We start from the raw sequence: 115,343 nt of genomic DNA, 5'->3' as shown, positions 1-115,343 counted from the left end.
ATTCATTGAACTACTGGTAATATCAATTTCAATTACTAAATCAGGAGGTGGGTATTCATTTAGATCGATTTGCTCTATGCCTCTAACAATTCGCTCATTTTGAATGTAGTAACATTGATCTGGTTCTAATCCCCTCGCTAAATCTTCCCTTTGGCAAGTTCTCGATCCCAAACTACGAATTTCTATATTTAATTCTTCTGTTGCTGCTTCCACAAACCTACCCATCAGCTTTTTAGAACTTTCATGTGGATCTAACGGTGTCATAATTTCTAATTTACCTCGATCGTAAGTCAAGCGAATTCCTGGTTGTTCTGCACAATCTAGCAACAAATCTTGATATGTTTGCCAGCTAATATTCTCTAGCACAACTCGGTTAGCACTTTTGTCCAAAGTAGTAGTCATCATAGCTATGTAGTTAAAAACGTAATTGCTTAACTGGAAATTATATGATTCTGATTTTAGCTGATTAAACTTAGTCATGCAATTGTTTATATCCTCCTAAAAACACCAACCAAACTACTACAACTAACCAATGAATAATTACTGGCAACCACAGAGAACCACTTTGTAAATAAACAACACTACAAACTATTCCTAAAACTGCCGCAAGTAACAAAAAAATCGGATTAAAAAATGTTTTCCGTCCGGCAGGAAAGAAAGTTACTGCATTCATTGGATGATAAATAATAAAAAGTACTAAACTCAGACTTCCCCAAAACCAGACTGTTGCTGTCGTCACATTTTCTTGGGGATGAGGAAGTAATAAAACTCGAAAAAATAGCTCTTCGGAAATAACAGAGAGCCTGCTATAATACTAAACATTACTTTCTGTGACACTCTCAATTTTTCAAGTTTCAAAAAGTTGCACCATAAACCGATCGGCAAACAAAAGAGAGTTAGTATGAGTAATAATGCCATAGCAATTAACCAAGCCTTAATTGTTGGAAAAGTGAAAAAAGCTACATTAATTCGCCAAACCAGCTTAGCAAGAAGATGTAATAAATCTAAAGAAATCATCAAGGGAATCTCCTAGAACACCAATTCAGTAATCCCAGAAACCGGGTTTCTTTGACTTGGGGTAACAAAATATTGACTGTGCGAGCGAAAGAAACCCGGTTTCTCATCGCCGACGACAATACTGAATCGATGTTCTAGTGGTAAAGTGAGAAATAAAAAGCAATTAACAGATGTAATTTAATATAAACTTAATGGAAAAACAGCCATTACCAGAAAAAGTTAGAGCGCACGTTTTCATCACTGGAACTGTTCATGGAGTCGGTTATCGCCTAGCTACTTGGGACAAAGCAAACCAATGGGGAATCGGTGGTTGGGTGGAAGAAATACCCGATGGACGAGTAGAAGCTGTGTTTGAAGGAAATAAAGAACTTGTCGAAGCAATCATTCGTTGGTGTTACCGAGGCAGTCCTGATGCAGTCGTCAAAACTGTGACTGTTGAATATGAAGAATTAGAGGGATTAAAAGATTTTATTATTAGGCGACCTAGCGAACTTAGTATTAAAAATGAACCGAAAGATATTAAAGTTAAAACTATTAATATCCTCTTATTTGTACATGGTGTAATTCCCCATAATTCTAATTTTTCCGAAACAAAACTGTATGATTTATTTTGGGAACCAGTTAAGAAGCAACATAAACTTTCTGAACGGATTGATGATATTATTTCAGTAAATTGGGGTCATTATTTGACAGATACAGAGGAAGCAAGATTAGATGAAAGGTTGAGTAAAGCAGAAGAATTTATGGCTCAACAACTAAATTTAAGAGCAAAATTACCAAGTATTACTAATAGTAGTTTACAACCTTGGTGGCGATCGCTCCTTCACCCCCTACAAAACCTAGTTTGGACACAAGGAATTGGCGCAGCTATTTACTATAGCGGAATTGAGGGAAAAATTGCCCTACAATTAGCAGCTTACTATCAAATTTTAGAATTTCTCGAAAAATATCGTCATCAAATTGAAAGAATTATATCTAAAAAAGAAACCACAATTAAAATTAGATTACACGCAATTAGTAACGGTTTAGGTACAAGTATTGTTAATGACTTCTTACATGGTTTATTTTCCCCAGAAAATGACCCCGAACAAGCTAAAGAACCAACAATTGCCAACAGTCAAATTTTGGCAGAGGAAAAGCGGGAAACAGTAGAACGCTATTTATTTTGGCGTGTTGCTGCACAGAAAAAACATTTAGAATTAGGATCGATCGTTAGTATGGCATCACAACTTCCCCTTTTATTACTAAGTTCCCAACGAGTAATCAATACCTTTGCCAATCAAGAAACTTTATCAATTGATGAAATTGGCATTCCCGAACAAACTAAAGAAATTATTTGGAAAGTTTTTTATGGTATAGATGATATATCAGCATTTCCCATTAGTCCTCTGTTTGGTAATCATCCAGCAATTGAGGATATTACTATTGAATTGAGTAATAATTACCACAATTATCTCAGTTATTGGGACAATCAAGTAATTCATACTCATGCAGCTGAACTTTTAAATAGAAGAGTTGTAAGTTAAAGAACTATGACAAAAGAATTACCAACAGACCTAATTCGCGTTCATGTGATTGTTTCTGGACTCGTTCAAGGAGTAGGATATCGCTACTCTACCTACAATCAAGCAAAGCAGTTAGGTATAAATGGTTGGGTGCGTAACTTACCCGATGGTCGTGTAGAGGCGGTTTTTGAAGGGAAAAAAGCAGAAGTTGAGCAAATAGTTAGTTGGTGTCATCAAGGAAGCCGTTCAGCTGAAGTAAAAAACGTAGCTATTGAATACGAACAACCCCAAGGTTTAACAAATTTTGAAATTAAAGGACGAGATTGGTAGAGAATAATGTAACTTATTTAACTGATTTTCTTAGTCAAATTAATAATGTATGGAATAGAGTAGTTACTTCACTAATAATTAATTTAAGTTAAGGAAAATATCCGATCGTATTTTTTTGAAACTATGTCTTCAAAAATACCAAATTATTGCTAACTCACTTCAAACTAAAAATACGTGGGTCGATCGCTATTTTGGCATGACCGTAGGGAGTCATCAATGAATAAACTAGAAGAATACTACAAAGTACTAGAACTAGAACCCGGAGCCACCTTAGAAGAAATTCAACAAGGATATAAAGACTTGGCAATGGTATGGCATCCAGACCGTTTTCCCAATCATCCACGCCTGCAACAAAAAGCTCATCGAAAATTACAAGAAATTAACGAAGCTCATCAACACTTACGTTCCCATACCTACACATCCGTTCCCCTCACTTCCCCAATCAATCCTGACCCGCAAAATTCGCCTTCCTGCTCAATTCAGAAAAACGGTAACAACTTTTACCAACAACCAAAAACTCAACCGAAAACTGAAAATAAGCATCGGGATATTGAGGAACGTTTGCAGTTCAGTAAGTTCAACCGCAAAGATATGTTTATGTGGTTAGACTAATAAATATTTTCAGAGAAATTGCGGCAAAATTAGCGATCGCTACTATCAATAAACTTAAATTATGAGTATGCTAAATAATACTGATTCGATCGCCAATAATCAATCATGAATCTGGCATCTCTACTGAGATTAAACCGCACGATTCGTGTCATTGGATTTGATGATGCACCCTTTCAGCGTCGCCGGGGAAGTCACGTAGCCATATCTGGAATTGTCTGCGCCAATACCCGTTTTGAAGGCATGGTTTGGGGAAAAGTCCGACAAGATGGCTGGAACGCTACAGACACAATTTGTAAATTACTTATAGGCAGCAAATTTTTGCCACAATTACACATTTTGCTACTCGATGGTATAGCCTTTGGTGGCTTTAACATCATAGACCTGCCATTACTTTCCCAAAGATTAGCACTTCCTTGTGTTTCCGTCATGCGCCATCTGCCAAACCTAAACGCAATGGAAAACGCTTTGCGTCGTCTTCCACAACCAGAAAAACGCTTGAAAATCTTACAACGTGCAGGTACAATTCATGCCTTTCCACCTTTTTATTTTCAAGTTTGTGGCGAAACTCCAGAAGTTACCTCTGCGGTACTGCAAAAATTAACAGACTGTGGTAACGTCCCAGAAGCACTGCGTCTTGCACATTTAATTGGTGCAGCTGTAATACAAGGTGAAAGCGGAGATCCGCTTAAAATTGCTAATATGTCAGATTTCTTAAAAGTATTTCTCACTATTGTTAAAAAATGTTAAGAAAATCTAACCTCTGAAGAATTAATAATTATTCTAGGCATCTTAGTGTTAGTTAGTTGCATAATTTTAAGGAAGCAATATCAATGAAGAAAGATCTATACTTAATCACATCATAGTAGCATTATTTTTTTGTGTTAAAAAGGAAATTTACTAACATGACCACCAACCAAATTATTACAGATGAAGAAGCTAATTTAACGAATTGTGAAAGGGAACCTATTCATATTCCTGGTTCAATTCAACCTCATGGTATTCTATTAGTATTGCAAGAGCCAGAACTGACTATTTTACAAGTTAGTGAAAACACTAGAGAAATTTTAGGAATTAAAGCGGAAACTTTGCTTGGTAACAACTTGAATGTATTATTGGGTAACTTACAGATCGATCGCCTTAAGCAATGTTTATCTAGTGAAGAAATTCAATCGGTTAATCCTATTAAATTATCTATAGAAACTAGCGGAAACCCTGTAACCTTTGATGGCATAATTCATCGCACAGATAAAAAATTAATCCTAGAATTAGAATTGACAACTTCTATAGAATATATGCCATTTTTCAGTTTTTACCATTATATTAGAACAGCCGCTTCTAGGATTCAAGAATCAGCTAACTTACAGCAACTATGCCAAAACATTGCCACAGAAGTGCGGCATCTTTCTGGCTTTGATAGAGTCATGGTATATAGATTTAGCCCTGAAGGTCATGGAGAAGTAATTGCTGAAGATAAACGAGAAGATTTAACCAGTTATTTAGGATTAAACTACCCAGCTACAGATATTCCAAAACAAGCAAGGAAACTATATTGTTTAAATTGGATTAGATTAATTGCTGATATTAACTATCAACCAATTGCTATTATACCTAATAATAATCCTGTGACTGGTCAACCCATAGATTTGAGTTTTGCTGGATTAAGAAGCGTCTCTCCCTTACATATAAAATATTTGCAAAATATGGGGGTTGGTGCTTCTATGTCCATATCTTTAATCAAAGACCAAAAACTTTGGGGACTTGTCGCTTGTCATCATTATTCACCAAAATTTATTACCTACGAAGCTCGCACAGCTTGCAAATTTTTAGGACAGGTAATGTCCGTTGAACTTTCCTCAAAAGCTGATAACGAAAACTACGATTATCAAATTAAACTAAAATCCCTGATTTCTAGATTCATTGAATATATGTCCAGGGAAAAAAACGTTGTAGATGGGTTACTTAAACACTATCCTAATCTATTAGAATTAGTCAGTGCCGAGGGAGCGGCAATTTGTTTAGAACAAGAATTTAAAGTCATTGGTAAAACTCCGTCATTAACCGATTTAAAAAACTTAGTTGAGTGGCTAAATACTAACTTTAAACAAGATGTTTTTTATACAGATTCCTTAACCAAACATTATCCAGAAGCAGAAAAATATAAGGATGTGGCTAGCGGCTTAATTGGAATTTCCCTGTCCCAAACACAAAATCATTATGTTTTATGTTTTCGACCAGAAGTTTTGCAAACAGTAAATTGGGCAGGTAATCCACACGAACCCGCAGAAGTGACTAAAATTATGGAAGATGGAACTTTACATCTCTCACCTCGCAAATCCTTTGAATTGTGGAAAGAAATCGTTAAATTTAAATCCTTACCTTGGCAATTATGCGAAATAGAAGCTATCCATGAACTGAGAAATGCCATAATTAAAATTGTTTTGCGTCAAGCAGATGAATTGGCTAAATTAAATGCAGCTTTGCAAGAATCGGAAGCTAGAGAACGAGAAAAATCGGCGCAATTAGAACAAGCACTTAAAGAACTTCAGCGTACCCAAACTCAGCTAGTGCAAAGCGAAAAAATGTCAGCTTTGGGACAAATGGTAGCTGGGATTGCTCACGAAATTAATAATCCTATTAACTTTATCTATGGCAATCTCAGTCATGCTGATGAATATACACAAGATTTGCTTGAGCTTCTTAGTTTATATCAAAGATATTTTCCTGCGCCGGGAGAGGAAATTGCGGAAAAGGCAGAACAAGTAGAATTAGAGTTTTTGGTTGAAGATTTGCCTAAACTCTTGGCTTCTATGAAATTGGGAACAGAACGGATTCGGGAAATTGTTTTAGCATTGCGGAACTTCTCTCGACTTGATGAAAGTGAAATGAAGTTTGTCGATATTCATGATGGTATAGATAGCACTTTACTAATCTTGAGCAATCGGTTAAAATCTAGTCCAAATCGGACTGGAATTGATGTAATCAAAGAATATGGTAAATTACCGAAAGTAGACTGCTATGCTGGTCAACTGAATCAGGTATTTATGAATATATTAGCTAATGCTATTGATGCTTTAGAAGAGGGAATAGAAAATCGTTTATTAGTAAATTGGGGAAAAGAAGGTTCTAAGTATTTAGCACCTACGATCGCAATTCGCACCGAAGTAATTGATAGCAATCATGTTAGCATTCGCATTAAAGATAACGGCCCAGGTATTCCTAAAGAAATGCAAAGCCGCTTGTTTGACCCATTTTTTACCACTAAAATTGTCGGCAAAGGTACAGGTATCGGGTTAGCTATTAGTTATGCAGTTGTAGTAGAAAAACACCAAGGTAAACTTACTTGCACTTCGGAAAAAGGCAAGGGAGCAGAATTTATCATTGAGATTCCAATCAAAGCAACTCAAAATATTGATTAAGGTTTGGTTTGTTCATTCTGAGTGCGATCGCAACATTCGTAAAGCTATAGAATACTGGATAGATTACAGGAGTTAGATTATGCCGAAAAGTGCGAGTTACCAAGATTTTTTAATTAAATCTATTCAAAAATCTCAAGATGCTGCTGCTTATATTGAGGCTATTTTAGAAGAAAAAGATCCCGAACCCGAACTACTCCGAAATGCTCTGAGAAATATGGTTGAGGCTAAAGCAAAAATTAATCATCTTTCTCCAACTCTTAAACAACAGCATGAGCAACTTGACAAGATGCTCACAGAAAGTGGCGGTGCAGAAATTTACACTTTTGTGGAATTCTTAGATTCTTTGGGTTTTCAAGTGGGAATTGTACCCAAAGAAAAGTAGTTATTCCCCACAACTCCGCCTGACTTCTTCCACAGTCAAACTAAGTGCTAAAGCTATTTGTTCGATATTCAACCCCATTTCTAACAACTTAGGAATGGCATCTCTACGGGCTTGTTCGGCACTTTCCGCCCTTTGTCGCTCTTGTTCGGCTCGTAAGTGTTCTAATTCCGCTCTTTCTGTACCTGTGAGCAACAAATTTCCTGAATCATCCCACCACCTTAACCAAATTTGATTTTGGTTTTGGTAGTTTCCTTCCCATAATCCTAACTCTACACCTAAAGGAGCGATCGCATAATGACCCCGCTCATTAGGTTCGAGCAATTGATAAAATCCGTCAATCAAACGATAAACTTCTAACTTACTATTAGCAATTTCATAAATGCCATAGTAAGGAATTCGGACAATGCGTTCGTATACCCAAAATTTTCCCGGTTTATTAATTTCTCCAGAATAAGATAAAGGTGTGCGATCGCGCTCTGGTGAACCATCCCCACTAGCAAATTCCAGCGCAATTAATGGTGCCATAAATTCTCGCCACAGCACGTAAGAACGCCGAATTTCACCATTTACTAAAGGTGGAACATTGGGCACGTAAAACCAATCAGGCGCTTCTGCTCCTTTTTCGGGAGGCTCAATTTCTCGCCAATAAATTCCGCAATCTTGCCCGATCGCATATTGTCCATCAGGATGAAGTCGTTGTAAAATTGGGCCTAATGAATCTGTCAGAATAATGCTCTGGGGATGTTCTTGAAAATTTTTTACAAATGTCCCATCTTCTTCCGGTAATTGAGTGTGGTCGGGAAAAGGCGGAGGTAATTCGAGATTAGTAAATATTTCAGTCATAGGTCAGTTGGGGACTGGGGACTGGGGACTGGGGACTGGGGACTGAGAATTAGTTAAGAGATTTAATTAAGTTGGTAAATCTAATTTTTCCGTAGTTGTGGCTTTCTCTGTCGCTTTTTCGATCGCCGCTTTTTCCAAAGCGGCATTTTCTAATGCTGCGGTTGTTAGGGCTTCATCTAAAGTTTTTCTAGCAGCTTCGGCTTCCGCTATTGATTCGCGAAATTGAATGTTAACTTGGGCAAAGTTTTTTAAGGCTTTTAACCCCTCTTTGATTTGTTGAATTTGGTCTACTGTCACTTCTCCAGCAAATAATAAATCAATTTGCGATCGGGCTTCTTGCGCCGCTGGACGTAACTCCTCAACTCGCTGGCGTAAGCTGGCAAATTGCGTTAAAACTTGCACTGCTTGTACTACCCCAGAATCTTCACCTGTACCTTCTTTTAGATTGGCATTTCCCTCAGCTTTAGCATCTTTAACCAAAATTAACTGGTCTGGCCCCAACCCATCTTTTAAATCTATGCTTAATTCTCCTGAATCCATTAATTCTAGTAACTGTTCTATCGCTGCTTCCCGATTTTTTTTAGTATCATTTTTACCTGGCACAGTCAAAACTATTGTTGGATCTTCAGCTAAAGTATATTGCGGCATTTTTCCTCTCCCTCTGTAGCTCTATTATGCAAAACCTCTATTTTTATTTGCTTTTATTATTATACTAAACAATGGTTAATTAAATTACTTTTATAATTTAATTAGGTTATTTAAACAATTATTACAATTCAAATTTAGCTTTGATTGTCGTATCTGTCAGCAGGAAGAGAGGAGTTTCATTCATCAGATAGAGACATTGTAACGGGTAAATCTGAGAACTTTATAACAATTGGAATAAAAATTATAAAACCTAGTGCAACTTTGATTATGCGGGGAATCAATCAAATTAAAACAGCAGCTTTGCTGGGATTACTTAGTGGGTTATTAGTTCTCGCTGGTTATTATCTGATCGGTAATGAACAGGGTCTTTATTTAGGGTTAGCTTTTGCAGCATTCACTAGTTTTAGTTCTTGGTATTATTCCGATCGCGCCGCGTTAATGGCTTATCAAGCACAGCCTCTCGCCCGCGAACAAGCGCCCGAACTCTATGATTTAGTAGCTTCTTTGTCAGCCAAGGCGGAAATTCCCATGCCGAAGCTATTTTTTGTGCCAACTAAATCTCCCAACGCTTTTGCCACAGGTAGAGATCCCGAACACGCCACAATTGCAGTTACTCAAGGAATTGTCGATCTGCTTTCCCAGGAAGAGTTAGCAGGTGTAATTGCCCACGAACTAACTCATGTTCGGAATCGTGATACCTTGACTCAAGCTGTCGCTGGAACGATCGCAGGTGCCATTACTTTTTTAGGCAGAATTCTCACTTTTGGCGCTTTATATTATCCTGCTACTCGTGACGATCGGCGAGGCGGAAATCCTCTAGCAGTATTATTTCTCATCATCCTAGCCCCTTTAGCCGCTGCGATAATTCAAATGGCGATTTCCCGTACTCGTGAATACGCAGCGGATTTAGGCGCGGCACAAATTACCGGGAATCCCCAAGCACTTGCCCACGCCCTAGAAAAACTGGAAGAAATCGGCAAACAGATTCCTATGAACGGTAATCCAGCAATGTCTCCACTTCTCATTATTAACCCTCTCTCAGGAGAAGGTTTACAGTCACTTTTTCGCACTCACCCCCCTACAGCAGAACGAATTCGCCGTCTGTTAGAAATTGCTAAACAACAGCAAGAAGCAGCTACCCCAGTTCCGGCTTAAAACAGTTATGAGTTTTAAGTTTTGAGTTTTGAGTTAGAAGAGACGATCGCATTCAAAACTCAAAACTTAAACTTTAAAACTCTACTTTGTCTTTGGCAGCAAAGTAACGGTGTTTATTCACATTTTGGTCATCTGCTTCGGAATAAATTAAGCCCATGCTTTCTAGTTTTTGCAGATGTTCGCGGGTGTTTGTCCGGGAGAGTTGGGCGATCGCCATAATCTCTCTTGTCGTCAAACCAGGATGCTCAATGATAGCGTTCAGTATTTTATCGCGGGTCTTCATGATTACCAACTCAAGCAGTCGCCTCCTTTAATGACGATCGTGAGTAAAAATTGTCCAATACTTTGACATAAAAAAATCAGAGAACTTTTAGTACGAGTAAACAGTATTACAGTAAACCAAGTTTAGTCCCAACAGTTCAACATTCAATCTCCATCTACAGGGATATGTCTTCTAAATTCTCTGAGTTACAGCCTTAATCAGGATTTCCCCGTACTTCTTCCATTATCAGAATTGGGAGAAACGAAGATTGGGTAAGAAAGCCGCCCATAGCTATGGGGGTTTTCCGCAAAGATGATCACCCTACCCTAAATATACCTAACTGTTAAGCTTGTAACAGTTAGAGAAAAAATTTTGCTCAGTTGCAGGGCATGAAGCCCAGAGTTGAGTCACGTTAACTCAATTTGAGTAGCTGGCTGCTAAACATTAGGTTATGCGACAGTCCGCATCAATCAAAGGAGTATTAAGATTAATGGCAATTAAAGACCAGCCTCAACCTCCTCGTTCTCGCCAAATAGGAAACATTTTATTGCTAATTTCTGGCATATTCCTACTGGCGAACTTGTTCCTACCGAATTTGTTTAGCCCTTCAATCCCACGAGTACCTTATAGCTTGTTTATCGATCAAGTGCAAGATGGGAAAGTGGCGCGGGTTTCTGTTGGTCAAGACGAAATTCGCTATCAGCTGAAACCAGACCCCGAACAACCTGGACAAGTTTTAGTTTTACAAACGAGTCCTATCTTTGACCTAGAATTGCCAAAAAAATTGGAGGAAAAAGGGGTTGAGTTTGCTGCTGCCCCTCCGCCGAAGAATGGCTGGTTTACTAGTCTGTTAGGGTGGGTGATACCTCCGTTAATTTTTGTTGCCATTTGGCAGTTTTTCATTAGTCGCGGTGGTGGTGGGCCTCAAGGTGCGCTTTCGATCGGCAAAAGTAAAGCTAAAGTCTACGTCGAAGGCGAGTCAGCGAAAATCACTTTTGCTGATGTCGCTGGAGTTGAAGAAGCTAAAACTGAATTAGTCGAAATTGTCGATTTCCTGAAAAATCCCGGTCGTTTCCGCCAAATTGGGGCGAGAATTCCCAAAGGTGTGTTGTTAGTTGGGCCACCGGGAACGGGTAAAACTTTATTAGCTAAAGCTGTAGCTGGGGAAGCTGGTGTACCATTCTTTAGCATTTCTGGTTCTGAGTTCGTGGAACTGTTTGTCGGCGTGGGTTCGGCTAGGGTGAGAGATTTATTTGAGCAAGCGAAAAAGCAAGCTCCCTGTATCGTATTTATAGATGAGTTGGATGCGATCGGAAAATCTCGCAGCAGTGGCGGTTTCTACGGTGGTAACGATGAACGGGAACAAACTCTAAACCAGTTGCTTACCGAAATGGACGGTTTTGCCGCAGGTGATGCAACGGTAATTGTTTTGGCGGCGACTAACCGCCCAGAAAGTTTAGACCCAGCTTTGTTACGTCCGGGACGTTTCGATCGTCAAGTGTTGGTCGATCGCCCTGACTTGTCCGGTCGGCAAGAAATCCTCAACATCCACGCCCAAAAGGTAAAATTAGGGCCAGATGTGGACTTGAAAGCGATCGCTACTCGTACTCCCGGTTTTGCTGGTGCGGATTTGGCAAACTTAGTCAATGAAGCGGCTTTGTTGGCAGCGAGAAACAGACGGGACGCTGTGGCGCAACAGGATTTCAACGAAGCGATCGAACGGGTAGTCGCAGGTTTAGAAAAGAAAAGCCGTGTCCTCAACGATAAAGAGAAGAAAATCGTCGCTTATCACGAAGTTGGTCACGCTTTAGTCGGTTTTCTGATGCCCGGTAGCGGTAAGGTGGAGAAAATCTCGATCGTCCCTCGTGGTATGGCAGCTTTGGGTTACACTCTCAAATTGCCCACAGAAGACCGATTTTTAATGGATGAAGCCGAATTGCGGGGTGAAATCGCTACCCTGTTGGGTGGACGCGCCGCCGAAGAAATCGTCTTTGGCAGCATCACCACTGGCGCTTCCAATGACTTACAACGGGCGACAGACTTAGCCGAACGCATGGTCACATCCTACGGCATGAGCAAGGTTTTAGGGCCTTTGGCTTACGACAAAAATCAGCAATCGTTCCTGGGGAATGCTGATATGATGAATCCTCGGCGCATGGTTTCTGATGAAACTGCTCAGGCGATCGATCGGGAAGTCAAAGACATCGTTGAATCTGCCCATCAGCAAGCTTTGCATATTCTGAAAGAAAATCGCGACTTGCTGGAAACCATCTCCATGAAACTTTTAGATACAGAAGTGATTGAAGGTGAAAATTTACACGAATTGCTCGGTAAAGTTAAATCGGTCGATCGAGCTTTGTCCATGCCTAGCATTGATTAGGTAAAATTTAATACCTTCAACAACTGGGTTTCCTTGGAGAAACCCAGTTTTTTGTTGCCTGACCTCAGCAATGAATCAAGTAAAAATTTAAATTACTTTACATTTTTTAATATTCGTGTTACATTACTTAACATAGATAAACAATCAGAACGGAGATAAAAAAATGACTTCACGTAGTTACACAGTAGAAGAAGGCGGCAGACTAAATAACTTTGCTATTGAACCAAAAGTTTATGTTGACAGCACCCCTCGTACTGGCTTCACAGAATATGCAGAAAAATTAAATGGTCGTTTAGCAATGATTGGCTTTGTTTCCTTGTTAATCATGGAAGTAGCTACCGGACACGGTATCGTTGGTTGGTTAGCCAGTCTTTAAATTAATCCCCATGTTTGATCATTGCCATAACCATTAAAAGCTGGGTGCAGCATAAATCACCCAGCTTTTTTATTGGTTTAAGTACGTTGTTGCGCTTTAGCGATCGTATCGAAATTAAAGACAGATTTCATTCTTTGGATAGAAGTTTTGAACCATTTTTTATTAGTAATTTTAAATCTAAAAAGTTAATAAAATTTAAGTGAATTAGCAAATTGATGTAATTTAGTCAAGACAATTAAGGATGGCACACATTTTATTAGTTGATGATGAAGAAGCTTTGCGGGAAAGTCTCACTTACACCTTAGAAAAAGAAGGTTACATGGTGACGACTGCGGAAGATGGAATGAGTGCAATTAAACAGTTTCATAAACAAGTACCAGATATTATTTTATTAGACTTAATGTTGCCAGGAATTGACGGCATGGAAGTATGCTGGCGACTTAGAGCATTTTCTGATGTTCCCATAGTCATGCTCACAGCTAAAGACCAAGACATTGACAAAATTTGGGGTTTAGAAGCAGGTGCAGATGACTACATTACCAAACCATTTAGCACTCGCGAATTATTAGCCAGAATTAAAACTGTTCTCCGTCGTCGTACAGATGATAAAAAAGCAGAGGAGAATTAAATAATTCCCCCGATCTCCCAGTCTCCAGTAGGGGCAATTCATGAATTGCCCGTACCCCAATTACCAAAACTCAGGAGGTGTTAGCAAATTCGGATTAAATGGAATTCAATTCACACAAAGTTATTTACTACTTATTTAGCGCTTACTGCTTTAGGTACATCAGTTTTAGCGAGTTATATTCTGTTTTCTTTTCATGATTATTTTATGAGAACCAGGCAATCTGATTTAGATGCTTGGACTACTGCTCTTAGTGAAAGCGTAGCTGACTCATTAGAAAAAAATAATGTAGAACGGGTAGACATAATTGTGAAACGTTATGGTTCCCCAGATTCAATTACTCTAAGGATTTTCGATCCTAAAGGTCGGTTATTAACAACTTCTGCGCCAGATATTGACAAAAGAATAAATAATTGGTTGGCGGTTCCGGGAGTTAAAGAAGCTTTGCAAAATAAAGCTGTTCAAGGCAGAGCTAGAGGTGTTTTATCTAATGACGATCGCTTATATGCTGCTAAACCTATAGTTCGCAATGGTCAGTTATTAGGTATACTGCGAATGTCAATCACGATCGAGCAATTCCAGCGTCAGTTTCAAAGATTAATTTTGTCAGTTTTCTTAACCTTAATTGTCACAGTATTACTTTGTGCTGTTATTAGTGAATATTTAACTCGGAGCATGGCTAGACCAATTCAATCAATGTGTAATTTTGCGGTGCGAATGGGTGGTGGTAATTTTGGTGATAAATTAAATATTCGACAAGATGATGAGATAGGTAAATTAGCTTTTGAATTAAATCGGATGAGTGAAAGATTGGCTTCGCTGGATAGCGAAAGACGGTCTTTTTTAGCTAATGTTTCTCATGAGTTGCGAACTCCGGTAAGTAATGTTTTTGTGACTTTGGAAGCTTTAGCAAGTGGCGCAGCTGAAGAACCAAAAATTCGCGATCGCTTTATTAGCAGTGCCCAAGAAGAGGTGAAACGTTTATCTCGGTTAATTCACGATTTGCTAGATTTAGGCAGATTAGAAGCAGGTGTAACTCAATTAGAAAGGAAAGATTTTCGCTTAAATTCTTTAATCGAACGTGCTGTAAGAGCAGTAGAATTACGATTGCAATCTAATAATGTGGGAATTAAGTTAAATGTACCTAATGTGAAAGTAAATGGCGATCCAGAAAGACTGTTGCAAGCTTTTTTAAATATTTTGGATAATGCAATCAAGTATTCAGTCAGTAACTCGGAAGTTTCTATTAATGGACAGTTAGAAGCTAACACCATTGTAGTAAAAATTAGCGACCAAGGACTAGGTATTAGCGAAAGCGATATGCCACATATTTTTGAACAGTTTTATACTGCCGATCGCTCTCGTTCCGGTAATGGCACAGGTTTAGGTTTAGCGATCGCCAAACGAATTGTCGAAGCACACAATGGTACTATTACTGCTAGCAGTATTCCCGGTAAAGGAGCAACTTTTACTATTGAGTTACCGATTAATAAAGATTAGTAATTCATGTAGGGGTAATTCATGAATTACCCCTACAAATTTCTTCACTATCTACTCCAAGCTAACCAAGTGGTAAATAATTTTTTGACAAATGGTGTCAAACGAGTGCGATTATATGCGTCTGCTGCTTTGCGAATTGCTTCTGCTTGGGTGGGGTAAGGATAAATTACCGAAGCAATTTTTCCTAATCCAATGTTGTTAACCATTGCTAAAGTAATTTGACTAATCATGTCTCCAGCATGACGCGCTACAATGGTTGCACCGATGATTTTATCGCTACCTTTTTTGACGTGAATTTTCACAAATCCAGTTTCTTCGCCATCAGCAATTGCGCGATCGACTTGATTTAAACTAATAAAAAATGTGTCTACATCAATTCCTTGTTCCTTTGCTTCAGTTTCATACATTCCTACATGAGCAATTTCTGGATCTGTATAAGTACACCAAGGCATAGTCAGTGCGCTGACTTTTTTCCTGCCTAAAAACAGGGAATTTTGAATCACTATTCTCGCAGCAGCATCAGCAGCATGAGTAAATTTCCATTTCATGCAAATATCACCAGCGGCGTAAATGTTTGGATTAGTTGTTTGTAAGTTATCGTTAACAAAAACGCCTTTTTTGTCGTCATATTCAACACCAACAATTTCTAAATTTAATCCTTCTACATTTGGTTTTCTTCCTACTCCAAGCAGAATTCGATCGACTATTACCGAGTTCTCTTTACCTTGAGTTTCATAGTAAATAACTTTTTCTGCATTCTGTTGTTCTACTCGCTTAATTTGAGAATTCAGAATTAAGTTAATTCCTTCTTGAGTAAACACATTTTGAATTATCTCTGCTGCGTCTGCGTCTTCGCGATCGAGAATATGTTTATTCTTATGCAACAAAACTACTTGACAACCCAAACGTTGAAAAGTTTGCGCTAATTCACAACCAATTGGCCCACCACCAATTACTGCCAACCGTTGCGGTTTTTCAGTCAGGTTAAATACAGTTTCATTAGTGAGATAACCAGCTTCTTTTAATCCTGGTATATTCAAACTTGCGGCTCTAGCACCTGTAGCAATTACAGCTTTTTTAAACCGCAAAATTTTCCCACCAACTTCAATAGAATTGCTACTAGAAAAATGACCTTCACCTAAAAAAACATCAACCCCAAATTGATTTTTAAACCGTTGTGCAGAGTCATTATGGCTGATATCAGATCTAATTTTTCGCATCCGTTCCATAACGGCGGGAAAATCAATTTCTACACCATCAGGAACATGAATCCCGAATTTTTGGGAGTGCCAAATATCAGCAACGACGCGAGAAGAACGAATTATAGTTTTTGAAGGTACGCAACCAACATTTAAACAGTCTCCTCCCATTAAATTTTTCTCAATTAAAGCTACTTTTGCGCCTAAACCTGCGGCACCTGCGGCAACAACCAAACCTGCTGTTCCTGCACCAATGACAACTAAATTATAACGCTCTGCTGGTTGAGGATTTACCCAATCTGAGGGATGTACTTGAGAGACTAATTTTTGATTATATACATCCATTGGAGAAAGGGTTGAATTTTCGATTTGAGACATAAAATTATCCTTGTTGAACACTTTCTTGGAGAGCTTTTTTAGCGATGTTAGTAATGTAAATTGTCACGGCAACTGTGGCAATAAACCCAACGATGCGAATTATCCATTTAGCGGTTTCTGCTTGAGAATTTGTTGGTACATTTCCTGCACCAATCATGGCAATGTTACCTGCTAATGAACCAATGTAAACATACATAATTGTTCCGGGTATCATGCCAATTGAACCTAGAATATAGTCGGTTAAAGAAACTTTGGTAATTCCAAAGCCGTAGTTTAAGAGATTGAAGGGAAATATTGGCGAAAGGCGAGTTAGTAAGACTATTTTGAAACCTTCTTTGGCAACAGCATTATCAATGGCTTGAAATTTAGGATAATTGGCAATTTTTTTGGCTACCCAATCACGAGTTAAATATCTGCCAATAAGAAAGGCAAATGTTGCTCCCATTGTTGCCGCAATAAACACATAAATTGAACCCCAAAACACACCAAAGATTGCTCCTCCTCCCAAGGTGAGAAGAGAACCTGGGATAAATAGCACGGTGGCGAGATTGTATATGATGATAAATGCGATCGCTCCCCAAGGCCCCAGTTGATCGATCCAAGTTAGCGTATTGCTGAAAATCTCTTGCATATTCATTGATTCCATCAAGGCAATAATTTACGATACTGTTATTACAATAAACTAACAAAATTAAGCAATCCTTACAAAATCCTTACTTTTCTCCTTTATAGTCTTTTTATCAAGATGCTATTTAAAATTAGGTGTTTTTGTCATGATTAGTTTTTCCACTTCTACAGAAAACAAATTCAGTTCAATTGAACTCTCTTTATGTCATTATAAAAATGCTTCTAATAAATTACAAATTTTACGAATTGGGAATGTCCCTAACTGGTATTTTGAGAGAGTAGTTTTTCCCGGAGAACTTTTGTTATTTCATGCACCACTCCAAGGTGTATTGGAAGTTCATACCAGTGCTAAGGTAACTACAATGCTGGTAGACACTATCAAATGCGATCGCTTGCAGGTAATTGATTGATGATGTTTAGATTGACTTAATATTTTACCTGGCTTGACTCAGATCTTACACCAAGAGGCAGAGCCTCCATTTTTCGTCCCCAGGTTCAACCTGGGGACGAGGATCTGGGAGGTTCTACCTCCCCTGCTGCAAGATGTGAGTTGAGCGAAGCAATTCCCCAAGCCAAATAGTTGCAAAGCAGATAATTTTTGATACATTTATCAAAAATTATCTTAAATTTAACCTAAGACAGATGCAATCTTGTAATATCTATGTAACTAGATATATTTAGCGATCGGCTGACTAAACTATGGCTGAGAGTTGCCTTATAAGAATAATTTTATTTTCAGAGAATAGTTAAAGAAAATAACAAATATATACTTTTTACTTAATCCTTAAGACAGGTGAAAAAGAGCCAAAATTTTTGTTAAACAGATGATGGGTTTTAAATTAATCTTATCTTTTAGGGAGAGGTGATTAAGTTTGGCATTACAAAGTGCTGAATTTAAAGATTCTCCAAAAAAGACTTGTATAAAATCATTCCCTGAATCAACCTTAAGGGTAATTTTGCGTAAACTTTTAGTAACAGAGGTAAACAAAATGTCAGTTGAAAGCCCCCTTAATTTTTCTACTTCAAAACCGATGCTATCAACTATAACAGAAGTAAAACCAATTCAATCAATTAATTCGGAACATTATGTCAATAGACCGAATTTACCAGATGTTTCTGCTGCTTCATTATATATAATTCCCACTACATTTTTTACCTTTTGGTTGATGTATCTGATTATCTCTACAGATCTGTTAAAATTTGCCAAACATAAGATTTCCATAATGAAAAATCTGGAGCAAGTTCCTTGTAAAAACTGTCAGTATTTTACAAACAATCCTTATTTGCGCTGTGCAGTAAATCCAACTATTGCTCTGACTTCACAAGCAATTAATTGTTCAGATTATTGCCCGTTAAATAAATAGAATGACAATGCAAAATTACACTTTTGCTATTTTGTCTCAAGCGTGAAGCGAAGCTATCGCGTAAGCGAATCACGTACCTCACCAGTGAAGCTTTGATAAAATAAAAACAAATTAACTATAAGGTAGCGTTTATGGCAACCCTACTCGGCGAAACCAAATCACCCCCAGGAATGGTAATTTCTTGGGAAGCTCTACCCGAAGATTTTCAGTTAGAGGATGAGCCAGTGGATAATACAGGACAGCCACTTTTAGCAGGTGCTTTAAGGGAAAGTTTAGAACTCATTGGTTTCATTCAACCACAAATGTTAATCGCCTCCAACTTTGCGTTGTGTGCCACAATAAACGAGCAATTTATCGCCAAAGCACCAGATTGGGTATATGTGGCTTCAGTCAAAGAAATTTTACCAGAACGCAAAAGTTATACACCCAATTTAGAAGGGGAAGTACCAGCTATAATCATAGAGTTTTTATCAGACAAAGATGGTACTGAGTATTCCGTGAAACGCACTTATCCCCCTGGAAAATGGTTTTTTTACGAACAGATATTGGAAATTCCCATTTACGTTATCTTTGACCCAGATGGAGGGTTATTAGAATATTATCAACTAGAAAATCGGCGTTATGAATTGCAAAATCCAGATGAAAATGGTTGTCATTGGATTGAAGCAATGGGATTATTTTTAGGAACTTGGCAAGGAACAAAAGAAGGAAGAACAGGATATTGGTTAAGGTGGTGGGATAAAGATGGTAATTTGTTACCTTGGGCAGTAGAAAAAATTGAACAGGAACAGCAACGTGCTGAACAGGAACGTCAGGAAAAAGAAAGGCTGATTGCTTATTTGCGATCGCAGAATATCGATCCTAATAATCTGCCTAATATTTAACGAAAGTTGGTTTAGATTCCCCCTACCCTTACCAAGGGGGTAAATTTTAACACCATAGTATAAGTTTCCCTATTCTACTCATCCCAATACCTCATCCACACTCAAAATCACATCAGAAAAACTTAACGGCGAAACATTTTCACCTCTTCTAAATTGGCTAATGTCTGCATAACTATTCGCCAAAGGTTGACGATAGACTTCAATCAATTCTTCTGCTAAACTTACTATCCAAACTTCCACAATACCCGTTGCTGCATAAAGAGGAATTTTCACCTCTCTGTCATATTCAATAGTTGTATCGGATACTTCAATTATCAGTAAAACTTCCTGTGGTTGGGGATGTTTTTGGGAATAAAAATCTGCACGAGGGATCAGCAAAGCGATATCAGGTTGCGGTTCTGTTCTTTCATTTAATCTCACTGGATTTTGGACAGATAATAACGCACGACTACCCAAACTGGCTGAAAAAAGCCTATTTAACCAATTTACACAGCCAGAATGAGGGCTACCAATTGGCGACATTTTAATAATTTCTCCTGCAATCAATTCTACTCGATCGTCTTCTCCTAAAATACCAGCTTCAGCCATTCGATAATATTCATCAACTGTAAACAACCTTTTTTGCAATTGAACAGACATGATGGTTTCCTCAAATTTTATAAATGAGTTTGTTGTTCCTACTTCAGTGGGAATAGCGCTGAAGCGCAACAACGTACCTTTATTTTAAAATTAAAAACACAGATAAATTTTTATCTGTGTTTATTTGGGGTTTAAAAACCACTAAGTTAAATTAGCGATCGCACAAATTTATCCAACCGATCCATGCCTTTATTAATCGTATCTAAATCGGTAGCGTAAGATAAACGTATGCAATCATCTGCACCGAAAGCAACACCGGGAATCGCTGCAACTTGATAAGATTCTAAGAACTTATCGCAAAATTCTAAAGAAGCTAATCCCGTTTTGCTGACATCAATAAATAGATAAAAAGCACCATCGGGTTTGGGACAACTTAAACCAGGAATCGCGCTTACTCTTTCTAACATTACTTGACGACGTTTGGCGAAAGCTTGGCGCATTTCTTCCACACAATCTTGAGGATTTGTTAAAGCTGCGATCGCACCATATTGAGCAAACGTGCAAACATTAGAAGTACTATGACCTTGCACTGTACTACAAGCTTTAATTACTTCTACTGCTCCTGCTAAATATCCAATTCGCCAACCAGTCATTGAGTAAGCTTTGGCAAAACCATTACTAATAAATGTGCGTTGGAAAATTTCTGACCCAAAAGCACCAATACTAACTTGTTGAGCATCATCGTAAATGATTTTTTCGTAAATTTCATCGGAAACAACGAAAATATCTTTCTCTACCACCACCTTTGCTAATGCTTCAATTTCGGCGGGAGTGTACACAACTCCTGTAGGATTAGAAGGAGAATTCAACACAAACAATTTTGTTTTTGGTGTAACTGCGGCGCTGAGTTGTTCGGGAGTAATTTTATATTGGTTTTTAGCATCAGTTTGGACAATTACAGGTACACCACCCACCAATGTCACCATTTCGGGATAGCTTAACCAATAGGGAGCGGGAATAATTACTTCATCTCCCGGATCGATTAAAGCTAACATCAAATTGAATAGAGAATGTTTACCACCATTCGTAACAATTACATTCTCTGGTTTATAATCTAAACCATTATGTGTTTTTAGCTTATTTGCGATCGCTTCTCTTAGCTTAGGTTCCCCAGCAGCAGGGCCATATTTCGTTTTCCCAGCATCCAAAGCTTGTTTTGCAGCAGCTTTAATATGCTCTGGCGTGTCAAAATCTGGTTCCCCAGCGCTGAAACTACAAACATCAATTCCCTCAGCCTTCATAGCCTTAGCTTTGGCGGAAATAGCTAACGTAATCGAAGGCGTAACTTGACTAATTCGTGCAGCCAACTTCATGCTTAATCGTTTCCTTTGCAGCAATTTTCTAGTTTCTCAAACTATAGAACGATCGCTCTTTTGATTTGTGATCTTTTTACCTTTTTGAGTAGGGGATTGGGGATTGGGGACTGGGGACTAGGGACTGGGGATTGTGTTTGATTGTAAGGGCGGGTTTTGCTGTTGACTCTTCTGCTGTGAGTACAAATTTATCTGCTAAACCCGCCCCTACAAACTCTCGATTCTCAACTTTCTTCCCCAGTCCCCAATCCCTCACAGCCCATTACCAATTAAAATGAACGGTGCCCAGTAATAGGGATGATTTAACTTCGAGGTTTCTGTTTGTGCAACAGCTTGGGCGGTGGCAATGCCTCGTTGTTCACCGAAGGCGCTATGATTTCCGGTAATTAGGGCGATTTGTGCTTGGCGTAAGGCTTCGGCTTTGGAGAGGTTGCCTTTTTGTAAAAGGCTGTAAAATCCATTAATCAAAACTTGTGTGCCACCGTCGGAAACGGGCCAAAGTGACGCAATTGCGGCTCTCGCGCCTGTGCGTTGCATTTGGAAGCCAAAACCGAGGATTTCTTCTCCATTTCCCAATTTTCCGCCTACACCAGTTTCGCACGCACTGAGCACGATTAAGTCTACTTTGGGTAATGACCAAGATTCTACATCGCGGAGGGTGGCGCGATCGCCATTGCCAAACATAATAAACGAATCTTCCGGGTTTCCGACTACAAAAGCGGCATGAGTCGCCAAATGTACCACCGAAAAATCATTCATCATTAACACTGTATCCCGATTAAATTGCCCATTCAAAAATTTAGTAGTTCCGGGAATAGTCGCCGCCAGATTTTCTACTTCTTTACCTGCAAAAGGTAAGCCAGAAAATTGAAATTCTTGTTCGCCAACTTTAAAACTATAGCTTCCTTCGCTAAAAGCACCTGCGAAAATTTGCATTTTCCCTTGCGGTTTTGTGTTGAAGTCCGTCAAACTAGCCGCAGTAATATAATTAATTCCGAAGCGTTCGACTAACCATTGTTTACCATCATGCAAAGCGGCTAAGGGAATATAACGCAATTGTCCATCTGGGGCATAAATAATAGTTTGCGTTTTCGCCTCTGCTAAGTCATTTTCGATCGGTTTAATTAACCACTCATACAATTTATTAGCTACAGGAATGACATTGCTGTTAGGTTGTTTTAAATTCAGGTGAAACTCGGCAATTACTCGATTTAATTCTTCCCGTTTCACATTTACCGTGCGGCGAATTGGTGGCGAGTAAGGGGTAACTAAAATTAGTTCTAAGCGATCGTCCAAAATGAAAGGATAAAGAATTACTGCGCTTGTTTGTAGCCGTTGCAAGTTGTCTCTTAAACTGTTGAAATCTTTCAGGTTGAGATTTTCGCCGCCTGTGACTTGGCGCAGTTGTGTTACCAAGGCGGTGACTGTTGGACTTTTCAGAAATTGAGTAAATTCTTTAGTAATTTCCTGTTCAGCTTTTCGCAATTCTAAAATTCGCTGTTGTTGGGCAGAAGTTCTTTTATCAACGGGAATTTTTTGTAATTCAGCAAGTTCTTTACCTAGTTTAATTCCTTTGTTGACGATCGCTTCATACCCCTGTTTAACTTCTTGTTCTTGCGGTGTATTGGAAACGCCTCTAGCAGTTTGTTCGTTTCCGCGCACGTTGCGAAGATAGTTATCTAATTCTTGCAATTTTAGTAAATCTAAAACTTGTTGCGCTTCCAGAATTCGGTCTTTTTGTAAGAGGAGATCGGCTAATTTGCGATAATCTTTAGCAACAGTTTCGATGTAAGATTGTTGATGTTCTTTGGGAAGTTCCTTAATATTTTTCCGAATCGTTTCTCTGGCATTAACTGATTGTTTGAAAAAGACGATCGCTAATTCTGGCTGATTCTGTTTTTCTAGTAAATATGCGATCGTACTAAGCGTGTGTCCTTCACCTTCCTTATTACCAATTTCTTGAGCAATTACTAAACTTCTCTGTAAGTAATTTCCGGCTAATTCGTATTGTCCTTGCTCAAAGTAAAGTTTGCCGATCGCATGAAGAACTACCCCTTCTGCACGTCTCCTATTGAATTGCTGATAAATAGCTAAAGCTGGCTGCAAAAAGTCTAATGCTAATTGGTATTTTCCTTGCTTCAAGTAAACAAATCCAATACTATTATATGTTGTTGCTTCCAGAAGTTTTTGGGTATTTTGGTTCTTAACTTTTTTCAGGACTGTTAATGCTTGTTGATGGTAATTTAAAGCTGATTCATATCTGCTTAATCTGTAGTGAATATTGCCGATCGCATTTAGCGCATTCGCCTCACCAGCAATATCCCCAACCATACTACCATCTAAGTTAAGTAATGTGGGAAATCTAGCTGTTTTTAATGCTTCTTCATAGTACTTTAAAGCTAATTCATATTGTCCTAGTACCTCATAAATCCGCCCAATGTTAGACTCAATTCCTTCCCAATGCCCTAAAATCTCCTGACGAATTGGTAAAGCTTTCTGATAGTAATCTAAAGCTAATTTATATTCTCCTAAACTGCTGTAAACTCTTGCCATCCAGAGGAAAGTTCTTAACTCCGTTTCCAAATGACCAAGTTTTTGGGCAATCTCTAAAACTTGCTCCAATCTTTTTAAAGATTCTCGATATTGACCTCGATTTGCAAACTGAATACCTTGCTTATAGTAAATTCCACTCATTAAGTTAAGGCTGGTTTTTTCTCCCGATCGATCGCCCAATTCCCGATAAAGTTCTAAAGCTTGCTGATAGTGATTTAACGCTTGTTCATCTTCTTCTCTCTTCTCATAAACTTCCCCAATTTCAAAGAAACTTTTCGCCACTCCCGGTTTATCTTCTAACTTTTGATAAATCGATAAAGCTGCCTCAAAGCTTTTCAATGCTCTTTCATACTTCCCGTTTACATATTGTGTTATACCTTCTTTCAAGAGTCGATCGGCTTGCAATTTCTCTCGTGTTTGGGCAAAGAAAATTACTCCTCCTTCCGGTTTAAAAGTAGTAATTTTACCCGACTCAAAACCAATTTTTACCTCGTCAAAATTGACAGATCCACTCAGGGGAATTTTACTGAGGAGAGTCGCTTTTTCAGCAGGTTTTTCTATCTCTTGTCCAATCGCTAAAGCTTGCTGATCTTGCTCTAAAGCCGCTTGATTCTGTTCTAACTGTTCGTAAACTAATCCCATTTGAATCAGAATCACTCTTTCCCAAGGACGGTTATTTTGTTGGCGAACAATTGCCAAAGCTTTCTGATAAGATTCTAAAGCGAGTTGATATTGTGCTTTGAGGTATTGTCCTTGTCTAAAGTAACTATTTCCTGCGGCAAAGAGAGCGACTGCTTCACCTTCTAACCTATGGATTTGCACGATCGCCTTTTTTGCTTCATCTCTGCCAACTTCCGTAATTAAAATTGCCTTTTGAGCAGTGATATCTTCCTCAGTGCGATCGCTAATTTCCCGTTTCAATGCCAAAGCTTGCTGGCGATATTCCTGCGCCTTTTGAGTTTGACCTAACTTTTCATAAATTGCGCCAATACTGTTAAGAATTGCTTCTCGATCGGGCTTTTCATAAGGTATCCTTGTTTGACGAAAATATTCTTCTTGTCCAAACTGACGGATTAAATGTTCTTGAGTTGAATAGTTTCCTTTATTTTTGGGATCTTGTGCGATCGCCAAAACTTTCTGATAAACTTCTAAAGCAGCTTGATACTGCCCTAAATTTTCGTAAGCTTTCCCCATTTGAATCAACAGAATAGGTATTTGAATAAAAAAGCTACTACCGCTTTTTTCCTTGGTGGCAATTTCCAAAGCTTTCTGATAAGCTTCCAAAGCAGCTTTATGTTCTCCTAGCGCTGCATAAACTTCCCCCATACTTCTAAAAATTCTCAGTTCCTGCTGATAGTAAAGCCCCTCAGTTGTTACTCTGCGCCAACGAGTTTCTTCGCTTTCCTTGCTATCCAATTCGGCTCGAATAATTTTCCAGGCTTTCCTATAAGAATTTAATGCAGTTTGGTAGTCTCCTAATGCTTTATAAATATCCCCCATATTAGCCAGAGTATCTTCTTCTTCATTCTCTGTAAAACTTTGCCATCCAGCTATCCCCGCTACTACCTCTAGTCGTCGTCCTCGCTTCTCCATTACAGCGATTTCTTCAGGAGTAATAAAAGATTCAAAAGTAGTAATTGCAGTATTAATCGGCTCTCCTTCTCCTATTTTAATTAAACCATTGCTAATCGCATCTTCTAGTTTAATTCCTCCTTTTATATGAACATTAACATCAGTTCCATAAGCTACTCGAATACTGTAGGGAATTGGCTCTTTTGCCGCAAGTTCATCTACTTCCGTTCTAATGTTCAAACTTTGTTTGTAACTATCTAAAGCGGCTTCAAATTGTCCCAAAGTTTCGTAGATTGTTGCCATTTGATTGAGGATTACCCATTGCCAAGGGCGATTTCTTTGTTGGCGAACAATCGCTAAGGCTTGCTGATAAGATTCTAAGGCAGCTTGGTATCTTCTGCGGGATGCGTGAGCTTCGCCATTTCTGTAGTGAATTAATGCTTCTCCTTCCAGAAAAGTTATTAACGTAGGTCTTTTTTTGGGTGTATTGTAAGTAATAAGAATTGCTTTTTTTATAATATCTGTAGGCCATGCAACATGAATATTCATCCCTTGTCTAATTGCTAAAGCTTGCTCTTGATGCTCTTGGGCAATTTGCGAATAACCTAAGCTACGGTAAGTATAGCCCATATTATTAAGGACTTTTTCTTCCAGAATTCGATCGCCCAATTCTCGCGCAATTGGTAAAGCTTGTTTATAATATTCCAAAGCAATTTCCGGCTTTTCTTGCCCTTTATTTTTGTACGTGAATCCGATCGTATAAAGGATTTTCGCTTCTAAAGGTCGATCGCCAATCTCCCGCACAATCCTTAAAGCTTGCTCATAAAAATCAATCGAAATAGGTTTAGAATCTCTTTGGCGATCAAATCCCCAATCATAATCTTTACCAATATTAAATAAAACAGTTGCTTCCCCAGTTTTATCCTTAACTTCACGCATTATTGTTAAAGCTTGCTCGTAAAAATTTAGAGCTTCTTCTTTCTTATTTATTGCCGCATTAGTCCTACCAATGCCATTTAAAGTCAAAGCTTCACCTTTGCGATCGCCAATTTTTCGCATAATAACTAAACCTTGTTCGTAATATTTGAGAACTTCAGAATAAGGTTTTAATTCTTCCGGTTTCTCAATTAAATTGTAGTACCGCTTAAACTCGATATAATCTAAGTAAGTATCGCCAATTTTTATTAGGGTTGTTGCTTCGTTTTGGCGATCGCCTATTTGCCGATAAATATTTAATGCTTGCTCAAAAGACTTTAAAGCATCTGGAAATTGACCCTTTTGGTATTGTTGATTTCCTTGCTGCAAGAGGCGATCGGCTTCTGCTTTTTGGTTAATAGATGTTTGCGCCACTACAGCAGAGTTTAAGATAAATTTCCCCTGACTAATAGAAAAATGCTCAACAACTACAACAGCAGCCAAGACAGAAAGAGGTAGAATTAACTTATTTGGTGTTTTCATCGTGATTTTCTTAATAGTTGGACAAATTCTTATTGTTAATTTCAATATTTCTGAACTGACAACACCTATGCACTATTTGATAAAAACTTATCTTTAACACACATTTTATACAAAAATGTACAGATGAATTCTAAAGAAAACTGTGATAAGCTCCTGTCCTGACCATAAGGTTGGGAGAAAAGCGGTGAGAGGATTAAATCGTCTGTGGATCGGAATTATAATCGCACTGTTTGGATTAATTACCTATTGCACTAACACCGTACAAAACCCCATCACTGGGGAAAATCAGCGGGTTCAACTTTCACCACGTCAAGAAATTGCTTTAGGGTTACAGGCGCGACAACAAATGGCAGCAAAATATGGGGGTTTATATCCTAATAGCGTAGTGCAACAATATGTTAAACAAGTAGGAGAAAGAATAATTCAGCGATCGGATGCTTCCAAATCTGGCTATCCTTTTCAGTTTTATTTATTACGAGATCCCCGCACAATTAACGCTTTTGCATTACCTGGAGGACAAGTTTTTATCACCGCTGCTTTGTTAAGTCGCCTTTCTTCAGAAGCGCAACTTGCTGGTACTTTAGGGCATGAAATCGGTCATGTTGTCGCACGTCATGGCGCAGAACATTTGGCGAAACAACAGTTAGGTGCAACCTTAGTTACTGCGGTGGGAGTAGCAGCAAGTGACAGCGAACAAAGGGCTAGACAAGCGCAAGTTTTAGCTCAAGCTGTGAATCAATTAGTAAGTTTAAGATATGGTAGAGATGATGAGTTAGAAAGCGATCGCTTAGGTCTTCGTTTTATGACTCAAGCAGGTTACAATCCCCAAGGAATTGTCCAATTAATGCAAATACTTGGCTCAACTCGTCAAGGTGGTCAACCCCCGGAATTTTTAAGCACTCACCCCAATCCAGGCAACCGCGTAGAACGTCTAAAAGAACTGATTTCTCAACAATATCCTAATGGCATTCCCCCACAATTAGAATCAGGGAAAGAGAACTTTGCTAAATACGTAAAACCTCGTTTAACAAAAAACCTGTAGAGACGTTATATATAACGTCTCTACATTACGGGTAATCCTGCCGGATATGATATTAAGCGATCGTCACCTCTGCCGACAAATAAACATCCTGAATTGCATGAAACAATTTAACACCTTCTTCAAATGGGCGTTGAAAAGCTTTGCGTCCAGAAATTAAACCAGTCCCACCAGCACGTTTATTAATTACCGCAGTGCGAACAGCTTCGGCAAAATCATTTTTTCCAGAAGCACCACCAGAATTAATTAAACCTGCTCTACCACAATAACAATTCAGCACTTGATAGCGAGTTAGATCGATCGGATGATCGGTAGTTAAATCTGTGTAAACTCGTTTATCAGTTTTCCCGTAAGTCTTTGCCATTGCTTGCGAAACTGCTTGATAACCGTTATTACATTCCGGTAATTTCTGTTTAATAATATCGGCTTCAATTGTCACCCCTAAATGGTTGGCTTGTCCGGTTAAATCTGCGGCAACATGATAATCTTTATCCTGTTTAAAGGCATTATTTCGCAGATAACACCAAAGAATTGTCGCCATTCCTAATTCATGGGCACGCGCAAAAGCTTTACTTACTTCTTGAATTTGCCGAGTTGATTGTTCTGAACCAAAATAAATTGTTGCGCCAACTGCTACCGCCCCTAAATTCCAAGCTTGTTCAACGGAAGCAAACATTACTTGGTCAAATTGATTGGGAAATGTCATTAATTCGTTGTGATTTATTTTCACAATGAAGGGGATTTTATGAGCATATTTACGGGACATCATCCCCAACACGCCGAGAGTAGTAGCAACTGCATTACATCCACCTTCGATCGCTAATTTGATGATGTTTTCCGGGTCAAAATAAATTGGATTTGGTGCAAAAGAAGCGCCAGCAGAATGTTCAATTCCTTGATCTACAGGCAAGATCGAAATATAACCAGTGTTGGCTAAACGACCTGTAGAATACAATTGTTGCAGACTGCGGAGGACTTGGGGATTGCGATCGGTCCCGGCAAAAATGCGATCGACCCAATCCGGCCCAGGTAAATGTAATAAATCCTGAGAAACTTTCGCTTTATAATTAAGCAGATCTTCTGCTTCTTCTCCCAGTAAAGATTCCCAAGAACTGGGTACAGATAACGTCGCAGTCATAGCTCTTTCCTCAAGACTCCTGTCTTTGATTGTGGCTATGTTTTAGGGTAACTTATGTCTCTCTCAAGGCAGAGGATATCTATTTTTTCTTTGGATTTGGCATAGTACTTAGAAAATTATCCGTCATTTATGGTATAATCTTTCAGATAGAAAATTATTTTCCCCGTAAAAGTTCTTAACTTTGAAAGCGGAAGTTAAAGCTAGAAACTTTCATCTACAAGCAACAGCAGGGAATAAAGCACCTTATTAATTATTATTTTATGGTATAATAAATTTACTTATTAGCTTAAGTTTTTCACAGAGCATAAATATCAAGCGCTGAGAATAGTTTTGGCTCAAGCTGAAGTAAAAAAAGTCAAAAATTGACCAAAATCAAGAGGAAAGTTTGATGAAAAAACGCTTGGTTGTCTGTTGCGACGGTACTTGGAACGAACTGAGAAGCTCTTACCCAACTAATGTTGTAAAATTAGCGCAATCAGTCAAGTATGTTGCCGAAGATGGAACCCCGCAAATTGTATTTTATCAACAAGGACTAGAGCGCCAGTCCAGTAAAAGAGGTTGACAAAAAGGCAGTGATATGGTGTGGTAGAAAAATCGTCCGGCTCAACACCCATCTAGCTATGAGACCACCAATCTGGAATCCGCCCATAGAACTGTCAGTTGAAGAACAAAAAGTGGCTAAACGTATCCGAAAAGCCAAACTGTTCTTATTTCTGAGGCAAAACCGCCACATCCTATTCGATGCTGACTTCCAAGAAAAACTGGCTAATTTGTTGTATAAAGACAGCTCTTCGGGGGAAATGTCCGGTTGCACCAGCACAACTGGCATTGTGCATAATTCTACAAGCGTACACAGGAGTATCTGATGATGAAGCAATCGAAGCAATAGTGATGGATAGAAGATGGCAATTAGTACTTGACTGTCTCGATTGTGAACAAGCACCATTTGGCAAAGGAACATTAGTCAGATTTAGAGCCGGGTTAATTGCTGGTGGTGGCGATCGATCTTTAATAGAAAGAACCATTGAAATAGCTTCAAAAACCCAAGAATATAACGAGCGTTCCTTGAGAGTAGCCTTAGATTCGAGTCCCTTATGGGGAGCAGCTAGAGTGGAAGATACCTATAATTTATTAGGTCATGCCTTGCGAAAAGCCTTATTAATAATTGCCAAAAATACCAACCAAGATTTAGGAGTAGTAGCGCAAGAAGTACCAGCAGAAATTGTCACCAAATCTAGTCTAAAAGCCGCCTTAGATAAAGATTGGGATGACCCAAATGCCAGAGGAGAAGCATTAACCACAATTTTAGAAACACTTAATCAAGTAGAAACTTGGATAACCGAACAATCAGACCTAGATGAATCAACCAAAGAGTTAGTCGAAAAAAATTTGGCTACCGCTAGACTAATCGAAGCACAAGATGTAGAAATCGCAGCAGATGGCAGTCCAAAGTTACGTCAAGGGGTAGCAGTAAACCGCCAAATTTCGATTGAAGACGACCAAATGCGACAAAGAATTATCTATTATTTGTAAATCTTGGCCAGTACGCAATGGTAACTATTTCGATAAAACGGCTTTTAATCTGGACTGGTCAAATCATTTAATTCGCTGCCCTAATGGAATAAGTATCCCCTTTGTTGAAGGAAAAACTGTTCGCTTTCCCCAACAACAATGTCAGATTTGTCCCCTATATTCTCAATGTACAACTAGTCCTAAAGGTCGCAGTGTTTCGATTCATCCAGAAGAATCTTTCTTACAAGAATTACGCCAACGTCAAACAACTGCTCAAGGCCGGAAAAAATTAAGAGAGCGGGTGAGTGTGGAACATACTTTAGCTCATATTGGTCAGTGGCAAGGTAAAAAAGCTCGTTACTTAGGACAAAGGAAAAATCTCTTCGACTTGCGGCGTATGGCAGTGGTTCATAATCTCCATATTTTGGCACAACTTTTAATTCAATCTCCCCGAATGGTTGTCTAAATAAAACTTTATTTTCTCTGATTTAAATTCAATATTTAATTATAGTTATAGCCTTTTTTAATCTGAAAGAGGCTGATATTTTATCGGTTAATATTAATCCAGCCCTATATTATTTGTCTGCTCATTTGTTGAGCCGGACGATTTTTCTACCACACCATATCACTGCCTTTTTGTCAACCTCTTTTACTGGACTGGCGCTCTAGTTCTCCTAAACTCCGGGGAAAGTCTCCCGGTTGGCAACCAGGACAACAAAGGGTGCTTCGGACTCGTTATCCTATAGTTAAAAAAGCCTTTTCTCGAACTAAGAAAAAGACAAAAACTTAATTTTTTCGACTCGGAATTCCTAATTTAATCAAGTTCTTTTGACTCAGCTAACTACTGAGTGATTTCGCTTGGTATTCTCCGTTTAGACATCGCACCTTCGGTGCGATAGTCTAAACTCCAGTACCTTAGTCCTATTTTTAAGCTTCTACAGTTGTGTGTAGCTTCTTGTTTAACCAAATCTTTTCTCTAGCGTGAATATAACGCGGATCTGGATTAATTGCGATCGCTCTTTCATAAGATTCGATCGCATTTCCATAAGCTTGCATTTCTGCTAACAATAATCCCCGGTTAAACCAAGCTTGATGATAATCTGGTTTAATCGCTACTGCTTGATCGTAAGAGAATAATGCTTCTGCATAACGTTTCATCCCACAAAAAGCATTTCCTCGGTTATTCCAACCTTGGCAATAATTCGGATTAATTGCCAATGCTTTATCAAAAGCTGTTAAAGCTTCGGCATATTTTTCATTTTCACACAAGGCGCAACCTTGACCATCCCAAAATTCTGGGGTTCGATCGTTCTGCTCAAAAATGTTCATATTATTGGGATAAGTTTCAATTCTTACAGTTCCATTGTGGAAAATTTTCGCTACTTATGGAGTACGGGTGTTTCACCTACAAATGTTCGGGGATTGGGGATTGGGGACTAGGGACTGGGGACTGGGAAAGAATTAAGTTTAATATTAAATCGGCTCTCCCGTACTCATGGTGATAAGTAAACCTAATTAATTAGCAGAGTGCTTACTCCACAAGGTTTCCCAATCCCCAGTCCCCAATCCCCAGTCCCCAGTCCCCAATCCCCAATCCCCAATCCCCGCCATGACTGATGCTTTTGTTACGTTGGGAGTTGCAGATTTTCCCAAGGTAATTGATTTTTATAGTCAGTTTCTTAATCAGGAACCTCAACGTTATGTTCCCAATGTTTATGGTGAATTTCGGTTTCCTGGTGGGTTACGTTTGGGGATTTTTCAACCGAAAGTACAGCATTCTTCGGAGTTTAGTAACTCCGATCGAAGTGGAATGAGTTTGTGTTTAGAGGTGGAGGATTTGGAGAGTGCGATCGCTCATCTCGCAGCATTAGGATATCCACCACCAGGGGAAATTACCACAGCTTCTCATGGTAGAGAAATTTATGCTTATGACCCTGCTGGTAATCGCTTAATTCTTCATCAATCAGTTAGTAGCTCTGATAAATTAACTTAGCAAAGCTATAAATACTAATAATTAACAACAAAAATGCTACTACTTGGGTTAATCTGGGATAAGTCGAAGGTGTCATTGACTCCCTGACAATTACTGATACAGACGAGCAAATCACGTAACTTAAACTTAAGCCTAAATAAGCCCATCTTTCGGTAATTCCCCAAAGTCCCAGTAAAGCTATTGCTAACAGTAGCATAATTACCTCTACAAATCGGGGAGGATCGGATTGAGTAGAAAGAAATAAACTATTCCACCAAAATTGCCAAAGACGCATATAAATTCTTGATTCTCAAACTTTTATTTTCCCAAAATTTGTTAGTAGTGAGTTGTGGCTAAACAGTCAAAACTAACCACTAACAATTAATTTTACTACGAAGTTATTCAGTAACTTCTAAACCAAAAACACGATTAAAAACTTTTTCCACCTTATAACCAGAATCAATTGATTCTAGAGGATCTTTCCGCAAACGGTGACGCAAACATAAGCGAATTACTCGGCGAATGTCATCAACCGTTACTTGTGTTCTTCTCTCAAAAGCTGCTAGTGCTTTGGCGGCGCGATTAGTGACAATATCGCCACGCAAGCCATCTACATCTAATTCAGAGCAAACTTCGGAGATTTTGACACGCAAATCATAGTCAATTTCTACTAATGGTAATAACTCTTTTGCTTTGAGCAATTTTTGTTGCAAAGCTTCTTGTTCTTGGGTGTATTTTTCGGTAAATTTTGGTGGGTCTTGGTCAAATTCCGATCTTTGTTCGACAATTTGTACTCGTAAAGCAGGTTCTTTGACAGTGCGAATTTCGGCGTGCATTCCAAAGCGATCGAGCAACTGCGGACGCAACTCTCCTTCTTCCGGGTTTCCTGAACCTACTAACACAAAACGTGCTGGATGTCGAATGGAAATTCCCTCTCTTTCCACAGTGTTCCATCCCGAAGCCGCAGAGTCTAGTAAAACGTCTACTAAGTGATCGTCCAACAAGTTGACTTCATCGACGTAAAGGATACCACGATTAGCTTTTGCCAATAATCCCGGTTCAAAAGCTTTCACACCTTCAGATAGAGCTTTTTCAATGTCGATCGTACCGCACACCCGGTCTTCCGTTGCCCCTAAAGGCAAATCCACCATCGTTACTTTTTTCTTAATTACAGGAATTTCAGCTTGTTGCGCCATCCTTTCCCGTACCGCATCACTCATTAAATCGGGGTCTTCCGGGTGGCTGTTAAAAGGATCGTCGGCTACCACCTCGATCTCTGGAAGTAAGTCGGCTAAGGCGCGAATCGTGGTAGATTTACCAGTACCGCGATCGCCCATAATCATCACACCGCCAATGTAAGGATCGATTACATTCAACAGCAGTGCCAATTTCATCTCTTCTTGACCAACAATAGCCGTAAACGGGAACACTACCCGTCTCGTGGCTGGTTTAACATTATTCGTACTAGCTGTAGCAGTCAGACTCAACGCGGTTCCCTCAAAAGTGCTCGATTTGTCCTTTGTAATAACCAAATGACTAATGACTAATGACCAATCGTTTTTCATTGTGCCACAGAGTATCGCCATCAAACCTTAGCTTTTGTGGGTTTCTGGATCTAGCTTTGTTGAAGAATTATCTGGTTGTTCTTCCACTTGCGTTGATTGGTTGTTCCCTTGGAATTGTTTCCCATTGGAGTTTACAGAGGTAATATCTGTTTTTGTGGTGGGTAAAATGGCGGTTTTTTCGTGAAAATCAGCTTTTATGGGGATTTGTTGCTGGAGATTAGTACGATCGATCTTTTGCAGATCGGTCATTACAGCTAACGCTGACTGATAGCGATCGCTAAAATGATACTGCACCATCCGATCCAAAATGATCGCCAATTCATTGCTAGTCCTAGCTAAATGTCGCCAATGCAAATTCCCCGTTTCCATATCTTGCAGCAACAATAAATCGTGGGGTTGAATTCCTGTGAGTGCTTGAATACAAATCATTCCCAAGGCGTAAAGGTCGCTTGCAGGGCGGGGATGTCCGACTAATTGTTCTGGGGGCGCATAGCCTCGCGTGCCGATCGCTACCGTTTGGCTTTCCGTTTTTCCCCCTTCTGTCGGTAACATTTGCTTTACAGCACCAAAATCAATTAACACTAATTTCTCATCTGCTTTACGTCTAATAATATTTCCCGGTTTGATATCTCGGTGAATTACTTGATTTTGATGAATAAAATTTAAAATCGGCAAAATATTTTCTAGTAAATCGATTACTTTTGTTTCTTGCCAGCGGCGATCGACATACAATTCTTCACCTAGCGGGTTTCCTTCGATATATTCTTCTACTAAATAGAACTCACCTTCTTTTTCGACATAATCTATTAATGCCGGAATTCGATCGTGCTGCCCTAACACTTCTAAAATTCGAGCTTCAGTCTGAAATAAACGCCGCGCTACTTCTAAAAATTTACTATCTCTTCTAGCTGGCATTAAATGTTTAACTACACAAACAGAACTGTTAGGAGTCTGCAAATCCTTGGCTAAATATGTCTTACCAAAACCTCCTTGACCCAACACTTTAATAATTTGATAACGTTCGCTAAATCGGGGGGAAATTTCATTAATTTCTTTCGGATCGCATAATGGAACAGTCGCCGCAGTTATTTCGGTTTTATTATTATGAAAATTTTGTACAGTAGTGGCAAGATTACCTTTGTACATGGTAGATAAAAGGGCAATTGTTTCTTCTTGTTCTTTTACCCAACTGAGCATTTTTTCTCGTTCTTGGTGCATTCGATAAGCAGCAATTACCACCACTGTTCCGCCAGTAGTTACCATACTTAATGCTGCGGGAACTAAGGGCACCCATCCAGAATTCAACCAAAAACCATAGCAAACGCTACTTAAAACCCCAAAAGCGGCAATTCCCGAAATCCCCAAACCCAAAGGATGACGGAGTTTCCAAGCACCTACACCGCCAACGATCGCCCAACTCCAAATCCAAATCGCTTCTGCCCAATCGGGCCAGTACCAAGGTAAAGTATTACCATTTAAAACAGCGCTAATTATTTGACTGACAATTTGAGCGTGAACTACCACTCCAGGCATTTTATGTTGTTGGTTTTGAGTGGCACTATAAGGCGTATAAAATGCGTCGTCAATACTGGCAGCTACGGCACCAATTAATACGATGCGATCGCGTATCCACGCATCAGGAACGCGATCGTTTAAAACATCTGTCAAGGTAACTTGTTGTGCTACATTATCCGCCGAATGATATTTCAGCAAAATCTGATAACCAGCTACATCTGCACCTTGATAACCACCCGCATTAGCATCTAACTGAGGAAAAATTACAGGCTTAATCTTTCGGCGCTGTTCCCCAGTTTTAATACTGCGAAAACCTAAAGTTCCCTCGGCTGTTGCTGGAAAAGATTCAATACCTTCAAAGGCAAGATATCTACTAGCTAACTGATAACTGAAAGCCGAGAAAGTAGTGCATTTTCCCTGTTCTTTTCGTGCAAACAATAAAGCTCTGCGAATTACTCCATCTCTGTCAATAATTAAGTCGCTAAAGCCTACTTGTTTGGGAGATAATGCTTTAGGAGGTGCTACTCCGGGACTGTTTAATTCGCTTTGTTTACAAATGGCTACTAGGCGATCGCTTTTTTCTAAATATTTAACAAATTTATCGTGTCCTGGTGGTACTGGTAAATCTCGGTAAATATCCAAACCAATTACACGGGGTTGATGTTTTTCCAGTACTGTGAGTAACTGGGTCATTTTACCATCAGGAATCGGCCATTGACCAAGGTTTTGGATATCTTGTTCGGTGATAGCTACTACTAACAAACGCCGATCGTTTTTTTTTGCAGATAAGGATTTTTCGTTAGGCGATCGCGTAGAAAACCGCACAAACTGATCGTAAGTCCCTAACTCCAAAGCCTCCATTTTTAATCCCAAGGGCATTCCCGGTAACGAAAGAATCACTCCTTGGCGTAACCCAAGTATTAATGCTGTGACACCAATACTTGCCAAAATCACAGGTTTATAAGTTATTGGCGAACTGTTAGGACGTTGCCAATAAGACAATAAGGAACGCAATTTACCAGAAAATTTAGCCAGCACAGTTGTTTAGTGCAAAAAGGTGTGAAACCGAACAGATGATAGTGAAAAATTAACTACAAAAAAACCAACTAGAATTCCATCCTATCGCAGTGGAACAGATGACTGCTTGGTTGGTAGTAGGTAGTGGGTAGTGGGTAGTTGGTAGTGTGAAAGAGAACACAGTACAGTGAAGAATTTAACTACAAAAAAACCAACTAGAATTCCATCCTATCGCAGTGGAACAGGTGATTGCTTGGGTGGAGTTGGCACTGGAGTAGATAGAGGAGTAGCATTTGTTACTGGGTTTTTGACTGTGCCATTAGGCATAATAGTGGCTTTAAAAGTTGCACCCGTGAAGTCTACACCTCTAGTTCCAGTAAGTTTAGCTCTGAATAAATTCGTATCTGTAAGATTGGCGTAACTAAAATCAGCACCACTCAAGTTAGCACCAACTAGTACTGCTAGGGTAAGATTAGCACCTCTAAGAGTAGCATAGCTCAGGTTTGCACCAGCTAACATGGTATTTTTCAACTGAGCATTGCTTAAATCGGCTCCACTCAGATTTGCATTGCTGAGATCTAAATTACTCAGATTTTCTCCGCTTAAGTCACACCCGGAACATTGTTTGGTGTTTAATAGTCGTTCTACTGGATCAATTTGCTGTGCAGAAGTTCCTAATCCTAAAGTTAAGGAGGCTAACAAGGATAAAGCTAAAAAAATGTTTCTGTTCATAAGCAAAATTGAAATTAATTTAACTGATAATAGTAGTCTATTGATTTTACGGTTAATCAACCCCACCCCAAACCCCTCCCCGTCCACAGGCAGGGGCTTAGAATGCAAATCTTTACTGTTTTATTAGGTGTAAAAGGTGTAAAAGGTGACTTTTGGAGGTGCGATCGCTCAAGAAAAAATTCACAATAAATTATTTCAAATAATATCAAAAATACTTGACAAATCACATTTAAAAATGCCATTAATGTTGATCTGCTTCAGTATTTTAAAACAAAAACAATTTCGGGGCGAGTAAAATGAGTTACGCTATTTTTGATGAAGACAGTTACTTAGCAAATAATCCTGATGTTAGGTCAGCAGTTGCTCAAGGTTTTTTTGCTTCAGGACTGCAACATTTTCAACTAATTGGGTTAAGAGAAGGGCGGATTAATGTATCGCCTTTCTGGGATGAACAGAGATATTTAAATGCTAACCCTGATGTTAGATCAGCTGTAAACAGCAGAGTATTTTCGTCAGGTTTGCAACATTTTATCCTGTCTGGAGAAAACGAACAAAGACCGGGTGCAACCATAGTAGATACGATTCCGGGATTTAACGAAAACTATTACTATGTGCTGTATCCCACTGTGTCGCGAGCAGTAGCTTCTGGACAAATTAGTTCTGCACAAACTCAATACATTCGTAACGGTAGATTTGAAGGAAATACAGGTTTCTTTTCAGGAACTAGCAGTAACGATATTATTACCGGACTGGGGCCTTCAGGAAATGCCATAGTAGGTATTAGTGTAGATATTAATGCCACAGTGACAGGTAGACCAGACCCAATTCCTAGAAGTGTAGGAACTGGGGAAGTAGATGTTTTAATTGGTGGTAGCGGAGCCGATCGATTTGGCTTAGGTTTTGGCAGAAGTAGCTCTGTCTCTGCTATTCAAAGGTTTTACGTTGGTCAAGGAAATAACGATTATGCTTATATTGTTGGTTTTGAATCAGGAAAAGACCTTCTGCAATTAGCAGGTTCGCCAAATGATTACACTACGACTAGTGGTGCTTTTAGTTTTGCAGGAAATCGCACTAGTGGTGTGAGCATTTTCTATAACGGAGATTTGATTGCAGCTGTGGAAGGCGTAAGCTCTCTCCAACTGGCTGGACAAGACACTACTGCGGGGTCTTTTACTATAACTTAAATTGGGGACTGGGGATTGGGGACTGGGGATTGGGGACTGGGAGAGTTTTGAGTTTTAAGTTAGGTAGTTTTCTTGCACCCTTGCACCCCTGCACCCCTGCACCCCTGCACCCTTGCACCCCTGCACCCTTGCACCCCTGCACCCTTGCACCCCTGCACTTTTATTGCGAAGCAATTATCTTTGAATCGGTGGTGGTTGAATTTGTCCGGGATTAACAGTGGGAGGAAAATCTGGTCGAGTTGATGGGAAGGTTTGATTTGGTCTGTTTCTGGCTTCTGGACTGTTAGCAATGTCGCTACGAATGTCATTTAATGAATCGCCGGAAGCGAGACGATTTGTCCAAGTTCTTAATCCGCTAGAATCAACATCACGACCTAAGATTTCCCGGTAGATTTGATTGATTCTTGTTCTTGCTTCATCACTGTTAGCGATGCGAGAGCGAACATCTCTAATCGAGGTTCCATTTCTTAAAGCTTGAGACCAAGTTCTGTAACCTTCTGAATCAGGTTCCCGACCTAAAATGTCCCGGTAAATTTGGCGAATGTCTTCTTCGTAACCGTAGTTACCACGACTACCAAATCGATCGCGATCGTAACGGTCATTGTAACGATCTCTATATTGGTCATTGTAGTTGCGATCGCCATATCGACCTTCAAAACCAGTTCCTCTCAAATTTGCGTTATCGAAAATCGCATTACCCGTAATCGCATCGCGCAGATTTGCATTTCCTAAATCAGCACCTCTGAGGTTAGCATCTCTTAAATTAGCTCCCCTGAGATTAGCATTTCTCAAGTTAGCATTTTCTAAGTCAGCACCTTCTAAATCAGCATTTCTTAAATCCCGACCTCTGAGATCTGCACCTCTTAAATTGCAGTCACGACAACTACCAGTATTTAGCAATCTGCGGACATCGCTATAATTTTGGGCTTGTGCTGAATAAGATAATCCCAAAGTGGCAAATAACAAACTGAGTGTGAAAATTCGTAAGTTCATGTTCCCCGATCTCATAAAACAAGTGTGTACTAGAATTTATCTTTGAATTGGTGGTGGACTTTGAATTTGTGGTGGAGTCGATCGAATAGAAGGAGAGAAACTAGAACCTGAGTTCCTTCTATTGGGTGATGAAAAATCTGTTCTTGGTGAGTTATTTCTCCAAGACGAATCTCTCCGAGAAGGAGTTCTTTCAAAGGTTGAGAAGTTATTAGTTGGAAAGTTTCTGATGGATGGATTGACTGTTGTTGGTGGGGTGTAAGTTCCGGGTTGTAAATAGTTGAAAGATCGATTATTCACAGGGTAACGTCTATCGTTGTAATCTCGTCTATTGTTGTAATCTCGTCTATTGTTGTAATCTCGTCTATCGTTGTAATCTCGTCTATTGTTGTAATCTCGACGATAGCGCCTTCCGTAGTAGCGATCGCCATAAAACCTATAACCGTCATAGTAAGGACTATAGTAACGGTAGTAGCGATCGCTATAAAACCCATAACCCGAATAGTAGGGATAATAGTAATTGTAGTAGGGATTGCCAAACAAAATACCCAAAGTCAAAGACAGCGGATCGCGATCGTAATAATCCCAATAATCCGATCGAGGACCTATCCGTATGTACAACTGTTTGGCGTTGGTATTGGGCGAGCTAAAATTTGACAAATCGTTTTTGATTGGTTTAGCATCTTCTATAGTTTTCGCAGACAATGGCTGAGTTAACCCTAAACCAATCAGCAAGGTAGTAATTGCTATAGTTTTTAAGTTCATTTGGCTGTTCTCTAGTTACTGATTTACTTTTTGGTAAGAAAGTTTCGGTTGTTGACTTATATAGCTAGTCCAGCTATTCCTCAAACTAATTTCGAGCTAAAACTAGACAGTAGAGATTTAGTTGCACTCTATAAATTTAGGATGACAAATAGATCTGACTATTGTCATCTTACTTTGGTTCCCTTTTTTGCATGGTTGACCGAGAATTTCATTTTACCATTAATTAAATAAGGGCTGATGTAACTCAGCCCTTCAAGCACCCAGAAGGATTTTCCATCCATCCCATCTGTAATAACAACCTGTATTGAAACCACTGGCGCAACTTAATCGATCGCCAACTCTGTGTTTGCCACAGTTGATTAGCTTGTAATTTCTATTTGCGGCAGGTTAGGCAGCTTGTTTGTCTTCTTACTCTAACCAATTGCCGATCGCATCTGTAGATTTTACAACCTGCATTCCGGCATCTGCAAACTTTTGAAAAGCTGCATCTGCTTGTTCTGTAAAATCAATTACTCCCGGAATCACTGCTGGAGAAGTACAATCTTCCAATAGGTAGACTTTTCTGGCAAGTTTCGGGTCTTTTTCCTTAATTTCTGTCAGCAAGTCATCCACCGTCCAAGCAACGCAGTGACTTTTCGCCTGTCCTGCCACTATTACAGCATCGAATTCCAAAAGTTGCTTAATTAAGTTTACATTTTTCTGGGCGATAGGTTGACCATTAAAATCTTCTAAAACCTCAGCACGTAACACTGAGTAATTTTCTGTTAAAGGGTTGTTACCTTTAAGCTCAAAAATGCCTTGACTATATCTAGCAATATTGTGGAAAAATATCGCTTCTTCCACTGCGGAAACTAAGGCGTGACCTATTCCACCTAACATAGAATGATAGGGCCAAACTGTTAAGGGATATTTGCCTTCTGCACTCAGTTTGTTTACATAGTGAAAGGCGTGTTGTTGTAATTTTTCGTAATCGTTATTGGCGATGTTGTAAGCAACTGCTGGATTAACTTGCCAAACTCCATTTTTTAGGTCATCAAGAGTAATAATGGTTGCTGGTGTGGGGTGTTCTCCTGCTGCATTTACCCAAAAGACGGCGTGAAAAATTTGCATTGCTGTGTGGGTGTCCATTGTGGGTGCGATCGTACTAATCACACCCAAATTTCGGTAAATAAATTCGCATAATCTAATATTATCTTCAACTGCGCCTTTACCAGAACGCCCAGCTACAAATAATTCAAATTCAGGAATACAAAAAGTATTTTGGGAGTCGATAATTAACAAACAAATACGCTTTTTATCTGTAAATGCAGGCGTAATATTATGTTGTTTCGCCCAACTTCTTGCCGCTGCTGCTCTTTCTTGGTAAGGTACTCGCCAAACTTCTCCGACTTTACTAGCATCAAAGTGCGCCGGAATCGGTAATTCTTTAGTTATTTCTGTAGTCGTCATTATCCCATGCTCCTATTTATTAACATTAACTGGTTTCAGTTTATCTGATTTTAATTCTAATTCCAAGTTCGAGGGAATACAGAAAATACTATTGGATTCAGCCTTACCAAAAACATTTTCGGGATTTTCTAAATAGTTATTTGGGTTATAAATTAAAACTTTATGCCAATATAATTTATAACCATTCTCAACGAGAAAATTTATTAAGCTTTTATCATTTTTAGGTTGATAGTTAATGTAAAGAATTGGATGTAACGATTTAATTGTATTAATTGCACCTTGCAAAACAGCCAACTCCATTCCCGATACATCTATTTTAATTAAGCGACAATGGGGCAAATTTAAACTATCAAGTGTAATAGTTTGAGCAAGTTCGCTTTCCCCATTTTCGCTAATATCTAATTTACTAAAATCCTGGGGTTTGCTATAATCTAATATAGGTAAATTTATCGTCGAAAATGTATCGCTAACTGCCACATTATAACAGTAAGTATTAGTAATGCTATTAATTGCTAAATTAGCACAGAGATTTTGAAAAATCACTCTTTGCGGTTCAAAGGCTAAAACTGTTCCTTGTTCCCCAACAGCTTGAGCAAAGTAAACTGTATGAACGCCGATATTTGTCCCAACTTCTAATACTAAGTCTTGAGGTTTAATGATTTGTTGTAGAAGTTCAATTTCGCCTTCTTTATATTCACCGTAAGCTTCCAGAGATTTACCGACTTCCAAATCGTTAATGTTATAAAGTAAAACTCCGTGACGGCATTTTTTTAATTTATTAAATCCACTAGCTGGAAGTAAAATTTGTTCAGTTGATTTATTTTCCATCTCTTTATTTTTTAACTCTGAAATCATTTTTTCTAACTCTAAAGCTACTTTTTGAAATACAGGTTGCCAATCTCCTAAATTAGTTTGACGAAATAAGCGCAACGTTGGATACCAAGGGTTATTTTCCCCTTCTAACATCCATCGCCAATCAGCTACTTTCGATAACAAAACCCAGACAGTTTTGCCCATTGCGCCTGCTAAATGTGCAACTGATGTATCTACACATATTACCAAATCTAGTTGGTTGATTGTTGCCGCAGTATCAGCAAAGTCTGTAATTTTTTCGCCTATATCTTGAATCTTACTGGTTAAATTCAACGCTGTTAAATCTTGAGCTTTCGCACCTTTTTGCAAACTATAAAAAGCAATGCCTGGAATGTCCAAAAGTGGCAGGAAATTTAGTAAACTACAAGAACGATTGCGATCGTTCGTATTACCAGGATTTCCCGCCCAAACTATGCCAATTTTTAAATAAGTTTCTGGAGGTGCTTCTAAAATAATCGAAGTGGTTTTTGGAGGGAATAAATAGGGAATATTTGCGGGAATTGTTTCGGCAGTAGTTCCCATCAAATAGGGTAAACTCATGGTTGCCGCACAATAATCATATTCAACTGTTGTTCCCGAAGTTACTATTTCTTCAACTCCGGGAACGGTGCTAAATAAGCGGTACAATTCTTCGTAGCAAGCTAATGTTATATGTGCGCCTTGTTGAGCAATTAAAGGGGCATATCGGATAAAATGAATGTTATCGCCAAAACCTTGTTCGCAAAGAAGGAGAATTTTTTTAGCTTGTAAATCTCCCTGATGCCAAAGTGGTTGAAAAGAGGCAATTTTGCGATATTCTTTAGTATGCCAACGCCATTCATATTCGGCAAATCCTCTGGCAAATTCTCCTTTAATTAATAAACTGATGCCTAAATTTTTATGAGCTTCGGCAAAGTTGGGTTCTAAAGTTAAAGTATACTCTAATTGGGCGATCGCTTCATCCCATTTATCTTGATATTTCAGGGCGTTAGCATAATTATAATGTGCTTGCACGTAGTTAGGATTTAATTCTAAAGCTTTTTGGTAACAAGCGATCGCTTCTTCCGCTTTTCCCTGACTTAGCAATACATTACCTAAGTTGTTATAAGCATCAATATAATTGGGATTTAACGCTAAAGATTGCTGATAACAAGCAATCGCTTTTTCTAGATTTTTCTCTTCTTCAAAAGCGTTACCTAAATTGTTATGCGCTTCTGCATATTCGGGATTTAATCTAATTGCTTGTTCGTAACAATTAATCGCTTCTGCAAGATAACCTTCTTCTTGCAAAACCAAACCTAAGTTATTATGAACTTCGGGAAAGTTGGGTTTTAAAGAGATGGTTTTTTGGTAATTAATTTTTGCTGTTGCTAAATCACCTTTAGCTTTGCAAGCATTACCCAAATTATAGAAAGCTTCTGGGTATTTAGGATTTAGCGTAACAGCGTTTTGATAAGCTGCGATCGCATCTTCCAGCTGATTCTTCGCTAAAAAGCAATTCCCCAAATTATTATGTACTTCGGCTAAATTGGGATTTAAGTAAATAACTTTTTGGTAACAAGTAATTGCCTGTTCTAAATTCCCATTAATTGCCCAGAGATTAGCCAGATTTTTATAAGCTTCCCAATCTTGAGGGTTTAAGTCAATAGACTTTTGGTAAAAAGCGATCGCTTCAGCAAAATTATTTTCCATATTTACTTCACCTCAATTATGAACCTTGGTATTCTGTCAATAATTGTGGGATGTAATCATATCCATCTACCCCTATTTGTCGGAGAAATTGCGATCGATTCTTTTCCAGCAAACTTTGGAAAGCATCCGCACCAATTTGCCCTTTAATAATTGTGAGTAATCCTGCTACTTGTCGCCATTGCGGAGAAGAAATACGCTCTAAAAGATACATCCCTACAGCACCAAAGTAAATTGCTTTTTCTGTCTCCTGCAAACTATAATTAGCTTCAGCTAAATAAGCCAAATTTAGCCCTTGTAAGTACAAATCTCCTGAAATTCCCGCCGCTTGATAGCCAGTTTCTAAAAACGAAATAGCGGCTTGAGGTTGCGATAAAACTATATAAGCAATTCCCAAACTTGTACAACAAAAAGCTTTACTTTGTTGGATTGTATAACCAGCTAAATAGCTATCGCTCAATCTTTCTAATAAGTCTAAACCTTGCTGCAAATAATTAATTGCTCCCTCATAAACTTCGGTGTTTAATCTATCTAATTCTTGAGCTTGAAAAACTTCGCTGTAACCGAGATTTGCTAAAGCATTAGCTTCTCCCAATCGATCGCCACTTTGCCGACTTAAAATCAACGCCCTTTGACTGTAACTAATCGCTTCCGAGTAATTTTTCTGTGCAACATAGATTCGACTAATATGATTAAAATTGGCAATTTCGCAACCTCGATCTTCTGCCGAACGTGCGATTACCAAAGCTTGTTCGTGGAATGAAATTGCTCGATCGTATTGTCCGATCGCAGCTAAAGAATAACCCAACAAAGTTAAAATTCTGGCTTTTTCTTGCGTACCCTCAACCCTTCGCAAAGGTTCATCTAAATAACTAATTGCCGATCGCAAATAATCGCCACTAAAAGAAGCAAAAATCCCGCCATACAAAGGAAAGTAATTCTGTTGCGCGAAAGTTCGGAGAATTTGCAAAGTTACTTGAAAACAACCATTACTTAAAACATTTCTCGAACTAAAAGCACTGGCTAACTGCGACCAAATTAACGCAAAAGTAATAAAAGTAGAAATCGAAAGCTTTGCGCCAAATTTAGCATCATAAACCAGTTTGTCAAACCAATTAACCAAACCTCTTTGTAAACATTGTAAAATTACCGCTAATTCCACAAAAGCCGAAATTTCTACATTTTGTCGAGTAACAGCTTCGGTGACAGACTGATTTAATGCTAAACTTTGAAATAGCCTTTTAGGTAAGGGATTATCTACTAAAGATGCCCATAAACTCCAAGGGCCACTTTCCCCAGGAACACCTTCAAAACCTAATTTTCCGCGACTTTGATCGTAAATCCAGCTAACTAAATGTTCTTGTAACTTACCCCAAGATTTTAAACCTTCAGTCAAACCTAAAGCTAATTGCTGAAGTTGCTCATTTAGTTCAGAATCGGAAGCGTTTTGTGCTTCTTTTTGCAGAGAAGTTGTTAACTGCTGAATTTGGTCTAAATTTAGAGGTTGAGCTTGATTGGGATCGATCGCTTGCAACAAAGCAATTAATCGGTTGTCAGGTTCAGAATTTACAATAGCAGTGGTAGCCGTAGCGATCGCCGAAGCCACCCGATTTTCCTGCTGATACCTTTCCCATTCTCCTTGAACTGTTTGCAGAGCCCGCAAACTGCGAGTTGCTTTTGCTTGCGTCAGTTCATCCGTAGGATTGTCAATTTCCGACTGTGTGACATTAACACGATCGCTCAAACATTGCTCAAAAATTTCTCCCGTTCCCGCAGCAATACCACGCAGCAACATCTGATAAACCTGCTGTTTCGAGCGAATTTTTCCCTTCAAGGTAGTTTGGACAATCTCATCAATTAAAGCGAAATAGCGATCGCGCAGAGAAAGAGAATCAGACATAAGCTTGTGAATCGGGTTATTGCTTTAAGATAGCTCGAAAACCACAACTTCTGGAGAAGCCTAGCCCAGAAATAAGTTCATCAGATTGACGTACCACCGTCATAGTTCTGACAACTCAATCAGCCAATATAAAAGTAAGTTTCGTATTGCTCCTCACACACACACTAACAGAAAAAGCCTGGAATTCATGCCTCCAGGCTTTTTTATTGAATGTGGTAGGGATAATTCATGAATTATCCCTACGTCCCTACATCCCTTCGTCTCCCCCACGCCTCAGCAAACTACTTTGCCAAAATTTTTGTCACTTCCGCACTCATGAAAGCAATGTCAGGATCGCGTTGAATAGCACGATAATACTGCTTTTCTAACCTAGTTCCTTCTGAGCAAGGTTGAATCAAAACCCTTGCTTGTTCTAAAAGTTGATTAGCTTCATTTAAAGTCACAGGTTCCTTAGAAGCCAAAAACTCATCAATTTGGACAATAAATTGAGAAATTGGACGCAGCCAGCTAAACCATTCATCGCCAATCACCAATTGAAAAAACTCGTTGCTTGACTTAATGCGTCCGTGCAACTGTTCGTATTCTACTCGTTCCGAGTCGAGTAACGCTTTGTGAAGGCGCAACAGAGTTTTTCGTAACTCCCGGAGGTGTTGCAGTGCTGATTTTAACAAAGGATCGGTTGAAGTCATCTAGTAGCGAACTTAGTAAACTCTTTTCCCATCTTGCCATATTGTCAATCTATCGCCGGGTAAAATTTAACTACCAAATTTAGATTATTTTACTTACATAGGTTTAATTGTTTTAGTTAGCCTAATTTAACTAAATCTGGCGTTTTTACTGATTACATATTAATAAATTTTCATACAAAATAGTATTTACAAACAAAAAACTCATCTATATGGCTTCACGAAAAAAGCGTCGTTTCACTCCTGCGTGGTTAATCTTGAGTGTGGGAACTCTCCTCTCAATTGTTGCCGCCCTGATTGTAGCAAGATGGGAAAAGGATACCCACCGTGCGGAATTCAAAAACCAAGCAGATAAGTTAACTACTGCACTGGAACAAAGTATCGATAATAACTTGGGAATGCTTCGCGCTACTCGTAGCTTCTATGCTGCATCAGAAAGTGTCGATCGCCAAGAATTTACCACTTTTGTGCAAGATTTCATGGACAGATATCCAGGGATTTTAGCTTTTAGTTGGTCGCGTCGGGTATCAGCAGCAGAACGAAAAACTTACGAGCAAACTATTCGGGCTGAAGGTTATCCTAACTTTGAGATTATAGAACGGGGAGCGATCGGTCAAATACTCAGAGCCAAAGACCGCCCAGAATATTTTCCTGTAACTTACATAGAATCTCGACAAAGCCAAGCTGGGGCTTTAGGCTTCGATTTAAATTCTGAATCCTCCCGGCGTATCACGTTAGAAAAGGCCAGAGATACAGGAAAAATGGCGGCTACAGAACGAATCAAGATTTTTACTACCAAACAACTTGGCTTTTTAACATTTCAACCTATTTACAACCGGAAGACTACTCTGGATACTTTAGAATCACACCGGGAAAATTTCCAAGGAGTTACAACAGCAGTTTTTCAAATTTCTGATATTGTCAAACCTGCTTTAGCAGGAGTGCAGTTAAATAATATCGACTTTTATTTAGTAGATAATTCTGCTTCTAATAAGGAGCGTTTTTTGTCTTATTATCAGTCGAATAAAAAGCAAATAATAACTGATATTAATGCTAAATTACCAGACAAAATCAATACCCAGTTTTTTTGTGCTAACAATTTCTGTATTCGTAACCTTAATGTTGCCGATCGCCAATGGTCAATTCTGTTAATTCCCCAAGGTGAATATGTGGGCATCCAAGCTTTTTGGAGATCCTGGGTAACGCTGGTTATTGGTTTAATTTTAACTGGACTTTTTACGGCTTATTTACTGAATTCATTAATTCGCACTTATGAAGTAGAAAAATTAGTTTCTGAACGCACATTACAAGCGAAACAACTGCGAGAAACGCTGCAAGATTTACAGAAAAATATGCAAATATTGGATTTAGCTAATGATAGCATTATTATTCGTGACTTAGAAAACAGAATTAATTATTGGAATCAAGGCGCAGAAAGGCTTTATGGTTGGAAAAGGTCTGAGTGTGTTGGTCAGTATACACATATATTATTGCAAACTATTTTCCCCAAATCTCGTGAAGAAGTTTTTCGGGAATTTTTGGAAAATGGATACTGGGAAGGGGAGTTAATTCATACTAAGAAAGATGGGACGCAAATTACTGTGGAAAGTCGTTGGACTTTACAAAGAGATGAGAGAGGAAATGCGATCGCCATGTTGGAAATTAACAACGATATCACTCAACGCAAACAAGCCGAAGCAGCGATACATCAACTAGCAGTTAGAGAAGGAGAAAAAGCTAATCAATTAAAGCAAACATTAGAAGAATTACAAAAAACTCAAACCCAACTTATTCAAACAGAAAAAATGTCAAGTTTAGGTCAATTAGTCGCCGGAGTAGCCCATGAAATTAATAACCCAGTCAACTTTATTTATGGCAATTTGTCTCATGTAGATGACTATATTCAAGAACTAATTGAACTGATTAATCTTTATCAGCGTTACTATCCAAATCCGACATCAGAGATTCAAGATTACTATGAAACTAGTGAAATAGATTTTTTAATTGCTGACTTACCAAAAATCTTATCTTCTATGAGAATCGGCGCAGAACGGATCAGGCAAATTGTGTTAAGTCTCCGCAATTTTTCCCGCTTTGATGAAGCAGATATGAAAGCAGTTGATATTCACGAAGGTATAGATAACACATTATTAATTCTCCAAAATCGCTTAAAAGCTAAACCCAATCATCCTGCCATTGAAGTAATTAAAGAATATGGAAAATTGCCCCAAATTGAATGTTACGCCGGACAACTCAATCAAGTATTTATGAATATTATTACTAATGCGATCGATGCCTTAGATAGTTACAATGAAGAACGATCGCAACAAGAAATTTTGAACAATCCCAGTATTATTAAAATTTGTACCGCAGTCATTGGCGAAGGAACTAAAGAAAATGCCCAGCGAGTTTTAATCAAAATTGCTGATAATGGCCCAGGCATTAGTCCCGAAGCAAAAAAGCGGTTATTCGATCCATTTTTTACCACTAAACCTGTAGGTAAAGGTACAGGTTTGGGTTTATCTATTAGTTACCAAATTGTAGTAGAAAAGCATGGTGGATTGCTAACCTGCGAATCAGAATTGGGAAAATGTACGGAATTTATCATTGAAATTCCCATGAATCAACAGCAGCAAATTTTGGTTGAGAAATGAATATAAAATCCCTCTGCCAAAGTGATATCCTAATAACAAAAGTTTCGCAGCTTTACTGACTAAAATTGTTTTGGGAAAGCAGGGAGAACCAAAAATGTTGAAAAGCTTATGGCGACCACCATATTTACTGAGTGGCGAAGAGGACAAAGAAAAACGTGCTAGTTGGCTAGAACTATTTTACGATTTAATCTTTGTGGCTGCGATCGCCGAAGTCGCCCATTATTTACACGAACATCTCACAGTTTCCGGCTTTTTTAGCTATGTATTAATGTTTGTCCCAATTTGGTGGTCGTGGGTAGGCGCAACATTTTATGCTACCAGATTTGACACAGAAAATATTCCTCATCGACTGCTAACATTACTGCAAATGGTAGCGATCGCTATCCTAGCAGTCAACGTCCATGACGGATTAGGAAAAAACTCCGTCGCCTTTGCCCTTTCCTACGTAGCTGTTAGAAGCATTTTAATTTTTCAATATCTTTGCGCCGGACATTTTATCCCCGTAGCCAGGAGATTAACTAACTGGTACGCCAAAGGTTTTGGCATCGCCGCTGCTATCTGGTTAATATCAAGTTTTATCCCAGTTCCTTGGCGATTTCCACTTTGGATAATAGCGTTAATTATTGATTTTTCTACACCCCTAACAGCTGGAAAATTAGTCGCCCAAATTCCCCCCAATTTTTCCCATATTCCCGAACGTTTAGGATTGTTTACCATCATTGTTTTAGGTGAAGCAGTAATAGCTGTAGTTAGAGGAGTCGCCCAATTACAATGGGGTATAGCATCAGCTGCTGTCGCCTTATTAGGAATGCTAATTGCCTTTTGTTTGTGGTGGATTTATTTTGATAGTGTAGATGGTTCTCCCTTACGAGCAATGGGTACTGGTAAAATGGGAATAGCTTTACTTTGGTTATATTCTCATCTCCCTTTAGCAATTGGAATTGCAGGTACTGGAGTAGGAGTAGAACACATAATTGTTTCCGCTAAAAAAAGCACAATATTACCAGGTGAAGAGAGATGGTTTATTTGCATTTCTCTAATTATCTGCCTAGTTTCCCTAGCAATTATCCATCTGATTACCTGCACTTTAGGCACAGTTAAAAAACGGAAAATTTTAGCTGCTTACCGTCTAGGTTCTGCCGCATTTATTTTGATTATTGCGATCGCAGGATCTCAACTTTCGCCAGTAATGTTAATGATTTTATTAGGAATAGCTTGCTCAATTCAAGTTGTTTTAGATTTATTTAAAACAACTCAACAATCGATCCAGAATCAGCACAATAATATATGAATTCGCTACACAGATAGAGATCCAATTTCTTGAAGAAGTTGGGCATCTATCTTATATAGCACTTAATTGCTATAATCAAGAAAACTTGGATTTTTCTAAACAGAAACATGAAAATAAAAGCAATTATACACCCTGCTGAAGAAGGAGGGTATTGGGCAGAAGTTCCCGCTTTGCCGGGATGTATTACTGAAGGTGATACTTATGAAGAAGTTATCTTTAACTTACAAGATGCTATTCGGGGTTGGTTAGAAGTTGCTAACGAGATTCAGGTTAGTAACGACTCAGAAAAAGTAGTAGAAATTTTAGTATGAAGTCGATATCTGGGAAAAAGCTGTGTAAAATAGTCGAGCAAAGAGGATGGTTTTTAAAACGAATTACCGCCAGCCATTACATTTATCAAAACGATGAAGTAAATGAGATTTTATCTATTCCCGTTCATAGTAATAAAGATTTAAAAATAGGGACATTAAAAGCTTTGATGAAAATAGCAGGCTTAACAGAAACCGATTTATTGTAAACGAAATATTTTTGTAAATATAGCTATTTTATCGATTTAATTTTCCTTTTGTAATTGAGAAATTTCGGCATATTCTTCTTTAAATTTCTCTAAAATTCGGGAATAGAGGGGGATAATTTTTTGGTAAATGGCTACGTTTTGCTCGATCGGTTGATGATGGTAAGTTAAACTAATTTCTTGGGAAACTTGCTCTAAATTGGTAATTTTTTTCAAGGCATAAAGTCCCAAAATTGCAGCACCAAAACTAGAACTTTCATAGACTTCAGGAACGCTGACTGGTTGATTAAAAACATCGGCTAATATTTGTCTCCATAAACAAGAGTTAGCAAAACCACCAGAGGCGCGAATGCTGTTAATTTCCCCAGCAAAATCTTCTAAAGCTTGTAAAACTAAGTATAAGTTATAGACAACTCCTTCTAACATGGCACGCACTAAATGTGCTTTGGTGTGACGCAGGGAAAGTCCAAAAAAACTACCCCTAGCATTAGCATCCCAAATTGGCGATCGCTCTCCGGTTAAATAAGGATGAAATATTAATCCTTCGGCTCCCGCTGGTACGGTTTGCGCGATCGCAGTTAACATATCATAAGGGTCTTGTTTGAGCGTTTTTGCAGTTAATACTTCCGCGTCTGCTAAGCGATCGCGTATCCAGCGTAAAATAATCCCACCGTTATTAACTGCGCCACCAATTACCCAATAATTATCAGTTAAAGCATAGCAAAACAATCGCTGTTGAGGGTCGCAAGTTGGTTGATTTACCACAACTCGAATTGCGCCACTTGTACCCACAGTTACGGCAACTATTCCCGGTGCGATCGCGCCTACTCCCAAATTAGAAAGTACCCCATCAGCAGCACCAATTACTGTAGGAATATGTGACGGAATTCCCATTACTAAAGCGTATTCTTCCCGCAAAGATTGAAAAATATATGTTGTTGGTACTAATCGTGATAAATTACTTTCTGTAATGTTGGCGAGTTCCAGTGCTTCTCGATCCCAATTTAACTCTTTTAAATTCAGTAAACCTGTTGTCGAAGCAATAGAGCGATCGACCACATACTCGCCAAACAATTGATAGAAAATATACTCTTTAATCGAAATAAACTTAGCCGTATTCGCAAAAATTTCTGGGTGTTCTTCTCGCAACCAAATAATTTTAATCAAAGGCGACATCGGATGAATGGGAGTTCCCGTGCGGAGATAAATTTCCTTCCCCCCTTTCTCTTTTTGCACTATTTCCGCCCATTTAGCACTGCGATTATCTGCCCAAGTAATACTTTTAGTTAATAATTTACCTTGACTATCTACAGCAATTAAACTGTGCATCGCTGAACTAAAAGACAGGCATAAAATCTCAGCAGGATTAATTTTACTAGCTTCAACAACTTGTTGCACTGTAGTAATTACTGCGGAAAATATTGCTTCTGGTTCTTGTTCTGCTGCTTCGGGAATTGGTGTTAGTAAAGGATAATCAATAGCCGCTCTTTGCACCATTTCTCCAGTTTCGGTGAATAAAACTGATTTAGTGCTTGTCGTGCCAATATCAACAGCAATTACATGAGGCATAGAGTTTTTTTGAACCACAGAGACACAGAGGAAAGAGAAGGTGTTTTGTAATTTGTTTAAAGGGTAATTAATAATTAAATTGAGTTAATTTTAACCGATTGGCGATATCTTCTGCTTTTAAGTTATATAAAGCATCTAAAAAGTTGAGTTGCAAAGTACCGGGACCAGCAGATTTTTCGGCAGCTATTTCTCCGGCAATTCCCATGACTGCGATCGCATGAGTAGCGGCAATAGTAGCATCGGAATTAACTGCCAGAAAAGCGCCAGTTAAGGCAGTAGCAGTACAACCCATTCCGGTAACTTTTGTCATCAGTGGATGCCCATTTTTTATCTGAAAAATTCGCTCTTTACTAACAATAAAATCAACTGCTCCACTAATAACGATCGTGCATTGATAAAGGTTTGCTAAAGTTTGGGCAACTCTCACAACTGTTTGGGAATCTTGGGTGCTGTCTACTCCTTTAGTGGTGATGTTTTGATTAGAAATAGCAGCAATTTCACTAGCATTACCACGAATTACTGTTGGTGTAGCTATATTTAATAATTTCCTTGTAGTTTCTGTGCGATAGTTTGTGGCACCTGCACCCACTGGATCGAATATTATCGGTTTTTTCTGTTGTTTCGCAAATAACATTGCTGTTTCCATTGCGGCAATCCAATCATCATTTAAGGTGCCAATGTTGATGACTAAAGCTGCTGCTAAGTTCACCATTTCTTCTACTTCATTTAAGGCGTGTGCCATTACCGGAGAAGCACCTAAAGCTAATAGGGCATTAGCGGTATTATTCATCACTACGTAGTTGGTGATGTTATGAATCAGAGGAGTTGTTTCCCGGATGGAAATTAAATCTTGCCAGAGAGTGTGTACACAAGGAGTCATAATTAACTGCTGTAGTTTTATATTTACTTTGCCACAACTGGCTCCTAGTGAGAGTTCTTCCCTACTTTTTCCCGATTTACATATAAATTTACAGGTGTTCAGTTTCAGCAGCCAAGATAACAAAGGAATTTGTTTGTTTAACTGTTCAATCAAATATTTAGGACATCAGTTTAACGATCGTTGTTTAAGACAAAAATTTTAACTCTCAAATAAGGTGCATTATGAAAAAGCTTAACTGATGCACCAGACAAAATAAAAACACAAAAATATTAGACTGTTGAGGAGATAAATTATGCAATCTAAATATTCTGATTTTTCTGAAGCTTTCCCTCAATTTAATAACTCAACTAATCTACAGACTCAACAAGTTGTGGGTTTCTCTCAAGCAAATTCTTTAAATTTAGTTGAAGGAAACACAATTTCTATTCCTCCAGTAGGAATTGTCCCTCTTGTTCTATTTATCGGGGTGACTGCTTACCAACAATATCGTGCTTTTGTGTGGCGACAAAGAGTTCAACTTTTGGAAAGAATCTGGCAATTAAGTCCTGAAGATACATGGTGAAAAGGAGATTGACTATGTTTTCCGACTCTTCTGAGCAAGGTTACGTTTTAGTTTTGGGCAATATTTTTCAATACAAACCGACTCTGAAATTAGGTTCTAGCGGTTCTGAAGTAGTAGAACTACAAAAGTTATTGCTACGTTGGAAAGCACTACTAGGAAACCGTCAAGCTGAACGTCAATTTCACAATTCAAAATTACATAAAGGCAAGTTCGATCGAGCGATGAAAATGCTGGTAGAAGAGTTCCAAGAAGTGATGTTTTTACCAGTAAATGGGGTGGTAGATATCTACACTTGGCAAGCACTTTATGCTGGATCTCCGATTCATTTGCCTAAGCTGAAAAGAGGTAGTAAGGGAGAAATTGTCAAAGCGTTACAAAAAGCTTTGTTAAAAACTGGCGATTATCTTTATGATAGTCCAATTGATGGCGTTTTCACTTCTGTAACTGAGTGGGCGGTGAGACATTTTCAACGGCGAATTGGGATTACAGTTGATGGAATTGTTGGGTTTGAAACTTGGGATACTCTGAGCAAAATTTTACTAGCAGTAGCGCATCAACATCTACCTGTAGTGAGAAGCATAGATTTAAGTCAAATTTGGTATGTACTTTCCGAAAATAGTCGGGATTTAGCGTTGGAAAGAGCGATCGTGCGATCGCTTTCTTCTGAAACCAACTTAACTCGCTACTATTACAATCGAGTTGATTTAAACAATGATGGAAAATACGAAGTAATTGTTTACTTAGTCAATGCTAATGCTAGTAATACTAAGGAATATCCCATCCTAATTTTCCAACCCGAAGGCAAAGGTTATCGCTTAGTTTCACACCTTGGATATGGTGCTGCGCCGATTATTGTCACCGAACAAACGAGTTACGGATGGAAAGATATTGTCATTCATTCTAAACATCAAGGCGAATCAAATTATTGGTTTGCTCAGTTTGATGGGGAACAATATTTAGGCGGTGCTCATAGTGGACTTTCTTACGAAGTACCTTCTAATGTTAGTATTTCTGGAATGGCTTATATCGCTGATGAAATTACTCTTGATTCCGGCTTAGAATTAGAAAATTATCATGCAGATACTTGGTTGGAATAAATTGAGTTAAAGTTGGCATTGATGATTTAATTTCTGGAGTTTCCAGACTAATACAATGAACAACGAACAACCTATAAATACTGATTCCCCTAAAGATTGGAATCGGGAAACTCAGGTTTCTTGGAATACCAATGCTTCAGTTTGGGATGCCAAAATGGGGGATGATGGTAATGATTTTCATCGCTTGTTAGTTCGTCTGGCTACAGAAAAATTGCTGGAAGTCAAAGAAGGCGATCGCATTTTAGATATCGGTTGTGGAAATGGAATATTTAGCCGCAGATTAGCAAGTTTGGGCGCAAAAGTAGTAGGAATTGACTTTTCCGAACAGTTAATCGCTTGCGCTGTTGAACGAACTCAAGTGCAAGATGCGATCGCTTATCATGTCATAGATGCTACTGATGAAACAGCTTTATTAAGCTTAGGTGAAAACAGTTTTGATGCTGCTATATCTGCAATGGCGTTAATGGATATGGCAGAAATTGCGCCTTTATTCCGGGCGCTAACTAAATTACTAAAACCTCAAGGTTGCTTTGTTTTTTCTGTCATGCACCCTTGTTTTAACAACCCTCATATTAGTATGGTTGCCGAAGAAACAGAAAGCGATGGTGAAATAAAAACTGACTATTCTATCAAAGTATCAAAATATTTGCAGCCAACTATTACCTACGGATTAGCACTTCGCAATCAACCAAAACCCCATCTCTATTTTCATCGCCCAATTCATCTACTTTTGGGTGAAGCTTTTCGAGTCGGATTTGTGTTAAATGGATTAGAGGAACCTGCATTTCCAGCCAATTACCCAAATGACTATTTACTTGTTTGGGGTAGTAATTTTAGCGAAATTCCACCTGTATTGGTGGTAAGACTAAAATTATTAGCATAAAATTTGGTGTGCAGGAGTAGTTAATCAAAATGCACGATGTATACTCTCCAAAAATCCTCGATTATTTCAGAAACTAGGGCAAACCTACGGTTAGGAATTCCTTTAGCAGCAGCACAATTAGCTCAGAGTTTAACTACCTTTGTTGATACAGTAATGATGGGCTTATTAGGAAGTCAAATAATAGCTGCTGGCGGCTTAGGTTCTGTTTCTTTTACCATCTTACTACTTGTTAGTTCAGCAATTGTGGCTGCGGTTAGTCCTTTAGTAGCAGAAGCTTACGGTGCGAATCAAACCAAGATGGTAGAATGTGTAGTACGCCAAGGTTTGTGGTTAGCAATTATTTTGGGAATTCCCCTTAGTTTAATCATTTTTCATGGGAAATCACTTTTGTTATTATTTGGACAAGATGCCAGCACTTTAGAATTAACTGAAGAGTATTTGCAAGCGATCGCTTATGGCTTTTTACCAGCTATAATTTTTGCAGTACTGAGAAACTTTGTTTCTGGGGTTTCTCAACCTCGTCCAATTATGGTAATTGTCATTTGTGGTACTTTCTTAAACATCGCTGCTAACTATGTTTTGATGTTTGGTAAATTAGGATTACCAGCATTAGGATTAGCGGGAATTGGTTGGGGAAGTACGCTATCTTTTTGGAGTATGGCGATCGCTTTAATAATTTACATAAAAAGCGAAGCAACTCTGAAAAAATATCATGTATTTCACAATCTTCACCAATTTGACAGAAAAGTATTCGGTCAATTGTTGCATATAGGATTACCAATTGGTATGTTAACTGGTGTAGAAGCAGGATTATTTACTGTGACAACATTTATCATGGGAATGTTAGGAACAGTTACCTTAGCAGCACATCAAATCGCCTTACAAACAGCAGCTACAACCTTCACTGTTGCTTTAGGAATTTCCTTCGCTACTACTGTTCGTGTCGGACAAGAATTAGGGCAAAAAAATCTCAAAAATGCACGTTTGGCAGGGTATATTGGTATTAGCTTGGGGGGAATATTCATGGCATTTATGGGCATTTTATTTTGGCTAATTCCTGAAAGAATAGTTTCCCTTTATCTTGATATTAATAATCCCGCAAATACTGCCGTTGTCACCCAAGCAAAAGCACTGCTTAGAGTAGCTGCATTCTTTCAAATAGCTGATGGAATCCAAGTTACTGCTGTCGGCGCTTTGCGAGGATTAAAAGATACAAAAATACCCGTGTTAATTGGCATTTTCGCTTATTGGTGTATTGGGTTAACTAGCGGCTATTTACTAGGTTTTAAATTAGGTTTGGGAGGCGTAGGACTTTGGTGGGGTTTAGCACTTGGTTTAGCAGTAGCATCAATTGTTTTAACCTGGCGATTTAGTGCTGTAGAAGTGAAGTAAAAGATTAGTTCGTTGTAACGACTTTAGTCGTTTTCTTGTCAAATAAAAAGACTAAAGTCTTTACAACAAACTTAAGACGATCGAATCATAATTCAAAATAAACACCTCTTTACCTTTATAACGTTCACCCTTAAAATTCTGTGCTTTTTTCTGACCCTTTTTCTGATCGTCGGTTCTATTAATTGTGTAATTCCATTCTCGATCGTGCATTTCTGTCGCCCATTCATACAAATCTCTCACTTCCGGGCTATTATCATAAGTGATGAGAAACTTAAATCTATTCTTGTGTTCTTTCAGTATTTCACATAACCTATAGTGATCGGTTCGAGAAAAAGAATGAGTGTAAAATTTATCTTGATCGGCATTAAAATAAGGAGGATCGATAAACAAAAAAGCATCATCGGGTACAGTTTTTATAACTTCCTCAAAATCCCAACAAGTAATTTTCACATTTTGGAGTTTTTCCGAAGTGCGGCGAATATTTCTCGGCCAATTTTCAGGACGCATACTATACTTATCACCATATCCCCAATAGCAGTTTTGTAATTTCATTATGCCGGAATATGATGTACGATTCAGATAAAACCATCTTGCAGCTGCTTCCAATTTGTTTTGCGGGATAAACTCATTTTTATAGTAGGTGTGTCTTTCTTTTGTCGCTTCTTCTCCTGCCAAAAAATCGATTAATTCTTCAGGTCGATCGCGAATGATTAAATATGTATTTATTAGTGCTTCATCAATATCGTTAAGCCAATTGTTTTCTACTTTTGATTTAGCAAAAAATATCGAACTTCCACCAGCGAAAGGTTCTACATAGTACGAGTGAAGAGGAATATGTTTTAAGATGAGATGACGGGCATAGAATTTACCTCCCGCATAACGGAATGGGGAATTTATAGATTGATTCATATTTGGCGAATTTTGAGAAATTAAACTACAGGCATAACTTTATGGTAATTCAATTAGCAGAATCGGATGAGCAAATTCTGAATTGTTTTTCTACAATGTTTCAATTGCGTCCACATCTTCAGCGAGAAGAGTTTGTCGATCGCATCCACCAGCAAATGAATTCAGGTTACAAGTTAGCATTTATTGAAACAGAAAATCGAGTCGTAGCTGTAGCAGGATTTCGGATTTCTGAATGTTTAGCTTGGGGAAAGTTTTTGTATGTTGATGATTTGGTTGTGGATGAAGTAGTGCGATCGCAATCTTACGGAAAAAAATTGTTTCAATGGCTAATAGAATATGCAAAAAAACATGATTGCCAACATTTAGAACTTGACTCAGGAGTGCAAAGAATTGATGCTCACAGATTCTATTTTCGCCAACGGATGAGCATCACCAGTTATCATTTTTCTTGTAGGGTGCGTTAGTGATAACGTAACGCACCATTTTACTAATTAAGATAAAGTAGAAAATATTCGATCGCACTTTTGAGCAAAAAACTATGCTCACTACCATCCCAAATTACCAAATTGCCTGGGAAAAACTGCCAGATGATTACATTTTGCCAGACGATCCAGTGGACAACATTAATCAACCTGCCCTAGCAGCGGCGCTAACAGAGAGTTTGCAACTTTCTGGAAGATTACCAGACACCGCCCTTACCTGTACCAACTACGGCATTTGTGCCACCGTCAACGGCAAAATTGTCGTCAAAGCACCAGACTGGGCTTACATTCCTCACATCACCGTTTCCCGTGAGGAAATAAATCGGAGTTACACCCCCCGACTTCAAGGCGAAATTCCGGCAATAGTAATGGAATTTTTGTCAGATACCGAAGGTAGCGAATATTCAATTAAACAAACCTATCCCCCTGGTAAATTCTTCTTTTACGAACGCATTTTGCAAGTTCTTAATTATGCAATTTTCGACATTCAAACCGGAAACCTAGAATTTTATCGTCTCAACGATAAAAAACAATATGAACTGCAATCTGCCAACGAACAAAATCGTTTTTGGATACCAGAAATGCAGCTGTTTTTAGGAGTTTGGCGAGGAAGTCGAGAAAACCGCAATAACTTTTGGTTGCGTTGGTGGAATGAAGAAGGTAACTTACTCCTTTGGGGTAACGAAATCGTCGAACAAGAACGCCAACGAGTCGAACGTCTTGCAGCACAACTACGTGCAGCTGGTATTGAACCAGAATTATAACAGAGTCAACAGATACCCGACTTCTTGAAAAAGTTGGGTATTTTGCTTATTACAAAAATCGCAATTGACCATCTGTTTCCATTGCGGAAACTTCCCAAGCTTCCTCATTTTCTCCTAATAATCTTTGCGCTGCTTCCATCATTTCTGTAGCAATATCTCGCAAATCTTCTCGATTATCCAAATAAGTTTTCAGTGCTTCTAAAGGAGTCATTGTAGCACTAGAAGTTAGTTCTGGTAAACGAGGTTTTGCCAATTGACTAACTAATTCTGCTTGAATTGTGTAAGTATGAGCTTCAGTTAAAGCTTGGTGTAAAGATGCTGTATCAATTAAGTCTAATTGTTCCGATCGCAATTTGTAAATCAACCTAACTACCGCATCTTTAATTTCTTTTTTGGCGATCGCCTTGATTATAACCTCTTGCGGATCTTCAGCCTTCGATACATCTACTTCGATCGTACAAAAACACCGCACAGGTAAAGGGCAAAATTCCCACTCAGTATTCCCCTTTTCCAACTGAATCATCACATAACCTTTATCTTCCTTTTCTTCGCTAAAATCTACCCTTTCAATACTTCCAGGGTAAACTATAGGCGGGTCATTAGATTTGTTTAAATTCTGGTGTTTATGAATGTGACCTAAAGCGACATAATCAAAACAAGGACGAGTTAAAAAAGATAATGGAATCGTGAAACCTTTACCAACAGCTAATAACCTTTCCGCACCTAAACTGGCGCGATCGGCCATTAAATGCGCTAACATAATTGTCGGTAAATTAGGGTCTAAACGTCTAATTTCCCCTTCTAAAGCAGGTTCTAATTTTTTTATCAATAACTCGTTAACTTCAGCTAAACATAACCCTTCTGTTTCTGGTCGAGTTAATAAAGTCGATCGCGTAATCCAAGGTAAAGTAACAACTTGAACCGCACCATTAGCAGTTTGAATACGGTGAGTTTTAATCGCATCCCCAACAATAAACCCAGGAACTCCCAAAGTCCGATAAATTCCTAAACTTGCGCCTCCCTGTCCTTGGGAATGTTGGTCATGATTTCCTACTAACAAAACCGTTGGAATTTCCGCATCAACTAAGCGGCGAAACTGACTAGCAAACGCTTCTTTTACATAAGGTGGTGGCGTAGCATCAGGAAAAGCATCACCACCAAATAATACTAGATCGACGGGTTCGGAAATTGCGCGATCGATACACTTTTCCAAAGTACTCACAAAATCTTCTAACCGCGTATTCAAACCCGTCACCGGATTAAGTTTCCCATGAGAAAACCCGCTTCCCATGTGAATGTCAGATAAGTGCAGAACTTTAATCATTTTTAGCTTTGGGTAGAAGGTTGTCAGTAGTAAGTATTACTCAAATCTTGCACCAAGAGGCAGAGCCTCCATTTTTCGTTACCAGGTTCAACCCGGTAACGAGGATCTGGGAGGTTCTACCTCCCCTAGTGCAAGATCTGAGTATTATGCTCTTTCCCACTACCAACTACCAACTACCCATTACCAAACTAAATATGAATTCCACACTCAGTTTTACCAGTTCCACGCCAACGACCTGCGCGTTCGTCTTCTCCATCTGCAACTGGTGTAGTAATAGGTTCGTCGCCAATGCTGGGATAACCTTGGTCGTGCAAAGGATTGTAGATCATTTTATGCTCGAAAGCATAAGCCCAGCTTAGTTTGCGTGTCCAGTTAGCTAAAGGATTGACTTTGATCCGATTTTTGATATCTTTTTCAAAGATAGGCATAGTGGCGCGAGTTGGTGCTTGGTCACGACGACGACCAGTAATCCAAGCTACTGTTTCTAATTCTGCCAAACCGCGTTGTAAAGGTTCGATTTTGGTCAAATAGTGGAATTTTTGAATATCTGTATCCCAAAGTGCTTCGCCGTGAACTTTGGCGAATTCTTCACGGGTGTTAATATCGGGAATTTTATAAGTGCGGAGATCTAAGTTGTAAATTTCGGTAGCTTTTTTGACGAGTTCTAAGGTTTGGGGGAAATGGTGCAAGGTTTCCAAAAACATCACGGGTACTGGTTTTGCTGGCTTGAGTTCCCGATAGAGAATATCGGTAATTACTAAGTCGTCAACGTTAAAAGCACTAGTTTGTACAAAACCAGTGGGTAGATTCGCTACGCACCAAGCCAAAATCTCTCTCGGATGGGCGTTTTCAAAACGTTGATTTAATTCGTCTAGGTCAAGCTTGTCAACTTCGATTTGTAACCGTGTTTCTGGAGTGTGAACCATGATAACCTTTGACTTTTCCTACTGCTAATGTTCTATACTAAATAGTTTACCCCATAAATCCACATAATCCTATCGGAGATCGGAGTTTTTTAAGCTAAGGATCTTATAGGTATTAATGCTAGGGGCTTCAAGAAATGTAACACGAGCAGGTAACGAAATTTTACTATTTCTTAAAATTTTGATTTATGTTTAGCTGTGTTTATTCGGATATTGCACCAAGAGGCAGAGCCTCTATTCTTCGTTCCCAGGTTGAACCTGGGAACGAGGAACCACGAGGATCTGGGAGGTGGAACTTCCCTTGGCGCAAGATCGGAGTTTAGCTGTGGTTTCATTGCTAAAAGCAAATGCGATTAATTCTGTACAGCAAGCCTGGTTGTCACTTGTGCGAAGGTTTGCAAGAGAAACTGGAACAGGTGGACGGAATAGAGTTAGAGGTGCGGGATATTACTTCTCGCGATGATTGGTTTGCGGCGTTTCAATATGAAATTCCGGTTTTGTGTCGGGTGCGAGGTAATGACTCTCAGTTGGAGGAACAACTGCCACGTCCTTCGCCGCGTTGGTCAGTTTTCCAATTGGAGCAAATGTTACAGAAATATTTGGTTAATAATGATTCAGAATAAAGCCCAATACCCTTTGTGAGGAGCTCCTGACATGAAGCTGAGAGAAATTTTGGCAAGCGTTCCCAATATTGTGCAGTCGCCTAACCATCCGGCTTTGGATGCGGAGGTGACTGGGTTGGCGACTAATTCCCATGCTTGCAAACCGGGAGATTTGTTTATTGGAATGCCGGGAACTAGGGTTGATGGGGGAGATTTTTGGCCGAGTGCGATCGCATCTGGCGCAATAGCCGCCTTGGTTTCCCCCACAGCAGCGCAAAAAAAGGCAGCGGAAGCAGCTTGCATCATTCCCGCTACTGATATGAATCAAGCTTGCGCCCAAGTTGCCGCAGCTTTTTATGATTATCCCGCCCAAAAGTTAAAACTGGTTGGTGTGACGGGTACTAATGGCAAAACTACTACGACTCATTTAATTGAGTTTCTGTTGAGAGAAACTGAAATTCCTACGGCTTTGATGGGAACTCTTTACGTCCGTTGGCAAGGTTTTGAACAAACTGCAATTCATACCACGCCTTTTGCTGTGGAGTTGCAGGAACAGTTGGCTTCAGCTGTAGCCGCTGGTTCTCAAATGGCAGTGATGGAAGTTAGTTCCCATGCTTTGGCCCAAGGTCGGGTGATGAATTGTCCTTTTGAAGTAGCGGTGTTCACTAATTTGACTCAGGATCACCTCGACTTTCACAAGGATATGGAAGATTATTTTGCAGCTAAGGCGCTGTTGTTCAGTCCTGATTATCTCAAAGGTCGGGCAATTATCAATGCTGATGACCCTTACGGAAAACGGTTGATCGGACAGCTGAGTTCGGAGAAAGTTTGGAGTTACAGCACTCAAGACCAAACTGCTGATTTGTGGGCGGATAATTTGCAGTATCAACCAAATGGGGTTAAAGGTGTTTTGCATACTCCGGTTGGTGATGCCCAATTTTCTTTGCCTTTGGTTGGTCAATACAATTTATCCAATATGTTGGCTGCTGTGGGTGCGGCGTTACATTTGGGTTTGGAACTAGGGAAAATTACTGAGTTTTTACCTTCGTTTGCGGGCGTTCCGGGCAGAATGGAACGAGTACAAATTTCGCCAAATCAGGATATTAGTGTAATTGTGGATTATGCTCATACTCCTGATAGTTTGGAGAATTTGTTGAAGGCTTCTCGACCGTTTATTCCGGGAAAAATGATTTGTGTTTTTGGTTGTGGTGGCGATCGCGATCGTACCAAGCGTCCAAAAATGGGTGGAATTGCGGCACAATTAGCTGACAAAATTGTGGTGACATCCGATAATCCACGTACTGAAGATCCCGAAAAGATTTTGCAAGATATTTTAGTCGGTATTCCTACTTCAGTAAATCCCGCAGTTATTTGCGATCGCGCCTTAGCAATTCGCACTGCAATTTTAGAAGCTCAACCCGGTGATGGAGTACTAATTGCTGGTAAAGGTCATGAAGATTATCAAATTTTAGGTACGGAAAAAATTCACTTTGACGATCGCGAACAAGCACGTTCAGCTTTAGCAGAACGCTTATATCAGTAGTTTTTCGGTAAAATAAAGAATGTGGTCAAGACAGGAGAACTTATTCCCGATTATTACTGATTTTGACCACATTTTTGTCTATTATGTCTTTTTTTTCTTAATTTTTTGCTCGATCGCTATCTTTTTCTCTAATTTAATGTTAAATTTATTTAAGTTTATTAATTGCTGGAATTTATATCCAGAATCATATCATTGTTCTAAGGCAAATAATTTAATAGTTCTGTGAAGCTTTGCTGTAGTTTGTGTTAGCCTATACTTAATAGTTGTCAAGGTTTTCTGTATATTTATTGATAGCAGGCGGATTAGCTTAAAAAGAGTTAATAAGTTATTAAGAATCATAAATTATGTTTGGGATTTTGCCATAAAAAATATATAAAAGAAATAAGCTATTGATTAGCTACATATTAAATATTGCTCTCAAGGAACTAGTAATGATTACAAACAATCTAGCTGCTAACAAGCTAAGCGACCAACTGACAAATTTGATACAGAATCAATTCACTGGCAGACTAGATATCCAAGGGGTGATAACTACTTGGAGTCTTTACTTTTGTCTAGGTCGGTTAGTTTGGGCATCAGGGGGATGTCATCTAAATAGACGCTGGTACAGGCATTTAAGACAATACCTGGGCCAGGTAACTTCCGATGATATTCGGCTGCGAGAAGGAGACGTAGCTCAACATTGGGAATATTTAGTGCTAATTGTGTTGGTCAAACGGCAGAAAATTACCGGAGAGCAAGCGGTAGCAGTAATCAAAAGTGCAGTTTCAGAAGTATTATTTGATATACTTCAGCAAGAAGAGAAAGCACCCTTAGCTTTTCACATCGACCAACAACAGCCATTAGATGCTTCTCTGACTTTGATAAATCCCGAAAAAGCGCTCAGTGAAGCGCAACAGATGTGGGAAAATTGGACTAAAGCGGGGTTAGCTAATATTTCTCCTAATTTAGCTCCCGTAATTAAACAAGCTGAGGAATTAAAAGAGTTAGCTTCGCCAAAAGTTTATGAAACTTTGATCAAAGTGGTGGATGGGAAACGGACGCTGCGGGATTTGTCTGTTTTTATCAAACAAGATTTACTGACGGTAACGCGATCGCTAATTCCTTACATTCGTAAAAAAGTGGTTAGCTTAACAGAAATCCCCGATTTACCCAAGCCAAACTTAACTATGGTTGCACCCCCACCACCAACCGCTAGGGTGGAAACAGTAACAACCCCGAATTTTCCCGGACAAACTGCAATTCAACCCACATCACCGCCTAAAAGTTCACCACCAGCACCAACAACTCAACATCCATCATTAACCAGACCATTGGTAGCTTACGTTGAAGACAGCGTTCTCGATTGTCAAATCATGGAAGGATTAGTCAGTAAAGCAGGTTACGGTTTTGTAAGTATTAAAGATTCTATCCAAGCCTTACCTATTTTACTGGAACGTAAACCAGATTTAATCTTTCTCGATTTAGTGATGCCAGTAGCTAACGGTTATGAAATTTGTGCTCAAATTCGCCGGATTTCTAGCTTTAAGAATATTCCGGTAATTATTGTTACGGGAAATGATGGAATAGTCGATCGGGTACGTGCCAAACTAGTAGGTGCTTCCGACTTTTTATCTAAACCAGTAGGAGAACAAAAAGTATTAGCTGTATTGCAGAAAAATCTAAATACAGCCACATCTTTGTCGCCAAACGAAAGCCAAACTCAAACCTTTGGTTATCAGCCTTCTTAATTTAGGTTAAGTCAAATTATTACTCAGGAAAACGAGGAAATTATGGGTACAGTATTACTAGTTGAAGATAGTGCAACTGACATGGAAATCATGAGCCGTCATTTGCAAAAATTAGGCTTCTCGGTAATGATTGCTAAAAGTAGTGAAGAAGCTCAAACCCAACTACAATCACAAAAGCCTAACTTAATTATTCTCGACGTGATTCTACCAGGTCAAAGTGGTTTTGAACTATGCCGAGAGATTAAAACAGATCCAGATACAAGTCAGATTCCTGTAGTAATTTGCTCAACAAAAGATACAGATGTTGATAAACTCTGGGGCAGTATGTTGGGTGCAGATGCTTATTTACCTAAACCAGTAGAAGCTAATGAATTAGTCCGAACAATTAGACAGTTTATTAAATAGCTGGTTTTGAGACAATCAATCAAATAATAAAAAAATATGATAGATAATGCCAAACAGGTTTCCGCCTTGACTCGCGTGAATTCTCCTCCTACTATAACTAAAAATTCTCCGCCAGCAGGGGAGAAATTTTTACGTTTTCAATTAGGTGAAGAAGGCATAGCTTTGCTACCTTTAAATATCATTAAACAAGTGATGCAGGTATCAGTAGCAGAGATTTTAACAGTTCCCCAAATGCCAGCTTGCGTGTTGGGAATTTATAACTGGCGTGGGGAAATGTTGTGGATAGTAGATATCGGCAATTTTATGGGTTTTCCTACTTTAACCGTTGGGGGAATGGAAAACTTAATGACGATCGCTATTCAAGTTCAGGAGCAATATTTAGGATTAGTAGTGCAACAAATCAATGATATTGAGTTGCACGATGTAGAGCAGATAAATATGCCTTCTTTGGGTTTATTTTCTCCCGAAATATTGCCTTACTTGCAGGGGTACTTAATCGGAGATAATAAAGAAGTATTGATGGTGCTCAATGGTGAAGCGATCGCGCAAGCTCCGCTGTGGCAACTAAATCGATAAGTCAGCAAGAATTTTGCAGATTTTGTTAGTTCCGTCTGGTTTTTGGGAATTCTAAATTAGAACAAATAACTTTATTTCTAAAACGTCAATTTTTGATGTTTTTTAAGAAATGACTGCTAATAATCTGGCAGAGTAAGGAGGTAGAACCTCCCTCTCCATCGTTCCCAGGTTCAACCTGGGAACGAGAAACAGAGGCTCCGCCTCTTGGTGTTTTTATCTTAGTAATGAGTAAAAATCCAGAACTTTAGCAGTAATAAAATCATCAGGGTTATTCGATCGCTGCATCAACAGGAACAATATCTAACTTCTATTTTGAATTACACCTTCAAAATAGCACCCTCTTATTAACAACTAACAATCACCAATAACTGGAAAAATGACTACACATTATCAACCTAAATCAAACCAACAAACTAACGGTTCTCCTAACGGTAACAGAGGAAATGGTAGTTCTCCTATAAAAATTATCGCTACAGCTATAAGCAGTCTCAAATCTGATATTGAGAGAACTTCTATTTGGGATGCGCCAGAAGTTACTGATAAAATGCAGAAACTAGAAACTTTAGTTTCTACAGTCGATCAGAAATTTAAAGCCAGCTGGGAAGCAAGCGTACAAGCGAAATTTAAGCAGGAAAGAGAGAGAGTTTTAGCGATTACTGCTGCAATTCGTCAATGTGTAGACTTTGACAGTAAAGTGAAACTTGCTGTTACCGAACTTCAGAAAAATTTAGGATGCGATCGCTTAATTCTCTACCGTTTTGACAGCGAAAACTATGGCGTTGTGATGGCAGAAGCAATGGAATTAGAATTAACTCCATTGGTAGGACAGCCTTTAGAAAGTCACTTCTTTGGTGCTGAAAGATCGGCAGAATATTTTACCTCACCAATTTTGCTAATTGATGATACATCAAGCGACGAATTTACCCCGCAACAAAAGCAACAATGGAACAAATTTCAAATTAAATCTTTCCTGACTGTACCCTTAATAGTTGGACAACAAGTTTGGGGGTTACTAGTAGCATTACAGCATCGAGAAATTCGTCATTGGCAAGAAACAGAAAGCCAATTAATTTATCAAATTGGCGCAGAAATTCTCGTTCACCTACAACAATCAGAATATCGTTGGCAATTAACAGTTCAACCAGAACAAGAAAAAGTTTTAAACAACGTACTCCAGCGAATTCGCCAATCACAAAACTTAGATACTTTATTTAGAGCTACTTGTCGAGAAGTTAGACAATTATTGAATACCGATCGCGTTTCCGTATTCCAATTCATCCCCGGAAAAGACTTTAACGAAGGCAAGTTTATCGCTGAAGATTTAAGTCCAGGCACTCCTTCCGAACTAGGAAATATCTTTGCTGATTGTCGCTTTGGTTCGGACTTTGCACCTTTATATCGTCAAGGCAGAATTCAAGCAGTTTCTGATGTTTATACTTCGGGATTATCCGAATGTCACATTGAACAATTATTGAATTTCCAAATTCGCGCTAACTTAATTGTGCCATTAATGAAAGGTGAAGAACTTTGGGGATTACTTTGCATTCACCAATGTACTAAACCTCACAAATGGCAAAACTATGAAATTGAATTTGTCAAGCGAGTAGCAGCACAATTTGGTGTTGCTTTAGACCAAGCTGAATATTTAGAACAGCTGCATGAAACTAACGAAAGATTAACCGTTATTGCGGAACGGGAAAAGAATTTTACGCAAATCATCAAAAAAATTGGTAAATCCATTTCTGAGCAAATTCAACAATCGTCAGACATGGAAACAATTTTCCGCACAACTACCCAACAAATTCGGCGGTTGTTGAAAGTCGATCGCGTAGTTGTTTATCAATTTAATCCTGATTGGAGTGGCGTTTTTGTCGCCGAATCAGTAGCTAGTGGTTGGACACCTTTAATGCAGGAAATGTTAAAAGACTCCCAATTAGTACAAGAAGAAGCTAACTGCGGAGTGCTACGACTACAAACAGCAAAACCAGCGATCGCAGATTCTTATCTACAACAAAGTGAAGGCGGACGTTACCAATCAGGTCAAGGCTTTATCATTGATGATGTTTATAAAGCTGGTTTTTCCGAATGTTATATGGAAGTTTTGGAACAATTAGAAACCAAAGCTTACATGACAGTACCCATCTTTGTTGGCGAGAAACTTTGGGGTTTACTAGCAGTTTATCAAAACTCAGCACCACGTCACTGGGAAGAATCAGAACTGAATTTAATCACCCAAATTAGTAGCCAATTAGGAGTAGCATTACGCCAAGGTCAATATGTCGAAGAACTGCAAGCGAAAACCGAAAAATTAGCTTCAGCAGTGGAACGAGAAAAAACCCTAACTAAAGTTATTGACAAAATCCGTCTATCTTTGGATGTTAACAACATCTTCAAAAATTCCACTCAAGAAGTGCGCCGCTTACTCAAAGCCGAACGAGTCGCAGTTTATCAATTCCGTCCCGATTGGAGTGGAATATTTGTTGCTGAATCAGTTGCTTCTGGGTTACAAAAATGGGTTGGTCCCGATATCACTACAGTTTGGGAAGATACTTATTTACAAGAAACTCAAGGTGGAAGATATCGGCAAAATATAAAAAATGCCGTCGAAAATGTTCACTCCATTGCTAACGACATTAACAACGCTGGTTTATCTCAATGCCACGTTGAAATGTTAGAGCAAATGCAAATCAAAGCTTATATTATCGTGCCAATTTTTATTGGTGATAATCTTTGGGGTTTGTTAGCTGCTTATCAACATTCCGACATTCGTCACTGGGATGAATCAGAAGTCAACGTGGTAGCGCAAGTTGGTATCCAAATGGGTGTAGCTTTGCGCCAAGCTAAATATTTGGAACAAGTCAAACAACAATCAGAACAATTAGCGCAATCAGCGAAAAGAGAGAAGGAAGCAAAAGAACAATTACAACAACGAGCAATTCAATTACTCAGTGCAATTCAGCCAACTTTAAAAGGCGATTTAACAGTCAGACTTCCCATAACAACTGATGAAGTAGGAACCCTCGCTGATGCTTACAATAATACCTTACAAGCTCTGCGAAAAATTCTGATTCAAGTCCAAACAGCAACAGCAAAAGTTACCCAAACTTCCCAAAGTAGTGGAGTATCAATTACCGATCTTTCCCAACAAGCACAATTACAATATCAAAAATTATCAGAAGCACTAAAATTAGTGCAAGCAATGGTAAATTCTACCCAAGCTGTAGCTAAAAATGCGTCTTTAGTAGAAGTAGCGGTACAAGAAGCAAATCAAACTGTTTTGCAGGGTGATACAGCGATGAACCGCACCGTTGATGAAATTATGGCAATTCGGGAAACGGTGGCGAAAACTGGCAAGAAAATTAAACGCTTAAGTGAGTCTTCCCAAAAGATTTCTAAAGCGGTGAATTTAATTGGTAATTTGGCAACTCAAACTAACTTATTAGCACTCAACGCTGCAATTGAAGCGACAAGAGCCGGGGAGTATGGTAAAGGTTTTGCAGTGGTAGCGGATGAAGTGCGGAGTTTGGCGCGTCAGTCAGCAGCAGCAACCACAGAAATTGAGCAATTAGTACAGGAAATTCAAGAGGAAACTGGGGAAGTTGTGCAAGCAATTGAAACCGGAATTCAACAGGTAGTAGAAGGTACTAATTTAGTGAATGAAACTCGCCAAAACTTGAATAAAATTGTCGGTGCTACCGCACAAATTCAAGATTTGGTGCAAGGAATTACCCAAGCAACACAACAAGAAACACAGCAGTCGAAGTTAGTAACTGAAGCGATGACAAGTGTGGCGAAAATTGCTAACCAAACTTCGGAAAATTCTTTGCAGATTTCTTCTTCTTTCCAAGAGTTGCTGACAATGGCTGAAGATTTGCAGTCAAATGTTGGTAAATTTAAGCTCAATTAATGTGAGTTGTTTGAACTCGTGAACTCGTGTGAACTCGTTCCCAGGTTGAACCTGGGAACGAAAAACAGAGGCTCTGCCTCTTGAAAGTTGTTAGTTATATTCCGTAGGGTGCGTCAGAAGCTAAAATTTATCGTTCATCGCCTAAATTATTCTGTCTGACGCACCCTACAAACAACAAAGTAAGATCGAAATGACGAATGCAAATGATAATTGACAAATCACCGGAAAGCCATGAACAGTGATAATGAGATTCGCGAACAAGGCTATCAATATTTTCTCGCTGAAGCACCAGAGTTGTTGCAGAATATTGAGCAGGAATTGTTGGGTTTACGAGAAAATTATAGCTTGGTAAAAGTGCATAGTTTGATGCGATCGACCCACACTTTGAAAGGTGCTGCGGCGAATGTAGGTTTAGAGACAATTAAAACTATATCTCATCATTTAGAGGATGTATTTAAGGCGCTTTATAACCCGGAAGTAGAAATTGATTCTGATTTAGAAATGCTACTTTATGAAGGTTATGAATGTTTGCGCTTACCTTTAATGGCGGAAATTACGGGTAGTTATGTAGATGAATCGGAAGCTTTAGATAGAGCGGTAGCTGTTTTTACTAAACTACAAGAAAAACTTGGCGATTATTTTGGTAGAGAAGCACAAATTCCTAGTTCGGTAGAGTTGGGATTTGATATTACTAAATCTATTTTTGAGGTAGGCGTAAAACAACGCTTAGAAACTTTGGCAACGGCGTTGGATTCGGCTAATTCAGAAGAGTTAGAAGCAATTTTAAGAGAGGAAATACAAGTTTTTATTGGGTTAGGCGAGTCTTTAAATTTACCGGGTTTTGGGGCGATCGCGCAAACTACTTTAACTGCTTTAGAACTGCATCCAGAACAAGTAAAAACTATTGCTGAAGTAGCTTTAATGAACTTTAGCGAAGGGTGGTCTTTGGTAATGGAGGGCGATCGTACTTCTGGCGGAAAACCTTCCCCTGCTTTACAACAATTAGCTTACACAAATTTGGAAACTTCAGCAACAGAAGTTCTCCTAATCGATGAATCAATAGAAATTTCACCTGATAATTTAGAGATTATACCTGATGTTGAATTAACAGAAACGGAAGCAGAAGTAACTCTAGAGTCTGATATTGAGGTTGAAGAAGTATTTATTGAACCTAGTTTAGATGATGTTTTTGGTAACTTGACAGAAACAGAAGAACAGCCAATTTTTGCCAATGAAGTAGAAGAATTAGAAATAGAATCTGCGGAAGTAGCAACAGTTACTCCAGAAGAGAATTTAACTGTTGCGAAAATTGAGAAAGCTACCCCAGAACATATCACAGAAACCCATGACTTTATAGTTGAGCCAAAAACGGAAATTTCGCAATTTGTCGCGCCTCAATTAGTTGAAAAACCAGCAACAAAAGTCAAGTTTCAAACTCCTGTATCAACTCCGCAAACAGCATCTAATACCAAAAATACTTATTCATCGGTGCGGGTAGATTTAGAATTATTAGAACGCTTGAGTCACTTAGCAGGTGAAATGTTAATTGGGCAAAATAGACAAGCGAATATTAGCGAACAATTGGAAGAATCGATCGATCAACTATGGTATCGTTTGCGAAGACACCAACAAACAATTAGCGAATTACGTGATTGGTCAGATCAATTATTAATCGCCCAAGAACGTCAGCGAGTTATTCAAAATTGGGATGCTAGTTTTGATTCATTGGAGTTAGATCAACATAGCGAATTTCATGAATTATTGCAGGCGACTTTAGAAGATTTGGTGCAGCTAGAAGAAGCGATCGAATCTACAGATTACCTAGCTAAACAATCCAGTCAAATTTTAGCCAAACAACGCCGCCTATTAAATAGCACTCAAGAAGACTTACGAACGGCGCGAATGTTACCGTTAGGTGAAATATTTAGCCGTTTTCCGCGACTTTTACAACAGTTATCTTCAGCGCACAATAAGAAAGTAAAACTCACATTAATTGGTACTGAAGTATTAGTCGATCGCGCCTTAGCAGAAAAGCTTTACGACCCATTATTACATTTAGTACGTAATGCTTTCGATCATGGCATTGAAGCACCTGAAATTCGTGCTAATCAAGGTAAACCAGAAACAGGTAACATTGAAATTTGCGCCTATCACCGAGCTAATAAAACTATCATTGAAGTCAGAGATGATGGTCAAGGTTTAGATTTAGAACGCATCCGAAAACGTGCTGTAGAAATGCAAATTTTATCTGTAGAACAAGCAGATAAAACTTCTGAAACTATTTTGTTAAACTTATTATTTGAACCGGGATTTTCTACCGCTTCTCAAGTTAGCGACCTTTCGGGACGTGGAATTGGATTAAACGTAGTGCGTTCCCAAATGGATATGTTATCCGGTTCAGTAATAGTTAACTCGGAACCGCAAAAAGGAACTACATTTTTGTTACAGTTCCCCTTAAGCTTAACGATGGCAAAATTAATGATTTGCGAAGCTAAGGGTGTTGTTTATGCCTTGCTTTCTGATGCGATCGATCAGATTATTTTGCCCAAATCCGAACAGCTTCAATATAGTAACGGACAAAGAGTTCTGCATTTAAATAGTAATGCCAACACCGTAATTCCTGTTTACAACATGGCAGAATTAATGACCGGGAATTCAGCAAATCTTCGCAATAGATTAGCAGCAGTTGAGCAACATAATTCCCAATCAGAAACTTTCAAATTTTCTACAACTCCCTTGCTATTACTACGCCAAACTTCCCAAGTAGATTTATGGCAAGGAACCGAAGTTATAGCCTTAGAAATTGACCAAATTATGGGCGAACAAGAATTAGTAATTCGGTCTTTGGGAAAAGCGATCGCACCTCCTAGCTACATTTATGGTGGCAGTACTTTGGCAGATGGTCGTTTAACATTGGTAATTGACCCAATTATTTTAATTAGTCAATTACTCGACCAAGTAGCCGGAAAAACTTCAAATTCTGATTGGCAATGGGAAATTAACAGCAGTCAATTAGACCCAGAAATTTACAGTTTACCAATGCTTTCTACTCCACCGAAAAAGATTTTAGTCGTGGATGATTCTATTAGCGTGCGACAAACTTTAGCCATGACTTTACAAAGATCAGGCTATCAAGTATTACAAGCACAAAACGGTCGAGATGCCCTGCATCAACTCCAACAAAATAGCGGCATTCAATTAGTAATTTGTGATATTGAAATGCCCTCAATGAATGGTTTTGAATTTTTAAACAGTTATCGTCAAGATGCCACTTTACCTCAAGTACCTGTAATGATGTTAACCTCTCGTACCGGAGAAAAACATCGCTTATTAGCCAAAGAATTAGGTGCTATGGGTTACTTTACTAAGCCATATCGAGAAAGCGAAATGTTACAAGCGATCGCAGATTTGTTCGCTCAAAAAGTACCCACCTTAGCTTAATTGAGTAAACTTGTTCGTTGTGGGGACTTTAGCCCTACTATATGACAAAGTAACGACTAAAGTCGCTACAACAAACCTGATTACTTAACTGGACTTTCACCAGTAGGTAAAAAGATGGTAAATACCTCACCTTGTTGGGGGCGTTCCCGCACAATTAGCTTACCACCTAACGCTTGAAAAAGGCTTTTTGTCACGTTATGGCTGAGACTCAAACTACCAGTTTCCGGCTGAAAAGTGAGCAACTGACCGATCAATTTCCGTTTAGAATGATGATTGCCCGAACATTTACCTTCACCATTACTATCTGAATCCTTAGTTTGGGTTAATAGTTGTAACTTTAACTGATTTCCTGCGGGCATTACCTGTACTTGAATATGACTACCTGCTGGTAAACTGCGCGTAAAGTTATCGATTAAACTACTAAGAATTCGCTCTAACATTGTTGGATCGCTAACTACTGGTGGCATTTGCTGCGGTAATACAACATCCAAAGTTTGACTGCGCCGCAAAGCTTGTTTTTGCCAACGCGGAATACTTTCTTGGAAAACTTGTGACAATGAAGTTGTAGTTAAATAAACAGGTGCTTCTCCAGCATCGCAGGTTTCCATTTCTGCGGCTTGAAACAACAATTCCATTCTTTCTATTTGTTCAGTACATTCATGGTCGATCGCTTCCAATTTTTTAATAATATCTTGAGTTAAATCTTTTCGTTTCAGCAACAGTCTGGTGAAAGTCCGAATTGTTGCTAATGGCGTTTTTACTTCATGAGCAAATGCTTGGAGCAATTCTACTTCATGAGAATTTAGGTTTTGAATTTTAGCTTTAGAATTTACTAAAGAATCAGGATTTACATTTTTTATTTTGGCTTTTGCACTTTCATGATGTTCCTGTTCTTCGAGTTGAGGTAAATTTTTGAGTAACAGACGACTAAACTGCATGACAGTTCGGTAATCTGGCGCTATGGGTGCAAACCGATGCACCAAAGTATCTAACTGGTTGATTTGATGGGGACAAGTTAACAACATTCGCAACCGTAAAGAGTCCCAAGCTTGCTGCACCACCTCTGGATCGAAGGAAAATAAGAAAGCGGGTTTTCCTTGGCGATCGTCCCCCAAAACCATGACTAAACTAAAACTGGTAGTGAAAACCAGACAAAAGTTTTCCTCAGCTAAAGGATCGTTGGGTAAAAGAGGTAATGAATTGCTGCGATCGCTATTTTCCGTTTGGTTTTCTTTCGCAGGAGGTAGCTGAAAAGGCATCCAAGCCCAAGGTTTCCCTAATTGAGTGGAAAAAACCCAAGTAGGAAAATAGTGAGAGAGAGTCGGATCGCTAAAAATTGGCAAAGGGCCAGTTAAAATTAATCCTTGAGTTAAGGATGATGCTCCATCTTTATCGAAAGAACTTTCATCAAATACCCAAATTGAGTGCAGTAATTTTTCTAGGGCTGCGATCGCCCCAAACCACTCTCTCTCTGCTTTCAAGTGTTGCAAGGCTGTTTGACTGGTAGAGGATTGCTCAGTTTGAGTCTTCGTCCCATCATTTGGCAATACAACATCTAGCGCCGATTTTTCTGTCGTTTCGGCTAAAATTTCGCTTAAAGTTGGCAGTAACCATTTACGCACTGATAATCACCCACCAAGACTTGCAACTAACCAGCAGGATTCTTTTATCAGCCTATCAGTATAGGTTATCTATCAAGGGTGGTAAAACCGAACCCTTGGTTATGTGATTACCGTTTTTATTGATAAATTGTAGTTTAATATAAATATCTTTAGCAATTCTTCAAGCAATTTCTTAACATTTATTCGCTTCTAATCTCGATAACCACTATTACCTTTCTCTCGATAGAGAGCTAGTTACACCTAAAGACTGATCAATAAATTAGCTAAAAATAACACGATAGGAAATGGAACTAGTAAAAAACATTTTTCAAAAATGTCTGCTTATTAGTTTTTAAGAAAAGCTTGTGTTTAAGGAGGAAGAAATGGCTTTAGGTAATCACAGACGCGCTGTGGGAGTTTTTAGTAATTATAGAGCAGCGGAAATGGCTCTTCAAGACTTAAAAAATTCCGGCTTTCCTATGGACAGAGTATCCATAATTGCCAAGGATGTAGATAGAAATAATCGCATTGCAGATGCAGAAGTCAGAGATGTGAGCGATGCTCGTGGCAACAAAGCTGATGAAGGTGCAGCTACAGGGGCGATCGCAGGTGGTACTTTAGGCGGTTTAACTGGGTTATTAGTTGGTTTGGGTGCATTGGCGATTCCCGGAATTGGCCCTGTAATGTTGGCTGGTGCAACTGCTACAGCGATCGCTACTACCCTTTCAGGAACTGCGATCGGTGCTGCGGCAGGTGGTTTGTTGGGTGCATTGATTGGTTTAGGAATCCCCGAAGAACGGGCTAGAGTTTACAATGAGCGCGTATCTCGCGGTGAATATTTGGTAATTGTTGATGGTGATAGCGATGAAATTGCTCGTGCGGAAGCAATTTTGCGCCGTCACAATATTGAAGAGTGGGGAATTTATGATTCCGATCGCGACATAGATAGAGATGTCCGTCGCGAAGAAATTCACGATATCGATCGCGATCGTAATGTAGTGCGTTCTGATTACACCAATGCTAGTGATGCTGAGGTAATCATTGTCGATCGTCGCGATCCAGCAGTCGATCCTCGCGATCCAGTACTTTAATTACAACTCAACCCAGAAAAAAGTTTCTGATTAATCGACAAAACTCCTCTCACTTCAGTTAAAAACTAATGCCTGGAGTTTTGTCAGTTAATCAACTAGATTTTAAAAATTTATCCTTTTTAGGAGTAGGAAACAAATGAAAAAATTAACCCCATTTTTACTCACTGGTTTTTTAATGTTTGGTGCAGTTGCTTGTGCTGATAATGAAAAGACCACCCAAAATGCTCCAGATAGCACTAATCAAGCCCAAACTCAAACCCCTAGAGCAGAGAATGTCCAAGATGCTCAAAATGATGCTACCAGTCAAACTCGCAGAAATCAATTAAACTCTGATATTCGTGCTCGCGAACAGCGCAATAATATTACTGGTGGCGATACCGATCGGGCTGAAGCTGATATCGAAAGCGAAGTTCGCAGTAAGCTGGAAGCAAACATTACCAAAGGTCAATTAACTGTTGATTCCAAAGAAGGTGTTGTCACTGTAAGTGGAACAGTTCCCAACGAACAAGATTTAGCTAAAATTGCACCTTTGGCACAGGAAATTAAAGGTGTTAAAAGTGTAAACGTTAAAGCAGTAGTTGCTCCGGCAAAACCAAACAATAACACCCAAAGAGGTCAGTAAAACTAACCTCAGATTTCCCATATCCCCGACTTCTTGAAGAAGTCGGGGATATAAATTCGTGGGCAAGGGTTTCTGTTCGTTTATACTAATAGATGCGATCTAATTAAACTAATAACCTGAAAAGCAAAAATGCTAAATCAAACAACTTATAATCAAGCCTGTAAAAACTTCGAGCAAATTTACGATGAAGTCATCTCCACCCGCGAACCTGTAGTTGTTAGTCGAGAAGGCTACGAAAGTGTATCTGTAATTCCTACAGATGAGTTAAATAGAATGATTGAAACTATCTATTTGTTCCAGTCTCATGAGAATGCAGTGCGTCTTTTAGATGCTCTACAACGTGCTAAAAAACGGACGAATAAACCTCAAACTTTAGAAGATTTGCAGAAAAAGTTTGGACTTTTTACAAGCTCGATATCACTATAGCGATCGCTAAAATAACACAGCTTTTAATAGGTTCGTTGTGAGGACTTTAGTCCTTCTTTCAAACAAAGCAACGACTGAAGTCATTACAACAAACTTTTGAAAGCTGCTACTAATTTTTCCAGTTGATACGCTTCATGAGTTGCCATTACAGAAATGCGAATTCGACTAGTAGGAACTGTGGGCGGACGAATTGCTGGGGCAAAAATTCCGGCTTCTTTTAACTTGCTTCCTGCTGCTAACGCAGTTGCCGCATCCTTTAGTTGTAAGCACAAAATTGCTGATTCTGAAGGTAATAATTTTAAGTTAGGTAATTGTTGGGAAATTAAATCTTTGAGCGTTTCTATATTTCGCCATAATTGAGTACGAAGTTCTGGTTCTTGTTGCACAATTTTAATTGCTTCTAAGGCAGCGGCAGTGTCAGCAGGTGATAATCCAGTTGTATAAATCCAAGTTGGGGCGCGATTCCGCAAAAAGTCAATTAAAGTAGCTGAACCTGCAACATAACCGCCTAAACTTCCCAATGCTTTACTTAATGTGCCAATTTGAATTAATGGACGATCGCTACAATTAAAATATTCTACAGAACCCGCACCATTTTTACCTAAAATTCCAGTGGCGTGTGCTTCATCAACTAATACCATACAATGAAATTTTTCGGCTAAATCCAACAATTCTGGTAAAGGGCATAAATCCCCATCCATACTAAAGATGCTATCGGTAATAATTAAACAACGACGATATTTTTCTCGATGTTGATTGAGGTGATTTTCTAATTCTGTTAAGTTGCAATGAGCATAATCAATTATTGTGGCACCACTGAGAATTGCACCGTTTTTAAGACTAGAATGATTGTATCGATCGGACAAAATTAAATCTCTTTTTCCGACTATTGAGGCGATCGCACCCAAGTTAGCTAGATACCCGGAACTAAATACAAGGGCGGCTTCTGTTTGTTTCAAGGAGGCGATCGCTTTTTCTAATTCTCGATGTAGTTGTCGATGTCCACTTAGTAACCGCGAACCAGTGCTCCCAGTGCCGAATTCTTCAGTCGCAAATACAGCCGCAGCAATCAAACGACGATCGCCAGCTAAACCCAAATAATCATTACTAGCAAAGTTAATTACAGTTCGTCCTTCTAGTTGAATAACAGCACCAGGAATACTAGAAATAGTTTGCTCAAAACGATACCAATCTGCACGATGAATTGTGCTAAGAGATGATTCTATCCAAGCGTAAGGATCGATCGACATTCGATTTTGAATTTTAGATTTTAGATTTCTGATTTAAGGTTAAAGCCCACAGATAAAACTGGAACCTTAAATTAAGTTTATGGTATCTTAAATTGCTGATACCAATTCTCCGTAAAATTGTGCTTAATCATAGCCCCTCCCTGTGGACGGGGAGGGGTTTGGGGTGGGGTTAATCAAGCGCATCTTCAATAAAGAATTGGTATAAGGTTAGTTTCCTGAAGAGTCAGGTGGATTTTTAATTTGCTCATTTTTGCCTTTAACTGGTGGGAGTTGTTCCACTAAACCCATTTCAAAGGCAACATCAGGCAAATCTCCTACTATGTATTTTCCCGGTTCAAACACCCGTCCCGGAGTGAAACAGTACTGCTTTAGTACCACCTCTTGACCAGCAGGAAACATTTCTCTAGACATTCTTCTTTCTAGTGGCATGGCTGATTCTCCAACAAATTCTTAGTATCATTTAATTGTGACAGCTAATATCTGAATGTAATACTAAATTTTAGATTATTGCAGAGAGAGTAAAGAAAATATGTCATTTTGTTCTGTATACGGCCCTGTAAATTCTTGGCGTTTTGGTCGATCGCTTGGCATCGATCCCATTGGTGCTATTTCCACTTGTTCTTTTGACTGCGTTTATTGCCAATTAGGAACAATTGAACGGTTAAAAAGCGATCGGCAAGTATTCATTCCCACCGAGCAAATTTTGCAAGATTTACAACCCTTTGCCCCTTGGGATGTAGACGTAATTACCCTGAGTGGTAGCGGCGAACCAACATTAGCATTAAACTTAAGAGAAATTCTCGTCAAAGTTAAAGAAATGACTGCTAAACCTTTAGTAGTATTAACTAACGGCACCTTATTAAAAGATCCCGATGTTCGTGCAGCATTAGCATTAACAGACCGCATCGCCGTAAAATTGGATGCTGTTTCGTCCGAACAATTACGCCGTGTTAATCGTCCGGTAGCTGAAATAAATTTATCGGAAATTTGGCAGGGAATCCAACAATTTAGAATTGATTATCCGGGTAAGTTAGCCATACAAACGATGATTTTGTCTGCTTGGAATCAGGAAGATCGATCGGATTATATTAATCGAATGAAAGTATTAATTCCTGATGAAATTCAACTCAACACACCATCGCGCCCTAAACCTTTGACTCATCAATTAGATGCTAGAGGTAACAACCAAGTAGCAGATTGTGCTTATCCAGTAAATAGCCTCAAATGTGTTGATGCTGATTACTTAAAAACATTTGCCGATCGCATTCAGCAGCAAACAGGCATTTCAGTTCGCTGGAAAGTTTCTGAGTAAGGCAGAGGGGCTTTCGGAGCAGGGGAGCAGAAGATCGAAATTCCCCTTGTCCTCAGTCCCCAGGGTTGTTTCATTTTCCTCCGAAAATGAAACAACCTTGGGTTTGGGGTGGAGTTAATTAAGCGCATCTTCATAGAGAATTGGTATAACTTAAACTAGCTTTTTTATACACAAAACCATGAATTCGCTAACTGCTAATTGGGTAACATATCCCAAACCTAACCCTGAAGCCAAAATCAGACTGTTCTGCTTCCATTATGCCGGGGGTGGGGCTGTGGCCTTTCGCTCTTGGTCAGATTATCTACCATCAACTGTTGAAGTTTGTCCGATCGAATTTCCCGGACGTAGTTACCGACTGCGAGAAACTCCCTTTACCCACATAGAACCTTTGCTCCAGAGTCTCACTCCCATCATTCTTCCCCACCTCAACAAACCCTTCGCTTTCTTCGGTCATAGTATGGGCGCATTAGTTAGCTTTGAACTAACCAGACTACTCCGCAAAGAGTATCATCTCAACCCATTACACTTGTTTGTTTCGGCACACCGTGCTCCACAAATTCCCGATCGCTATCCCCCAATTTACGCTCTACCCGAAGCGGAATTCATCAAAGAACTGCGTCGCTATAACGGCACACCCGAAGCCATACTCGAAAATGCAGAATTGATGGAACTATTGCTTCCTACTCTCCGAGCCGATTTTTCTGTCGTGGGAACTTACACCTACAAACCCGAATCACCTTTAGAATGTCCGATTACAGCTTTCGGTGGCTTAGAAGATTGGAAAGCTAACGCCCAAGACCTAGAACCCTGGCGAGAACAAACAAACTCTGCTTTCTCTAGGGAAATGTTTCCCGGAGATCATTTCTTCTTGCAATCAGCCCAATCTCTTTTGCTAGAACGCCTCTCACAATTACTCAATCAAACGATACTAGTGTAAAGTGAAGCCTTAATCATTTGTTAAATTTCCCAGAACCAAATATTAAGAAATTGATAGCAATCTATTAAAATTCTAGCGGTAGGGTGTGGGTGTTCACACCCAATCTCGGCTGAACAGTTATTGAAAACCCACACACTATGCTGGTATCTTTTATCCGAAATCTGAGTAAAAATAAGCTATTTAAGCCACAGGTATTAGTTCGTAAGGAAGTCTCTTTTGGGCTATTTACCGTTTTTGTAATTAGTTGTTTAATATCTATAGGCGCTGGTAATTGGTTTAATGCTAAGACCTCCGGCTCTAAGTCACTTCAGGTTGGCAATCTAGAACCAGACAATCAACAGTGGCAAGGGCCAAGGTTGAAAATGCCTACCATACAAGCTTTTCTTCCTTACCCGATCGCAAACACATCCCGTCTCAAGTTGGTCGCTGGATTAAAAAACCTGGAAACAGAGTTAGAAACCTCCTTAAAGAACTCAACCGGAGAAGTAATAGGTTTACTAAATGCTAGTCCTTGGCCGGAAATCCACGATCGAGCTAGGATGGCTAAAGTTCCCGTCCTCATGTATCACGATATCTTGCCTCGTAAAGAAGTATTTTTTGATGTCACTCCTCAACAACTAGAAGCCCATTTTCAGTTAATCAAAGCTAAAGGTGCAACTCCTGTTAGTCTCGACCAACTCATCAAACACTTACAAACAGGAATGCCCCTCCCAGAAAAACCAGTGATACTGACCTTTGATGATGGCTACGGAGGTCATTATAAATATGTTTATCCCCTACTGAAAAAATATGGCTATCCAGCAGTTTTTTCCATCTATACTGCTGGTGTAGGAAACAACACAGGTCGCAGTCATGTCAGTTGGCAAGAATTGCGGCAAATGGCAGCCGATCCATTAGTTACGATCGCCGCTCACAGCCTCACTCACCCACCCAGTTTAACCACCCTGTCAGACGGTCAGCTGCAAAAAGAGGTAATCAAATCCAAACAAATCTTACAAAATAATTTAGGGATTCCGATCAAATACTTTACCTACCCCAGCGGTAAGTATGACCCAAGAGTAGAAGCATGGGTAAAATTTGCTAAGTATCAAGCAGCACTGACGATGGATGACTCAAACGAGCAATTTGCTGGAGAGTCGAAAAACTTGTTGGGAATCGCCCGTTTCGGACAATCAAAAATCAAGACTGTACTCAAGCAAGCTTGGGGTGGTCCCCCGCTACCTCCACCTAGATTTGGTAATAGTATTGATTTTACGGCTCCCATCAGCAAACAAAAAATTACGATCGATCGAGTTTCCCTAGTTCTAATTAGCGGGGGTAAACCTACCACCATTCATGCCAACAAACGCGACACATTGCAAAATATTCTTGAGGGAACTGATGCCGTCGCCGCAGTCGATGGAGCATTTTTCTCCCTCAGATCGATGGCATCAAATGAAATGATTGGGCCGATCTTTAGTCATAACAGGCAACAATTTATCCCCAGCGGCGCAGGGGAACTGCCGAGAATAGCCGGACGACCCTTAGTTTTGATCGGTTCCCAAACAGCCAAGTTTACTCCCTTCAATCCCAATAAACACAATTCTTTGGCTGGCATTCGTACAGAAATGTCATCCGTCACCGATGCTTTTGTCGCCGCAGCATGGTTAGTGAAAAACGGCGAAGCTCAATCTGCCAAATCTTTTAATAAATTATTTGGTTTTGATGCTGCTCGCCATCGAGCATTTTGGGGTTTCAATCAAGCTGGACAGCCTATGATTGGGATATCTAAAATACCTGTTGATTCCGTAAAGTTGGGAGCTATCTTGGTGAAAGCTGGTTTTCAGGATGCCGTGATGCTCGATTCCGGCGCGAGTACTTCGTTAGTTTATCAAGGAAAATCTTTAGTAGAGTATACACCGCGTCCTGTGCCTCATGTGGTTGCTTTGCTTGACCCTGCCTCAACATTAAAAGTGAGCAAACTTGATGCACGGCAGAAATCTCCACAAAATAAACAAAATAAAAGGAGGACGTAACCCTGGTTTCGGGGACTGGGGACTGGGGACTAGGAAGAAGAAGAGGTAATTTTGCACCAAGAGGCGGAGCCTCTGTTTTCTCGTTTCCAGGTTGAACCTGGAAACGAGGATCTTGGAGGTTCTACCTCCTGTGGGGAAACTTTCTTCCCTATCAGCTATCCCTTGACAGTTTTTAGCGTTAGTAGCGATCGGGTTGATAGTTTTTTCAAGCTGATAAGCATGAAAATTGGCTATATTTTAACAAACAAAGTAAGCTTGATTAAAACATAGCCGATCGCGCAATCGATCGCCAATTCAAGGAAGTAAAATTATGTTTCTAGTAACTGGAGCCACTGGAGATTTAGGTCGCCGAATAGTGCGGTTGTTATGCGATCGTCAAAAGCCAGTACGTTCATTTGTCCGCCTCACCTCGCGTTACGGGGAATTAGAATACCGAGGTAGCGAAATATTTATCGGTGATTTACGACAAGATAAAGATATTTCTAAAGCTTGTCAGGGAGTTAAATATATCATCAGCGCTCATGGTGGAGAAGGCAATCCTTCAGAGGTTGATTATCGAGCAAATATTGAATTAATCGATCGAGCAAAAGCGATCGGAGTCCAACATTTTGTCTTTATTTCTGTGCTTGGGGCCGATCGAGGATACGAAGATGCGCCAACTTTTAAAGCTAAACGAGAAGTGGAAAAATACTTACAAGCTAGTGGCTTAAATTACACTATCTTACGTCCTTCAGGATTTGCTTCTAATGTTTTACAGTTAGCAGAAAGATTCCGAGAAACCGGGATTTATTTATTAATTGGAGACCCCAAAAATCGCGCTTCAATTGTCAGCACTGATGATTTGGCTCGCATTGCTGTAGAATCTACTAATGTAGCCGCAGCTAAAAATAAAATCTTTCCGGTTGGTGGCCCAGAAATTTTAGAACGAGGCGAAATTCCGCAAATTTTTGGCAAAATTTTTGACCAAGAACCTTTTGTCATTGGCGTGCCTTTGTTTCTGTTTGACGGGGTGCGAAGTGCGATCGGTCTAATTAACCCTTTTGTCAAAGATTCTTTAGGAACTCTGCGAGTATTACTAGGAAATGAATTCTTTTGTACCAGCGATGAAATTGCCAATTTGGAATCAACTTTTAATTTCAAGTTAGAAACATTAGAAATGTTTTTGCGCCGCTATTTGGGAATTTAAATGAAATAATAATCCCTCTAACAACCAAGCTAAATAAACGTTATATTGGCAATTTCAGCAATAAGAATCTAACACCTAAAGTCAATGAATTACCTTGCTCTAGCAACAGATTATGATGGTACGCTTGCCACAGATGGAAAGGTTGACGATCGCACTTTAGCAGCATTACAACAATGGCGAGATTCTGGACGCAAACTAATTTTAATTACAGGTCGTCAGTTGGATGATTTGTTGAACATTGCTACTTTTCTCGATTTGTTTGATTGGGTGGTAGCGGAGAACGGCGCAATGCTTTATCAACCAATTAGTAAGATTGAAAAACCATTAGGTGAACCTCCATCAGCAGAATTTATTCAACAGTTGAACGATCGCATTCAAAAAGCAACTCAAGCTAAAAATCAACAAAATTCTCAAGAATTCGCCCAGATTAAATCAGATTATCCAGTAGTCGGCGTTGGTAAAATTATCGTCGCAACTTGGGAACCTTACAGCGTAGAAGCACTTGCTTTAATTCAGGAAATGAACTTGGATTTACAAGTAATTCTAAATAAAGGTGCCGTAATGATTTTACCAAAAGGTATTGATAAAGAAACAGGTTTAATCGCCGCAGCTAATGAGTTAGGAATTTCGCTAGATGCGATCGTTGGTGTGGGAGATGCGGAAAATGATTTGGCATTTTTAAGTATTTGCGGTTATTCTGTTGCTGTTGCTAATGCCCTTCCTGCTGTAAAAGATCGAGTAGATTTGATAACTAAAAACAGTAGAGGCGCAGGTGTCACTGAGTTGATTGAATGGGGATTGGGGACTGGGGATTAGGGACTGGGTAAGTTTTGAGTTTTCCCCTTGCTTCACTTAGATCTTGCAGAGTATGGAGGTAGAACCTCCCAGATCCTCGTTCCCAGGTTCAACCTGGGAACGAAAAATGGAGGCTCTGCCTCTTGGTACTCTTATCTCACTTCACCCGATCGGGTGATTTAACCCGATACTACTTAATACTACAGTAAGTAGTATATTGAAGTATATCTGAATTACAAACCTTATGTTAACACTGACAAAGCGCTCCTACAGGGGTGAAACAGATTTGGAAGCGATCGTCAATCTCTGGGAAGCGTGCGAAGCAGTAGATCAACTGGAACAATGGACAACAGTTTCAGAACTGGAACGCGATTTTAATGACCCATCTTTCGACAAACAACGAGATTTACAACTTTGGGAAGATGAAACAGGTAAATTAATAGCTTCTGCTACATTGTGGCATCCCCTTGGGGAATTAACCGATGGTTATCTTGGGTTTCGCGTTCATCCTGACGTTCGTGGAAGAACTTTAGAAGGGGAAATTATCAATTGGGGAGAAGAACGTCTGCGGGAACTGGCAAAAGAACAAGGTGTTACCTCTGTTAAATTGCGTTGTAGCAGTCGGGACAATCGATTCGATCGCATCGCCATACTACAAGAAAATGGTTTCAGTGCCGATCGCTATTTTCTCACAATGGAACGCAGTCTAGAAGAACCACTCCCACAGCCGCAAATTCCCGCAGGTTTTACAGTTCGTTCCGTAATCCCCGAAAAAGATGCAGAAGCTTGGGTAGAAATGCACAACCAATCGTTTATCGATCACTGGAATCATCAAGATTTAGCACTAGAGGAATACAAACATTGGCGCAGCAATCCAGATTATAGACCAGAGTTGGATTTAGTAGCGATCGCACCCGACGGCACCTTTGCTTCCTACTGTTACAGTGCCATTTATCCCGAAGACAACAAACGCAGCGGTCGTCAAGAAGGTTGGGTAAATACCCTTGGAACTAGGCGCGGTTTTCGTCGCTTAGGACTTGGTAAAGCAATGTTACTTAGCGGAATGCAAAAGTTACTTGCAGCAGGAATGAACCTCGCCAAAATCGGTGTAGATTACGATAATCCCAACGGTGCGAGACAACTTTACGAATCCGTTGGTTTCCGCAAAGTCTATACCTGGGTATCGTACTACAAACAGATTTAGCTTTCTTTTCCCACCCCACCAAAAAAAGTTTGTTTTACCCCCTTGACACCTCTTGTATTATCTATGTAGTATATAAACATGGTGAGTTGAGGAAAGATATTTCTTCTTCTCACCTGCGAAATCTGCACCTTGAAAACTGAATAATTAATTAGGTAATAATTCTCAGACGAAATTGAGAAACCTTCACTTATGGATGGTCTATCATGTTGATACTTTACACCAAGTTATTTGGAAAGCCATCTACCAAATCTGACTCAAAAAACGAGCAGAAAAATTTGACTTCCAACCCCTCTGAGACAGAATTAAACACCCAACATTCTGAACATCTCAGACAAAACCAAATTAACGAAAAAAACAGACAAATTCAGCAAGATTATCATTTAGAGCGGCGTTGTTTTTGGTAAAATTTATGAGCTTTTAAACAGCCCTCCTTTATGAAAAATCTGTAATAAAATCTACAATAAGGAGGTGCTAAAATGGTACACATTCGCTTTGAAGGACGCTCCTACGATGTAACTGAGAGACAGCTAAATGTTACCCCTGGAATGAATGATAAAGCGATTAAGGAACATTTAGCACGACATTTAGATGTGGGATGCGATCGCCTACAACACTACGTAATTGACAGACGACCAAGCGGCGACTTAATTATCCGTCCAGAAGCAGTTTACGGCTAAAAATTTTGAGATTTCAAAACCGCTTAACCCAAAATTCAAATCTTGCAGCAAGGAGAGGTAGAACCTCCCAGCACTCGTTCCCAGGTTCAACCTGGGAACGAGAAACAGAGGCTCTGCCTCTTAGCGCCAGATCTGCAAAATCCAAAATCTAAAATCGTTTGTTCCGCACCCTAATCCAAAAAGCTTACACACAATTCGCCTGATTAAGCGGCAAGTTATAGGTGCAAATCCTATCGGCTCCACTGTCGGAAGTGAAAAGGAGAAAGACAAAGACAAAAGGAAGAAACACGCCTTTCTTTTGTCTATTCTTGGGGCCGTAGTTCAAATAGTAGAACTGCAAGTGACTAGCTTTTTTGACTTGTGCGGAACAATCTTATTTCTTACTAGTTGGAGGACAAACACTTCGCGCCCCAATTTAGAAAGCTTACATACTAGCTCATTGGTAGAGCAGTCGTCTCGTAAACGAACAGTAGTAGGTTCAAATCCTACGTATGAACAACAGCTTTCTTGACTTGCGTGAAGTGATTTTACTCAACATTAAATTAAGCTTGTATGATTAAAAAAATTAGCACTTCGCACCCCAACCGAAAAAGCCTACATACTAGCCAAATGGAAAAGGCGCTTGATTCGAGATCAAGATATACAGGTTCAAATCCTGTGTGTGACCCCAACAGCTTTTTCAACTTGTGCGAAGTGTTAATTTAACTAATACTCGCCAACAGTTAAAAACCTTGAACTATCACTCAGTTGATGAAATCAAAACCCTAATTGAAGCCTTCGAGAATTGTACATTACCCAGAATTGAATGGACACATCCCGCACATTTAACCGTTGGATTATGGTATCTAACTCATTATTCCGAAACAGAAGCAACGAATCGCATTCGTAACGGAATTCAAAAGTACAATTCAGCAATGGGAATCAAAACCACTAAAGATTCTGGCTATCACGAAACCCTAACAATATTTTGGATTCGCATAGTTAGCCAATTTATTACCACTCAACCCGATAAAGAAACTTTAGACTTAGCAAATAAACTAATCCAAAATTATGCAAACAAAAACTTACCCTTTGAATACTACAGCCATGATTTACTCATGTCTTGGTCAGCGAGAACAAATTGGGTAAAACCAGACTTAAAACCACTTTAATTACTTCCCATTACCAACTACTAATTACCAATTACCAAAAATAGCAGTTATCGCCGCGCCCTCACAGAGAGAGCTTACACACAGCTACCTCACAGGTAGCTCTATCCTACCACGATAGAAAGGTTCCTACATTGGATAGTAGGATGCAAGCCTGGGCCTTTAATAGCAGGCAAATTTAGCTCCCTCAACTTGCGCGGCTTATTATTAATAATTTTGCCGTGCGTGCGATATCTGCCCCTGACAATTTTGGATTTTAGATGATAAAAACCCGTTTCAAAAATGAGTCAGATCCCCCCTAACCCCCCTTAACAAGGGGGGAACCAGAGGAAGACTATTAAGATTACTCAGGAAACTAAATTAATTCAAATACCCCATTGGTAAGGGGAAAACTCCTTTCAAAGTCCCCCTTGGTAAGGGGGATTTAGGGGGATCTTCAATCTAAAATCACAAACTTTAATAAAAACTATTCAGGAGGTAGCCATGAATAATACAGAACGTGACTTGCGTTTAGAAATGTTGAACAGCTTGCTAACTACTCCTCACCGCAAGCTGGAAGAAGTAGCAGAAATTCACGAATTAATTGTGGAACTTGATCCAATTTTTTACGGACATTTAGCAGTTTGGTATCAGCGTCACGGTGATGTGCGCGACCATAAAGAAGTGTTCGTGGGTAATTTGTTAACTAGTAATTTGACAGAACACCGAGATGCTGGTTTTGTCATGTTACAACAGTTTCCGCCTTATGAAGTTTCCCGGATTATCGACTTCATGAAGCAGCATCGGGGAAAAGTTCCACGTTCTGCACGCACAGCTGTTAGTCGTTATTTGAGAGAACGGGAAAAGAGTCCGCAATTTTTCGATCGCGCAGCACTGCGGGGACGTAAGGCGATGAAGCATCTGTACGCAACATTGCACATTAAGCCTAATCAACGTGCAGATGCCGTATTGTTCAAAGATGCGCCGCCAACAGATAGCCTTGCTTTTATTTTGAAGCAACTGGCAAAATCTGCAACTCCCGCAGAACAGGCAGCTTTGATTGTAGAGCATAATATACCTTATGCAGTTGCGATCGGAGCAGTCAAACAAGTAACCCCAACAGTCCTAGTAGCGCTGATAAACTCCATGTCGCCGCAAGAGGTAATTAATAACCTCAAATCCCTCCAAGAACGAGGTGCAATGAATCACCCAGAAGTCAAAGCACTCATCGACAAAAAACTGGAAGAAGCGGCAAATGCTGACCGAATTTCTGCTTACAAAGCGCGTGTTGCTGCTGATGTTAGCAAACTCGATGCCCAAACAACTGCCAAGTTGGAAAAAGTCACCGACGAACAGGTGAAAAAGCGTGGCAAAATTGCTAAAACAACCGCATTATTAGTAGATAAATCAGGCTCAATGACAAATGCAATAGAAGTTGGTAAGCGACTTGCAGCCCTAATTTCTGGTATTTCCGAAGCTGATTTATTCGTCTATGCTTTCGACACCATGCCTTACCCAATTAAAGCAAACGGTAAGGAATTAAGTGACTGGGAACGTGCTTTTAAGCATATCAGAGCAGATGGTGGAACTAGTATCGGTTGTGCTTTGGAAACAATGCGCTTGAAAAAGCAGTCAATAGAACAAATCATCATTGTCACCGACGAAGGCGAAAATGCTGCACCTTACTTTGCTCAAACTTACCAAACATATTGCCGTGATTTAGCAGTAATGCCAAACGTGGTAATTGTGCGAGTTGGTTCTGCTTCTAATTATGTAGAAAGTCAACTCAAGCAAAAGCAAGTACCAGTAGAAACATTCACTTTTGCAGGTGATTACTACTCATTACCAAACTTAGTTCCTCTGCTGTCTCGTCCTTCTCGTTTAGAACTGTTGATGGAAATTTTAGACACACCATTACCAGTCCGAGATGATAAGTAGTTAACGCAGGGTGGCAGAAATAACCATTCAGTTGCAAAAAGTTCAATCGCTTTGTAAAAAGCTTTCTTTTTCCTGGAAATCCTCTGCCCTCTGCCTTCTACCCTCTTACAGTAGCAAGGTAAGCAATAACTATTTAGCAAAAAACATGGGGAATGCGGAATACACAGTATAGGAAGTGAAGAACTAAGGGGGTGACAAATCCTACTGTCTCTCTACTTATTTTTCTGCTCGGAAGCTAAAGGGGGTCAGCTGATGAGTGAATTATTCCTTTCTCAAGTGGAAATGTTTGCAGAACCAAAACAAGGTACTGTAGTGCAAACAATTGCACCCCATCGACGCGGTAGAGTGAAAGCAATGGGCAGCTATTGGCCTGCTGAATTTTACCAAGTAAACGAGCAAAAGCATCTACCTCCTGACGCACCAATTTTAATAGTTGGGATTCGGGATATCACTTTATTAGTAATTCCTGTTTCTTAAGCACAGCTAAATAAAAGGGATTATTGATTGAGAAAATTCCTAGTTTTTTTGTTACTAATCCCTGAATAAGTGAGGTGAGGTAAAGATGCTTCTCTATCGCCCTGTAGGTTTAAAAGAACTCGACTTAATTGCCAGAACAAACTTTAAAGCTTTCCCTCCCCGTCTTCCTGTACAACCAATTTTTTATCCGGTACTCAATTTTGAGTATGCCCAAAAAATTGCCCGTGATTGGAATACGAAAAGCAGCGGTCATGCTGGTTTTGTCACCAAGTTTGAGGTACAAGATAGCTATGTTAAAAAATTTCCTGTACAAACGGTAGGTAGTCGAATTTGCCAAGAATTGTGGGTACCAGCAGAAGAATTAATAGAGTTCAATCGTCATATTCTTGGTGAAATTCAAGTTGTAGCTGCGTATTATGGCGAGGATTTTCGAGGTGAAATTGACCCCAAAACAAATTTACCAAAGAGCCTAAAAATCCCAGCTTTATAAAAAGTAGGGTGCGTTAGGCGCAGCCGTAACGCACCTTTAACCTAGCGGGTAGAAAAAATAATCATCTTTTTAAATACTATGAAACTATCTGAAGCTTTAATTCTAAGAGCAGATTGCCAAAAAAGAGTTGAGCAATTGCGCCAAAGACTGATGAGAAGTGCTAAAGTGCAAGAGGGAGAGCAACCACCAGAAGATCCCTCAGCATTGCTGGCTGAATTAGAAACAACATTGCGCGAACTGGCTAATTTAATTCAGAGAATTAACAAAACTAACTCTCTGACAAATCTCCGAGAAGGAGTGACTATATCTGATGCTTTAGCACAAAGAGATATACTTTTGCTAAGACGCAGTGTTTACGATTCTTTAGTTAACGCAGCTGCGTTAAATCAAAACCGATATAGTCAATCTGAAATTAAGTATTTCAGTACAGTTAATATTACTGAATTGCAAGCACAAGTCGATCGCTTGTCTAGAGAATGCCGAGAGTTGGATACAACAATTCAAGCAGCGAACTGGAATACCGAATTAATGGATTAAGCAAGTTGGTAGTTAAAGCAATAGAGGCGAGTATAAAACCTTTCCACCCAATCTCATAAATTGGTTATGGCTAGGTATTAGGGGCAATACTTCCTATTACAAATTACGCCCAGTATTGTCACAAGTGTAAAGTGCATTGTTAAAGTTACAACCATGTACTGATCTATTGATTTTAGCGAGGGTGGGTTAGGGGTTAATTGCTTAATCAAAAGTTTTTGAACTTGAAAAAAGCAGGTGGTGTCATGAGTGATTTACAATCTGTATACAAACTTATCGCCTTAGAAGTGCAACAGCGAATAGCTGAATTAAATGTTACTGATTTTGATTCACCTATACCTAAAGGTGTAAGTAGAAAAGTTAAAAAGCTTTCGCGAAAAAGCGTGCATTTTTTGCGAAATAGTCGTTATTTTCACAAGCTCAGCTGCTAATAGTAAAATTTAACAAAGTATTGTAAATCAATTTCTGGTCAAATGTATTACAATATAAGACAACTGTTTCTATATGCTCAAGTAGTGGCTGTGAAGCGATGGGAGGAATATTAATAAATTTTAAAGATATGCAGATGGACAATTCTCGCTTGGTTAAAATCAGCAAATATCTCAGTAAGCATTTGCGGCATACACCGGAAGAAATAGGTATTACACTAGCAGAAGGAGGCTGGGTTTCTGTTGCAGAATTAATGGAAGCGAGTCAAAAAAATGGGTTTTTGTTCACTCGTGCTGAATTGGATGAAGTAGTTGCTAAAAATGATAAAAAGCGCTTTTCTTTTGACTCTACTGGAAAATTAATTCGAGCAAATCAAGGTCACAGTGTAGAGGTTGATTTGCTGTTGACTCCCACTTTGCCGCCAGATGTGTTATATCACGGAACAGGAGCTAATACAGTGGAACTTATTTGGCAAGATGGGGTGTGTAAAATGTCTCGACATCATGTACATTTAACTAGAAGCATTAGTGTTGCTAAAAAAGTGGGAACGAGGCATGGTAAACCTGTAGTTTTTGCTGTAGATGCAGCAGCAATGTATAAAGATGGACATGATTTTTACTGTTCGGAGAATGGAGTTTGGTTAGTCGATCGCGTACCACCTAAGTATTTACAACTGTTGCCAAATTAAATCTGCTGATTAAAACTAGTAAAAATCTCCGACAATTAGCCACCATAACATTGAAATTTAATTATGCCATTTGGATATTTCGGAAACAACGAAGAAAGTTACAGTCAAAATCATCAATCAAAAGGTTTGTTAGGTGCAGGATGGCGACCATTATCCAGACAGTTTAATTTAGAATATTTTTTGCATTTACTATGGAATGATAACAATGAATTAACTCAAAAAACGGCTGATGTAATTAGCGATCTTGCTAACGCTTTAGGACGGAATGAGTATACTTGGTGGGCTAATATTTTAAATCTATTTTCGGATAACGTAAAATATGAAGTAGATGTTTTCTGGAATTACTTGACTCCTGAACCTTCAATGCCAGATTACCGTTTCAAAGATGTTTTGACAACGGAAACTCCGATTAATCAATCAGTCAATCGGGATAGCATTCCTATTGATTATGTTTTGAATCGTCTCCAAGAAATTACTGTGAAGAAAATTCTGGAAATTTTGGGTCGTCCTGATATTATTACTCAGTATTTCATGGAGCGATATTACTATTATCCAGTGTCTCAATTTAGCAATTGGGAACGCTTGGAAACTCCGGGAACGATTTATGCTTATTGGTCGAAATACCAAGTTTGGTTGCAGATTGAAAGTTATGAAAAAGGACGACGTTGGTATAGCTTGATGGCAAAAAATTTAGCGCCATTAATTAACAAAGCAACTTACAATTTGGCGGTGATTCTTAGTGGGTATAAAAGCCGTGTAGGACAGGTTCATAGTTTGTTTCCTATTCGCAGTTTTCCGACGGATGTTCAAAGCTTTACTGATAAAGTTCAGCAAGCAGTTCTTGACCAAAATCAGTTAGCTGTTTTGGTGCATGGCGAACCGGGTACTGGGAAAACTGCATGGACTCAAGCGGTAGCTAAAGAAATTTTGATGCCTTTGGGTTTTGTAATATTTATTTTGGATCATGATGCGGTGGAAAATTTTATTCCACCTAATTATTTGGAGCGAATTTGTCTGATTATTAATGAGGCGGATAATTTGGCTCACGATCGCGGAAGTGCAGCGGCTCAAGGTAATACTAGAACTGAGCATATTTTGAGTTTACTTGATGGTACGTTGTATCAAAGTGTAATTGAAGAAGGGTGTATTCAGCCGAAACAAAAGCTGGTAGTGTTGTTGACTTGCAATACTACTGAACGTCTAGATCCGGCAATGTTAAGAAAAGGAAGGATTGATTTAATGTATGAGTTTGAACATAAGTTTGTTTAAGTTTTTTTGAACCGCATTAGGCGTAGCTTTCCCGCAGGGTAGAGCGCAAAGAGAATAAACTCAGATCTTGCATCTAGAGGACAGAGCCTCTATTTTCGTTTCCAGGTTGAACCTGGGAACGAGGATCTGGGAGGTTCCACCTCCTTTGAGTGCAAGATCTGAATAAAGAGATAAAAAGGGAAACTTAGAGTGGACATTCGTAAACTGTTGAATCAAATTGCTGCACAAGAAATGCAGTTACAGGAAACTCAATTTCTCGCACCTTGCGTGCGTGGTGGTTTGGTTCGCACTAGGGTAGCTAATATTATTTATAGTTTTGCTCCGCAACCACGAAATTTTGAGGGATGGGGAATTTTTCAGCCTGTTAATGAGAAGTTTGCTCAGGTGGTTGATGAACCAAGTTTGCCACAATTAGCAGAGTATTTAAAGTTATTAAAACCTCTGCGATCGCGTTTGGCTTATGTTTTGCGGGGTAAAACTTGGTTAGCTTATCCAATGAATGAGGGTGATGCTTTACAACGTTTTGGTTTTGCCAAACCAGTGGCGGTACATTTGGTGAGTGAGGGTGCTACTTTTGAGCCAATTATTGCACGGTTTGATGGGAGGTCTTGGTGGTTTGATGAGTACGATCGCCGTAGCGATCCTTTACTCACAGAAAACCTAAAAGAACATCTCAAAAAAGCTTCTTCTCTCGAAGAGTTGCGCTTTAAAGGTATTACGCCGGAAATGCGATCGCTTTACCAACTAACCACTAAAAAAACCCAAGAATTTACAGCCAAAACAGATGAACAACGTCTGCGAAAAGCTTTAAAAATGGGTGGCGCAGAAATGCGCGAATTTCGCGATCGTCAAGATCATTGGGTAGTTGAATGGACAACTTCTGATGGTCAACGTCACACTTCAGCAATTTCTAAAACTGACTTAACAGTTATTAGTTCGGGAATTTGTTTGAGTGGACGCGATCGAGATTTTGATTTGCAATCTCTCGTCGGTGTTATGGAAAATAGGGATTAAATATTAACCGCAGATGAATGCAGATAAGAATTGATTGGACTGCTGGTAATAAGTCTATGCACCCTACCATAAAGCTGCATCTACATCTGCGTTTATCTGCGTTTATCTGCTTTCATCTGCGTACAAAAAAACGTTTCCTGGGAGGCGTAATGAGTATCTTTTTCCACGAACAACTATACAGAACTTCAGAAGTAATGGCAAAAATTAAAGACTTTTCCATTACTATCTGTGGTGCAGGTGCGTTAGGTGCAAACGTTACTGAAAATTTGGCACGTTCCGGTTTTACTAAATTGAAAGTAATCGATCGCGATCGCATCGAAGAACGTAACCTTTCCACCCAACCATATTATCGCTCTGATGTCGGTGCCTTCAAAGCCAAAATTCTCGCTAACTCCCTTTATCGCGTTTTGGGAGTAAACATAGACGCACAAACGAAAGAATTAACCGCTACAAATGCGGCGCAATTAATTTCCCCTAACTCTTTAGTTATTGATACTTTTGATAACAGCATTGCCAGAAAAGCCGTTAAAAATTACTGCGAAAATGCTCAACTTCCTTGTTTGCACGTTGGATTAGCAGGAGACTACGCCGAGATAATTTGGAATCAAGAATATCGCGTACCTTCACCTGCAAATGATGATGTCTGCGACTACCCTTTAGCACGCAACTTAGTTACCCTTGCAGTCGCCGTTGCTTGCGAAACAATTGTTACCTTTGTAGCTACAGGTAAACAAAACAATTTCACAGTTACTTTAGCAGATTTGGTAATTCAATCCTATCATTAATCGCCACCTGCTCTAACAATAAAAAATCCTGAAGTTACTTAAAACAACAGGACTAAAAAACTAATTGGGGTAAAACAAAAGGAAATTATTTACTCATAATAATTAATCTCCATTTCCCCAAATTTAGTAACGTCGTTGTTGCCGATTGTTACTACTCCAGCCACCACCCGCAGAAGCTCCTTTGTTAGCTTCACGGGGTTTAGCTTTATTTACTTTTAAATCGCGACCCATCCACTCAGCACCGTCTAAAGCTTCGATCGCCGCTTCTTCTTCTGCGTCTGTGGACATTTCCACAAAACCAAAGCCTCGCGGACGACCTGTTTCCCGGTCTGTTGGTAAGTGGACTCGCTTAACAGTTCCATATTCTGCAAACACATTAGTTAAATCTTCTGCTTGAACCTTGTAAGAAAGGTTGCCTACATAAATGGACATGAATGATCTCCGCAGCCAGAGTAGTCTAAATTACATATCAATTGAGATTCGGAGACAAGTCTGCCTATATTATCTGTCAATACTAAAAACACAAGCCGCTACCGAATTCAATTTCGCTACCTCAGTATAACATGAAAAGAAATAATCTTTTTTAGTAAAAATTCAAGTTTTATATCAATACTTACCTTAGCTTTTAAAGTAGCATATCCACTTAAAGCCATTGCTAAATGTAATTTATCTCTGTAATAGTCATACCTTTTGTATTCCTAACTTTACATCAACAGCTAAAGCCGTACCGATCGCTTATCATCTAATTATATCCTCGATGAAATTGCCATTAAATAAATTTCTGCTAAGTTAGAACTGATATTAATTTCAACTTAGTATATGCAAAAATTTTTCTTTGCGATCGGCAGCACCACAACTATTTTTACCTTATTGCTAACAATCCGTTCTTTCGGTATTGTTGCACCTCAACTATCAACCCTGCAAGTAGCACAACAACCCAATTGTAAAGATCCGCAAACTCAAGTAGAAATCAACAACTGTGCTGGCATAGAATATCAAAATGCCGATCGCAAACTCAATCAAGCATACCAAAAATTAATCCCTAAATTATCAGCTGCCAGACGACAAAAATTAATTCTAGCTCAAAGAGCATGGATTACTTTTCGAGATGCTAATTGCGAATTTGAACGGAGTCAATTTGAAGGTGGAACAATGGCTCCTGCGGCTCAAGCAGGTTGTATGGCACAATTAACAAAAACTCGGACAAAACAGTTAGAAGAATATATAGAATCAGCTTTCTAACCCCGGACAAAGTATAATGTTGCTAGTTCGTTTTAGTCAACAAAAATAGTCTTGATATGCAACACAAATCAATTCTGGGAGTAGTAGCCAGTTGCACCGTTATCAGTAGCAGTTTTTTCATGCTAACTTGGCAACCCCAAAGGGTATTAGCTCTAACAAACGTTCCGGTAAATCAAGTTCTTTCACCAATAAAAAAAAAGGCGACAGTACCAATATTTATCCCCAGCAAGTTACCTTTTTCCGAACCAGAAAAAGTCTATTATATCAGCGAAGTAACAGATAAAGGCTACATGGTTTCATTTAATTATACGCCCAATTGTCAAGGAACACCTTGTTATATTGGTTCTATTGAAGCTGAAAGAGGGGGGGAATTTATTAAGCCAGAAACAGGAATAACTAAGGCATTTAGAAAGGTTAGGTTATCAGGCGGAACTACGGGAGTATTCCATAACGGCTGTGGTGCCTATTGTACTGCTACCTTGGAATGGAAACGTCAGGGAATTTTGTATAGAGTAACTGTTAAAAATGGCGAGGAAAAAGATTTAATTGCGATCGCAAATTCCGCGATTCTATCTGGTAGACGTTAAATTTGATATCTCCTCCTACCAATCTGAATTGCAAATGGCGTTTCCTTCAGAAAAATAAGGATCTACACGCCATTGCAATTCTTGATTAATCATTTTCAATCTATAGTTTTCAGCCTCTAAATTAGCTACTTTTGCTTCCAGTTCTTGAATCTGATTTTGGTAGATTTGTTGTAGCTGGATAAACTTGTCGAGTTCCTGCTTTGGCAACACTAATAAGTAAATCATAAAACAATTCTCCTATGCAAGGGTGAGGTTTTACATTCCCAACATAGTTTTGTTTTCCCAGCAGTAGCTCAAATGTGATTCAGACGTAAAATTTTGTTAAGATTCGCGGTAAATTCCCCCGTTTTTTGAGCCATAAATTCTTTTTCCATTTTTCCAGGCGAAAGAACGAGGTTTTCGCCATGTTTTTGATTCGCGCTTGCGACAAGCAGTAGCACCTAATTTGCACATTTCCACTACTAGTTCATTAAACTTATCCAATCTATCCTTTAACGAGGAGTTAATAGACACCGCAAATTGACAAGCAAAGATTGTCATAGTCATCCATGACATTTGAAAGTCGTCGCCAGAGAAATTATTTTTCAAATTTTTAGTTTCAATAGCGTTTAGTAAAGGATAGAATCCATCTAGCATTCCTTGATCAAAGATTTCTCTAACTTGCTTAAGTCCTTCTTCGCTTTTGGAAATAGAAATTTCTTGATAACCTTTAAAGCAATCTAAAAACCGACGATTTTCCATTTCTTTTAAAATTTCTATATATAACTCAAAAGCTGAACAAAAAGAGTATTCTTTTTGGACAATTGACTGAAAAATATGAATAAATTCTTTAGGTAATGGGATGAAATTAATATCAGCTAATTCCCAGAGAGATTGCAAATCAGAATGTACTTGTTTAACATAGGGTTCTGCGAGTTGAACAATGTCCCATAAAACTTTATATTGTTTTACCAAAAGCCAAATACCGTCATACTTTAACTGATTAATTTCTTTTCTGTCTAAAGCTTGATTAATTGGGGCATCACAATGACTTATAAATTTGGCTCTCCAGCACTCAGCGAGAATCTTATTTCCCCTTCTCTGACTTTGCCATTCCTCAATTTGGTCTGGGGTCTTAGCTTGCGGTAGCAACTGTTCGCTTGGTAAATTTTCCAGAAGCTGAGCAATTTGCTCTAAAAATTCAACGTTGTTTTGGGTCATAAGTAAAACTAGGTTACTTTACTGAATCAGAGGGTCACGCACTAAGGTAGTCTAGATCAAGTGATTTGATACGCTCCTTTGACAATATTGCTTTATGTCCCCTGTTGTTTCCAGTCCTCCGCGCATTATCCGCATTGCTTCTCGCAAAAGTCAACTTGCCCTCGTGCAAACCGAATGGGTGCAAGCAGAACTCCAGAAACACTTCCCTGACAGAACCTTTGAAGTCCACACCATGAGTACGCAAGGCGACAAAATCTTAGATGTTGCCTTAGCTAAAATTGGCGATAAAGGACTGTTTACCAAAGAATTGGAACAGGGAATGATTGAAAAGAAGACAGACTTTGCCGTTCATTCCTTGAAAGACCTGCCCACTAGATTACCAGAAGGCTTAATTTTAGGCTGCGTTACCGAAAGGGAAAACCCTGCTGATGCCTTGGTAGTGCATAAAAAATTCAAAGACAAGCAATTAGAAACCTTACCTGAAGGCGCAGTGATAGGAACGTCTTCCTTGCGAAGGTTAGCTCAGTTGCGCCATCACTTCCCGCATTTGGCATTTAAAGACATTCGCGGGAACTTGAATACTCGACTGGCGAAATTAGATGCTGGGGAGTTCGATGCTTTGATTTTAGCAGTGGCGGGTTTACAAAGGTTGGGAATGAGCGATCGCATCCACCAAGTCATCCCCCCCGAAATTTCCCTCCACGCCGTCGGACAAGGCGCATTAGGCATCGAATGCCGCAGCGATGACCCCGAAATTCTCTCCCTGATCAAAGTACTAGAACATACCCCCACCGCGCAACGCTGCTACGCCGAACGCGCCTTCCTCCGAGAACTAGAAGGAGGTTGTCAAGTACCCATTGGTGTTAACACCGTCATCGAAGGCGAACAACTGACCCTCATCGGAGTCGTTGCCAGCTTAGATGGACAAAAACTAGTCAAAGATAGCATCGCTGGAAAAGCCACCGAAGCCGAACAACTAGGTACACAACTAGCACAAAAATTGCGCGAACAGGGAGCCGCCGAAATTTTAGCCCAAATCTTTGCTGAAGTTGGACGGTAACATATTAAAGTGATGAGTTATGAGTGTTGAGTTATGAGTTATTAGCTTTAAGTTAATTCAAAACTCAAAACTTAAAACTCAAAACTTTCAAGAAGCAGTATTCTTTCTTGCTAAACTTCTGTAACGAACTATTTCAGGCAACCCCAAAAATAAAATGCGGATTCTATTTGTTGCAGCTGAAGCAGCCCCCCTAGCAAAAATAGGCGGAATGGGGGATGTCGTCGGTGCCCTGCCCAAAGTTCTCAGAAACATGGGGCATGACGTTCGGCTCTTTATGCCTTACTATGGCTTCTTGCCGGACAAGATGGACATTCCCAAAGCCCCAATCTGGAACGGCAATGCTATGGGGCAAAACTTCGCTGTCTATGAGACTATCTTCCCCAACAGCGATGTTCCCTTGTATTTATTCGGTCATCCAGCATTCTGGCCCCGACGGATTTATTTTGGAGAAGATGAAGACTGGCGGTTTACCCTGTTTGCCAATGGCGCAGCTGAGTTTGCCTGGAATTACTGGAAACCAGATATTATTCACTGCCATGACTGGCACACGGGTATGATCCCAGTGTGGATGAACGAAGACCCGAACATCAAGACAGTATTCACTATTCACAACTTGGCATATCAAGGCCCTTGGCGTTGGCGTTTAGAGCAGATTACTTGGTGTCCTTGGTATATGCAAGGTGATAACACGATGGCAGCAGCAATTCTGTTTGCTGACAAAGTGAATACTGTTTCGCCTACCTATGCTGACCAAATTAAGACTCCTGCTCACGGTGAACGTCTGGAAGGTTTGTTATCTTACGTCAGTGGCAAGTTAAGCGGTATTCTTAACGGCATTGATACTACTAGTTACGACCCAGCTACAGACAAACACATCGCGAGAAACTTCACAGTCGATAATATTGAAGAACGCCGCTTCAACAAAGTTGCTCTCCAAGAAGAAGTCGGTTTGGAAGTGAATGCTAATGCTTTTTTACTTGGTTTGGTGTCGCGGTTGGTGGAACAGAAGGGGATCGATCTGATTATTCAGATTTTAGACCGCTTCATGTCTTATACAGATTCGCAGTTTATCCTTTTGGGTTTGGGCGACCCCTACTACGAAAATCAAATGTGGCAAATTGCCTCTCGTTATCGTGGTCGGATGTCTGCTTATATCCTGCAAAGTGATTCTTTAGCGAGAAGGGTTTACGCTGGGACGGATGCTTTCTTGATGCCCAGCCGTTTTGAGCCTTGCGGAATTAGCCAAATGTTGGCAATGCGTTATGGTTCTGTGCCAGTTGTCCGGCGTACTGGTGGTTTGGTTGATACTGTTACTCACAATGAACCGATGGAGCACACAGGTACAGGTTATTGTTTCGATCGCTACGAACCTTTAGACCTTTATACTTGTTTAGTTCGGGCGTGGGAAGGTTTCCGGTACAAGAATGAATGGCGCGAACTACAACAACGTGGGATGCGGATGGATTTCAGTTGGCATAAGTCCGCTTACGAATACGATAAGTTGTACCAATCTCTGGCTAATCCTTCTACCGATCAACAACCAGAATTAGCTAATGCTTAAGGTTCAGATGCAGTTGTGCTAATTTTGTTAGTTTTTGGTTGACAATTTAAGTGCGATCGCCTTTCGTGGTGCGATCGCACTTTATTTATGTTTGCGATCATTCTTTTGGTAATGAGTGTAATCAATAATTGGTTGCTAGATCTAATCATGTTTTTACTAATTTCTCCAAGGTATTCGGTTTATCTTTGTTTTTTTAAGTACTTTTCTAAGGGTTACAATTTCCAAAAGTTCAGTAAAAATTTCCTTTGTTTCCTTGTCTCTCTGTCCAATACCTTCATTTCTCAAACGATCATTCATTCTTTCAATAATTTCATTGGCAACATCTTTTGAAGTTTTGATTTTTTTATACATTCAAACATAACATTTAGGAGTCAAGAACTGTGTTGACTCCTGACTCCTAACATTCTTGGCATCCTAATTTTTAGATACTCAGCGATCGCATCCTGAGTTGAGCAACATGAACTTTTCGTTAATTTGCTCTGCTAGAATTACCAGACAACTGCTACTGCACGCTACCCGGAGGCGGTATGGGGATATTTACAGGTTGACTGGGTTGTACTATTCTTCCAGTTCCGGGGGTTAGGGGGATGACGGCAGGTTTATTGCGATCGCCATTACCGCCCGTTGCTGCTGGGGGTGGGGGAAGATTTGCCGGAAGATTGATAGTCGGCTGTTGTTCGGTTTCTGGTAATACTAAGGGCGAAGTACTAGAATTGCTAGTTCGGGAGGGAGTTTCCACTGTACCCACTGTTTGGCGCAGATAGGACTTGGGATCTTCTGCTACCCAACCCAATTGGGAGTTATAACGCACTTCAAAATGTAAGTGGGCTGTTTCAATATCTGGGCTACCTGTACTCCCAACAGTTCCTATTTGTTGCCCTTGTCTTACTGGTTGTCCAGTCTTAACAGTAATACTACCTAAATGTGCATAGCGAGTTTGTTGTCCTTCCTGATGGTTTAAAACAACCAAATAACCATAACTTCCGCGATCGCCAGCAAACGCCACAATGCCATCCCCAGCAGCTAAAACTGGCGTACCTGGGTTGGCGAGTAAATCTAACCCACTGTGAAAAAATACTTTGCGCGTACTCGGATGCAGCAACCAACCATATCCCAAAGCTACGGGCGCAACCGTTGGCAAAGGATAGCCTTTGATCGTGCTATTTTCAATAAAACTATTGTTGCCTGCTGGCGACCAGTTTACCCCAGGCAAAAAGACAATTTTCAGGTCTTCTTGACAGCCGTTAGCTTCATATACCAACACATCTCGGACTTTATAAGCCGCTGCTACATCTCGCCAAGTTTGATTCGGGGGAACTTCTACCGCTACGCCGTTAAATGGAGGAATGATAATTTCGCTTCCCGCCCGCACTTCACCTTGTCTGATGCTGGGGTTCATTCCTATCAGGGTAGCCGGAATCAAGTTATAAAGTCTGGCAATACTGTCTATTGTTTCTCCTGGTGCAACTAGGTGTCTTTTGAGTCTGGATAAAGCTGGTTCGGGACAGTTGAGGTTGTTAGTCTCCGCTGCGATCGCTTTTCCTCCCAGAATCGGAATATTTAGCCCTAAAAGTGCGATTAGAAGGGTCAGTTGTCGTTTGTTAATTTTCATTTGCCGATCGTTCCATTTCCTTTACCATTTGTTATCTTCAGATTTTTATAGCCTTTTGTTCCCAGCTATTTTAAGGTTGACTGCCCCAGTTCAGGCAGGTCGCCAGCAGAGAACAGGCTAAGTTAGATTTCATTACTAGTTTCTGTGTGTTTGGGCATCATGAATTATGAATTTATCTTTTAAACAACTGACTCTTTATTTAACTTTACTGAGTTTAGGTGGTGGTGCAGGAATCTTAGGTAGCCGCTATCTGAAATCAGAAAATCCTATCAGACAGACTGCTTTAATGACACCCATAATTCAGCAGCCACTACCTCCTCAGCCTAGCCCATCATTAGGTAGAATCCCAATTTCACCGGGCAATGTTAATTTTATCGCTGAGGCTGCCCAAAAAGTTGGCCCAGCAGTGGTTCGCATTGATGCGGCGCGTAAAGTAGAAACTCAATTACCAGAATTGTTCCAAAACCCTCTATTTAGAGGGTTTTTTGGTACGGAAAAGCCTGTACCCTCAGATGAACGGGTAGAACGGGGTACGGGTTCGGGTGTAATTTTATCTGCGGATGGGCGTTTGGTGACTAATGCTCATGTAGTAGCGGGAGCAGATATTGTTAGAGTAACGCTAAAAGATGGTCGTTCTCTGGATGGTCGGGTGATCGGTGTGGATCAACTTACTGATGTGGCAGTAGTTAAAATTGATGCGGAGGGTTTACCGACGGTGCGGGTAGGTAGTTCGCAAAATTTGATTCCGGGAGAGTGGGCGATCGCCATTGGCAATCCCTTGGGTTTGGATAATACTGTTACTGTGGGAATCATCAGCGCTACAGGACGTTCTAGTTCTCAAGTCGGTGTCCCAGATAAGAAAGTTAATTTTATTCAAACTGATGCTGCCATTAATCCGGGAAATTCTGGTGGGCCGTTGTTAAACTCTGATGGCGAAGTCATAGGGATTAATACGGCAATTCGGGCTGGTGCTCAGGGGTTGGGTTTTGCTATCCCGATCGAAACGGCTCAAAGAGTAGCTAATCAACTGTTTGATAAAGGACGTGCAGAACATCCCTTTTTAGGCGTTCAGATGGTGACTCTCTCTCCAGAAATGAGAAACAAGATTGCTCAAGAAACGGACTTAAAAATCACTCAAGACCGGGGAGTATTGATCGTGCGAGTTCTGGAAAAATCGCCAGCAGAGAAAGCAGGTCTACGCCCAGGTGACATCATCGAAAAAATTGGCGACCAGACTGTTGAAGATGCTTCTACTGTACAGCAAATGGTGGAATCTAACGATGTTGGTATTGTCTTGGAAATGGAAGTGAACCGCAATGGTCGCAGACAAAAGCTCCAAGTAAAGACGGGAGTTTATCCTAAACGGCTGAATTAGCAACAATTTTAGATTCTGGTAGAGGGATTTTAGGTTCTTTGGTTAATTTCTGCGATCTTCGAGGTTGCGTAACTTAAAGAATCTAAAATCTCAAACCCAAAATCAATCTAAAAAAATTGATGCAGGTTCACTTCCTTACTGACAGAAGGAGTGCCATTGTTTTAAGACGCTGACCCACCTAATTTTTCATCCTTAGCTGAATCTGAGAGTGTATGCGACCCCAGAAGGCTCTCTTCTAGCTGCATCCGTTGTTCCATCTGGCGCAGAAAATAGCCAGTCATCATCGCTGAAGCTAATAGCCCAGCCAAGTTTTCCCGGTCTGTAGTAATTTCGACATTAAAGTGTTCCCCTGGTAACATCCCGACTAAACCTTGGACGTTCTGGGAAATAATCTGTTTGATTTCGGGACTAACCGATTTAGCTACACGCTCCAAAACTTCCGGCGACTGATGCTGGAGGTAAGTCAACAACTCATTAGGTTGAGTATCTTGGGCGTTGCTACTGAGATGGTTGGGGTTAAAGACCATGTGAATCCCACTTGTTTTACTATTACTAATTTAATCGATTTTGATATCTAAAGAGGGGGACTGGGAAGAAGAGGTGGGGGGGTGGGGAGGTAGGGGGATGGGGGGAATTTCTAGCTCCAGATTTCTCCCCATCTCCCCATCTCCCCATCTCCCCATTTCCCCATCTCCCCATCTCCCCATCTCCCCATCTCCCCATCTCCCCATTTCCCCATCTCCCCATCTCCCCATCTCCCCATCTCCCCATCTCCCCATCTCCCCATCTCCCTAATCCCCGACCCTTATCATTTCTGGGCTGACTGTTCGATCGCTTTGGGGAGTTCTTCGAGTTGGAAGTATTGGTAAAATTTGTCTGTGACTTGGAGCCAGTACGATCGACTATCGGCTTGGCGGCGTTTGCGGACGTATCCTAATTCTACTAGTTCCTGCACTTGTTGGTAGGCTCCTGAGCCTCGTAGATCAACTAATTCGGTTTGGGAAATTGGGCCTTTGAGGGCGATCGCAGCTAGTGTTCTTAAAGCCCCTACTCCTAGTTCTGGGGGGATTAAATTCTGCATCAAGTTATGAAAGGTCGATCGCAATTGTAAGCTGTAACCTTCTGGTGTTTCTACTACTTCTAGAGCACTGTCTCGATGTGCATAATCATTTATTAGTTCGATCAGTGCTTCTTTGACTTCGGCGCGATCGCAGCCAGCATACTCAGCGATTTCTGATAACGAAAGTGGCTGACCTTTTAAATACAAAATGGCTTCAATTTTAGTTGCTAAACGATGCGTCATCTGCTCTTTTGCTTAAGTGTTAGCATTTTCGAGAAACTTGTGTTTCTGGATATTGCATGATAGCATTTTCCCTATTGCTGACTAATGCTTAAATTAATTCTATTTTGAATTTATTTCCTTTTTGTTGAACTCGGAAACAACTACAGGATTTCAGAAACTTACTCAAGGTGCTACCTAAACCTAATTCTTTAATTACAGACCTGGGTGGTTTGCCATATATAAGCATAAATTCTTTGGATAATGTATTTGGAGAAATATCTTCTTCTGTACTTTGAGATTTCATTTTCTTAATTAGTTGCAGCAAAGCTTCTTCTAATTTTTCTTTGCTATCGATCGGTTCTTGCTTATTTCCATTAGTTGCGGCTCCATTTTGCGTTCCATTTAAAGAATCGGTAATATTGTTAGCGGTCTCGCTGGAATTTAATATAACTGCTGTTGGTGAATTATGATGATTATCTGATTTGGTGGTAATTGTTTCTGTTTCCTGTTTAACTATATTAGACCTAGCTTGGAATAATGTTGAGAGGGCAGCAATTTTAGAAATCCTTTCGTCGATCGATTCTCGCTCCGACTGAATCAAACTTTCCAATTGATTCATTAACATATCTAAAGGAGGAATTTCTGTGCTTAAGCTAATTAAGTAGTGTTTAGTTTCTCCTGTATTGCGATTTTCAACAATTAATTTTTCATCTTTACGACGTACCCAATAAACTAAAATACCATGATTTTGTAACTGATGGCAAAGGTGCATTAATAAACCATCTGAGGAACAAATAAATACTTCTTTAACCTGGGGATAGGGTTTAAAAATTGATGCGCCAAAAGCAATCATTTTGGCATCGGCGCTATTTTTGCCATTGGGAACATGAATTAATTGATAACCTCGATCGTACAAATCAGCATCTTGTTTTGCCAGGGATGTATTTCTCCAATTAGCAAAAGCAATTTTAATTAACTGGGGAGATTGCGCCAAACTCAGCAGGAAATTTTCTGCATTTAGGTCAATTTTGAGATTTTCTGCATCTAAAAGCAACACAGAAACCACAGTTTCCGAAGCAGATAAAATCTTCTGCTCAATCTCTACATCTGAAGGCAAATTAACAGAATCAATACTCTCAGTAACAGGTATATCTTCTTTGGGTGATTCCCATTCTAAATCGGTGGCAACTTCTGGGGCAGGAATTTCCGTAGTTGACAATACAAAACTAGCTGTCTCTAAAAATTGTCGTCCGCAATTTTTGCACAAATAATTTTGTCTGCCATTGCGACGACCATTTTTCCGATAAGAAGTGGATTGGCATTGGGGACAATTCATGTTTACCCTCAGAGAAACTGTCCTGACTTAGTGCATCTTTCTCACATAATATAAAAAATGATGTTTTACAAATCTTAAAATAATGGCTAGAGATTTACGGGGATTTATTAAACTACTGGAAGAACGGGGACAATTACGGCGAATTTCAGCGTTGGTTGACCCAGATTTGGAAATTGCCGAGATTGCTAACCAAATGTTACAGCGGGGCGGCCCTGCATTACTATTTGAAAATGTTAAAGGTTCTCCTTATCCTGTCGCTGTAAATTTAATGGGGACGGTAGAAAGGATTTGCTGGGCGATGAATATGCAGCATCCTTTGGAGTTGGAAGATTTGGGAAAAAAACTGGCGATGCTGCAACAACCAAAACCACCGAAAAAGATCGCACAGGCGGTGGAGTTTGGTAAGGTGTTGTTTGATGTGTTGAAGGCGAAACCAGGAAGAGATTTTTTCCCATCTTGCCAACAGGTGGTAATTCAAGGTGATGATTTAGATCTTAATCAAATTCCGATGATTCGCCCTTATTCTGGTGATGCGGGGAAGATTATCACTTTGGGTTTGGTAATTACTAAAGATTGCGAAACGGGAACACCAAATGTGGGGGTTTATCGCTTGCAATTGCAATCTCGCAACACTATGACTGTGCATTGGTTGTCTGTGCGAGGTGGGGCGAGACATTTACGCAAGGCGGCGGAGAAGGGGAGGAAACTGGAAATTGCGATCGCGCTAGGTGTAGATCCTCTAATCATTATGGCAGCTGCGACTCCAATTCCGGTAGATTTATCTGAGTGGTTATTTGCTGGATTATACGGTGGTTCTGGCGTGCAGTTGGCGAAGTGTAAAACCGTAGATTTGGAAGTTCCCGCAGATTCAGAATTTGTGTTAGAAGGGACGATTACACCAGGGGAAATGTTGCCAGATGGCCCTTTTGGGGATCACATGGGATATTATGGTGGGGTGGAAGATTCGCCTTTGATTCGGTTCCAATGTGTGACGCATCGCAAAGATCCGATTTATTTGACGACTTTTAGTGGTCGTCCCCCGAAGGAAGAAGCGATGATGGCGATCGCGCTTAATCGCATTTACACCCCAATTTTACGCCAACAAGTCTCCGAAATAGTCGATTTCTTCTTACCAATGGAAGCACTAAGTTACAAAGCAGCGATCGTTTCCATTGATAAAGCATATCCCGGACAAGCAAGACGCGCCGCTTTAGCTTTTTGGAGTGCCTTACCTCAATTTACTTACACCAAATTTGTGATTGTGGTCGATAAAAATATCAATGTGCGCGACCCCCGCCAAGTTGTGTGGGCAATTTGTTCCAAAGTAGACCCAACCAGAGATGTATTTATTTTGCCAAATACGCCTTTTGACAGTTTAGACTTTGCCAGCGAAAAAATAGGTTTAGGTGGACGTATGGGCATAGATGCAACTACCAAAATTCCCCCAGAAACCGATCACGAATGGGGGGCACCTTTAGAGTCCGATCGCGGCATAGCGGCGATGGTAGAAAGACGCTGGGCGGAATATGGTTTAGCAGATTTAGAACTAGGGGAAGTCGATCCAAATTTGTTTGGTTATGATGTGAAATAGATAGCTTTTTTTACCCAAATAATTGGGTGCTAATACCGTTTCAATTCATCACATAGTTTCGGGTGGGTAGCTAGTCACTCCCACCCGCAGGGTAGCTTCGGGAGTGTTGAAAAACTATTCCCAAGCAAAGCTATTTATCTAAATTTTACAACTTTAAATAGCTTAAATATGACACAATCTTACCCTGCCCAACAAACTCTTTATGATAAAGGCGGTATCCGTATTACTTCAACTGTATTGGAATACAAGAAGGTTCATTATCGAATCCGAGATATTTATAAATTCCAAATAATTGAAGACAAGAAAAATGTCCAAAATTTTAATAGAGAGCAAGTATTTATAGGGATATTTTTAATAATATTATCTCTAATCACTCATAATATTTTAGGAGTAATCATAGGGATTATATTTCTCATTATTGGAAGCAATAGTAGCATTCAAGAAATAGAATATACTTTGAGAATTACTACTAATCATGCTGAAGAAATTAATATTACTCATAAAAGCAAAGATGAAATTAACAAAATCAAAAAAGCTTTGGAAACAGCAATTGCTTTATTGTCTTTTGGACAATAGGTGATAATTAGCTGATTGAGTGTTAAATGGAAGTTCCAAGCAATGCCTTGTCCATTTCCGGGCATGAAATCAGGAACAAGAATGAGTGGTTTTTTAGGAACACATATATTTTCCAAGTTACAGGAAAAAATGCCAATTGCACTTCCCTCATCCCGACTTAACCTTTTTCCTTTTCCTCAGCATCTTTGATCAACTCAGCTTTGATTTCAATAATCTCTGGTGCTTCTGGTAAAGCGGGATTTTCTGATTTTTGTTGACCGTCTGAAAGTTGTTCCTTGGCTCGATCGGCTAACTCTTGCGCCTTATCTTTTGCTTGTTCCGCAATATTTTGCGCCCCTTTTGCTAACGAATCTAAATGGCGTTTTGTCTCCTCTAAATCTGTCTTAAAGAAATCTTTAAATTGTCCTACTTTTTGATTTAAACCTTCAGAATAAAATTGTGGTTCTTGGAAAGTTGCTTCCTCCACAATTAGCCGCTTACTACCAATACTCTGAATTTTATCAATTGGTAAAATGTAAAGACCATTTAAAATTCCTCGCCACCCACTAGAAGTAAATAAATAATTAATTACAGCACCAGTTTCCGGGACAATTAAATAATCTACTAACTTGCCAACTTTACTACCTGTATCCGTCCACACTTCATGACCAATTAAAGTATATGCTTCATCAGGTTTTTCTGGATTAGCAAATTCTTCAGCGTTAATATTTACCAAAATACTATGTTCGCCTATTGATTCAATTTGCTGCCAAATTATCCGTTGTTTACTGCTACCTAAAAACCCTGCCTTACAAGTTAAACCTATTACTTTATGAGTTTGCGTATTTAACCATAAGTGGTCTACTCGTCCTAACTCTTCTGCGGTGCGGCGATCGATCGCTAACAGATTTATTAGTTGACTTTGCTTAATCACTGATTCTTGCCTATTCATAAACTACCTCCTAACCTCTTAAATAACCTTGCAGTAAAATTATAAGTAACATATACTTGAATTTTACTCTATCTTAAATAAGATTCAATCTTCTAGATTAGACTAACCTTAATTAACCAGGCGTATATTTAATAAAAATTTTATGGTTAAATTAACAACCGGAAACAAAAAGCTTCAATTCAAAAAAGTTTTTTACTATTTTCTGTTAGCCAAAATCTCATTACTTAGCTTGTTAGCTATTGGTTATTTTACACCAGTAGTTAACTGTAATGTTACCCAAGCAAAATGTGAGTTTCCCGTTTGTATTATTAACGATGGGATGCACGTAAATATTGTTCTTCCTGTGAGAAATAATCTGGTTGATTGGCAGGAATTTATTAATGTTTCTGCGATCGGGAAAGATGCTACAGCTAATTATAAATATTTGACCTTTGGTTGGGGAGATAGAGATTTTTATATTCAAACTCCCACCTTGGCAGAATTTAATCTGATTACTGCTGCTAAAGCGCTATTTTTGCCTACTCCTTCTACAATTCTGGTGCAGGGATTTGCTGATATTCCCCGAAATCCAGAACTCAAATGTGCAAAAGTTACTAAAACAGATTACTTACAATTAACTCAGTTTATCCAAAATACTTTTCAATTTAATTCGCAGAATCAACCAATTAGAATTGCCAATGGTTTCTTATCTAGTAGTGGATTTTACGCAGCGAATGGGAGTTATTCTATACTAAAAACTTGTAACAATTGGGCAGCTGAAGCATTACAACAAGCTGGTATAGATACACCCTTATGGGCTGGTCTTTCTTCAGCAGTGATGCTACATTTTGGTACAAGTTGTAAATGTAACACTACTTAGAAAAAATTATTACTCTGCAATTATTCTGGAGGAATAGTTAAGTAAGTCATTTTATCTTTTGATGATTCTGAATCTTTCCCAGTCGATCGCTTAGACTCTGATTTTTTGCTAACTTTATCAGGATCTCCCACTTCTAATTGAATTTGAATTTTTGGCCCAGAATTTCCTAATCGGACAATCATTCCATCATTAACTTTGATCTTTTTCACCGGACGATCGTTCACATAAGTTCCATTGGAACCTAAACTCACAATTTCCCATTCCGAACCATTATGCACTAGCTCAATATGTTTGCGAGACACGACCGAACTCAGAACCACCACATCATTCTCTTTGGAACGTCCAATCTTAATTACAGGTTCAAGGTCAAAAGTCCAACTTTGAACCGGGGTTGATTGGCTAGGATGTAACAGATTTAAGGTAATCACCGCTATAAAATTGGGTACATATTTATGTGAATAATTTTTACGACATTGCGCCGCTTATGTCCAGCATATCAATTAAAGAATGCTTCGGCAATTACGACAATAGTACAGTGACTTCATTCCAGTTTTACTAACTGTAAACGAAATATTTCATAATAATTTATTTTGCTTACAAGGAATTTCCATTATAACTTCTGTACCCTGCCCTAGTGTGGAAATACACTTAAATTGACCACCGTGTTTTTCTACTACAATCTGATAACTAATTGATAATCCTAACCCGGTACCTTTACCTACGGGTTTCGTGGTAAAGAAAGGGTCAAAAAGTTTACGTCTGACATCCTCACTCATGCCGGGGCCATTATCCAGAATCCGAATAGCTAACCAAGGGGACTTACCATTAGAAAGCGGGGAATTTTGTGGAGATTGATTAGCGATCGCCTTTGCCCCAAAAGGCTCAATTAGCTCGGTGCGAATGCGAATACAAGGTGCAGAACAAGAACTAGGATAACTCCTTTCCAAAGCATCGATCGCATTATTCAGCACATTCATAAACACCTGATTTAACTGTCCGGCGTAACATTCCACCAGTGGTAAATCTCCATACTCCTTAATTACCAAAATCCCTGGATGTTCTGGAGTTGCCTTCAACCGATTTTGTAGTAGAGATAAAGTACTATCTATTCCCTCATGCAAATTAACAGGCTTCATTTCCGCTCGATCCAACAAAGCGAAATTCCGCAAAGACAAAACAATTTGACGAATTCTTTCTGCTCCTATTTGCATCGAACTCAGTAACTTTAACAAATCTTCCAGCACAAAATTCAAATCAATTTCTTCAGCCCGAACTTGAATTTCTGGCACCGGAACCGGATAATACTTTTGATAAAGCTGCACTAAATCTAATAAATCTTTGGCATACTGACTAGCGTAAGGTAAATTACAGTGAATAAAACTAACCGGATTATTAATTTCGTGAGCAATTCCTGCTACTAATTGTCCCAAAGAAGACATTTTTTCCGCTTGAATTAGCGAAGCTTGTGTCGATCGCAATTGATGTAAAGTAGCCGCCAACTGAGCCGCTTGTTCTTGTAATTCTACCTCTCTGCGGCGCAAAGCTTCTTCCACCTTTTGCCGTATCGCAATATCTTGTTTAAGCAATTCATTAGCCGCTTTTAACTCAGCAGTCCGTTCCTCAACTTGCCTTTTTAAATCATCATGAGCCTTTTGCAATTCTACTTCCGCTAACGCCCGCGAAAAAATTTCCCGCTGCAATCTTTGATTAGCTTCTCTTAACTCCCTGGTGCGTTCATCCACAGCTTGTTGTAACTCTTCAATCACCCCATACATTTCCGTAGCACCGAGAACTTTCAACAAGCTAGTTTGAGAAACCAGACCCAACAATTCGCCCCGATCGCCTGTGACTACCAAACGCCGGACATGACTCTGCTGCATCTGTTGATGAGCAATCCATAATGAATCTGAAGGACTCAAACAAAACAGCGGCGAACTCATCACCTCTTGGGCTTGCATTTGGGATAAATTCAGTTCCAGAGCTTGAAACTGGACAATATCTCCCTCAGTAACAATTCCCACAGGTACTATGTAACTTTCAAATTGATTCCCACTCTCAAAAGTATTTTTCTCCTCAATTTTAGTAATTACCACACAACTGACGCGATACTCTGACATCAACTGCGCTAAATTCAACACCGAGGTAGTCATTGGTGCATGAATTACTTGAGTATTCATCACATCTCCCACAGACCACAACCTAGTCAACAAATTCGCTGGCTGCATCGAGGCGCGAATACTTTTAGGTGTCAGCAGTCCCATCAGTTGACCTTGGGAGTCTAAAACTGGAAGGTGGCGAATTCGATATTGCCGAAAAATTGACAAAGCCGTAAAAATATCCTGCGAATCTGACTCGATCAGCTTAATTACCGGACTGGACATCACATCAGCTACTTTCACTCCCTGAAAGTTCATGCCGATCGCAGTTAGCCGCACAATATCCCGTTGAGTAAATATACCGACTAATTTAGCTCCTTCCATCACCAGCGCACAACTAGCTCTTTTGAAACTCTGTAGAGAAGTCTGATCTGTATTTAGCGATCGTGACGAAGTATCTACTGGACAACTACTTCGCATCTGCGCCATCAGGTGCAGTACATCAATCACAGGAGTACCCAGTGTAACTCTCAGAGTCTGGGTGTCTATGGCACTTTTTAGAGATAGGGAGTATGGTGCTGCGCCGTTAAGCTGCATGGAAATAAAAATAATGTGATGATTACTACATCACCACATTAATTCAGCTTATTACATTTTGCATACTTCACAAAGAAAGAAATTGGTAGTCAGTAATAGACAATTGAATTCTTACTATCCATTACCTAATTACCAGTCTCGATCGTAATCATCAACTTTAACTATTGATCTACTTGGGTGCTATCTTCTTTTTGTTCTTCACCTTTGGGATAAATTAAAGTATCTCTGGATTTTTCCGACTTTGGTTCTCCTGATACTGGTTTTTGCGAAGTCGTTTTTTGTCCATCTGTCGTCCCAGAACTTCCCAAATGGATTTGAATTTGGGGTCCTGAGCGAGCTAACCGAATCATCACTCCATCTTTGATGGGTGCTTCAGTGATCCGTTTACCTTCTAAGTATGTGCCATTAGCACCCAAATTTATTACTTCCCATTTGGAATGTTGACGACGCAGTTCTACATGATAGCGGGAGACTACGGCGCTATAAAGAATTACATCGTTATCGGTGGCACGTCCTATCCGAATCAGCGATTCATCTTCAAAAGTCCAGCTTTGAATGGGAATCGACTGAAGCGGATGTAGTAGGTTTAGTGTAATCACATTGGTAGTGTCTACTTTGGGTCTAATCGACTAGGAAAGCTGAAATAAAAATGTTACAAGATCTCCCTTACCCAGGGAAATGCGATCGCCAGGACGCAATCGATGTCGATTACCCTTTGGCAAAGGCGTATGGTTAATGTAAGTTCCATTAGAGCTTCCTACATCTTCAATATAGTAGGCATCTCCCTCTACTCGAATATCTGCGTGGACTCTAGAAACTACCTCAGAATTAGGAAATCCAGAAACGTCGATATCTGGGGGAATTTGCTCATTAGGTTTTCCCAAATGAATAATTGATAAATTTTGTGGTAACTCAATATTAGTCTTAGTTTGGACGTGATTGAGCACTGCTTTTTGTTGCTGAATCCGAGTCGGAGCAAGGGTTCCTTGATTTGGTGTGGCGCTGCTACTCGTTGCCACTTCTGGGTCTGGGGTCACAGGTGGTGGTGTTGGCGTTGGCGGTACAGTTGATGCTGGACTC

Annotated in this window: 107 protein-coding genes, 1 tRNA gene and 3 pseudogenes (2 of these 111 cut by a window edge); 66 read left to right on the top strand and 45 right to left on the bottom strand. The window is 39.5% G+C overall.

Translation table 11 applies throughout. From position 1 onward, the window contains the following. Together ACE1CA_RS21355 and ACE1CA_RS21350 are read right to left on the bottom strand one after the other, a co-directional pair. A protein-coding gene (locus ACE1CA_RS21355) for a Uma2 family endonuclease (protein WP_459563684.1) crosses the window boundary here: on the bottom strand, positions 1-402 show its 5' portion. It extends 240 nt beyond the left edge of the window; only the first 402 of its 642 coding nucleotides appear in the window; the start codon lies at positions 400-402; its stop codon lies beyond the left edge, outside the window. Between the two features lie 70 nt (positions 403-472). Then, complete coding sequence (locus ACE1CA_RS21350; protein ID WP_413280189.1) at positions 473-739, bottom strand: CPBP family glutamic-type intramembrane protease; 267 nt, start codon at positions 737-739, stop codon at positions 473-475. Positions 740-901: 162 nt separating this feature from the next. Here ACE1CA_RS21350 and ACE1CA_RS21345 point away from each other — a divergent pair, with 162 nt between their 5' ends. The 7 genes from ACE1CA_RS21345 to ACE1CA_RS21315 all read left to right on the top strand — a co-directional run bounded on the left by ACE1CA_RS21345 (position 902) and on the right by ACE1CA_RS21315 (position 7,262). Next, positions 902-1,033 carry a hypothetical protein gene (locus tag ACE1CA_RS21345; protein ID WP_413280190.1) on the top strand — a complete coding sequence of 44 codons (132 nt, stop codon included), beginning with the start codon at positions 902-904 and terminating at the stop codon, positions 1,031-1,033. A 175-nt stretch (positions 1,034-1,208) separates the two neighbouring features. Further along, the gene (locus ACE1CA_RS21340; RefSeq protein ID WP_413280191.1) at positions 1,209-2,543 is read left to right on the top strand and encodes an acylphosphatase; all 1,335 of its coding nucleotides are present in this window, start codon (positions 1,209-1,211) and stop codon (positions 2,541-2,543) included. A 6-nt stretch (positions 2,544-2,549) separates the two neighbouring features. Further along, positions 2,550-2,852, top strand: a complete 303-nt coding sequence (locus tag ACE1CA_RS21335; protein ID WP_413280192.1) for an acylphosphatase — start codon at positions 2,550-2,552, stop codon at positions 2,850-2,852. A 216-nt stretch (positions 2,853-3,068) separates the two neighbouring features. After that, entirely contained in the window at positions 3,069-3,464 is a 396-nt protein-coding gene (locus ACE1CA_RS21330; protein ID WP_413280193.1) for a J domain-containing protein, read from the top strand. Between the two features lie 105 nt (positions 3,465-3,569). Further along, positions 3,570-4,211 carry an endonuclease dU gene (locus ACE1CA_RS21325; RefSeq protein WP_486517470.1) on the top strand — a complete coding sequence of 214 codons (642 nt, stop codon included), beginning with the start codon at positions 3,570-3,572 and terminating at the stop codon, positions 4,209-4,211. Positions 4,212-4,366: 155 nt separating this feature from the next. Then, entirely contained in the window at positions 4,367-6,880 is a 2,514-nt protein-coding gene (locus ACE1CA_RS21320; protein ID WP_413280195.1) for an ATP-binding protein, read from the top strand. Between the two features lie 79 nt (positions 6,881-6,959). Then, positions 6,960-7,262, top strand: a complete 303-nt coding sequence (locus ACE1CA_RS21315; RefSeq protein ID WP_413280196.1) for a helix-turn-helix domain-containing transcriptional regulator — start codon at positions 6,960-6,962, stop codon at positions 7,260-7,262. Here ACE1CA_RS21315 and ACE1CA_RS21310 read toward each other — a convergent pair whose 3' ends face one another. Together ACE1CA_RS21310 and ACE1CA_RS21305 are read right to left on the bottom strand one after the other, a co-directional pair. Next, the gene (locus tag ACE1CA_RS21310; RefSeq protein WP_413280197.1) at positions 7,263-8,105 is read right to left on the bottom strand and encodes a Uma2 family endonuclease; all 843 of its coding nucleotides are present in this window, start codon (positions 8,103-8,105) and stop codon (positions 7,263-7,265) included. A 66-nt stretch (positions 8,106-8,171) separates the two neighbouring features. Further along, positions 8,172-8,753, bottom strand: a complete 582-nt coding sequence (locus ACE1CA_RS21305; RefSeq protein WP_413280198.1) for a hypothetical protein — start codon at positions 8,751-8,753, stop codon at positions 8,172-8,174. A 267-nt stretch (positions 8,754-9,020) separates the two neighbouring features. Here ACE1CA_RS21305 and ACE1CA_RS21300 point away from each other — a divergent pair, with 267 nt between their 5' ends. Continuing rightward, positions 9,021-9,908 (top strand): M48 family metalloprotease, encoded by an 888-nt coding sequence (locus ACE1CA_RS21300; protein WP_413280199.1) that lies wholly within the window; start codon positions 9,021-9,023, stop codon positions 9,906-9,908. Positions 9,909-9,981: 73 nt separating this feature from the next. Here ACE1CA_RS21300 and ACE1CA_RS21295 read toward each other — a convergent pair whose 3' ends face one another. Then, positions 9,982-10,191, bottom strand: coding sequence for a winged helix-turn-helix transcriptional regulator (locus ACE1CA_RS21295; protein ID WP_413280200.1), 210 nt, complete (start codon positions 10,189-10,191; stop codon positions 9,982-9,984). Positions 10,192-10,660: 469 nt separating this feature from the next. Between ACE1CA_RS21295 and ftsH4 the strand changes: the two genes are divergently transcribed. The 4 genes from ftsH4 to ACE1CA_RS21275 all read left to right on the top strand — a co-directional run bounded on the left by ftsH4 (position 10,661) and on the right by ACE1CA_RS21275 (position 15,051). After that, positions 10,661-12,550 carry an ATP-dependent zinc metalloprotease FtsH4 gene (gene ftsH4, locus ACE1CA_RS21290; protein WP_413280201.1) on the top strand — a complete coding sequence of 630 codons (1,890 nt, stop codon included), beginning with the start codon at positions 10,661-10,663 and terminating at the stop codon, positions 12,548-12,550. Between the two features lie 163 nt (positions 12,551-12,713). Beyond that, positions 12,714-12,926: a high light inducible protein gene (locus tag ACE1CA_RS21285; protein ID WP_413280202.1), complete on the top strand. Its 213-nt coding sequence runs from the start codon at positions 12,714-12,716 to the stop codon at positions 12,924-12,926. A 241-nt stretch (positions 12,927-13,167) separates the two neighbouring features. Then, positions 13,168-13,554, top strand: a complete 387-nt coding sequence (locus tag ACE1CA_RS21280) for a response regulator transcription factor (RefSeq protein WP_413280203.1) — start codon at positions 13,168-13,170, stop codon at positions 13,552-13,554. Between the two features lie 204 nt (positions 13,555-13,758). Beyond that, a complete protein-coding gene (locus ACE1CA_RS21275) occupies positions 13,759-15,051 on the top strand; it encodes a sensor histidine kinase (protein WP_413280204.1) in 1,293 nt (430 codons plus the stop codon). 47 nt (positions 15,052-15,098) lie between these two features. Here the strand turns inward: ACE1CA_RS21275 and ACE1CA_RS21270 are convergent, their stop codons facing one another. Both ACE1CA_RS21270 and ACE1CA_RS21265 read right to left on the bottom strand, forming a co-directional pair. After that, complete coding sequence (locus ACE1CA_RS21270) at positions 15,099-16,628, bottom strand: mercuric reductase (RefSeq protein WP_413280205.1); 1,530 nt, start codon at positions 16,626-16,628, stop codon at positions 15,099-15,101. Positions 16,629-16,632: 4 nt separating this feature from the next. Continuing rightward, positions 16,633-17,286 (bottom strand): TVP38/TMEM64 family protein, encoded by a 654-nt coding sequence (locus ACE1CA_RS21265; RefSeq protein ID WP_459563685.1) that lies wholly within the window; start codon positions 17,284-17,286, stop codon positions 16,633-16,635. Between the two features lie 115 nt (positions 17,287-17,401). Between ACE1CA_RS21265 and ACE1CA_RS21260 the strand changes: the two genes are divergently transcribed. The 3 genes from ACE1CA_RS21260 (at position 17,402) to ACE1CA_RS21250 (ending at position 19,503) form a co-directional block, all read left to right on the top strand. Beyond that, positions 17,402-17,665: a DUF1830 domain-containing protein gene (locus ACE1CA_RS21260; protein WP_413280207.1), complete on the top strand. Its 264-nt coding sequence runs from the start codon at positions 17,402-17,404 to the stop codon at positions 17,663-17,665. 462 nt (positions 17,666-18,127) lie between these two features. Next, the gene (locus tag ACE1CA_RS21255; protein WP_413280208.1) at positions 18,128-18,619 is read left to right on the top strand and encodes a hypothetical protein; all 492 of its coding nucleotides are present in this window, start codon (positions 18,128-18,130) and stop codon (positions 18,617-18,619) included. 131 nt (positions 18,620-18,750) lie between these two features. Then, positions 18,751-19,503, top strand: coding sequence for a Uma2 family endonuclease (locus tag ACE1CA_RS21250; RefSeq protein WP_413280209.1), 753 nt, complete (start codon positions 18,751-18,753; stop codon positions 19,501-19,503). Between the two features lie 78 nt (positions 19,504-19,581). Here ACE1CA_RS21250 and ACE1CA_RS21245 read toward each other — a convergent pair whose 3' ends face one another. The 3 genes from ACE1CA_RS21245 to ACE1CA_RS21235 form a co-directional block, all read right to left on the bottom strand. After that, on the bottom strand, positions 19,582-20,142 hold the full coding sequence (locus tag ACE1CA_RS21245; protein WP_413280210.1) for a Uma2 family endonuclease: 561 nt from the start codon (positions 20,140-20,142) through the stop codon (positions 19,582-19,584). Positions 20,143-20,288: 146 nt separating this feature from the next. Beyond that, a complete protein-coding gene (locus ACE1CA_RS21240; RefSeq protein WP_413280211.1) occupies positions 20,289-21,455 on the bottom strand; it encodes a pyridoxal phosphate-dependent aminotransferase in 1,167 nt (388 codons plus the stop codon). Between the two features lie 252 nt (positions 21,456-21,707). After that, a complete protein-coding gene (locus ACE1CA_RS21235; RefSeq protein ID WP_413280212.1) occupies positions 21,708-27,038 on the bottom strand; it encodes a tetratricopeptide repeat protein in 5,331 nt (1,776 codons plus the stop codon). Positions 27,039-27,222: 184 nt separating this feature from the next. Here ACE1CA_RS21235 and ACE1CA_RS21230 point away from each other — a divergent pair, with 184 nt between their 5' ends. After that, positions 27,223-28,080, top strand: coding sequence for a M48 family metalloprotease (locus ACE1CA_RS21230; RefSeq protein WP_413280213.1), 858 nt, complete (start codon positions 27,223-27,225; stop codon positions 28,078-28,080). 52 nt (positions 28,081-28,132) lie between these two features. Here ACE1CA_RS21230 and ACE1CA_RS21225 read toward each other — a convergent pair whose 3' ends face one another. Beyond that, positions 28,133-29,215, bottom strand: a complete 1,083-nt coding sequence (locus ACE1CA_RS21225; RefSeq protein WP_413280214.1) for a class I fructose-bisphosphate aldolase — start codon at positions 29,213-29,215, stop codon at positions 28,133-28,135. A gap of 388 nt (positions 29,216-29,603) precedes the next feature. Here ACE1CA_RS21225 and ACE1CA_RS21220 point away from each other — a divergent pair. Together ACE1CA_RS21220 and ACE1CA_RS21215 are read left to right on the top strand one after the other, a co-directional pair. Beyond that, positions 29,604-29,747, top strand: a pseudogene (locus tag ACE1CA_RS21220) (phospholipase effector Tle1 domain-containing protein); the annotation flags it as partial. 88 nt (positions 29,748-29,835) lie between these two features. Then, a pseudogene (locus tag ACE1CA_RS21215) lies at positions 29,836-31,193 on the top strand (transposase). A gap of 461 nt (positions 31,194-31,654) precedes the next feature. Here ACE1CA_RS21215 and ACE1CA_RS21210 read toward each other — a convergent pair. After that, entirely contained in the window at positions 31,655-32,056 is a 402-nt protein-coding gene (locus ACE1CA_RS21210) for a tetratricopeptide repeat protein (protein ID WP_413279282.1), read from the bottom strand. Between the two features lie 280 nt (positions 32,057-32,336). Between ACE1CA_RS21210 and ACE1CA_RS21205 the strand changes: the two genes are divergently transcribed. Then, entirely contained in the window at positions 32,337-32,720 is a 384-nt protein-coding gene (locus ACE1CA_RS21205) for a VOC family protein (protein ID WP_413279281.1), read from the top strand. Here ACE1CA_RS21205 and ACE1CA_RS21200 read toward each other — a convergent pair. The 4 genes from ACE1CA_RS21200 to ACE1CA_RS21185 form a co-directional block, all read right to left on the bottom strand. Next, on the bottom strand, positions 32,695-32,994 hold the full coding sequence (locus tag ACE1CA_RS21200) for a hypothetical protein (RefSeq protein WP_413279280.1): 300 nt from the start codon (positions 32,992-32,994) through the stop codon (positions 32,695-32,697). The genes ACE1CA_RS21205 and ACE1CA_RS21200 overlap by 26 nt on opposite strands. A 103-nt stretch (positions 32,995-33,097) precedes the next feature. Further along, positions 33,098-34,180: a magnesium chelatase ATPase subunit I gene (bchI, locus tag ACE1CA_RS21195; RefSeq protein ID WP_459563654.1), complete on the bottom strand. Its 1,083-nt coding sequence runs from the start codon at positions 34,178-34,180 to the stop codon at positions 33,098-33,100. Between the two features lie 111 nt (positions 34,181-34,291). Further along, the gene (locus tag ACE1CA_RS21190) at positions 34,292-36,817 is read right to left on the bottom strand and encodes a CHASE2 domain-containing protein (RefSeq protein ID WP_413279278.1); all 2,526 of its coding nucleotides are present in this window, start codon (positions 36,815-36,817) and stop codon (positions 34,292-34,294) included. A 207-nt stretch (positions 36,818-37,024) separates the two neighbouring features. After that, positions 37,025-37,528, bottom strand: a complete 504-nt coding sequence (locus tag ACE1CA_RS21185; protein WP_413279277.1) for a pentapeptide repeat-containing protein — start codon at positions 37,526-37,528, stop codon at positions 37,025-37,027. A gap of 296 nt (positions 37,529-37,824) precedes the next feature. On the opposite strand from ACE1CA_RS21185, the gene ACE1CA_RS21180 reads away from it, so the two are divergent. Beyond that, positions 37,825-38,712 (top strand): hypothetical protein, encoded by an 888-nt coding sequence (locus tag ACE1CA_RS21180; protein ID WP_413279276.1) that lies wholly within the window; start codon positions 37,825-37,827, stop codon positions 38,710-38,712. A gap of 174 nt (positions 38,713-38,886) precedes the next feature. Here ACE1CA_RS21180 and ACE1CA_RS21175 read toward each other — a convergent pair whose 3' ends face one another. From ACE1CA_RS21175 to ACE1CA_RS21150, 6 genes are all read right to left on the bottom strand, one after another. Next, on the bottom strand, positions 38,887-39,705 hold the full coding sequence (locus ACE1CA_RS21175; protein ID WP_413279275.1) for a pentapeptide repeat-containing protein: 819 nt from the start codon (positions 39,703-39,705) through the stop codon (positions 38,887-38,889). Positions 39,706-39,741: 36 nt separating this feature from the next. Next, entirely contained in the window at positions 39,742-40,467 is a 726-nt protein-coding gene (locus tag ACE1CA_RS21170) for a hypothetical protein (protein WP_413279274.1), read from the bottom strand. 408 nt (positions 40,468-40,875) lie between these two features. Next, a complete protein-coding gene (locus ACE1CA_RS21165) occupies positions 40,876-41,916 on the bottom strand; it encodes a cysteine hydrolase family protein (RefSeq protein ID WP_413279273.1) in 1,041 nt (346 codons plus the stop codon). A 12-nt stretch (positions 41,917-41,928) separates the two neighbouring features. Next, complete coding sequence (locus tag ACE1CA_RS21160) at positions 41,929-44,460, bottom strand: FkbM family methyltransferase (RefSeq protein ID WP_413279272.1); 2,532 nt, start codon at positions 44,458-44,460, stop codon at positions 41,929-41,931. A 16-nt stretch (positions 44,461-44,476) separates the two neighbouring features. Continuing rightward, complete coding sequence (locus ACE1CA_RS21155) at positions 44,477-46,357, bottom strand: tetratricopeptide repeat protein (protein ID WP_413279271.1); 1,881 nt, start codon at positions 46,355-46,357, stop codon at positions 44,477-44,479. A gap of 281 nt (positions 46,358-46,638) precedes the next feature. Beyond that, complete coding sequence (locus tag ACE1CA_RS21150; protein WP_413279270.1) at positions 46,639-47,046, bottom strand: hypothetical protein; 408 nt, start codon at positions 47,044-47,046, stop codon at positions 46,639-46,641. A 209-nt stretch (positions 47,047-47,255) separates the two neighbouring features. Here ACE1CA_RS21150 and ACE1CA_RS21145 point away from each other — a divergent pair, with 209 nt between their 5' ends. The 4 genes from ACE1CA_RS21145 to ACE1CA_RS21130 all read left to right on the top strand — a co-directional run bounded on the left by ACE1CA_RS21145 (position 47,256) and on the right by ACE1CA_RS21130 (position 51,505). Further along, positions 47,256-49,697 carry a CHASE domain-containing protein gene (locus tag ACE1CA_RS21145; RefSeq protein ID WP_413279269.1) on the top strand — a complete coding sequence of 814 codons (2,442 nt, stop codon included), beginning with the start codon at positions 47,256-47,258 and terminating at the stop codon, positions 49,695-49,697. 94 nt (positions 49,698-49,791) lie between these two features. Beyond that, on the top strand, positions 49,792-50,988 hold the full coding sequence (locus ACE1CA_RS21140) for a low temperature requirement protein A (RefSeq protein WP_413279268.1): 1,197 nt from the start codon (positions 49,792-49,794) through the stop codon (positions 50,986-50,988). A 107-nt stretch (positions 50,989-51,095) separates the two neighbouring features. Beyond that, entirely contained in the window at positions 51,096-51,299 is a 204-nt protein-coding gene (locus ACE1CA_RS21135) for a type II toxin-antitoxin system HicB family antitoxin (protein ID WP_413279267.1), read from the top strand. Continuing rightward, positions 51,296-51,505: a type II toxin-antitoxin system HicA family toxin gene (locus ACE1CA_RS21130; RefSeq protein WP_413279266.1), complete on the top strand. Its 210-nt coding sequence runs from the start codon at positions 51,296-51,298 to the stop codon at positions 51,503-51,505. Before ACE1CA_RS21135 ends, ACE1CA_RS21130 begins: the two co-directional genes overlap by 4 nt. 36 nt (positions 51,506-51,541) lie before the next feature. On the opposite strand, the gene gntK is transcribed toward ACE1CA_RS21130, so the two are convergent. Both gntK and thiM read right to left on the bottom strand, forming a co-directional pair. Further along, on the bottom strand, positions 51,542-53,071 hold the full coding sequence (gntK, locus tag ACE1CA_RS21125; RefSeq protein WP_413279265.1) for a gluconokinase: 1,530 nt from the start codon (positions 53,069-53,071) through the stop codon (positions 51,542-51,544). Positions 53,072-53,138: 67 nt separating this feature from the next. Then, complete coding sequence (gene thiM / locus ACE1CA_RS21120) at positions 53,139-53,951, bottom strand: hydroxyethylthiazole kinase (RefSeq protein ID WP_413279264.1); 813 nt, start codon at positions 53,949-53,951, stop codon at positions 53,139-53,141. A gap of 292 nt (positions 53,952-54,243) precedes the next feature. On the opposite strand from thiM, the gene ACE1CA_RS21115 reads away from it, so the two are divergent. From ACE1CA_RS21115 to ACE1CA_RS21100, 4 genes are read left to right on the top strand one after another with little or no spacing between them, the layout of a single operon-like run. After that, the gene (locus tag ACE1CA_RS21115) at positions 54,244-54,513 is read left to right on the top strand and encodes a hypothetical protein (RefSeq protein ID WP_413279263.1); all 270 of its coding nucleotides are present in this window, start codon (positions 54,244-54,246) and stop codon (positions 54,511-54,513) included. A gap of 14 nt (positions 54,514-54,527) precedes the next feature. Then, the gene (locus ACE1CA_RS21110) at positions 54,528-55,610 is read left to right on the top strand and encodes a peptidoglycan-binding domain-containing protein (protein WP_413279262.1); all 1,083 of its coding nucleotides are present in this window, start codon (positions 54,528-54,530) and stop codon (positions 55,608-55,610) included. A 55-nt stretch (positions 55,611-55,665) separates the two neighbouring features. After that, on the top strand, positions 55,666-56,493 hold the full coding sequence (locus ACE1CA_RS21105; protein WP_413279261.1) for a class I SAM-dependent methyltransferase: 828 nt from the start codon (positions 55,666-55,668) through the stop codon (positions 56,491-56,493). 36 nt (positions 56,494-56,529) lie between these two features. Continuing rightward, positions 56,530-57,885 carry an MATE family efflux transporter gene (locus ACE1CA_RS21100; protein WP_413279260.1) on the top strand — a complete coding sequence of 452 codons (1,356 nt, stop codon included), beginning with the start codon at positions 56,530-56,532 and terminating at the stop codon, positions 57,883-57,885. Positions 57,886-57,945: 60 nt separating this feature from the next. Here ACE1CA_RS21100 and ACE1CA_RS21095 read toward each other — a convergent pair whose 3' ends face one another. Next, the gene (locus ACE1CA_RS21095) at positions 57,946-58,794 is read right to left on the bottom strand and encodes a DNA adenine methylase (RefSeq protein ID WP_413279259.1); all 849 of its coding nucleotides are present in this window, start codon (positions 58,792-58,794) and stop codon (positions 57,946-57,948) included. 41 nt (positions 58,795-58,835) lie between these two features. Between ACE1CA_RS21095 and ACE1CA_RS21090 the strand changes: the two genes are divergently transcribed. Together ACE1CA_RS21090 and ACE1CA_RS21085 are read left to right on the top strand one after the other, a co-directional pair. Further along, positions 58,836-59,258, top strand: coding sequence for a GNAT family N-acetyltransferase (locus tag ACE1CA_RS21090; protein WP_413279258.1), 423 nt, complete (start codon positions 58,836-58,838; stop codon positions 59,256-59,258). Between the two features lie 74 nt (positions 59,259-59,332). After that, entirely contained in the window at positions 59,333-60,040 is a 708-nt protein-coding gene (locus ACE1CA_RS21085; RefSeq protein WP_413279257.1) for a Uma2 family endonuclease, read from the top strand. A gap of 49 nt (positions 60,041-60,089) precedes the next feature. On the opposite strand, the gene sbcD is transcribed toward ACE1CA_RS21085, so the two are convergent. Both sbcD and cysH read right to left on the bottom strand, forming a co-directional pair. Then, complete coding sequence (gene sbcD, locus ACE1CA_RS21080) at positions 60,090-61,364, bottom strand: exonuclease subunit SbcD (protein ID WP_413279256.1); 1,275 nt, start codon at positions 61,362-61,364, stop codon at positions 60,090-60,092. A 188-nt stretch (positions 61,365-61,552) separates the two neighbouring features. Next, a complete protein-coding gene (cysH, locus tag ACE1CA_RS21075) occupies positions 61,553-62,290 on the bottom strand; it encodes a phosphoadenosine phosphosulfate reductase (protein WP_413279255.1) in 738 nt (245 codons plus the stop codon). A gap of 344 nt (positions 62,291-62,634) precedes the next feature. Between cysH and ACE1CA_RS21070 the strand changes: the two genes are divergently transcribed. The 7 genes from ACE1CA_RS21070 to ACE1CA_RS21040 all read left to right on the top strand — a co-directional run bounded on the left by ACE1CA_RS21070 (position 62,635) and on the right by ACE1CA_RS21040 (position 74,491). Next, complete coding sequence (locus ACE1CA_RS21070; protein ID WP_413279254.1) at positions 62,635-62,910, top strand: glutaredoxin family protein; 276 nt, start codon at positions 62,635-62,637, stop codon at positions 62,908-62,910. A 31-nt stretch (positions 62,911-62,941) separates the two neighbouring features. Continuing rightward, positions 62,942-64,432 (top strand): UDP-N-acetylmuramoyl-L-alanyl-D-glutamate--2,6-diaminopimelate ligase, encoded by a 1,491-nt coding sequence (locus ACE1CA_RS21065; protein ID WP_486517469.1) that lies wholly within the window; start codon positions 62,942-62,944, stop codon positions 64,430-64,432. A gap of 431 nt (positions 64,433-64,863) precedes the next feature. Beyond that, positions 64,864-66,162, top strand: a complete 1,299-nt coding sequence (locus ACE1CA_RS21060) for a response regulator (RefSeq protein ID WP_413279136.1) — start codon at positions 64,864-64,866, stop codon at positions 66,160-66,162. A 42-nt stretch (positions 66,163-66,204) separates the two neighbouring features. Next, positions 66,205-66,567 (top strand): response regulator transcription factor, encoded by a 363-nt coding sequence (locus tag ACE1CA_RS21055; protein WP_413279135.1) that lies wholly within the window; start codon positions 66,205-66,207, stop codon positions 66,565-66,567. Positions 66,568-66,603: 36 nt separating this feature from the next. Continuing rightward, positions 66,604-67,143, top strand: a complete 540-nt coding sequence (locus tag ACE1CA_RS21050) for a chemotaxis protein CheW (RefSeq protein ID WP_413279134.1) — start codon at positions 66,604-66,606, stop codon at positions 67,141-67,143. Positions 67,144-67,519: 376 nt separating this feature from the next. Then, positions 67,520-71,050 carry a GAF domain-containing protein gene (locus ACE1CA_RS21045; RefSeq protein ID WP_413279133.1) on the top strand — a complete coding sequence of 1,177 codons (3,531 nt, stop codon included), beginning with the start codon at positions 67,520-67,522 and terminating at the stop codon, positions 71,048-71,050. Positions 71,051-71,281: 231 nt separating this feature from the next. Then, positions 71,282-74,491, top strand: a complete 3,210-nt coding sequence (locus ACE1CA_RS21040) for a hybrid sensor histidine kinase/response regulator (RefSeq protein ID WP_413279132.1) — start codon at positions 71,282-71,284, stop codon at positions 74,489-74,491. A gap of 80 nt (positions 74,492-74,571) precedes the next feature. Here the strand turns inward: ACE1CA_RS21040 and ACE1CA_RS21035 are convergent, their stop codons facing one another. Beyond that, positions 74,572-76,113 (bottom strand): sensor histidine kinase, encoded by a 1,542-nt coding sequence (locus ACE1CA_RS21035; RefSeq protein ID WP_413279131.1) that lies wholly within the window; start codon positions 76,111-76,113, stop codon positions 74,572-74,574. 344 nt (positions 76,114-76,457) lie between these two features. On the opposite strand from ACE1CA_RS21035, the gene ACE1CA_RS21030 reads away from it, so the two are divergent. The 3 genes from ACE1CA_RS21030 (at position 76,458) to ACE1CA_RS21020 (ending at position 78,231) form a co-directional block, all read left to right on the top strand. Then, the gene (locus ACE1CA_RS21030) at positions 76,458-77,183 is read left to right on the top strand and encodes a general stress protein (RefSeq protein WP_486517468.1); all 726 of its coding nucleotides are present in this window, start codon (positions 76,458-76,460) and stop codon (positions 77,181-77,183) included. A 136-nt stretch (positions 77,184-77,319) separates the two neighbouring features. Then, positions 77,320-77,805, top strand: a complete 486-nt coding sequence (locus tag ACE1CA_RS21025) for a BON domain-containing protein (protein WP_413279129.1) — start codon at positions 77,320-77,322, stop codon at positions 77,803-77,805. 129 nt (positions 77,806-77,934) lie between these two features. Further along, positions 77,935-78,231, top strand: coding sequence for a type II toxin-antitoxin system Phd/YefM family antitoxin (locus ACE1CA_RS21020; RefSeq protein ID WP_413279128.1), 297 nt, complete (start codon positions 77,935-77,937; stop codon positions 78,229-78,231). Positions 78,232-78,314: 83 nt separating this feature from the next. On the opposite strand, the gene bioF is transcribed toward ACE1CA_RS21020, so the two are convergent. Then, positions 78,315-79,481, bottom strand: a complete 1,167-nt coding sequence (gene bioF, locus ACE1CA_RS21015; protein ID WP_413279127.1) for an 8-amino-7-oxononanoate synthase — start codon at positions 79,479-79,481, stop codon at positions 78,315-78,317. 207 nt (positions 79,482-79,688) lie between these two features. Further along, entirely contained in the window at positions 79,689-79,910 is a 222-nt protein-coding gene (locus tag ACE1CA_RS21010; protein WP_413279126.1) for a hypothetical protein, read from the bottom strand. 100 nt (positions 79,911-80,010) lie between these two features. Here ACE1CA_RS21010 and ACE1CA_RS21005 point away from each other — a divergent pair, with 100 nt between their 5' ends. The 18 genes from ACE1CA_RS21005 to ACE1CA_RS20920 all read left to right on the top strand — a co-directional run bounded on the left by ACE1CA_RS21005 (position 80,011) and on the right by ACE1CA_RS20920 (position 96,358). After that, positions 80,011-80,793: a radical SAM protein gene (locus ACE1CA_RS21005; RefSeq protein WP_413279125.1), complete on the top strand. Its 783-nt coding sequence runs from the start codon at positions 80,011-80,013 to the stop codon at positions 80,791-80,793. A 178-nt stretch (positions 80,794-80,971) separates the two neighbouring features. After that, complete coding sequence (locus tag ACE1CA_RS21000) at positions 80,972-81,730, top strand: thioesterase II family protein (RefSeq protein ID WP_413279124.1); 759 nt, start codon at positions 80,972-80,974, stop codon at positions 81,728-81,730. A 137-nt stretch (positions 81,731-81,867) separates the two neighbouring features. After that, a complete protein-coding gene (locus ACE1CA_RS20995; protein WP_413279123.1) occupies positions 81,868-83,745 on the top strand; it encodes a polysaccharide deacetylase family protein in 1,878 nt (625 codons plus the stop codon). A 310-nt stretch (positions 83,746-84,055) separates the two neighbouring features. Then, on the top strand, positions 84,056-84,931 hold the full coding sequence (locus ACE1CA_RS20990; RefSeq protein WP_413279122.1) for an SDR family oxidoreductase: 876 nt from the start codon (positions 84,056-84,058) through the stop codon (positions 84,929-84,931). Positions 84,932-85,015: 84 nt separating this feature from the next. After that, positions 85,016-85,747: an HAD family hydrolase gene (locus ACE1CA_RS20985; RefSeq protein WP_413279121.1), complete on the top strand. Its 732-nt coding sequence runs from the start codon at positions 85,016-85,018 to the stop codon at positions 85,745-85,747. A gap of 223 nt (positions 85,748-85,970) precedes the next feature. Then, entirely contained in the window at positions 85,971-86,930 is a 960-nt protein-coding gene (locus tag ACE1CA_RS20980; protein ID WP_413279120.1) for a GNAT family N-acetyltransferase, read from the top strand. 476 nt (positions 86,931-87,406) lie between these two features. Then, on the top strand, positions 87,407-87,607 hold the full coding sequence (locus ACE1CA_RS20975) for a hypothetical protein (protein ID WP_413279119.1): 201 nt from the start codon (positions 87,407-87,409) through the stop codon (positions 87,605-87,607). Positions 87,608-88,032: 425 nt separating this feature from the next. Continuing rightward, positions 88,033-88,101, top strand: a tRNA-Thr gene (locus tag ACE1CA_RS20970). A 192-nt stretch (positions 88,102-88,293) separates the two neighbouring features. After that, positions 88,294-88,758 (top strand): hypothetical protein, encoded by a 465-nt coding sequence (locus ACE1CA_RS20965; protein WP_413279118.1) that lies wholly within the window; start codon positions 88,294-88,296, stop codon positions 88,756-88,758. 480 nt (positions 88,759-89,238) lie between these two features. Further along, positions 89,239-90,672 carry a vWA domain-containing protein gene (locus tag ACE1CA_RS20960; protein WP_413279117.1) on the top strand — a complete coding sequence of 478 codons (1,434 nt, stop codon included), beginning with the start codon at positions 89,239-89,241 and terminating at the stop codon, positions 90,670-90,672. Between the two features lie 252 nt (positions 90,673-90,924). Continuing rightward, positions 90,925-91,149: an NfeD family protein gene (locus tag ACE1CA_RS20955; protein ID WP_413279116.1), complete on the top strand. Its 225-nt coding sequence runs from the start codon at positions 90,925-90,927 to the stop codon at positions 91,147-91,149. An 85-nt stretch (positions 91,150-91,234) separates the two neighbouring features. Further along, the gene (locus ACE1CA_RS20950; RefSeq protein ID WP_413279115.1) at positions 91,235-91,639 is read left to right on the top strand and encodes a hypothetical protein; all 405 of its coding nucleotides are present in this window, start codon (positions 91,235-91,237) and stop codon (positions 91,637-91,639) included. A gap of 78 nt (positions 91,640-91,717) precedes the next feature. Further along, entirely contained in the window at positions 91,718-92,176 is a 459-nt protein-coding gene (locus tag ACE1CA_RS20945; protein WP_413279114.1) for a DIP1984 family protein, read from the top strand. Between the two features lie 242 nt (positions 92,177-92,418). Continuing rightward, positions 92,419-92,604, top strand: a complete 186-nt coding sequence (locus ACE1CA_RS20940) for a hypothetical protein (protein ID WP_486517467.1) — start codon at positions 92,419-92,421, stop codon at positions 92,602-92,604. A 134-nt stretch (positions 92,605-92,738) separates the two neighbouring features. Beyond that, positions 92,739-93,290: an RNA 2'-phosphotransferase gene (locus ACE1CA_RS20935; protein ID WP_413279113.1), complete on the top strand. Its 552-nt coding sequence runs from the start codon at positions 92,739-92,741 to the stop codon at positions 93,288-93,290. Between the two features lie 63 nt (positions 93,291-93,353). Further along, positions 93,354-94,559, top strand: a complete 1,206-nt coding sequence (locus ACE1CA_RS20930; protein WP_413279112.1) for an AAA family ATPase — start codon at positions 93,354-93,356, stop codon at positions 94,557-94,559. Between the two features lie 231 nt (positions 94,560-94,790). Continuing rightward, positions 94,791-95,573 carry a hypothetical protein gene (locus ACE1CA_RS20925; protein ID WP_459563649.1) on the top strand — a complete coding sequence of 261 codons (783 nt, stop codon included), beginning with the start codon at positions 94,791-94,793 and terminating at the stop codon, positions 95,571-95,573. A gap of 149 nt (positions 95,574-95,722) precedes the next feature. Further along, entirely contained in the window at positions 95,723-96,358 is a 636-nt protein-coding gene (locus ACE1CA_RS20920; RefSeq protein ID WP_413279110.1) for a ThiF family adenylyltransferase, read from the top strand. A gap of 123 nt (positions 96,359-96,481) precedes the next feature. Here ACE1CA_RS20920 and ACE1CA_RS20915 read toward each other — a convergent pair whose 3' ends face one another. Further along, positions 96,482-96,790 carry an RNA-binding regulator gene (locus ACE1CA_RS20915; RefSeq protein ID WP_413279109.1) on the bottom strand — a complete coding sequence of 103 codons (309 nt, stop codon included), beginning with the start codon at positions 96,788-96,790 and terminating at the stop codon, positions 96,482-96,484. A 387-nt stretch (positions 96,791-97,177) separates the two neighbouring features. Here ACE1CA_RS20915 and ACE1CA_RS20910 point away from each other — a divergent pair, with 387 nt between their 5' ends. Further along, positions 97,178-97,600 (top strand): lysozyme inhibitor LprI family protein, encoded by a 423-nt coding sequence (locus tag ACE1CA_RS20910; RefSeq protein WP_413279108.1) that lies wholly within the window; start codon positions 97,178-97,180, stop codon positions 97,598-97,600. Between the two features lie 56 nt (positions 97,601-97,656). Beyond that, entirely contained in the window at positions 97,657-98,187 is a 531-nt protein-coding gene (locus tag ACE1CA_RS20905; protein ID WP_413279107.1) for a hypothetical protein, read from the top strand. Positions 98,188-98,202: 15 nt separating this feature from the next. On the opposite strand, the gene ACE1CA_RS20900 is transcribed toward ACE1CA_RS20905, so the two are convergent. Both ACE1CA_RS20900 and ACE1CA_RS20895 read right to left on the bottom strand, forming a co-directional pair. Beyond that, a complete protein-coding gene (locus ACE1CA_RS20900) occupies positions 98,203-98,412 on the bottom strand; it encodes a hypothetical protein (RefSeq protein WP_413279106.1) in 210 nt (69 codons plus the stop codon). A gap of 96 nt (positions 98,413-98,508) precedes the next feature. Next, complete coding sequence (locus ACE1CA_RS20895; RefSeq protein WP_413279105.1) at positions 98,509-99,387, bottom strand: hypothetical protein; 879 nt, start codon at positions 99,385-99,387, stop codon at positions 98,509-98,511. A gap of 94 nt (positions 99,388-99,481) precedes the next feature. On the opposite strand from ACE1CA_RS20895, the gene hemC reads away from it, so the two are divergent. Together hemC and glgA are read left to right on the top strand one after the other, a co-directional pair. After that, on the top strand, positions 99,482-100,447 hold the full coding sequence (gene hemC / locus ACE1CA_RS20890) for a hydroxymethylbilane synthase (protein WP_413279104.1): 966 nt from the start codon (positions 99,482-99,484) through the stop codon (positions 100,445-100,447). Positions 100,448-100,601: 154 nt separating this feature from the next. Further along, positions 100,602-102,008, top strand: a complete 1,407-nt coding sequence (gene glgA / locus ACE1CA_RS20885) for a glycogen synthase GlgA (protein ID WP_413279103.1) — start codon at positions 100,602-100,604, stop codon at positions 102,006-102,008. Here glgA and ACE1CA_RS20880 read toward each other — a convergent pair. The 3 genes and pseudogenes from ACE1CA_RS20880 to ACE1CA_RS20870 all read right to left on the bottom strand — a co-directional run. Then, entirely contained in the window at positions 102,005-102,157 is a 153-nt protein-coding gene (locus ACE1CA_RS20880; protein WP_413279102.1) for a hypothetical protein, read from the bottom strand. The genes glgA and ACE1CA_RS20880 overlap by 4 nt on opposite strands. 7 nt (positions 102,158-102,164) lie before the next feature. Beyond that, positions 102,165-102,359 carry a hypothetical protein gene (locus tag ACE1CA_RS20875; protein ID WP_413279101.1) on the bottom strand — a complete coding sequence of 65 codons (195 nt, stop codon included), beginning with the start codon at positions 102,357-102,359 and terminating at the stop codon, positions 102,165-102,167. A 406-nt stretch (positions 102,360-102,765) separates the two neighbouring features. Continuing rightward, positions 102,766-103,620: pseudogene (locus ACE1CA_RS20870) on the bottom strand (LysM peptidoglycan-binding domain-containing M23 family metallopeptidase); the annotation flags it as partial. A 166-nt stretch (positions 103,621-103,786) separates the two neighbouring features. Here ACE1CA_RS20870 and ACE1CA_RS20865 point away from each other — a divergent pair. After that, positions 103,787-104,995 (top strand): HhoA/HhoB/HtrA family serine endopeptidase, encoded by a 1,209-nt coding sequence (locus ACE1CA_RS20865; RefSeq protein ID WP_413279099.1) that lies wholly within the window; start codon positions 103,787-103,789, stop codon positions 104,993-104,995. 161 nt (positions 104,996-105,156) lie between these two features. On the opposite strand, the gene ACE1CA_RS20860 is transcribed toward ACE1CA_RS20865, so the two are convergent. The 4 genes from ACE1CA_RS20860 to ACE1CA_RS20845 all read right to left on the bottom strand — a co-directional run bounded on the left by ACE1CA_RS20860 (position 105,157) and on the right by ACE1CA_RS20845 (position 107,613). Then, positions 105,157-105,522: a DUF760 domain-containing protein gene (locus ACE1CA_RS20860; protein ID WP_413279098.1), complete on the bottom strand. Its 366-nt coding sequence runs from the start codon at positions 105,520-105,522 to the stop codon at positions 105,157-105,159. 30 nt (positions 105,523-105,552) lie between these two features. Then, a complete protein-coding gene (locus ACE1CA_RS20855; protein WP_486517466.1) occupies positions 105,553-105,774 on the bottom strand; it encodes a hypothetical protein in 222 nt (73 codons plus the stop codon). Positions 105,775-105,803: 29 nt separating this feature from the next. Further along, positions 105,804-106,298: an SMC-Scp complex subunit ScpB gene (gene scpB, locus ACE1CA_RS20850; protein WP_413279999.1), complete on the bottom strand. Its 495-nt coding sequence runs from the start codon at positions 106,296-106,298 to the stop codon at positions 105,804-105,806. A gap of 88 nt (positions 106,299-106,386) precedes the next feature. Continuing rightward, the gene (locus ACE1CA_RS20845) at positions 106,387-107,613 is read right to left on the bottom strand and encodes an IS1/IS1595 family N-terminal zinc-binding domain-containing protein (RefSeq protein WP_413280000.1); all 1,227 of its coding nucleotides are present in this window, start codon (positions 107,611-107,613) and stop codon (positions 106,387-106,389) included. A gap of 82 nt (positions 107,614-107,695) precedes the next feature. Here ACE1CA_RS20845 and ACE1CA_RS20840 point away from each other — a divergent pair, with 82 nt between their 5' ends. Together ACE1CA_RS20840 and ACE1CA_RS20835 are read left to right on the top strand one after the other, a co-directional pair. Continuing rightward, a complete protein-coding gene (locus tag ACE1CA_RS20840; RefSeq protein ID WP_413280001.1) occupies positions 107,696-109,204 on the top strand; it encodes a UbiD family decarboxylase in 1,509 nt (502 codons plus the stop codon). A gap of 168 nt (positions 109,205-109,372) precedes the next feature. Further along, complete coding sequence (locus tag ACE1CA_RS20835; protein ID WP_413280002.1) at positions 109,373-109,780, top strand: DUF6232 family protein; 408 nt, start codon at positions 109,373-109,375, stop codon at positions 109,778-109,780. Between the two features lie 157 nt (positions 109,781-109,937). Here the strand turns inward: ACE1CA_RS20835 and ACE1CA_RS20830 are convergent, their stop codons facing one another. After that, a complete protein-coding gene (locus ACE1CA_RS20830; protein WP_413280003.1) occupies positions 109,938-110,711 on the bottom strand; it encodes a PRC-barrel domain-containing protein in 774 nt (257 codons plus the stop codon). A gap of 142 nt (positions 110,712-110,853) precedes the next feature. Here ACE1CA_RS20830 and ACE1CA_RS20825 point away from each other — a divergent pair, with 142 nt between their 5' ends. Then, on the top strand, positions 110,854-111,570 hold the full coding sequence (locus ACE1CA_RS20825) for a DUF2459 domain-containing protein (RefSeq protein WP_413280004.1): 717 nt from the start codon (positions 110,854-110,856) through the stop codon (positions 111,568-111,570). A gap of 20 nt (positions 111,571-111,590) precedes the next feature. On the opposite strand, the gene ACE1CA_RS20820 is transcribed toward ACE1CA_RS20825, so the two are convergent. The 4 genes from ACE1CA_RS20820 to ACE1CA_RS20805 all read right to left on the bottom strand — a co-directional run. Next, positions 111,591-111,998: an FHA domain-containing protein gene (locus tag ACE1CA_RS20820; protein WP_413280005.1), complete on the bottom strand. Its 408-nt coding sequence runs from the start codon at positions 111,996-111,998 to the stop codon at positions 111,591-111,593. Between the two features lie 147 nt (positions 111,999-112,145). After that, positions 112,146-114,263, bottom strand: coding sequence for a CBS domain-containing protein (locus ACE1CA_RS20815; RefSeq protein ID WP_459563680.1), 2,118 nt, complete (start codon positions 114,261-114,263; stop codon positions 112,146-112,148). Between the two features lie 161 nt (positions 114,264-114,424). Beyond that, entirely contained in the window at positions 114,425-114,862 is a 438-nt protein-coding gene (locus ACE1CA_RS20810; RefSeq protein WP_413280007.1) for an FHA domain-containing protein, read from the bottom strand. Between the two features lie 30 nt (positions 114,863-114,892). Next, a protein-coding gene (locus ACE1CA_RS20805; protein ID WP_413280008.1) for a double zinc ribbon and FHA domain-containing protein crosses the window boundary here: on the bottom strand, positions 114,893-115,343 show its 3' portion. Its footprint extends 317 nt past the window's final position; 451 of the gene's 768 nt are visible here — the last part of the coding sequence; the start codon falls outside the window, past its right edge; the stop codon is at positions 114,893-114,895.

The organism is Floridaenema evergladense BLCC-F167, from assembly GCF_041929205.2.
GTDB lineage: Bacteria > Cyanobacteriota > Cyanobacteriia > Cyanobacteriales > Aerosakkonemataceae > Floridanema > Floridanema evergladense.
Note: the sequence above shows the minus strand (reverse complement) of the source record. Positions and strands in the feature narration are given on the sequence as shown.

Bases quoted from the DNA above. Each gene is read 5' to 3' on its own strand.
- ACE1CA_RS21345 (WP_413280190.1), top strand. From the start codon at position 902: ATGAGTAATAATGCCATAGCAATTAACCAAGCCTTAATTGTTGGAAAA.
- ACE1CA_RS21340 (WP_413280191.1), top strand. From the start codon at position 1,209: ATGGAAAAACAGCCATTACCAGAAAAAGTTAGAGCGCACGTTTTCATC.
- ACE1CA_RS21335 (WP_413280192.1), top strand. From the start codon at position 2,550: ATGACAAAAGAATTACCAACAGACCTAATTCGCGTTCATGTGATTGTT.
- ACE1CA_RS21330 (WP_413280193.1), top strand. From the start codon at position 3,069: ATGAATAAACTAGAAGAATACTACAAAGTACTAGAACTAGAACCCGGA.
- ACE1CA_RS21325 (WP_486517470.1), top strand. From the start codon at position 3,570: ATGAATCTGGCATCTCTACTGAGATTAAACCGCACGATTCGTGTCATT.
- ACE1CA_RS21320 (WP_413280195.1), top strand. From the start codon at position 4,367: ATGACCACCAACCAAATTATTACAGATGAAGAAGCTAATTTAACGAAT.
- ACE1CA_RS21315 (WP_413280196.1), top strand. From the start codon at position 6,960: ATGCCGAAAAGTGCGAGTTACCAAGATTTTTTAATTAAATCTATTCAA.
- ACE1CA_RS21310 (WP_413280197.1), bottom strand. From the start codon at position 8,105: ATGACTGAAATATTTACTAATCTCGAATTACCTCCGCCTTTTCCCGAC.
- ACE1CA_RS21305 (WP_413280198.1), bottom strand. From the start codon at position 8,753: ATGCCGCAATATACTTTAGCTGAAGATCCAACAATAGTTTTGACTGTG.
- ACE1CA_RS21300 (WP_413280199.1), top strand. From the start codon at position 9,021: ATGCGGGGAATCAATCAAATTAAAACAGCAGCTTTGCTGGGATTACTT.
- ACE1CA_RS21295 (WP_413280200.1), bottom strand. From the start codon at position 10,191: ATGAAGACCCGCGATAAAATACTGAACGCTATCATTGAGCATCCTGGT.
- ftsH4 (WP_413280201.1), top strand. From the start codon at position 10,661: ATGGCAATTAAAGACCAGCCTCAACCTCCTCGTTCTCGCCAAATAGGA.
- ACE1CA_RS21285 (WP_413280202.1), top strand. From the start codon at position 12,714: ATGACTTCACGTAGTTACACAGTAGAAGAAGGCGGCAGACTAAATAAC.
- ACE1CA_RS21280 (WP_413280203.1), top strand. From the start codon at position 13,168: ATGGCACACATTTTATTAGTTGATGATGAAGAAGCTTTGCGGGAAAGT.
- ACE1CA_RS21275 (WP_413280204.1), top strand. From the start codon at position 13,759: ATGAGAACCAGGCAATCTGATTTAGATGCTTGGACTACTGCTCTTAGT.
- ACE1CA_RS21270 (WP_413280205.1), bottom strand. From the start codon at position 16,628: ATGTCTCAAATCGAAAATTCAACCCTTTCTCCAATGGATGTATATAAT.
- ACE1CA_RS21260 (WP_413280207.1), top strand. From the start codon at position 17,402: ATGATTAGTTTTTCCACTTCTACAGAAAACAAATTCAGTTCAATTGAA.
- ACE1CA_RS21250 (WP_413280209.1), top strand. From the start codon at position 18,751: ATGGCAACCCTACTCGGCGAAACCAAATCACCCCCAGGAATGGTAATT.
- ACE1CA_RS21245 (WP_413280210.1), bottom strand. From the start codon at position 20,142: ATGTCTGTTCAATTGCAAAAAAGGTTGTTTACAGTTGATGAATATTAT.
- ACE1CA_RS21240 (WP_413280211.1), bottom strand. From the start codon at position 21,455: ATGAAGTTGGCTGCACGAATTAGTCAAGTTACGCCTTCGATTACGTTA.
- ACE1CA_RS21235 (WP_413280212.1), bottom strand. From the start codon at position 27,038: ATGAAAACACCAAATAAGTTAATTCTACCTCTTTCTGTCTTGGCTGCT.
- ACE1CA_RS21225 (WP_413280214.1), bottom strand. From the start codon at position 29,215: ATGACTGCGACGTTATCTGTACCCAGTTCTTGGGAATCTTTACTGGGA.
- ACE1CA_RS21210 (WP_413279282.1), bottom strand. From the start codon at position 32,056: ATGAACATTTTTGAGCAGAACGATCGAACCCCAGAATTTTGGGATGGT.
- ACE1CA_RS21205 (WP_413279281.1), top strand. From the start codon at position 32,337: ATGACTGATGCTTTTGTTACGTTGGGAGTTGCAGATTTTCCCAAGGTA.
- ACE1CA_RS21200 (WP_413279280.1), bottom strand. From the start codon at position 32,994: ATGCGTCTTTGGCAATTTTGGTGGAATAGTTTATTTCTTTCTACTCAA.
- ACE1CA_RS21185 (WP_413279277.1), bottom strand. From the start codon at position 37,528: ATGAACAGAAACATTTTTTTAGCTTTATCCTTGTTAGCCTCCTTAACT.
- ACE1CA_RS21180 (WP_413279276.1), top strand. From the start codon at position 37,825: ATGAGTTACGCTATTTTTGATGAAGACAGTTACTTAGCAAATAATCCT.
- ACE1CA_RS21175 (WP_413279275.1), bottom strand. From the start codon at position 39,705: ATGAACTTACGAATTTTCACACTCAGTTTGTTATTTGCCACTTTGGGA.
- ACE1CA_RS21170 (WP_413279274.1), bottom strand. From the start codon at position 40,467: ATGAACTTAAAAACTATAGCAATTACTACCTTGCTGATTGGTTTAGGG.
- ACE1CA_RS21165 (WP_413279273.1), bottom strand. From the start codon at position 41,916: ATGACGACTACAGAAATAACTAAAGAATTACCGATTCCGGCGCACTTT.
- ACE1CA_RS21160 (WP_413279272.1), bottom strand. From the start codon at position 44,460: ATGGAAAATAATTTTGCTGAAGCGATCGCTTTTTACCAAAAGTCTATT.
- ACE1CA_RS21155 (WP_413279271.1), bottom strand. From the start codon at position 46,357: ATGTCTGATTCTCTTTCTCTGCGCGATCGCTATTTCGCTTTAATTGAT.
- ACE1CA_RS21150 (WP_413279270.1), bottom strand. From the start codon at position 47,046: ATGACTTCAACCGATCCTTTGTTAAAATCAGCACTGCAACACCTCCGG.
- ACE1CA_RS21145 (WP_413279269.1), top strand. From the start codon at position 47,256: ATGGCTTCACGAAAAAAGCGTCGTTTCACTCCTGCGTGGTTAATCTTG.
- ACE1CA_RS21140 (WP_413279268.1), top strand. From the start codon at position 49,792: ATGTTGAAAAGCTTATGGCGACCACCATATTTACTGAGTGGCGAAGAG.
- ACE1CA_RS21135 (WP_413279267.1), top strand. From the start codon at position 51,096: ATGAAAATAAAAGCAATTATACACCCTGCTGAAGAAGGAGGGTATTGG.
- ACE1CA_RS21130 (WP_413279266.1), top strand. From the start codon at position 51,296: ATGAAGTCGATATCTGGGAAAAAGCTGTGTAAAATAGTCGAGCAAAGA.
- gntK (WP_413279265.1), bottom strand. From the start codon at position 53,071: ATGCCTCATGTAATTGCTGTTGATATTGGCACGACAAGCACTAAATCA.
- thiM (WP_413279264.1), bottom strand. From the start codon at position 53,951: ATGACTCCTTGTGTACACACTCTCTGGCAAGATTTAATTTCCATCCGG.
- ACE1CA_RS21115 (WP_413279263.1), top strand. From the start codon at position 54,244: ATGCAATCTAAATATTCTGATTTTTCTGAAGCTTTCCCTCAATTTAAT.
- ACE1CA_RS21110 (WP_413279262.1), top strand. From the start codon at position 54,528: ATGTTTTCCGACTCTTCTGAGCAAGGTTACGTTTTAGTTTTGGGCAAT.
- ACE1CA_RS21105 (WP_413279261.1), top strand. From the start codon at position 55,666: ATGAACAACGAACAACCTATAAATACTGATTCCCCTAAAGATTGGAAT.
- ACE1CA_RS21100 (WP_413279260.1), top strand. From the start codon at position 56,530: ATGTATACTCTCCAAAAATCCTCGATTATTTCAGAAACTAGGGCAAAC.
- ACE1CA_RS21095 (WP_413279259.1), bottom strand. From the start codon at position 58,794: ATGAATCAATCTATAAATTCCCCATTCCGTTATGCGGGAGGTAAATTC.
- ACE1CA_RS21090 (WP_413279258.1), top strand. From the start codon at position 58,836: ATGGTAATTCAATTAGCAGAATCGGATGAGCAAATTCTGAATTGTTTT.
- ACE1CA_RS21085 (WP_413279257.1), top strand. From the start codon at position 59,333: ATGCTCACTACCATCCCAAATTACCAAATTGCCTGGGAAAAACTGCCA.
- sbcD (WP_413279256.1), bottom strand. From the start codon at position 61,364: ATGATTAAAGTTCTGCACTTATCTGACATTCACATGGGAAGCGGGTTT.
- cysH (WP_413279255.1), bottom strand. From the start codon at position 62,290: ATGGTTCACACTCCAGAAACACGGTTACAAATCGAAGTTGACAAGCTT.
- ACE1CA_RS21070 (WP_413279254.1), top strand. From the start codon at position 62,635: ATGCGATTAATTCTGTACAGCAAGCCTGGTTGTCACTTGTGCGAAGGT.
- ACE1CA_RS21065 (WP_486517469.1), top strand. From the start codon at position 62,942: ATGAAGCTGAGAGAAATTTTGGCAAGCGTTCCCAATATTGTGCAGTCG.
- ACE1CA_RS21060 (WP_413279136.1), top strand. From the start codon at position 64,864: ATGATTACAAACAATCTAGCTGCTAACAAGCTAAGCGACCAACTGACA.
- ACE1CA_RS21055 (WP_413279135.1), top strand. From the start codon at position 66,205: ATGGGTACAGTATTACTAGTTGAAGATAGTGCAACTGACATGGAAATC.
- ACE1CA_RS21050 (WP_413279134.1), top strand. From the start codon at position 66,604: ATGATAGATAATGCCAAACAGGTTTCCGCCTTGACTCGCGTGAATTCT.
- ACE1CA_RS21045 (WP_413279133.1), top strand. From the start codon at position 67,520: ATGACTACACATTATCAACCTAAATCAAACCAACAAACTAACGGTTCT.
- ACE1CA_RS21040 (WP_413279132.1), top strand. From the start codon at position 71,282: ATGAACAGTGATAATGAGATTCGCGAACAAGGCTATCAATATTTTCTC.
- ACE1CA_RS21025 (WP_413279129.1), top strand. From the start codon at position 77,320: ATGAAAAAATTAACCCCATTTTTACTCACTGGTTTTTTAATGTTTGGT.
- ACE1CA_RS21020 (WP_413279128.1), top strand. From the start codon at position 77,935: ATGCTAAATCAAACAACTTATAATCAAGCCTGTAAAAACTTCGAGCAA.
- bioF (WP_413279127.1), bottom strand. From the start codon at position 79,481: ATGTCGATCGATCCTTACGCTTGGATAGAATCATCTCTTAGCACAATT.
- ACE1CA_RS21010 (WP_413279126.1), bottom strand. From the start codon at position 79,910: ATGCCACTAGAAAGAAGAATGTCTAGAGAAATGTTTCCTGCTGGTCAA.
- ACE1CA_RS21005 (WP_413279125.1), top strand. From the start codon at position 80,011: ATGTCATTTTGTTCTGTATACGGCCCTGTAAATTCTTGGCGTTTTGGT.
- ACE1CA_RS21000 (WP_413279124.1), top strand. From the start codon at position 80,972: ATGAATTCGCTAACTGCTAATTGGGTAACATATCCCAAACCTAACCCT.
- ACE1CA_RS20995 (WP_413279123.1), top strand. From the start codon at position 81,868: ATGCTGGTATCTTTTATCCGAAATCTGAGTAAAAATAAGCTATTTAAG.
- ACE1CA_RS20990 (WP_413279122.1), top strand. From the start codon at position 84,056: ATGTTTCTAGTAACTGGAGCCACTGGAGATTTAGGTCGCCGAATAGTG.
- ACE1CA_RS20985 (WP_413279121.1), top strand. From the start codon at position 85,016: ATGAATTACCTTGCTCTAGCAACAGATTATGATGGTACGCTTGCCACA.
- ACE1CA_RS20980 (WP_413279120.1), top strand. From the start codon at position 85,971: ATGTTAACACTGACAAAGCGCTCCTACAGGGGTGAAACAGATTTGGAA.
- ACE1CA_RS20975 (WP_413279119.1), top strand. From the start codon at position 87,407: ATGGTACACATTCGCTTTGAAGGACGCTCCTACGATGTAACTGAGAGA.
- ACE1CA_RS20960 (WP_413279117.1), top strand. From the start codon at position 89,239: ATGAATAATACAGAACGTGACTTGCGTTTAGAAATGTTGAACAGCTTG.
- ACE1CA_RS20955 (WP_413279116.1), top strand. From the start codon at position 90,925: ATGAGTGAATTATTCCTTTCTCAAGTGGAAATGTTTGCAGAACCAAAA.
- ACE1CA_RS20950 (WP_413279115.1), top strand. From the start codon at position 91,235: ATGCTTCTCTATCGCCCTGTAGGTTTAAAAGAACTCGACTTAATTGCC.
- ACE1CA_RS20945 (WP_413279114.1), top strand. From the start codon at position 91,718: ATGAAACTATCTGAAGCTTTAATTCTAAGAGCAGATTGCCAAAAAAGA.
- ACE1CA_RS20940 (WP_486517467.1), top strand. From the start codon at position 92,419: ATGAGTGATTTACAATCTGTATACAAACTTATCGCCTTAGAAGTGCAA.
- ACE1CA_RS20935 (WP_413279113.1), top strand. From the start codon at position 92,739: ATGGACAATTCTCGCTTGGTTAAAATCAGCAAATATCTCAGTAAGCAT.
- ACE1CA_RS20930 (WP_413279112.1), top strand. From the start codon at position 93,354: ATGCCATTTGGATATTTCGGAAACAACGAAGAAAGTTACAGTCAAAAT.
- ACE1CA_RS20925 (WP_459563649.1), top strand. From the start codon at position 94,791: ATGCAGTTACAGGAAACTCAATTTCTCGCACCTTGCGTGCGTGGTGGT.
- ACE1CA_RS20920 (WP_413279110.1), top strand. From the start codon at position 95,723: ATGAGTATCTTTTTCCACGAACAACTATACAGAACTTCAGAAGTAATG.
- ACE1CA_RS20915 (WP_413279109.1), bottom strand. From the start codon at position 96,790: ATGTCCATTTATGTAGGCAACCTTTCTTACAAGGTTCAAGCAGAAGAT.
- ACE1CA_RS20910 (WP_413279108.1), top strand. From the start codon at position 97,178: ATGCAAAAATTTTTCTTTGCGATCGGCAGCACCACAACTATTTTTACC.
- ACE1CA_RS20905 (WP_413279107.1), top strand. From the start codon at position 97,657: ATGCAACACAAATCAATTCTGGGAGTAGTAGCCAGTTGCACCGTTATC.
- ACE1CA_RS20900 (WP_413279106.1), bottom strand. From the start codon at position 98,412: ATGATTTACTTATTAGTGTTGCCAAAGCAGGAACTCGACAAGTTTATC.
- ACE1CA_RS20895 (WP_413279105.1), bottom strand. From the start codon at position 99,387: ATGACCCAAAACAACGTTGAATTTTTAGAGCAAATTGCTCAGCTTCTG.
- hemC (WP_413279104.1), top strand. From the start codon at position 99,482: ATGTCCCCTGTTGTTTCCAGTCCTCCGCGCATTATCCGCATTGCTTCT.
- glgA (WP_413279103.1), top strand. From the start codon at position 100,602: ATGCGGATTCTATTTGTTGCAGCTGAAGCAGCCCCCCTAGCAAAAATA.
- ACE1CA_RS20880 (WP_413279102.1), bottom strand. From the start codon at position 102,157: ATGATTAGATCTAGCAACCAATTATTGATTACACTCATTACCAAAAGA.
- ACE1CA_RS20875 (WP_413279101.1), bottom strand. From the start codon at position 102,359: ATGTATAAAAAAATCAAAACTTCAAAAGATGTTGCCAATGAAATTATT.
- ACE1CA_RS20865 (WP_413279099.1), top strand. From the start codon at position 103,787: ATGAATTTATCTTTTAAACAACTGACTCTTTATTTAACTTTACTGAGT.
- ACE1CA_RS20860 (WP_413279098.1), bottom strand. From the start codon at position 105,522: ATGGTCTTTAACCCCAACCATCTCAGTAGCAACGCCCAAGATACTCAA.
- ACE1CA_RS20855 (WP_486517466.1), bottom strand. From the start codon at position 105,774: ATGGGGAGATGGGGAGATGGGGAGATGGGGAGATGGGGAGATGGGGAA.
- scpB (WP_413279999.1), bottom strand. From the start codon at position 106,298: ATGACGCATCGTTTAGCAACTAAAATTGAAGCCATTTTGTATTTAAAA.
- ACE1CA_RS20845 (WP_413280000.1), bottom strand. From the start codon at position 107,613: ATGAATTGTCCCCAATGCCAATCCACTTCTTATCGGAAAAATGGTCGT.
- ACE1CA_RS20840 (WP_413280001.1), top strand. From the start codon at position 107,696: ATGGCTAGAGATTTACGGGGATTTATTAAACTACTGGAAGAACGGGGA.
- ACE1CA_RS20835 (WP_413280002.1), top strand. From the start codon at position 109,373: ATGACACAATCTTACCCTGCCCAACAAACTCTTTATGATAAAGGCGGT.
- ACE1CA_RS20830 (WP_413280003.1), bottom strand. From the start codon at position 110,711: ATGAATAGGCAAGAATCAGTGATTAAGCAAAGTCAACTAATAAATCTG.
- ACE1CA_RS20825 (WP_413280004.1), top strand. From the start codon at position 110,854: ATGGTTAAATTAACAACCGGAAACAAAAAGCTTCAATTCAAAAAAGTT.
- ACE1CA_RS20815 (WP_459563680.1), bottom strand. From the start codon at position 114,263: ATGCAGCTTAACGGCGCAGCACCATACTCCCTATCTCTAAAAAGTGCC.